Origin of the sequence: Yersinia pekkanenii (assembly GCF_001152565.1) — a bacterium.
Lineage (GTDB): Bacteria > Pseudomonadota > Gammaproteobacteria > Enterobacterales > Enterobacteriaceae > Yersinia > Yersinia pekkanenii.
In genome coordinates this window covers 1-115,343 of sequence record NZ_CQAZ01000006.1, presented here as the reverse complement: position 1 = coordinate 115,343, position 115,343 = coordinate 1, and the positions used below count along the sequence as shown (strand labels likewise).

The following is a 115,343-nucleotide window of genomic DNA, read 5'->3' as shown; positions in this document are numbered from 1 at the left end:
CCACTTCCCAGCCAGGGTGTTCTTGCTGGATTTTTTTCTTCGCTTCATTGACCCATTGATTCTGGTCGGTGACCGTCGGGCTGGAATAAAAGAACGCCACTTTGGCTTTATCTTTCTTCACCTGATTTGCCGCCATATCAACCAGCATCGAACCCAATTGATTCGGCGTGCCTTGATTGATATAAACCGAGCGACATTCCGGTTTGGTGTCAGAATCCCAGGTCAAGATTTTGACGCCCCGTTGCATGGCACGTTTTAGCGCCGGACACAGGCCGTCTGGTGATACAGCAGAAACCACAATGGCGTTGTAGCCCTGATTGACGAAGTTATTGATTAACTGAACCTGACCGGAAACGCTAGGTTCCGTCGGGCCATCGTAGGTCACATCCACACCCAGCTCTTTACCCGCATCTACGGCACCTTTACCGCCGCTGGTGAAGAAGCCAACTCCGACCAGTTTCGGGATAAAGGCGATGCGTTCCGCCGCTTGTGCGGCATTTATAGTGCTAAAGGTGATACAGGCAAATCCGAGGGCACAAACCAGTGCCCGCTTTTTTAATTTTTGGGTTTTCATTGCTATCTCCGAACCACTGTTGTTGTTAGATATCGAGGTGTTGGCAATTTTTTATAAAAAAGAGCAGGTTAAACAACGTTGTTTCTGCGGCGTTGTAGCCATTCATGAATCAAGTGCCGGTGCAGGCTAATGGAGCGCCCAACCACCACCAGAATCAACAGCGCGCCGGACAGCGCACTGGATATTTGGTTGGGTGTCCCAATCATTTGCAGGCCTTGCTGTAAGTAGCCCACCAGTAATACCGCCAGTGCGGTACCCAGGATGGAGCCAGAGCCGCCATAGATATTGGCCCCCCCTAGCACTACGGCGGTGATGGCTGGCATCAGGAATGACGCGCCCAAATCAGAGCGCGCGGAGCCGAAGTAAGAGACCAACAGAACGGCGGCAATGGCGGATGCCATGCCTGTCAGGGCATACAGAATGCACAAAGTGCGAGCGACGGGCAGGGCGCTATAACGGGCAACCCGACTGTTTTGCCCAATCAGGAAAACGTTACGGCCACTGTGGGTGCGGTGCATCAACAACCAAAACAGCAGCACGCAGACCATAAAGACCAGCAGCGGTATGGGCAGCCCGAACAGCGTTTGGTTGGCAAAATCGGTAAAGGCTGTCGGGAAACCGCCAATCCCCTCATAACCGGTAGCTCCTGATATCCCGGACAACAGCAGTGCACTGCCCCCGAACAGGTACATGGTGCCAAGCGTGATGACCAGCGGGTTAACACCGGTATACAGAATCAGCCCGGCATTAATCAAACCGCACAGTGCGCCAACCACCAGCGTCAGCGGGATGGCGATACTCATGGGGACACCGGCCTGAAACATCACTCCAAGAGATATGGAGCACAATCCAATAGTCGAACCAAATGAGATATCGATACCACCACTGACAATTACCATGGTCAGCGGCAGGGCGACAATCCCTATGCAGATAAAATCACTGGTACTAAACAGCAACACATTGATATCCAACATGCGTGAATTCGATAAGCCAAACAGCAGGATCTCCAGTATCAACAAGGCAGCCAGAGCCAGTTCCCATCCATAACGTCGGTAAAGACTCATCATGCCACCTCTTTTTTAATTAATGATTTTCCGTTCGATGTTTTGTTATTGGCTGATTTAAAAGGGGGTATAGCGGTTTTCTTCTTTTTACCCGCCGCGACTGGGCGGGGGGTAAAGCGGGCATATTTCTGCTGGCGGATATTACGCTCAACAGCACAGCGTAGGCGGCCATCGAACACCAGCACGGCCAACAGCACTAAACCGGCAATAAAGTCGTTCCACCAAGCCGGTAGGCGCAGCAGCACCAATACGCTGTCGATTTGTGTCAGCAGATATGCCCCGAGAATGGCGCCAATGATGGTGCCGGTGCCACCGAGTAGACTGATGCCGCCGAGGACACAGGCGGCAATGGCTTTCATTTCTAACCCGCTGCCGGTCTGATTAGGAATAAAGCCAATTTGTGAGGCGAAGACGATCCCGGCCAGTGCGGCCATTACGCCATTCATTGAGAAAGCAAAAATACGGATGCTGTCGGTACGGATACCCAGTTGGCGTGCGCCCTGCAAGTTGTCACCGATGGCATAGAAGCTGCGGCCAAAGGCGGTTTTACCCAACAGCCAGGCCATGGCCACGATCAGCAACATAATCAGCCAGCCAATGGGAGAGATAGAAAACAGGATTGGCGTTGATAAACTTTTCAGGTCTGCCGGTAGCCCTTCGATCCATTTACCGCCAGTCAGTAATAGCATCAAACCACGGTATAGCCCCAAGGTACCCAGGGTGGCAACAATCGCCGGGATGCGCAGCCAGGTAACCAGAATGCCATTAAAGAAGCCCGCCACCATGCCAACCAACAGGGCAAACAGGCAGGACATTGCCAGCCCAAAACCGGCATTGAGCGCCATACCCACTGCCACCGCACATAACCCGGCGATCGAGCCGACGGACACATCGATATTACGGGTCAGCATTACCATGGTGGCACCGATTGCCAGCAAGATAAGGATCTGCGCGCTGCTGAAAATCATGGTGAATGTTTGTAAACTGAAGTAATTACTGTCGATCACGCCAAGCAAGGCAAATAAGGCGAGGATCGCTAGCAGGGCGGTGCCTTCGCGATTGTTTTGAATAAATTGGTAGCTTTGGATAAATTTCAACATGATGCGCCCTCATTTTCAGCAGATTGGCGGGCGTCGGTATGATGTTCACCAAAAGCCAGATGCATAATGGTATCGACATTCATTGTAGGACCATTGAGTGCACCGCTGATTTCCCCCTGATGCATGACCAACACGCGATCCGCCATCTGCACCACTTCCTCCAAATCAGACGAGATAAATATGATCGCCACATGCTGCTCGGAAATGCTGCGGATCAATTGATAGATATCGCTGCGGGCTGATACATCGACCCCACGGGTGGGTTCATCAATAATCAGCAATAGCGGATTGGCTTCGAGACACTTGGCAATCAGTAATTTCTGCTGATTACCACCGGATAAGGTGCGCACTGGCTGCTCCAGATGGCTGAACTTAATGTTCAGCGCCCGGCGATAACGTTCCAGAATGGCGGCTTCCTGTGCCGGATGGGTCCATAACCCTTGATTACTCTGAGTCAGCGAACAGACATTCCAGCTTAAAGGGGCATCCAGATAAAGGCCGGAGGCCTGCCTGTCTTCTGGCAGATAAACCAGACCGGCCGCTAAACGATGGACGGTTTTTAGGGTGGTGATGTCGATATCTTCCAGCATGATGCTGCCCGCGCTGACAGGCCGTAAGCCATACAGCGTTTCAGCCAGCTCGGTTCTGCCTGCACCGACCACGCCCGCCAGCCCAAGAATTTCACCGGCATGCACCTCGAAAGAGATATGAGCAAAACCTTCGCCGCTCAGGTCAGTGACGGCTATCACCGGTTGATTGGACTGGGCGCGCGCTTGAGAACGGCGGTTACCTGGCAGTTCTAGCCATAGCTTCTGGGTATCAGATAATTCGCTATTTTTCGCCTGCGGGGTAATGGCCTGAATAATGGTGTCGGTTGAGAAATCGTTAGTTGTACCACTCAGTGCAATACCGCCATCGCGCATCACGCTGACCCAATCCGCCAGTTGACGAATTTCAGGCAGTTTGTGGGAGATAAAGACCACGCCGACACCCTGCTGCAATAACATTTTTATTTGACTAAATAGACGGTTGGTTTCCGCCGGTGTCAGCGAGGCGGTCGGCTCATCAAGGATCAAAATACGAGAATCACGCATCAAGCCACGCATGATCTCTACTAACTGCTGATCGGCGACATCCAGTGAACCGGCACTAACTGACAGATCCAAATGGCAACCCAAACTTTTCAGTAACTGCGCCATCTTCTTCTTATCGGCCTGATGCTTGGGTAAGCGAAACAACATATTTTCCTGCACCGACAGGTTGGCAAATAGCATTGGTTCTTGCGGCACCAGATAAATGCCTAACTGATGTGCTTTGGCAGGAGTGAGGTTAAGACAAGGTTGCCCATTGATCTCGATAGTGCCGCTATCCGGTGGAAGTATTCCGGCAATGATTTTCATCAGCGTCGATTTCCCCGCCCCATTTCCCCCTAGCAAGGCGTGGACCTGACCCGGTTGCAGCGTAAAATCGATATTCTTCAATACCACTACGCCGGAAAACTGTTTACTGATACCACGTACCTGGAGCAGTGGTGGCGGATTGGTGTGCGGCATCAGAAACTCCTGGTTATCCCCTTGGTACTTGAAGCCGCAGGGGGGACTGTGTTCAATAACCCGAATCACTGACTTGAGTAAGCTCATCGGGATTATCTCACTTGCCGCCTACCTGCAATGCCAATTACTTTGGGTTGTAGTGAATGATTAAAGTGAACAAAAATAATTTAAAATTAAAAGTGTTCAAAAAAGATAGCGGTATAATCCCACCAATGGCGTAATCAAGATCACATTTCTGTGAATAAAAAAATTTAAATTAAAATATGTTCAAATATATTGGCTAAGCTGTTAGCGTGGTTATCAATTGAAATTTAACATTCGTGACTTCATTATTTGAGTCGATAAGTTGTTTGAATTGATAAGCAGTAAGAAAGGAATCACCAGTAATGATGAAAGAAAAGTCGGCAGTAAAAGAAAAACCTATGTCGTCCAACGATGAATACAAATATCCGGGTAATTGTATGAGTGAAGAGGAACTGCTCGCTCGTATTGCGTGGTTTTATTATCACGATGGCTTAACACAAGGGGATATTGGCGAACTGCTGGGTCTGACCAGACTAAAGGTCTCCAGATTGCTGGAGAAAGGCCGCCAGTCTGGGGTCATCCGGGTACAGATTAATTCGCGCTATGAGGGTTGTCTGGAACTGGAGAACTCGCTGCAACAGCACTTTGGTCTCAAGCATGTCCGCATTTTGCCGTCCCTTGCTGACCTCAGTATTAGCAGCCGGTTGGGGATTGGCGCGGCACATTTATTGATGGCATTGATACAACCGCAGCAATTACTGGCGGTTGGTTTCGGTGAAACCACCATGTGTGCCTTGCAGCATCTGAGTGGTTTTATTGCCTCACAGCAGATTCGGCTGGTCACCCTCTCTGGTGGGGTAGGCTCTTATATGACTGGGATTGGTCAATTGGATGCGGCTTGTCAGGTCAGCATTATTCCCGCGCCGCTGCGAGCTTCCAGCGCCAAGGTGGCTGAAACCTTCCGTCAGGAAAGCAGTGTCCGTGATGTGATGCTGGCTGCTTGTGCGGCAGATGTGGCGGTAGTCGGTATTGGCTCGGTGAATCAACAAAAAGAAGCCACTATTTTGCGCTCAGGTTATATCAGCGAAGGTGAACAATTAATGTTCAGCCGCAAAGGGGCAGTTGGCGATATCCTCGGCTACTTTATGCAGGCTGATGGTACCTTGGCCGCAGAGATGCAAATTCATCAGGAATTGATAGGTATTTCGCTGGCAGACCTTACCACCATCCCGACGGTCATTGGGGTCGCTGGTGGAGTGGAGAAATCAGAGGCGATTGTTGCTGCGTTGCAGGGCAAATATGTCAATGCTCTGGTCACCGATGAGCTCACCGCAAGGTCAATTATCAAATTGATTTAATTAACTATTTTTACAATATTCAATTTATGGCAGTAGAGGACAGATTGATACACGAATTTATATAAAACACATTGAAGCTGAGGATCGAACAATGAATCAACTCTCATCGGCTGAATACCTGATGGCTTTGGATGCAGGCACCGGCAGTGTTCGGGCTGTGATATTTGATCTTAATGGTCATCAGATAGCCGCCGGGCAGGCTGAGTGGCTACATTTACCGGTACCTGATGTTCCAGGGTCGATGGAGTTTGATTTAACCACCAACTGGAAGCTGACCTGTCAGTGCATCCGTCAGGCATTGCATCAGGCCAAGCTACCCGCAAGTGCTATCCGTGCTGTTGCGGCCTGTTCAATGCGTGAGGGTATTGTGCTCTATGACCGCAGCGGTAAACCTATCTGGGCCTGTGCTAATGTCGATGCTCGTGCCAGCCGTGAAGTCAGTGAGCTGAAAGAGCTGCACAATAATGAATTTGAATTTGAGGTTTATCAGTGTTCGGGTCAGACCTTGGCCCTGAGTGCCATGCCCCGCTTACTGTGGTTAGCGCATTACCGCCCGGATATCTATCGTCAGGCAGGCACCTTAACCATGATAAGCGACTGGCTAGCCAATATGCTCAGTGGCGAATTGGCGGTTGATCCCTCCAATGCCGGTACCACCGGAATGCTGGATTTAGTCACCCGTAACTGGCAACCGAACTTGCTGGAAATGGCGGGGCTACGTGCCGATATCTTATCGCCAGTCAAAGAAACCGGGACTTTGCTCGGCCATGTTACGGCACAGGCCGCAGAGGAGTGTGGGTTGCTGGCCGGAACGCCGGTAGTGATGGGGGGTGGGGATGTACAACTCGGTTGTTTAGGGCTGGGAGTAGTACAGCCGGGCCAGACGGCGGTATTGGGCGGCAGCTTCTGGCAGCAAGTGGTTAACTTGCCGAAGCCGATTACCGATCCCAATATGAATACCCGCATTAACCCGCATGTTATCCCCGGTATGGTGCAGGCAGAATCCATCAGCTTCTTTACTGGCCTGACCATGCGTTGGTTCCGTGATGCGTTTTGCGCTGAAGAAAAATTAATGGCGCAGCGATTGGGAATAGATACCTACAGCTTGCTGGAAGATATGGCCGCCCGCGTACCGGCAGGTGCTTATGGGGTAATGCCTATCTTCTCTGATGTGATGCGCTTTAAATCTTGGTATCACGCCGCACCCTCATTTATTAACCTCTCCCTTGATCCTGAAAAATGCAATAAAGCCACCTTATTCCGCGCACTGGAAGAGAATGCCGCCATAGTCTCGGCCTGTAATTTGGCACAAATTGCAGAATTCTCCGGCGTCAAAGCCTCTTCTGTGGTATTTGCCGGGGGAGGGGCAAAAGGCAAACTGTGGAGCCAAATTCTGGCCGATGTGACGGGGGTTCCGGTTCGGGTGCCGGTGGTCAAAGAAGCCACTGCGTTAGGTTGCGCTATCGCTGCGGGTGTCGGTATCGGGCTATATGAAGCACTGGACAAAACCGGTGAACAACTGGTGCGCTGGGAGCGGGAGTTCACGCCGAATATTGAACATCAGGCCCTGTATCAGGCGGCGAAAGTAAACTGGCAAGCAGTGTATACCGATCAGTTGACGCTGGTGGATAGTGGGCTGACGACCTCTTTATGGAAAGCGCCCGGTCTCTAAAATTGACTATCTTACTTGCCAGCTTGAGCTTCGGGGCAGTGCTCATCACCGTCACATACTTGTGTATGCTCCGGTTCTTGCGCGCTGTCCGCACTCAATCTGCCTGCGCCGATAACGTCAATTTTGTCTAATTGACTATCTTACTTGCCAGCTTGAGCTTCGGGGCAGTGCTCAAGCTGCCTGCGCTGATAACGTCGATTGGTTTTATTGTTTGATAAGAACAGACAACTCAGATAATAGTCGACGGGGAAACGTGCCGTTGGGGTCGTAGCGACGTCAGTCGCCGGAGCGCCCCTAGGTGCGGTCAACCCGTCGCCCACGATATACGAGCGGGCTAACCAAATAAAGAATTGCCATGCAGTAAACACTTGGATAGCATGATTCCCCCTCTTTCGTTGCCGATGATGGCGCATCCTATGATGAATACATCAAATAAGACAGAATCACCTGCCGGGCAACCTTCTGCTCCTGTTCCTACTGCCCACCAAGGGGCATATAACCTACCGGATACACTGCGGGAGAAAGACAATGTTCAGCGCATTTTGGTCATTAAATTACGCCATTTCGGCGATGTCCTGCTCACTACGCCGTTACTGAGCACGCTAAAAGCTAATTACCCGCAGGCGAAAATCGACGTACTGCTGTATGGCGGAACGCAAGAGATGCTGCGAGAGAATAAAACAGTTAATCATGCGTTTATTGTAGATCGTGGCCTCAAACATGCGGGCTTAAAAGCACAAATCAGGGGTGAAAAAACGCTGTTTAATGCCTTGAAAGAGCATCACTATGATCTGATCCTCAATTTATCCGATCAGTGGCGGGCCGCAGCATATTGTCGTTTATTAAAGCCCGGCTTCAGTATTGGTTTTCATTACCCAAAACGCGACACCTGGCTATGGCGTTACTGCCATTCCACTTTGGTGGATATCCCCAATGCCGCTGAGCGGCACACCGTACTCAATAATCTGGATATCCTTGCGCCGCTGCAACTGACTGATATCAGAACCGATGTCACCATGGCTTATGGCCCACAGGATGCTGAGCGGGTAAAACAGCTGTGTCAGCAACGTAATATTGATGACTACATATTGATTCAACCTTCTGCCCGTTGGAAATTCAAAACCTGGGCCAGCGAATCATTCAGCCACTTGATCAACCATCTCACCGAACAGGGTGAAACGGTTCTCCTGACCGGCGGTAAAGACCAAGCCGAACTGGACTATATCGCTGAAATTATTGCAGGATGCACGCAACCTGAAAAAGTGGTTAATTTGTCGGGTCTTTTGGCTCTGCCGGAATTGGCGGTATTGATCGATAACGCTAAGCTCTTTATTGGTGTCGATTCAGTGGCAATGCATATGGCAGCGGCCCTGCAAACCCCTGCAGTGGTGCTATTTGGCCCCAGCAATCTTAATCAATGGCATCCGTGGCAGGCCCCACATACCCTTTTATGGGCCGGGCATTACCGTACTTTACCGCACCCTAACGAGATAGATACTGACACCACCGATCGCTATCTGAATGCCATTCCAGTGAACGACGTCATCGATGCAGTTGACTCCTGGCGTGCTCAAAGCCAGTAATGTGCGAGTAACGAGTCTGTATCAGTACTTTATTCCCCCAACCAGCCTAAGCTGAGAGAATTATGACAATCCCATCGACTTCTTTGCCGGCCACTATCCCGGTTAACCTGCGCCGTGAAATACTGGGCGGTATGGCGGCATTGCTGCTGGGTATTTCCTTACCGACATCCAGTTCATTGATCAATATATCCTTGGTTCTCATCCTGATTTGTCTGATTGTTAACCGTAACTCACTGCAATTTAAACCATTACTAACTAATCCTCTGATTTACTTACCTGCCGTCATGTTTGCACTGTTGGCATTGTCACTGCTGTTCTCGCACAACAGCTATGGCCCGGATATGGTAGGGAAATATAAGAAACTTCTTTATATCCTGCCACTGGCCCTGTTCTTTGTGAACCAGCCACGATGGGTAAAACTGTTCTGTATCGGTTTTTTAGTGGCTAATGCAGTGGCATTGATTGGTACACTAGCCGTCGGGGTATTACACATTCCAATTGGGAATGTGGACCCAACCAATCCAACCATTTTTAAACTACAAATCACCCAAAACTTCTTTATGGCTTTAGCTGCCATGCTGTGGCTGGCGCTAGCCTTCAAAAATCAGGGGTGGAAGCGCTGGGGTTATGGCCTGCTTGTCGCGGCTGCCAGCTACAGTATTCTGTTCCTGGTGCTGGGGCGCACCGGTTATGTCGCGCTGGTGGTTGGATTAGGTATGTGGTTGTTCTTCTCGCTGGGCAGCCGCCAACGTTGGTTATTGGTTGCACTGGGGGCGGTGGCGTTTACTGCGCTGCTGGTGATCCCTAATAAGGCGACTTCCCGTATCGTACAGGGCGTTGATGAGATAAAAATCTGTATGGCTGCATCCACCGGCAATGTCAATGATGCTTGCCGTTCGTCAATGGGACAACGTTCAGCTTTTGCCATTGAGGCCGTTCGGTTAATTAAACAATCACCGATGCTGGGTCACGGTGCCGGTGGCTTCTATTATGAAAATCCGAAAGCCAATTACAAAATTAATAATCCACATAACCAATATCTGTTGGAAACCATCCAATCAGGTGTGGTTGGTCTGATTATCTTCCTGGCATGGATTGTCTGTTGTTATCGCGCGATTTGGCAACAAACACCCATTTTACGCAATGTGTTACTGGCAGTCTTAACCAGCTATATGGCGTGTAATTTCTTTAACTCATTCCTGCTAGATTCCTCTGAAGGCCATCTATTTATGATCTTTGTAGCAATTTTGGCGGGTTATTCAGTGGCAGGTACTCAGCAACTATCGGATAAGCAGCTAACCGAATAGCGTACATTTACCGCGAATATAATGTCCTAAGCAACGGCTTCCTAATGGGAGCCGTGTTTCGTTGCACCACGATATTTTCATACAACGTTGCTAAGGTTATGGCTGATTACGATAATTTAAAAAATAGCCAGCATGCTCATTTGGATGGGAGGATGATGAATAAAATGTGAATTTAATGCACTAAATCCATATATTTTATTTAACTTTTATTTTTCTGCAGAGAATAATATGACGATAGGCTAAGATAAATCTTATGTTATTTCATCGATACCATCCCATTGCTTATCAGATTATTCAGCATTAAACATCAAGTTTTCTAACGATACCTTTAAATAAAAATCTAGTGGAGACGTCTTGTGAACATCTAATTATGGCACTGGTTAAGGGGGCTAGTAAGATGATAAAGGTGAATTAATAGAAAGTTTTTATAAGATATGGACTATTTTTATGGAAAAAGCACTGTATGTAACATATTGAAAACAAACAGTTTTTTATTATATCATCAATGGTCAATCTTTAACTCTAGACTATATATTTATATATCGCAAGATGATATACATTCTTATCTACGATGAGTTTTTAAATAAATTAGCATTTTGGGGTTATTTTAAATAACCCACCTAAAAAAACAGATGTCTATGCCCATGAAATGGGTGGGATGCAGTGAATTAAACTAATAGACGATTGACTTTATATACAAAATGATGACTTTGATCACGGTAGAAACATTCCGATGTAGGTGATAATTTTTGCAACAATTGGTATATTGTAAGACTTGGTCTACTTTCCCACAATTATGCAATAGTTTTAAAGAGTACTATGATAACTATGTATTTATGTCGATAAGTGGGTTTGGGTGAATCTGTTTATGGGATAAACAGATTCAACATTTGTAACTTAATTTATCCAATGTCATTGAGAGCATTATGGCCAATTCAACAACCAATAAATTATCTTTACCGGCCCTTACCTCATTGGTGGTCGGTTCAATGATCGGGGCCGGTATATTTTCGTTACCGGCGACCTTCGGGCGTGCAACGGGTGGGTTCGGCGCATTGATCGCCTGGTGTATCGCCGGTGGCGGTATGTTAATGCTGGCGTTTGTTTTCCAAACATTAGCACAGCGTAAACCTAATCTTGATTCTGGCGTATTTATTTACGCAAAAGAAGGCTTCGGCGATTATCTTGGTTTCGCCTCTGCATTAGGCTTCTGGGCCGGTACCTGTATTGGTAACGTTTCTTACTTTGTGCTGATTAAATCAACTTTAGGGGCCTTCTTCCCTATATTTGGTGATGGCAATACCATTCCTGCGGTATTAGTGGCCTCCGTCATTTTATGGGGATTCCATATCCTGATATTACGGGGTGTTAAAGAAGCGGCGGCAATTAATACCATTGCGACCTTTGCCAAAATAATTCCTATCTTCATTTTCGTCATTGTGTTGATTTTTGCCTTTAAAGGCGATGTGTTCGCCTTGAACTTCTGGGGCACGCCAGATGTGATTAAAAGTGTCGATTTATCCCACCTGAATGACTACGGCTATGTTGGCCATGCAGCGGCCGTCATGGCGCCGGTTACTGAGCCTGAATCTTTATTCTCTCAGGTGCGTAGTACCATGCTGGTCACCGTATTTGTATTCCTGGGTATCGAAGGGGCAAGCGTTTATTCACGTTATGCCAAAGAACGTAGCCATGTCGGTATTGCAACGGTGCTGGGCTTCATCGGTGTATTGTGCCTGTTGGTACTGATCACCATGTTGTCTTACGGTGTGATGTTACGTCCTGATTTGGCCGCGTTACGTCAGCCATCAATGGCCGGTGTACTGGAAGCGATAGTGGGCCGCTGGGGAGCTATCTTCATCAGTATTGGCCTGATCATCTCGGTGTTGGGTGCTTATTTATCATGGTCACTGTTGGCAGCGGAAGTGCTGTTCTCTGCGGCCAAGAGTAAAAGCATGCCAAAAATCTTCGGAACTGAAAACAGTAATGCGGTGCCTTCAGCCGCGGTTTGGTTGACCAATATCTTTATTCAAGTGTTCTTAATTCTGACCTTGTTTACTGATTATGCTTTCCAACTGGCGTTGGAATTAACCAGCTCATTGACGCTGATCCCTTATTTATTGGTGGGAGCTTACGGGCTAAAACTGGCCTGGACTGGTGAGACTTATGACACCAATGCCCGCGGTCACAGAAAAGATTTAATTTTTGCGCTTATTGCGACTTTCTACTCTGCACTGATGATTTACGCCGGTGGCATGAAATACTTGCTGCTGTCGGCCATTATTTACGGCCCCGGCACAATTTTGTATCTAATTGCCAAACGTGAACAGCATCAAAAAGCCTTTAATAGCTACGAAAGAATACTGTTTATTGTTCTGATTATTGCTGCGGTTGCTGCGATTTATAGCATCGCCACCGGAATTATCACCATATAATTGATTGGAGTTTTTATGTCAGATAAAGCGAAGAAAGCCCAGGCTAAAACCAAATTTGGCGTTCATTCTGAAGTTGGGAAACTGCATAAAGTGATGGTCTGCGCCCCTGGTCGCGCCCATAACCGCCTGACACCCAGTAATTGTGATGAATTATTATTTGATGATGTGCTGTGGGTAGAAAGAGCCAAGCGCGACCACTTCGATTTTATGACCAAAATGCGTGAACGTGGTGTTGATGTGGTTGAGATGCATAATTTGCTGGCTGAGACTGTGGCCATTCCGGCGGCGAAAAAGTGGATCCTGGATCAGCAAATTGTGCCAAATGAAGTGTCACTGGGCATTTTGCAAGAAACCCGCAGCTATCTGGAAAGTCTGAAGCCGCGGGTGTTAGCTGAAGTACTGATTGGTGGTTTATCGACCACTGAACTGCATAACGACGGCAAGTGCGACAAAGAAGAGTTGAAGTTGATCCGTGAAGCGGTGGGTATCACTGAATATCTGTTACCGCCGTTGCCTAATACCTTATATACCCGTGATACCACCTGCTGGATTTACGGTGGTGTGACGCTGAACCCGTTGTACTGGCCAGCGCGTCATGAAGAAACCATCCTGACCAGCGCTATCTATAAATTCCACCCGGATTTTGGCGATGCCAATGTGAAAGTTTGGTGGGGTGACCCGACGCAGCATCACGGTAGCGCGACCCTGGAAGGGGGCGATGTGATGCCGATTGGCAATAAAACGGTATTAATCGGCATGAGTGAGCGAACGTCTCACCAGGCGATTACCCAGTTAGCACAATCGCTGTTTAAAGATAGTGCAGGGCAGGTGGAGCGCGTGATGATTGCAGCCATGCCTAAATTGCGTGCTGCCATGCATCTGGATACCGTGTTCACCTTCTGTGACCGCGATGTTGTGACGTTATATCCGGCGATTGTGAATCAGATCCAAACCTTCTCACTGCGCCCTGATAATGGCCCAACCGGTATCAAGTTAAGTCGCGATAAAGGCAGCTTTATTGACGCGGTTGCCGGGGCATTGAACCTGAAAAAACTGCGGGTAGTGGAGACCGAAGGTAACGATTACGACACCGAGCGTCAGCAATGGGACAGTGGTAACAACATGGTAGCGCTGTCTCCGGGTGTGGTTATGGCTTATGACCGCAATACCAAAACTAACACCCAGTTGCGTAAAGAAGGGGTGGAAGTGATTGAAATCGTTGGCAGCGAATTAGGCCGTGGGCGTGGGGGCGGTCACTGTATGACTTGCCCAATTACCCGGGATGCCGTCGATTATTAATCCCCTGCGGCCTTGAAGCTACAGGGTTGTTAGCTGCGCGTACTCACCCGAATCACTGACTTGGAGTCAGCTCATCGGGAGTCGTTTGCTGGCAGCCTACCTGTGACTCCAATGACTTTGGGGATGCTTTGCGGCCTTGAAGCCACAGGGTTGTTAGCTGCGCGTACTCACCCGAATCACTGACTGGAGTCAGCCCCTGGGGATTAGCTCAATTGCCGCCTTCCTGCAACTCGAATTATTTAGGGTATAACGGAATTGTGATTAAAAAATAGCCGATAGCGAGTAGCAGAGTAACGCTCTTTCGCTATTGGCTATTTCTCCGTGAACTTATCTCTACTTTTCGCGCAAATAACACTACCCATTTAGGCGCTAAATGTGCTGATCTATTTTACCGGGGGATTATTTATCACACTTATAAAAGCGTTAGTGCGCAAAACAGATAAAAGGTGTGAATAACTAATCTGCAATAAATTTTAAAACCTGACTCAACGAGATCTTATAGTGAAGATAAAAACAGTAGTCACTCTGCTATTCACGTTTCTACTCGCAGCTTGCGACAGAACTCCCCCCGAAGTCGTAGAAAGCGTACGTCCAGTAAAAATATTTACTGTAGAAGACAGCGGGCAAAATGGGACTCGCTATTTCCCGGCACGGCTACAAGCGGGTGATGAAACCCAGCTCTCCTTTAAACGCAGTGGGCAACTGGAACAGTTGTTGGTTCGCGAAGGTGAGCAAGTAAAAAAAGGCCAAACCATCGCCAAGCTGAATGACACGGATTTGAACCTACGGGTTAGAGACAGACAGTCCAGCTTTAATCTGGCGCGGGATCAATTTAACCGTTTTAATACCTTACAAGGGCAACGAGCTGTCTCTCGCGCAGAGTTGGATGTCCGCCGCGCCGAGATGGAGTCCGCACGAGCAGCCTTGGAAATTGCGCAAAAAGAACTCAGCGATGCCACTATTACCGCGCCTTTTGATGGCGTTATTGCCAATGTTAATGTGCGCAACCATCAGGTAATGGCGCCGGGTCAGGCAGTTGCAACATTAAGTGCACTGGATACACTGGATGTGGTGTTTAGTGTGCCAGAGCGCTTGTTTACCACGTTAGACATCAGTAATCGTAACTACAAGCCAACGGTATTACTTAACCATATGCCAGGGCGCGAATTTATTGCGGAATATAAAGAGCATACCACTTCTACCACTTCGGCTTCTCAGACCTTCCAGGTCACTCTGACCATGAAGCGCCCGGCGGATATGCCATTGCTTTCAGGTATCAGTGGCCGGGTAAGAATTAATTCGGGCAGTCTGTCCGGCACTGACCATCCGACCATTGTGGTACCGGTGGAAGCTGTGTTTAACCCTGATAGCACGCAACTAAATGATGCGCGAGTTTGGGTCATCAAAAATGATGATGGTCAGATGCATGTTGAAGAACGTCAGGTTCAGGTGGGTCAGCTTACCGCGAACGGCGTTCAAGTGACCTCTGGACTGGCTGACGGTGAGCTGATAGTTGCGGCAGGTACCGGCGAGCTTCGCCCAAATCAGGTTGTCCGGGCTTGGGTACGTGAGCGGGGTCTCTAATGAAGCTGCTTGATAATTTTATCAATAATACTACCCGTATCTGGTTAACGATCTTGTTGCTGGGTATTGGGGGGGTTATTGCTTATCTCAATATAGGCAGGCTGGAAGATCCGGCTTTTACTATCAAAACAGCAGTGGTTGTCACTCGCTATGATGGCGCGTCAGCACAACAGGTAGAGGAAGAAGTTACGCTGCCACTGGAAAATGCTATTCAGGAACTCTCTTATGTTGATGATGTTACCTCAATTTCCAGTGCCGGTTTATCGCAGATAACCATTAATATTCGTGCGCAATATGGTGCGAATGAGTTACCGCAAATCTGGGATGAGTTACGGCGTAAAATCAACGATAACAGCGTGCGTTTACCCCCTGGAGCCAGCGCTCCGATGGTCAACGACGATTTTGGCGATGTTTACGGCTTCTTCTTCTCTCTGACGGGTGATGGCTACAGTAACCAGGACTTGCGCAATTTTGCCGAACAACTGAGACGTGAATTGGTACTGGTTCCGGGCGTCGGTAAGGTAGGGATCGTCGGTATTCTGCCAGAAGAAGTTCAGGTGGAGATTTCCCGCGCCCAGATGACTGCCGCTGGCATTACGCCACAACAGTTATCCGATTTACTCAGCCGCCAGAACGTAGTGTCCGATGCCGGCCAGCTACAGGTGGGCAGTGAGTCGATTCGTTTACATCCGACCGGTGAATTCCAAAGTGTGCAAGAATTGGGGAATTTACTGGTTAGCCAGCCTGGCAGCCCGAAAAGCGTCTATCTGCGTGATATCGCGACGGTCACTCAGGGCTTTGGTCATTCACCGACAAATATTTATCGTGCTAACGGTAAGCCCGCACTGGCCTTGGGGATCTCGTTTGCGCCCAATGTCAACGTGGTTAACGTGGGTAATGCCATTAAAGCCCGATTGGCACAGCTTGAAGCTGAGCGCCCGTCAGGTATGCATATCAACGTGTTCTATGACCAGTCCCATGAAGTTGAAGGGGCGGTTAACGGCTTTATCCTTAACTTCCTGTTGGCACTGCTGATTGTTGTGGTCACCCTGCTGATTTTCATGGGAGTCCGCAGTGGTATCGTGATTGCTATCTCGCTGGCACTTAACGTACTCGGTACGTTGCTCATTATGTGGCTGTTTAACATAGAGCTACAGCGAGTGTCGCTAGGGGCGCTGATTATCGCGCTAAGTATGCTGGTGGATAACGCCATTGTGGTGGTGGAAGGCGTGGTGGTGGGCCGCCAGCGTGGCGAAAGTCTCTCTACGGCGATCGGCAATGTGGTAAAACGCTCGATGATGCCGCTATTGGGGGCGACTGTTATTGCCATTTTGGCCTTTGCCCCGATTGGCTTGTCCAACGATGCAACCGGCGAGTACTGTAAATCACTATTCCAAGTGTTGTTGATCTCGCTGATGTTGAGTTGGATCACTGCATTGACGCTAACACCGGTGTTTTCCAAGTGGGCATTCCAGGGCCAAAAGCCTGCGAAAGATGATACCGATAAGCCAGCTAAACAACCTTATGATGGCTGGTTGTTCCGCTATTATCGTGTGGTGCTGAACAAATTACTGCAATACCGTGCTGTTACTCTGATCGTGCTGGCGGCCTTATTGGTGGCATCGGTAGTGGGCTTTGGTAATGTTCGCCAAAGCTTCTTCCCGCCATCTAACACGCCAATCTTCTTTGTCGATATCTGGCTGCCGTACGGGACTGATATTAGTTATACCGAAGACGTAGCGGCCAAGGTTGAGCAGCATATCAAGCAGCAAAAAGGAGTGGCGGACACCATGGCGACGATTGGTCAGGGCGCAATGCGCTTTATGCTGACCTACAACGCCCAACGTCATTACCCAAACTATGCGCAGGTGATGGTCCGTACCGATCAACTGGACCAAATACCGGGCTTGATTGATGAAATCGAGTCCTACATGCATGACGAATACCCGCAGGTTGATGCACAGGTAAAACGCATCATGTTCGGGCCATCAAACAACAGTTCCATCGAAGCCCGCTTTATTGGCCCGGATCCAGAAGTGCTGCGTTCGCTGGCAGCGCAGGCGGAAAAAGCGATCATTGCTGATCCAATGGCTGATGGCGCAAGGCATGACTGGCAAGATCGTAGCAAAATGATCCGGCCACAATTCTCTGATTATCTGGGCCGTGAATTGGGTGTGGATAAACGTGAGGTTGATGGCACATTACGCATGAGCTTTGGCGGTCTGCCGGTAGGCTTATATCGTGATGGCACCCGCCTGATACCAATTGTGCTGCGCACACCGGATTCAGAGCGACTCAATGCTGAACGACTGAATGATGTGATGGTTTGGAGCCAGGCGCGCCTGGCCTTTATCCCGATAGATAACGTGGTCACCAGTTTTGAAACCGAGTGGGAAGATCCACTTATTATGCGACTGGACCGTAAACGGACACTGACAGTACAAACGGATCCGACCCAACAGGGTGGCGAAACGTCATCTGAGCTATTACAGCGCATCAGACCGGGTGTGGAAGCGGTTCAACTGCCACGAGGCTATGAACTTGAATGGGGTGGTGACTACGAAAGTACCAAGGAAGCACAACGGGGTATTTTCATCAGTTTACCTATCGCGTTTTTGATTATGTTTGTGGTGACGGTACTGATGTTCAGTTCGGTGCGTAATGCGTTGGCTATCTGGCTGACAGTGCCACTGGCGTTAATCGGCGTGACAGTTGGCTTCTTGCTCACTGGCATCCCGTTTGGCTTTATGGCTCTGCTGGGGCTGTTAAGTCTGAGTGGTATGTTGATACGTAACGGCATTGTGTTGGTGGAAGAGATTGGCTTACAGCGGCAGCAAAAACCACTGCGCGAAGCTATCATTGATGCGTCTACCGCCCGTTTACGGCCTATTATGCTGACGGCATTTACTACTGTTCTGGGGCTGGCTCCGCTGCTCAGTGATGCCTTCTTCCAGAGTATGGCTGTGGTCATCATGTTTGGTCTGGGCTTTGCAACGGTGCTGACATTGCTGGTGTTACCAGTGATTTACAGTTGTATGAATCCAGAACCTAAAGAGAAAGTGAGTGACGAACCTGTCAGTGAATAACGGCTAGCGTCGCGTTATCACTACCGAGAATGACCAAAGCTGCCCTTTTATCGGGGCAGCTTTTTTTATGGGTTACGTTTTTTCGGTGGCATGAATAATAGATATCCAGTAATAACAACACCGGTACTACCAGCAATGACAAATGTTATAGGGACGCCAACATAGTGGGCAAGACTTGAACCGATAACAGGGCCTGCGACCAGTGCTGCTAACTGTAAGCTGCGACAACTGGTTGAAATGACACCTAACATGTTGGTTGGTGCTTCATTTTGTAAAACAACACTGAATGACATTACGATACAGGCATAACAAAATCCATTGATAAACCAAATGATGCAGAAAATATAAAGATGAAGGTTATTAAAAGCCAAACAGAGGATACCAGCACTGAGCACAGTTAAACTGAAACCAATAAGTCCATAAATCATCAACTGTTGGTGACTAAATAATAAATTTATTTTCTTAAATAAGAAACCACACAAAATAGCACCTGTGGCGGTACTACTGACAATGATACCAAATGCATCAGCAGTAAACCCCTGAATTCTTAATAAAACTGAAAGAATTGAATCGTAGAGTCCAAGTGTCAGTGAGACGGCTAGAACCACTAAAAAAGAAGAGAACAACACATGGTTATTACGAATGATATTAGATACCAACCTAAAGTTAGGTAGAATTGTTGTTACATTTCCTGTTTTTTTAATCCATCTGGTTGTGAAACCAATTCTTATGGTTAGTAGCGATGTAATCAATGCCAGTAATGCTGTTAAGTAAAATCCACCTTGCGAATTTGTTATTGTGGCGATAAAGGCACCTATTAATGGGGCGGTTATTTTAATACACTGATCAATAACGTTTGTCAGTGTAATGGTTAGCAATATTTGCTCTTTATTTAATAACTCTCTAATTAATACTTGCTCGGCAGGGATCATTCCCAGATTGCTGATTCCCTTAAGAAAAACTCCAAATAAAAATAATTCATGATGAGTGACGATTGCAAGCCATGTCGAGGTTATAAAACGACCATAAGCACTTGCGAGTAATATAACTGCGGGTGAATATCTATCGGCCATTTGGCCAATGAATGGGCCTAATAATAATCCGGGGAAACCATATAGTGCGGCCGCTATTCCTAACTGATAAGCAGAAGCATTAAAATGAAAACTCATCACAGTAAAGATAAGTGTGAAGTCGATCCAAACAGCAATGGAATTAAATATTCTAGATGCAAATAAAGAAGGGTACCCAGCTATTTTAAAGAGGCTTAACATTAAGGTTTTCTCATTCTTTTAATGTGAAGTGTTTTTTGTATAAAAACGGTCATTTACAACAAAACCATCAAGTCCGTGTTGCAGCATATAGCTTGCTAACTCACTCGTTCGATTAATAAAACCTTTCCCATTAAAATTTAGTGAAGTATTAAATAGTACACCATAGCCTGTTATTTCCTTAAAGATTAATAGTAACTGATAAATATTGCTATTTTGAGCATTATTAATAGTCTGTGGCCGGGATGAACCATCAATATGAGTGATGGCTTGAAGATTTTTATCTAAAACATGAGCAAAAAATAGCATGTAAGGGCTAGGGTTATTTATGTCAAAAATATCAGGTGCATCGCTTTGTAAACAGATTGGGGCTATGGGTCTAAAAGATTCCCGATTTTTTATGGTATTTAAACGTGTCAATGTGGCCTTATTAAAAGGTGCTGCTAATATTGAACGGTTACCTAACGCTCTGGGGCCGAGCTCCGCTTTACCATTGGCCCATCCGATGATATCTCCACTGGCAAGAGCAGATGCGACATTATAATAGTTTAGTTTCTCATATTTCAAACCATAAATATCAATAATATCATCATTGAAATTTTGGCCGCAGTAAACATCCCAATCTATTTTTGCATTACCTGTAAAATAATACTGTGCATCAATAGCAGTTCCGATTGCAGAACCTGAGTCATTTACACACGGAGGAATAAAAGTATCATCGAATAAACCACAATTTAGCCACTTACTATTCCAATCACAATTCAAACCACAACCACCGCTTATCAGTAATGGCAGCTTCTGCTTAACGTATTTTTTAACTTCACGATAGAACTTTGTAAATATTGCATCAGTAAAGTGTCCTGCGAATTGCTTAAAAGCATCACTATCTACCCCAATATTATATAAGTGTGATTGTGAAAATTGAGTTTTACATAGGTTTTGATGATCTAAGGGTATACACATTAGACGGGATATTAGTTCCTCATCCTGTATTGTTTTTTTATCTCTATTACAGTAGGCAGCCAAAGCCATAATTTTACCCGCATCACCCAGCCTTACCTAGCCTCTCACAAATGGAAAGGTTTTATCAGCAATACCATATGAAAATGCATAGCGCACACCTACATCAGGCATGATATCAGCAAGTTTGTTAATATTTAGCTGTTGGTCAATATGATAGAAGGAACCGATATGCCCTTCCCATAGCAGTGCATAACAGGGTTTTCCCTGAAGAAAAGGTGACATCCCATAAGCACATAATAAATGAGAACGCTCATGAGATGAGGTGAAAAAAAACACATTATTTTGTAGAAAACCTCTCCTCACCGGTTCGGTTATTTCTAATCCCAAATAACCGGCACCAATATTACTTCCATGTGAGTTATTACCTGATGACCAGCCGCTGAGAGCAATTATATCTGGAGCATCATTTAGAGTTGTTAGGGCCTCAATGGTGCATTCAGTTGTGACAGGAGAATAACGAGTTCCAGAGTCTTTTTCCGCCTCATGGCAGAAGATTAATTTATTATTTTTAATATAACAAATACTGCCATCATGCCCTGGCTTAAACGATAATATTTTCATTTATTATTTCCTTTACTATTTATTTTTCGCTTTATAGTTTTTAGTAAATTAGGTGCAAAAGGGGAACCAGAGCTTGGTCCTGCACCGAGAAAAAACAAAACAGCCTCTTCTGCTTCATTTACGTCGAGTAACTTATTTATTTCTCGATCCAGAAAGTAGCCTGTTGGCCAAGATCCTAATTGCATAGCTGTAGTAATTAGCTGGAATGTTTGAATTAAACAACCAATATCAAATAAGGCTACGCGATATGCTCTGGAGTGAGGATATTTCCACCACATTTTTTAAAACATGAGGTGATAAAAATACCAAAAGCCAAGTCCTTGGCAAACATCTGAGCACATAAGAGACTTCCCAGTTTCTCACCGTTAATGTTAGTGCTGACGAGTGTTAATTTATGTTTTTGAGAATGGTAGTGATATATACCGGATACTAGCCCAGTGACATTTAAAGCGACTAGATAAGCCTCGCTGGTTTGTAGAGAACCACCTGATGGGGAGGTTCGACGATAACCTACAGATCTGAGCCCAGCAGCTTCCATTTCTGTTCGCGTTGAGCCATGAGGTGTACCAAACGTCCAATATAAAACCTCGGCCACTTCTTGTAGTGAAACGGCTTCTATCTTGAATTCTCTGCTTGTTTTACGCGCAAATAAAATATCAATAAATTTACTGTTAGCTAAAAAACGCTTGTTGGGTTTGGGTAAGTTAAATTTCTCCCCTGAACGCTGGTAATCTAGATCAGGAATATCCTTTACTATTGAGGCACAATAATTGACATAGCCTTCATAGCTATCATCAATTGGTAAACTCATATTTTTATCCAAAATGACTTGGGTCCCAATATGAAATATTTTTGATAGGCAGTCCCATCCCCAATTGCACATATTTCTATCATCGCAATCTAATATTCCACTATCTATAATGGTTTTATCTATCAGTGAATCTGTAAACTTATCACCATTTACAAGATCTTTAATTCTTTTCATATAGTCATCGTCTATCTCATATTGATTATGGTTTCTATAATCCCATAAAATAAACTTTCCATTAATGAGTGTTATAAAAATAAAAGGATCAATTATTTCCAATTCCATTTATCTGTATTTGAGGCAGTCAGCAAGGCTGACTGCCGATTGAGATGAAAAATAATCTAATAGTTAAACAGGATTGACGGGGCCAGTATAAGCATCATTCGATTGATATGAGAGAGTTGGTTCTATAGATATTTTTTTCATAAATAATATCTCCTTATTTTATTAAGTTAAATTTAATTAATGAACGGTATTAGTCATCTTAAGCAAATGACTCAAGTAGATTAGGTAATAAAATAAATTTATTCAAGGTGAGATTTGTATTTTAAGACTTTCTTTTAATTATAGTTATCTCTATTTTTAAGTTTTTTATTCAACATAATATTAAAAATAGAAAAATAATTTTTTGCACGAATGAAAACTATTATCGCTGAGCATTAGCATAAAAATGGATCCTCCCGAAGGCAAATTGTGCGCCATCTCTCTTCTCGTGGTTTTATCACCACACTCACGCTCCAATATGAAACCATGCTGAGATAATGGAGTTTCATAATGGAACGTTTTCATTGCTGATTCTCAGCCTGTTTTTTGCGCTTATAGTGGATGCAGTTTCATCAATTTAACCCTAAAAATTATTTATTCTTACATTATCTCGTACGCTACAGGAGCAAGATATGCTGAAAGTCATTCAATCTCCGTCAAAATATATTCAAGGTGCCAATGCATTACAGTCCATTGGTGAATTTGCTAACTCACAGGCTAATAACTATTTTATCATTGCTGATGATTTCGTGATGAAACTGGCTGCCGATACGGTAGGCTCCAGCCTGCACGCCAGTGGACTGAAAAATCATTTCAGCCGTTTTAATGGCGAATGCTCTCGTCAGGAGATAGAACGCCTGACACAGCTTGTATTACAGAACAGCAGCATGGAAGAGATCGAAACGCTGCTCTCATTCTGCCAGCAGCTGGGTTTACCGATGACTTTGGCAGAAATGGGGGGCACGCCGGATATCGAATGCAAAATTCGTGCGGTAGCCAAGGCCAGTTGTGCCGAAGGTGAAACCATCCACAACATGCCGTTTGACGTTACTCCAGACAGCGTTTATGCCGCCATTATCGTCGCTGACCGTTTGGGACAGGCTTTCCTCAACTAAGTTTAGTCACAGGCAAGTTGAACCATAGGCAAGTTGATCGACAGACATGCTAACGGACAGAGTTTGCCGGTGATCCTCACCACCGGTAACTCTGCCCACCAGTCATTCCCACTCGCGGAGCATAAAATGAAAAAATTAATTAACAGCGTTGAGAGTGTGTTACAGGAGCAAATTGAGGGTTTTGTTGCGGCTTATTCTGAGCTGAGATTGCATCAGGATCCGCTTTTTGTCACCCGAGCCGATGCACCTGTGAGTGGTAAAGTGGCATTGATGTCCGGTGGTGGTGGTGGTCACGAACCGATGCATTGTGGTTTTATCGGCGAAGGTATGTTGGACGGTGCCTGTCCTGGTGAGATTTTTACCTCTCCGACCCCTGATCAAATGTATGAATGCGGCCGGGCCATTGATGGCGGGCAGGGCGTGTTGATGCTGATTAAGAATTACACCGGCGATATTCTAAACTTTGAAACTGCGGCAGAGCTGCTGCATGACGGAGGTACTGCGGTTGCCACATTAGTGATAGACGATGATGTCGCCGTCAAAGATAGCCTGTATACCGCCGGACGGCGGGGGGTGGCCAATACGGTCATTATCGAAAAGTTACTGGGTGCCGCCGCAGTCCGTGGTGATTCATTGGATGAATGCGCAGTTCTCAGCCAGAAAATCAATAATCAGGGGCATTCTATCGGTGTTGCTCTCGCCGCTGGTACTGTCCCTGCGGCCGGTAAACCATCATTTATTCTGGCTGAAAACGAAATGGAATTTGGTGTTGGGATCTATGGCGAACCCGGTATTGAGCGGCGACCCTTTACTTGTTTGGATGACACTGTTGATGCCATGTTCAAAACCCTGATTGATCACGGCAGTTATCAACGCACTTTACGCCATTGGGACAGGCAAACTGGAGGTTGGAGCGAGGTACGCCAGAGTAAGCAGCAATTGGCGAAGGGCGATCGGGTGATTGTGTTAGTCAATAACCTTGGCGCGACGCCTCTATCGGAGCTTTATGGTGTTTGGTTCCGCTTGTCAGCCTGTTGCGCCAAATTTGGTTTGATTATCGAGCGCAAGTTGATTGGTTCTTATTGTACGTCACTGGATATGCAGGGTATGTCTATCACGATGTTGAAAGTTGATGATGAATTGCTGTCATTGTGGGATGCGCCGGTGAGTACACCTGCGTTGCACATGTCTTAACATAACAAGATGTTTTAGCATAACAATGTGTCTGGAGAAAACCATGGGACTTACCAAACAACAAATTGTCAGCTGGTTACAGCTCTGTGCTGTGGTTTTCAGCGAACAACGCGATTTTTTAACGCAGTTAGATACCGAAATCGGTGATGGCGACCACGGCCTGAATATGAATCGTGGCTTTAATAAAGTGGTCGAGAAGTTACCTTCTTTTGCTGATAAAGACATCGGCTTCATCCTGAAGAATACCGGTATGACGCTGCTTTCCAGTGTTGGGGGGGCGAGCGGCCCTCTGTTCGGGACGTTCTTTATCCGCGCGGCCCAAAGCACTAATGCCAAGCAGAGTCTGGATCTGGCGGCGGTTTGTCAGATGTTTAAAGATGGTGTGGAAGGGGTGGTGATGCGCGGCAAAGCTGAGCCGGGCGATAAAACCATGTGTGATGTTTGGTGGGCGGTGGTGGATCAGCTTGAGTTGGCTAATCAGCAGGGGATACCGTTGGTGGATGCTTTGCAGCACACCATTGAACGTGCCCAACAAGCATTGGTTGGGACTATCATCATGCAGGCCCGTAAAGGCCGTGCCAGCTATCTTGGCGAGCGCAGTATTGGACATCAAGATCCTGGGGCGACATCAGCCATGTTGATGATGCAAGCGTTATTACAGGTTGCCAGTCATTAATAGGGCTGACCGACAAGGTTATCAGGAGGAAGAATGGTCAATCTCGTGGTAGTTTCTCATAGCGCGCTGCTGGCTCAAGGTGTAGTCGAACTGGCACAGCAAATGACACAAGGGGGCTGCCAGCTAGCGGTTGCCGCCGGTGTAGACGATGCAGATCATCCTATTGGCACGGATGCTATTAAAGTAATGGAAGCCATTGAGTCGGTTTACTCTCCATCCGGTGTGTTGGTGTTGATGGATTTAGGTAGCGCCTTACTCAGTGCAGAAACGGCACTGGAGTTATTAGCCCCCGATATGGCGCAGAATGTGCAACTTTGCTCCGCTTCACTGGTAGAAGGGACGTTGGCTGCCGTGGTTGCCGCATCATCAGGTGCGTCACTGGCTGAGGTTCGTGCTGAAGCCATGGGGGCGCTAGCGGCTAAAGCCGCTCAGTTAGGAGAAAAGGCTTCGGCACCAACCAGTAGTGCGATTACCAAGGTGGCACCCGATGCCCAGAGCGTCAGTTGGATAGTCCGTAATCCTGACGGATTACATGTGCGACCAGCGGCTAAATTAGTCGCAGTATTGGCACCGTTCGCCGCCGATTTATTATTGGAAAAAAATGGCCAGTGTGTGAATCCACGTAGCCTGAACCCGTTAGCCTTATTGCAGGTACGTAAGGGCGATACCATCCGTTTGCTGGCCAGTGGTGAGCAAGCCGGTGAGGCGCTGGATGCTTTTATGCAATTGGCTCAACAGCATTTTGGTGAATCAATTGCCACTCCCGGTGATAGTGGATTCACTGGAGTAATGGTTCCTCGCGGGTCTATCAGTGCGCCATTGTTACAGTGGTTACCGGCCATTCCGGTTTTTCTACCTCAAACCATCAATGCTGGACAGGTTGCTAACGAACAGCAGCGTTTACATCAGGCGCTGGCTCAAACGGTGGCTGATTTGCAGCAGTTGGCGCAACAGGCAGAACAGCAGATCGGTACCGAAGTAGCCGCCATTTTCAATGCTCATGGGATGCTGATTGATGATGATGGACTCTATCAGGCGATGGATGCACGAATAGAGCATCAGCTAATTTGTGCAGAGTCTGCGTTGCAGGATGAACTGATGGCAATGGTGGCTGATCATCTGGCACGGGATGATGACTATCTGCGTCTCCGGGAATTGGATATCCGCGATATTCTTAATCGTACACTGGGCCATTTGACCGGGTTACCGCCGCTGCCACTTTCAGTGACCGAGGAAGTTATATTATTAGCCGAGGAGCTATTTCCATCACAGATGATTGGGCTGGATAACCGGCAGATAAAAGGCATCTGTTTAAGCAAAGGGCATATTCTGTCTCATAGCGCTATCCTGGCTAAAGAGTTGGATATTCCGATGTTAGTCGGAGCCGTGGGTTGCCTGGAGGGTAGCCATAATGGGCAAAAAGCCTTATTGGATACCGCCATCGGGGTATTGAAACTCCAGTAAAATAACGGCCAAAATAATCTATTCAATATGCAGCCCGTATTAACTCAGGCCGGCTATTTGCGGGACCAAACAACCCAGTGGGGATAAAATCTGGTTTTTCCAGTTATATCGCGTTTTTATTAATGTTGCACCCGCCTGCCTGACCTTATCTATTTCAACCTCGCTTAATTGGCAAACCCGACGTATTACCTCCGCTAAACTGACTGCATTTCCCGGAATATGAAGGAACCCATCAACACCATGTTCGACTTGTTCGCTTAAACCGCCAGAATCTGCAACGACTAACAATGCCCCCTTTTTTCTGGCCAGCCAGCGTGATTCCATAGGAATTAATCCATTAGGTTCATTCTCGGCAGAAAGTACACATACCCGCGTGTTACGCCATTGAATAAGGCATGCCATCAGTTCTCGATCAAAAGAATTTATTATTAATGTTGGTCGATTGAGCTGACTGGCGAGTACCGATAATTCCGGTAACACAGGATCACTAACAACAACCAGATAAATGTCATCATCCAGATAACGGGCTGCCTTGAGCAGCAAATCATGGCGTTTGTAATACACCCCTCTCCCTAAGGTGATCGCCAGTGGATGTTCCAGCGATATTCCGTGGGATCTAAGAGTATCACTGATCTCCTGATCACTGCGGATCCTGAACCAAGGGTCATTGATATTTATACCTGCGGGGACCGGTATAAATGTTTGCGGCTCTGCGCCGTATTGTGCCACTAAGTGAGTCGCCAGGAAGTGGCTGATATTGCCGAGTTTGATTGTAGAATCAATCTTGGCCCAGTGGATAGGTAATGATTCAGCCATAAGACGTTCTGGATTAGGTAATGGCATTTCATGATTAAACGCGGTGCCATGAGAAATATAGATAACTTTTAAATTCACCGCTTCAATTTTGGCATGTAGGCTGGCAATTAAAGGGGTAAACGAGAATGGTAGTTCATGGCAGAATGCCAGAGTAATATCGTAATTTGCGCTGATATCAATAATTTTTGCTGCTCCTGCGGCCGATGATATTTGCCAGTTTTGTAAATTACCAAGAAAAGCATCACCATATGGCCATGAACAATCGGCTCCTTTTCCCTGCGTCATATCCGGTACTGTAGAAAAAGATCCCCCCATATGATGAATCTGATCTATATAATTGGCCCGGCAATGACTATCAAAGAAAACGTTATATTTGCTGCATGCAATCTCAATAAAATGAGGTTCTAGCTGGATATTGTGATTAGCCAATAAATCAATAACCTCAGGTAGTGCCTGAATTTGCCCTCTGATATAAGACCCCACACCGCCAACGAACAATTGAATGCCTTCCGTGGCTAAATGGATGATACCGACTTTTAAATTGTGTCCTTTGTGAACTGGCAATGTATTTCCATTCATATAAAAAGCCTTATTTTTTTGAAACTTTATAGTTATTGATGAATAATAAATCCAAGCCGCAATGCAAGAATAAATCCACCGCATCGTGTGGCGTTTCTACTATTGGCATTCCTTTGATATTTAAAGAGGTATTTAGCAGTATCGGTACACTAGTTTCTTCAAAGAAAGAGGTTATTAATCTATGAAATCTTTCATTGATTTCCTTTTTGACTGTTTGTACGCGAGCGCTACCATCGACATGTACAATTGAAGGTAGTTCAGATCGATATTGCTCTTTTACATAGGCAATAAATAGCATGTAGTCACTGTCATGATCGAGGTCAAAATAGTCATGTACATTTTCATGCAAAACGGCAGGTGCAAAAGGCCGGAAATCCTCACGATATTTAACATTGGCATTAATATGGTCTTTCGTCTGCGTACCCCTGGGATCTGCCAGAATACTTCTATTCCCTAAGGCGCGTGGTCCGAATTCAGATCCCCCCTGGAACCAGGCAATAACATTACCGGCCGCAATGGAGTTGGCGGCAACGGTTTCAATATCATCACAGTGGATATAATCAATTTTATCAGCGAACTTTTCAAGTTCGGCGACAACATGAATATCATCATATATTTTGCCAAAGAACGTCGAACCAGAATGTTTTACGCGTTCTTTTTTAAGGACTTCCAGCCAACCGTAATAACAACAACCGATAGAAAGCCCGTTATCGCCAGCCGCAGGCTGAATATAAAGATGATCAAATTCGCACCCATTAATCAGTTTCTCATTAGCCGTAGCATTTAATGCCACACCGCCAGCATAGGCAAAGTTTTTCATTGGGTTAAGTTGGTAATAATGATTGAACAGATAGAATAACGCTTGTTCAAGCTTGGTTTGTGCCCAATAAGCCAGATCGGAATAATATTGAAAATTGTCGTGGAAATGAGTCGGGTGGGTGTTTAGCAGAGGATCGATGTTTGCCCACCACTCATTACGCAGTACTACTTTACCGCAATCGAAAAAGAACGGTTCCCAATTAATAATATTCGGTCTTCCATAGGGCGCTAATCCCATCAACTTACCGGCACAATCTAATTCTCCAAAAATATATAGCGCTATCCCTTCATAGAACTCCCCAATAGAATTCTCTATTTCCCATGTTGAAACCGGGTAGTCTGTTCTATTTTTACGATTAACCCATCGGGAGAAGTCTTTGAATATCGGTTGCATCTTACCATTTTGGTAAACGTAGTAACTGCATGTTTCCCAGTAATGATAACGATTATTGATATGGATATTGTTTATGCCACTGATATTATTAATAGCATCATTACAGCTATCTAAACTGCCACCATGGCCATCAATAACCACTACCCCCATATCATCAAAAGGTGAGGTTCCTACTGCACTATAGGCATGTGCCAGGTGATGGGACAGCGTTACAATTGGAACCATGGCGGGCAATACCCTATTTTTACGGTGTTCTAATTGCTCGCTAAACCGTGGGTTATAAGAATTTTGCTCTACTATTAGTGTCAGATCACTATATTCAATGCCCGCCGCCTCTAAACAGTATTGAATGGTTTTATTATCATTAAATCCGTCATGCTTTATTCTGGATATTCTTTCTTTTTCGATTGAAAATATAATTTCTCCGTCTTTCATGAGACATGTTGAACCATCATGGGATAAGGCGGTACCGAGGATGTAAATTGGTTTACACATAATTAATATCCTTATTAATTTGGTATGGCATCAGTTTAGAAGGTAAGCGAGCCGACGTGATAGAGCCAGTGTCGTTAACGAGGGATTGGCTGCGCCGGGTCGTGGAAATGTACTTGGGCCGACAGCAAATAAATTATTTATATTATTGAATTCATGTTGATCATTCAATACCTCTCCTAAAGGCAAAGTGCTGCTTTCATGGTTTTCGGTTCCGAGCGGGCTTATCCATGTAGCGGGTATATTATAATTTACGATTCTCCCTGGAGAATAAAACTCATGGAAGACATCCCCCATAGTTCTGGCATGTACAGTAAAACCACCTTCAAAAGATAAAGGGTAAAATGGAGTTTTAGTTTTGTAACAAATTTCACACCAGAATAGATTTAATTCATTTTGTTCTTTTTTTATTAAACTATGTTCAGAAATATTTAAACTACACGAAATTGATAAAGGTCTATTTCCATCATGAGTTTCTAAACTAATATTTCCTTGAATTGATGGAATTTGTTCACCCATCGTCCATACTTCCAGGTCAAGACCAAAATCTGACGGGGTCAGGGTGAAGAATAAATTAAATCTCTCTCCTGATAAACTACGACTAAAGAAGATAGCACCGGGTTTATCCTCAATTAATTTACTTATTTCGATAGGAATTTTGCTGTACTGAAGTGTCACATTAAACCCTTGCACAATGTGATCAACAAGTCCGGTTATTTTTTTCTCTATTAAATATCCAGTATTATAAAGGGCTTGAGCGGCTAAACGTGAGTTTTCAATGGTACCCAATGCCAGAACGCATTTATTAGCGATAACATGATGTATCTCATTTGACTCAATGTTTTTTAGCCTGGCACCAATACATTCTCCGTTTTTAATAATAAGCGCTATAGCTTCATATCCAGGGATGATGATTGGCTGGGATCTTAATTTGTTATCTTCTTTCCAGTAGGATAGTGGCGAATAGGCTTCCCAACGGCCTGATACACCTATATTTCGAGTCGCCTGAGGCACTATTTTAAAATTAAAATCAGATAATTTGAAGCGGTAGTCGGTGTCATGACTCTTTTCTGCCCAAGATAATATCTCCGACTGCACTTGCGTGTAAAGCGATGGGCCGCCTAACCAAGTTTCGGTGAGATCACTGACTATCTTTGAAGGCCAATATTGCAGGGTTTCTGCCTCTATTGGCAGAGTTACACCATGCCAATAAAGTGATCTGCCGCCAACTCTTCGACGCAGGCAAGACCCTATTGAGAAATGAGGTTCATTTAAAGAGCGCCATGAGCGGTAGGCATACTTATCAGCGTATTCATTTTTCCATAACTCATTAGCATGTTGATATTCATCTCCCGCATTTATATGACTACAATCGTCAGCAGGCCCGGCTTCAATAACAATAACATCTTTAATGCCTCTATTATCTAAATGCTTGGCTAACTCTAATCCTGACATGCCACCCCCTAATATTAAAATATTAATTCGTGATGGAATGTCATTTTTACTTATGGTTTTGTGCGTATTCATAATATCCTCTTGTAAGATAAATTTTATTGCAGTTGATGGATGAATTTTTGCCATGGGCCTTCAGGGAACTTTGACTGAACAAATAATTTATTACTGGCTAACCGCGATTTAATGGTGGCCTCTCCCGCAGCATGCAGACGCATCCATTCAAACAGTTGTTGTGCTGCATCTACAGGATGCTCTGGGATTACTTTTATATAATGGTATTCAGGGCCATAGAACTCAGTAAATGCCGAGTACTGTGTCACGGCACAGGGCAGGCTTGCAATGGCGGCAAGGGCTGGCGCTAAACCGACACTTTCTACATTTTCTACGTTTGGGGTAAATAAAACCGCCCCAGATAAAACATGACAAATGATAAGCAAATCAATTTCATCCAAATACCATTTATTGTCTTTGTTTTTATATGTTTGTAGCGGCACTTCATCTAAAAATATAGTCTCATCTTCAAGATTAAGTATTTTTACCTGTTGTTTCAAATCATGTGCATACTCAGGATCTTCATTCATATTGCCAAATATCAGTAGTTTTGGGGTAGATAACCCCTTCTCTTTATAAATGTTAAATAGCTCATTAAATACATTTATTGATATTTCGATACCTTTAACTCTAAATACTCTGACAGGAACGATAACAATAGATGAGCCTACCGGTATATTATGTTGACTTAAAAAGTCAATATGAATATTACTGAATTTCGAAACGTCGATAGTTGGCAAAATATTTGGAATGACATCGGCTTTAAGCTCAGTTGGATAGTTTTTGCTTTCATTTGCTAAAGCTTCAGAAACCACTATCCATTTAGTATAGGCATTATCCTGTGGTATAGGGGTTAATATATTTGGTGCTTTAGGATACAGTCTCTCTTCATGCTCATAAATGGCATAGCTACCAAAGAGATCATGATCCCAGAATATTACACCCCCATTCTCTTTATTACCCCAATACGTTTTCGCCGCATTATGGAGCGCCAGGCTAACAGGAACAGCATCAGAAATTGTTAAATTTAAAGAGAATACCCAGTCAATAGCGTTCTCTTCAAACCAATTAAGAAAGTATTCCTGATAGAGTTTAGAAATTGAAATAATATCCTGCTCGGCATTTTTTATTTCTACGCTTGTTAATGATTCAAATTTAGCTACCTTACTTCTTATCTCAAGTATTTTGTTGCCAAAGTCAGTACCATCGATTGATCTATGGTGAATGGAACTTATTTTCATCCATGTTGGATAATGCGATTTTCGGCTGCCATCAGGCAAGAAATATTTTTTATCTGGTCGCCATGAGAAACCTAAATCAGTGGGTATTTCATTAATTATTATGTTGTTTTTTATGGCTATTTCTGCCACGTTTCTAAATATGGTTAGCAGACCACTGGTCGGCAGACCATCCCCAGATACAATAGCCCACTTCATTTTCTTCATTATTTCTCTCCTAAGATTATAGATCTAATTTTGTTAACTTATTTGATAATATATTGATTAATGAAAATATTGATATACAGCCAATTAATATTGAAATAAGTGCAAATCTTAATGATGTCATATCTGCTAATAAACCGATTAATGGCGGAGATAGTAGTAGTCCAACTCTAGACATCCAAGTGGCGAAGGTAATCCCGCTAGCCGCATTTATATTAGGTAATTGACCAATAAATGAAATTATTAATGGAAATATAACAGATATCCCTAGTCCTATTAGTGAAAAACCTAATATTGAAAAAAAAGTTGAGTGAATGCTTATAATTGTAATTATTCCTAATGTGGCTATTATTATGCCATATTTTAATGTGATGATTTCCCCCAGTTTATTTGTAAAGTAGTCACCAAAAACTCGACCAATAACCATCGATATTTGGCAAGCTAAATAAGGTAAACCGGAAATAACAGGTGAAGCGTTATAATAGTCCTTCATGTATATAGCGCCCCAGATACTGGCTGTTTCTTCTATACCGCATGTGAACACAAGTAAAATTAATGCAATAACATACAGTTGGTTTCCTAAGGAACCCTTACGCTTTTTAATGTGCTCACCAGTGAAAATATTATTATGTAAGTTTTCTCTTCGAAATAAAATTATATAACTAACTAATATAAATGTATTTATTGAGAGTATGGTGATGCTAAATTGCCCCATTGAAAGTCCTAAACCAATTGCCGAAACAGCGATTAACCCACCAAAAATTGTGCCAATACTCTCTGCACCATGAAATCGATTAATCAAACTTTGGCCCTGTGATCTTTGTACTTCGAGTGCTTGCACATTCATACAGGTATCTGCCCAAGCATCAAAAACACCGAACATAAAGAGTAATAGTGTTATTTTATGCCATGATGATGCAAATGGAATTATTGATATATATACAATAAAAAACACAAATGTTATGATTGTTGCCCAGTATAGCCCAATATAATTAATGAGGTGTTTAGACAATAACCCTAAGATAATTGCCCCCGCTGGGATTGCTGATATCATTATGCCAACCATATAATTACTTAACTGAAATTTTCCCTTTAACTCTGGAATCCATGGTATTAGGCTGGCATATGCAATGCCATGAATGAAAAAGAGTAACGATAATACGATATTTTGTTTGGTTAGCGATTTTTTAATATTCATTAAATTAATTTCACATAAATTTATAGTCACGATATATAGTTGAAGTCAAACCCTAGTATATTTCGGTAACCTATTTTTATTGATGGGTCGTTTAATTTTATAGGTGTGACCATGTGCCAAATTGTCGAGTTCTTATCGATATGAAAGAGACCCTCACCGCAATCCAGGGTATGTGATTTAATAAATTCATTTCTTTCAGTACAGTAGAGTTTGCTCGTTCCACCTTCCATATTATGTTTGTCAATTACCAGTGCTGATACAATGTAGTCGCTCCCGTCCTGATGTAAGCCCTCGGGAGAATTACAGGCTGAATTTGTTGTATGATCAATAATTAAAGATATTTGATGGCAAATTATTTTGACTTCTTTTATTTTTACTTGAGGTTCGCACTCACATAACATGGCTACAAAATTTTTAATGAGTTTTTTTAATGAAGGTGAGTGACTTATTTCTGGCGGTATTGGTGGGAATTTACGTATTAACTTCCTTAAGTCTAACTGGTGGTCAGCATGCTGTCTAAAGGCGGTTAACTCAGAGAGTTCAACATTATTTATTTCCCATTTATTATTGACACGTTTAACTATGAACTGGCTAATTCCTCTTTTCCTAAAAGGTTTATAGGAATAAAAAATTTTTTTATCTGATGCAGATAATAGTGATATGAAATTTTGAATGGTTTCAGGGGGAGACTCATCATCAAGATAGTGTTGTGCCTCCTGTAAAATCAGGTTGGTATCATGGTGATGTTTTTTTATTAAAAATTTTAATTGAGATATTTTTATATCATTAGTATCCCATGCTAATGATTCAAATGATAACTCCTTTTTAAGTGAGTTTATATTCATGCCAAACTCATTGATATTGAACTTAATGATTTTATATTTCACTCCCATGATTTATATCCTCTATCCCTAATTTATTATTGACTATTCATATTAATAAAAATAAGTTATGCAATGTTTTATATGTTTATTGCAATTAACTGCGTTGTTAGTTTAATTAAATTCGCAAGTTATTTATTTTTATATATCAAAGATCTCTTTTCGGCAAGCTTTTATAAAACGTATTGGTATATATATTAAGCTAATTATGCGTTATTAATGATGCTTATTTTTTAATGTTATATGGAGTTGTAACGTTTACAGATAATAACGTAAGTTAACTTAATTAGAGGGGAGGTTAATAGCTAAGAGTCATATCATGCCAATTGTTTTCTGGACAAAGTACTATTGTTCGGCCTATTCCTAATAAGACCGCCATTTCATTAAGCTGGCCCTGGCATACCAATGCTGTGCGAATAATCGCCTGTCTTTCTAATTCTTGCAGTGATAAGACTGGTTGAGGCGGTGGCATATCTGGTGCCATTGAGTGGATTACATCAGTTTTTGGCAGCGCAGCCAAGAATCAGTTAGCGCGGGAGTGATGACCGGCTCAGTGTTGCTCATTCAGCACCTCAGAAGCTGAGTACCGCCAATGCATTTGGCTCGGTGGAATCAGTCTATTTTGCGCCAACAGCATTTTGGCGATACCGTTAATGATCATTCGTTGCTGGTTTTTTGACTGGTTAGCGTTTTTCACCGGTTATTGTTTTTCACTGAATGAACCGGTCGCCTTGAAAGATTGTTCATTCTAACATGGGTAAGGACAACAACCCGTGTTGCAGGCACCGTTCGGTATTTCCGGTAGAGAGCTTCTTACCAAACCTAGACTTTGTCTGAATGCCCTATTGCCATATAAATGATAATCATTATTGTATTCGGTATTGCTGAATATGAATATTATTCAAGTCCTACTACTGCGGAGAAACTGACATCAGTTGGATGACAGGTGGCATAGGGATAGAAATAAGAGAGTTGTTTATTGCTCAAAAAATAATTACTTTCTGCTTTGGCGGAGGAGAGTGATTCACTTAAATAGATATTATCTACCAACAGATAAGCCAGTAATTTATTTTTTCATATGTTATATCATGGTTTAATAACAGACGAGTAGTGGAATGTAATGCCGTAGTATTAAAATCAACCATGAAACAAAAAGTAATAATTGAGCACATTAAGGTGCTCCGTCATTTAATCAAGATGAAGATTCCACCTTTGATAATTGCTCCCCAGCAAAGGCAACCTTATTCCGTCCATCCTTTTTAGCCCGGTAAAGTGCCTCATCTGCGGCTTTAAGCGAGGAGGCCAGATCATGGGCTTGCAGCGGAGAAATACCTGCACTCAGGGTAACGGTAGTAGAGACTTTATGGTTGAATACATGTGGAATATCAAGACCTAAAACCCGTTGACGTACTCGTTCAGCCAACTGGCTGGCATACTCCTCACTCACATGTGTCAGCAGCACCAAAAACTCTTCACCACCGTAGCGCACCACGATATCCCGTGAACGAACAGCATCACGAATAGCGGCAGCAACGCGAACCAAAGCTTGATCTCCCATGGTGTGGCCATAGTTGTCGTTATAGGCTTTAAAATGATCGATATCGAGTAACAGTACGTAATGATTGACGGGAGACTGGGCTAATAGTGTCTCAAGTTTATTTTCCAGACCACGACGATTATATAAGCCGGTCAAGGGATCTATCATACTCAAATCACTGAATTTTTCTCTTTCATTATAAAGGTGTGCGACGAGTTTGCGGGTAAAGTCATCGCTGCGCCGCAACATCAAATGATGTAAATAAAAGCCAATCAGTGGCAGCATAATAGTGAATATTATGCGGAAAATATTTTGGAAATCATCCAGTAAAATAACAGTTAATGCAGAGGGTGCGGTATGCAGACAAAAGGCGAGAAAGTTATCAGACAGCGCAATGGTGCTGATAAAGAAGATCATAAACAGGCTGAGCAATAAGTAGTTATTTTCATTAGTACCCAGATATTCGTATTTTAGAATGATCTGCCAGGCCCATAGCACGCCCATGATAATTGAAAATAAATTCAATTTATCGGCATAATTCTTCGAAATGAAAATTAAATAGAGTGCGGCACTCAGGCTGATAATCGTGATCATCACAATCGGTAATGTCACTGCCGGTGTTTCAGGTGAAGGTAATATCATACTAAAAATGGATGACGATGCATTAAGAAATAGAAAAAGTAACAAAGAGAGCCGATGCTTACTTTTCAGAAGCTGATCGTAGGAATGGCTATTCATATTTAATTCACTCTGCGGAATGTCGTGCTGTCAGTAGACAAATAAATAATATCTTCATGATGCCATATTATTCTAGCATCACGATAAATGGTTTTTCTTAGTAATTATTTTTGTTTGAAGCGTTTTGAAATCGATTTGGGAATTTTCTTAGTTAAAATTACCATTTTTGTTTCAGCCTGTCATCATGATGTTTCTTACTTGACGTCGCAACCGTGCTCGTTGTCTATAACTTCATGATGCAGACTGCCACGGAGTGTTATATGATATTGGTTATCATTATCACTTGAGTTAGGTGTCCTTATGATTACAGCCAGATTAGCCGCTTACCGTTGGTGGGGTATCGGTGGGGCATTGAGCCGCAGTATGTCCAGTGGCTGGGGGATATTGCTGCCTTTTGCTTTCCTACCGGTGCTGGGATGGGCGGATATCAGCGTTGGTCAATTGCGGATACTGATAGTGATAGCGATGCTGGCAACCATTGTGATGTTGTATCATGCTCGGTTGCGGCATTTTCTATTATTGCCATCTTGTTTGGCGCTATTGGGCGGCATGGTTGCGGTATTGATGCACAGTGGGGTGTATTGACAGAATATTGCGATGAAGCAGGGAGTTAAATCATGCTGTTATGACAACGAGTTGAAATCATTGTGGTGCGAAGGGAGGGACTTGAACCCTCACGTCCGTAAGAACACTAACACCTGAAGCTAGCGCGTCTACCAATTCCGCCACCATCGCCCAAATGATTTCTAACTGCTTATCAGCCAATATTGAATGGCATGATATTTTTATGATTTATATCACCAGCTTGGTGCGAAGGGAGGGACTTGAACCCTCACGTCCGTAAGAACACTAACACCTGAAGCTAGCGCGTCTACCAATTCCGCCACCATCGCATGTGCTGTGTAATATAAATCTATACCCTTCGTACTTGAAGCTACAGCGGTGTTAGCGACACTCTCTCACCCAAATCACTTACTTGAGTAAGCTCATCAGGACGCGTTTGCTTGCTGCCTGCCTGTAACATCAATCACTTTGGGTAGGTACTACAAATGGTTTAAAAAGACTGTTTGGTGCGAAGGGAGGGACTTGAACCCTCACGTCCGTAAGAACACTAACACCTGAAGCTAGCGCGTCTACCAATTCCGCCACCATCGCGTACCGGAAACATGACTTTTTTTAATACAACCACGGGGGCGAATTCTAGAGATTTTCGCGTTCAGGTCAATACTTATTTCCCCTAAGCGGAACGTTTGCTGTAAAAAACATCATATGTTGATCAATTGATTTGATTACTGAAGTATGACCCATTTTAAGCTTTGCTCTTTATGCTGGGCAGTACGGGTGGGTAATGTGCAAATAGCTCAATCAGCCAGTCAATCAATACTCTGACTCTGGGGGCCAGAAAACGCCCCGGTGGGAACATAATAAACAGTGGCATCGCAGGCGGAGGGCAGAGGGGGAGGACTTCAACCAGTTCGCCTTGTGCTAATTGGCGTTGAATACCTTGCGTCGGAACCTGAATTAGCCCCAAGCCTGCGGTACCTGCTGCAATATAAGCATCGGCACCATTAACACTTAAGATTGCGGGTAAAACACGGCTCTCTGCCTTGCCCAGATAAACAAACTCTAACGGGTAATCACGGCCATTATGTTGCGAGAAATAGCCGACGGCCTGATGGCCAGCCAAATCATCTAACGACTCAGGGGCACCATATCGCGCCAGATAAGCCGGTGACGCGCAGGTTATTTGTGGTTGTTGACCAATATTCCGCACCGCTAATTGCTCATCGTGGGGCAGCCAGGCACGTAAAACACAATCCACGCCTTCACGCATCAGATCAATAGTGCTGTCATTTGCTCCCAGTGCCAGTGTGATATGAGGATAGCGCTGATAAAAGTCACTTAGCGCTGGGATCACAACATTACGGGCTAGCGAATGTGGCATATCAATACGCACTCGTCCTTCCGGTTGTAGCCGCTGGTGGCTGAACAGTGAATCCGCCTGTTCAAATGCTGAGAGTAATTGCAGGCAGCGCTGGTAATACAGCGTACCTTCGGTGGTGATATTCACCTGCCGGGTGGTTCGTACCAGTAAACGCACCCCCAGGCGCTGCTCTAAGCGCTTTAAGGTGTGGCTGACCGTCGCGCGGGGTAATTGCAGCTTTTCTGCCGCCCGGCTGAAATTGCCCAATTCAACAATACGGACAAAAATCCGCATGGCTTGTATTTGGTCCATGGTTGCACTCGCCTATTGTTGGTGTTTTTTGAACAGTGATGAGTGATCTGCATTATTTATCTTTCTCAGCTAAACAACCACACTTTCTTCCGACATCACTCATGGGGAATATCACAATGCAACAACGTCAATTAGGTTCTAATGGTCCGCTGGTCTCTGCGCTGGGTCTTGGCTGCATGGGGATGAGTGATTTTTACTCCACCAATCAGGACGCCACGGAGTCCATTGCTACCCTGCATCGAGCGCTGGAGCTGGGTGTTACCCTGCTGGATACCGCCGACATGTATGGTCCGTTTACCAATGAAGAGTTGGTTGGACGAGCAATTAAAGGCAAACGAGATCAGGTGTTTTTAGCCACCAAGTTCGGTATTGTGCGTGACCCGAAGGATCCGACGGTCCGTGGTGTCAGTAGCCATCCTGATTATATCCGTCAGTCGATTGACGGCAGCCTGAAACGATTAGGTGTTGATGTCATTGACCTTTATTACCAGCACCGTGGTGATCCGAGTGTGCCGATTGAAGATGTGATTGGCACGTTAGCCGATTTGGTCACCGCGGGTAAAATCCGTTATATCGGCCTGAGTGAAGTCTCGGCATCAACATTGGAAAAAGCCCATCAAGTGCATCCGATTACCGCGGTGCAGAGTGAATACTCCCTGTGGACACGAGATGCAGAAGCATCGGTGCTGGTAACCTGCAAACGGTTAGGGGTGGGGTTTGTGGCTTATAGCCCATTGGGGCGCGGTTTTCTAACCGGTGCGATACGCAGCCCGGACGATTTAGCCGCTGATGACTTCCGCCGTAATAATCCACGTTTTCAAGGCGATAACTTTTATTTAAATTTGGCTCTGGCCGATACAGTGACGAAAATGGCGCAAGATAAAGGGGTTAAAGCGTCGCAATTAGCCTTGGCGTGGGTACTGGCGCAGGGAAAATATATTGTCCCAATTCCTGGGACTAAACGCCGTACTTATTTGGAAGAAAACCTGGCGGCATTAGATGTGGTGCTCAGCCCGCAAGAATTGGTGGCGCTGAATGCGGTATTCCCGTTCCATGCCGCAGCAGGTGAACGCTACGGCGCGGAGGGGATGGCTCATCTTAACGCCTGATCTTAACGCTTTTTCTTAGCGTCTCGTGGCGCTCGCCCGACGGTTGCCTGATACACTTTAAAACGGCCATTCTGTGCCAGCACTTCATGGCTGCCAAATGCGGCATCCAGCAGTGCAGGATAAGGCAAGAAGGAGTTCGCCACGATACGCAATTTACCGCCCACATGCAGGTGAGCGGTCGCACCACGGATCAACATTTCAGCCGCCGTCAGGCTGGTTTGAATCCCGTCATGGAACGGTGGATTCGAAATAATCATCTCGAAACGGCCTTTAATGTCGGAGTAGACATTGCTGGCAATCACAGGTGCCTCGATGTTATTTGCCGCCAGTGTCGCTCGACTGGATTCAATCGCTGCTGCGGATACATCACTTAGGGTCCATTTGATTTTTGGCAATTTCTGCGCCAGCACCGAGGCCAACACGCCAGCACCACAACCGACATCCAGTATGTTGCCTTTAAACGACTCGCTGAAAGTGGACAGCAACAGATAGCTGCCTGAATCCAGCGAATCACGGCTGAATACCCCCGGCAACGTTTTCACCGTCACATCACCCACCTGATAGCTTTCCCACCAGGCATCGGCATCAAATTCTGGCTGTTTATCCAAACGGCCATGGTACAAGCCACAGCGACGGGCACTGTCTATCTTGGTCAATTGCGCGAAATCTGACAGCATTTCTTCGGCACTGCGCACGCCACTACGGTTTTCGCCCACCACAAAAATATCGGTGCCGACGGGCAATAAGGAAAGCAGATTAGCCAGTTGGAATTGGGCTTCCTGTTTGCTTTTTGGCCAGTAATAAACCAGCGTATCGCAGCCAGCCACTATTTCGGCAGTGGCCAAAAGACCGAATTGCACATTTTCTTCCAGCGTATTGTTCAGTAATTGCCAGTGGTGATATTGATTGGTGTGAACCCGCACCCCGGCTGCATCAAACTGCGCTGGCAGCGCATCTTGTAAATCACCGGCAAACAACACGTGGCGGGCTATAAATTCATCACTATGGCGCAGTATCACTTCACTGGCTGGGGTTAATGCTGACATCAGACTTTGGCTCCTTAGGAATATGATCAGGGATTATAGAGGTTTGTTGGCGCATGTTCGATGGGTTTGCTAGCATAGCGTCGAATTACGGGTCAGTCTGACAGGAAATAGCATGGCATCGAGACGAGACTTGCTGCTACAACAGCTTGGTATTACGCAGTGGACATTGCGCCGCCCGGCGGTTTTACAGGGTGAAATTGCCATTCGCTTACCCGAAAATACCCGTCTGCTTATCGTCGCGCACCAGCTCCCTGAATATGATGACCCGTTGTTGTGCGATGTGTTGCACAGCCTGGGGCTGACTCCCCGCCAGGCTTTTGCCTTGACGCCGGATAGGGTAGCGATGTTGCCGGAAGATACGCAGTGCAACAGTTGGCGGTTGGGCATCAGTGAACCGCTTGCGGTCGCGGGCGCACAATTACACAGCCCGGCATTGGCCGGACTTTATCAAGACGCGAGCGCGAAGCGCGCACTTTGGCAGCAGATTTGTCATTATGAAACAGATTTCTATCCTGACGCCAGCCGATCTGGCCACAGCGTACCAAATTGAACAAGCCAGCCACGCTTTCCCGTGGACGGAAAAAACCTTAATCAGCAACCAGGGCGAACGCTACCTCAATTTTAAGTTGAGTGTCAGTCAGCAAATGGTCGGTTTTGCCATTACCCAAATTGTATTGGACGAAGCAACACTGTTTAATATCGCCATTGATCCGCAGTATCAGCGTCAGGGTTATGGTCGTTTATTGCTTGAACATCTGATTGAGCAGTTGGCAACACGTGATATCGTCACACTTTGGCTTGAGGTTCGGGCCTCAAACACACGTGCTATCGCCTTGTATGAGAGCCTGGGCTTTAACGAGGTTTCTGTGCGTAGTAACTATTACCCGAGTGCCAATGGGCGTGAAGATGCCATTATGATGGCATTGCCGATGGGGTAGTGCTTTGTCTATCTCGAATACATCGTTTATCTTGAATGCATTGTCTATCTCGCATAAATCAGGGAAAATACCGCGCTATAACCGCTTAGCGCTATAATCAATGCCTCGCTTTGCTTGGGCCTCACATTAAATAACAGGTGAGGAACAGAGCAGGGTGGCCTAAAAGTAGAATTTCAAACTATGTCTCCAAGTGAATACGCACTGGAAGTCGCGAAAAGACGTACTTTCGCCATCATTTCCCACCCTGATGCCGGTAAAACGACCATTACCGAAAAAGTGTTGCTGTTCGGACACGCAATCCAGACTGCCGGTACGGTAAAAGGCCGTGGTTCAAGCCATCATGCCAAATCTGACTGGATGGAAATGGAAAAACAACGTGGGATCTCCATCACCACCTCGGTGATGCAGTTTCCGTACGGCGGTTGTCTGGTTAACTTACTGGATACCCCAGGGCATGAAGATTTCTCAGAAGATACTTACCGTACTCTAACGGCTGTCGACTGCTGCCTGATGGTGATTGATGCCGCCAAAGGGGTAGAAGACCGGACGCGTAAGCTGATGGAAGTGACCCGTCTGCGTGATACGCCGATCCTGACCTTCATGAACAAATTGGACCGCGATATTCGCGACCCGATGGAAGTGCTGGATGAAGTGGAGCGTGAGCTGAAAATTGCCTGTTCACCTATCACCTGGCCGATTGGTTGCGGTAAGTTGTTTAAAGGGGTTTATCACCTTTATAAAGACGAAACTTACCTGTATCAAACCGGTAAAGGTCACACCATCCAGGAAGTGCGTATTGTTAAAGGACTGAATAACCCAGATTTGGATGTCGCTGTGGGTGAAGACTTGGCCAGGCAGTTCCGTCAGGAACTGGAGCTGGTTCAGGGTGCTTCGCATGAGTTTGATCATGAAGCCTTCCTGTCTGGTGATTTAACGCCGGTGTTTTTTGGTACGGCACTGGGTAACTTTGGTGTCGATCATATGCTGGATGGTTTGGTTGAATGGGCTCCGGCTCCCATGCCGCGTAAAACGGATACCCGTGAAGTGGTCGCCTCTGAACCCAAATTCACCGGTTTCGTTTTCAAAATTCAGGCGAATATGGATCCAAAACACCGTGACCGCGTGGCCTTTATGCGCGTGGTTTCCGGTCGTTTTGAGAAAGGGATGAAGCTGCGCCAGGTGCGAACCAAGAAAGATGTGGTTATTTCAGATGCACTGACCTTTATGGCCGGTGATCGCTCTCACATTGAGGAAGCCTTTGCGGGTGATATCATCGGCTTGCATAACCATGGCACCATTCAAATTGGCGATACCTTCACGCAAGGTGAAGATATGAAGTTCACCGGCATTCCGAACTTTGCTCCTGAATTGTTCCGTCGAATTCGTTTGCGTGACCCATTAAAGCAGAAACAGTTGCTGAAAGGCTTGGTTCAGTTGTCAGAAGAGGGGGCGGTACAAGTCTTCCGCCCACTGACCAACAATGATTTGATCGTGGGTGCGGTAGGTGTACTTCAGTTTGAAGTGGTTTCTTCAAGGCTGAAAAGTGAATACAACGTCGAAGCGGTGTATGAATCAGTTAACGTCTCGACTGCCCGTTGGGTTGAATGTGATGACGTGAAGAAATTCGAAGAGTTTAAACGTAAGAATGAGGTTAACCTGGCATTAGATGGCGGTGATAACTTAAGCTATATCGCCCCAACGATGGTAAATCTTAATATTACGCAAGAGCGTTATCCGGACGTGCGTTTCCGTAAAACCCGCGAACATTAATCGCGCTGCCAGCCGCATTCTATCGGGGTACTCGGTATCCCGATTTATTAATTCCCCTCATTATTCTGTCCCTAAGATAACTCTGACTTAGTCATAAATATCCAACTTTGGGGCGATTCCGACGGCATTTCTGCTGAGATACCCTATATTTATAAGTACACGCAGGATTGACCCGCATCAATTTTAGGTCAACCAACCTGTAGTAATCGTAACGTATTGATCCAATGGTCGCCCCTCTAGGTGGCGTAAGGATCAGTAATTTTGGGTTTTATAATCCATTAGGGTTCAAAGCCATTTACGGTTTATGACCATTTACGGTTTATAACCATTCCGGTTTATAGCGGTTTCCAGTTTATAACAACCTATTTCCGGTTTATAACAACAAAGGAATAAATCGATGACAAACACAAAATTTGCCCGTTCAGTGATGGCTGTTGTTTTAGGTACTGCTCTTATCAGTGGTAGCGTGTTAGCCGAAGACACGATGCTAAATAAAGTGTCCAACACTGTGGACAGTACCGGTGCCAAAATCGATAGCTCGATGAAGAAAGTAGATAACTACATGGGTGACAGCGCTGCAACGGCGAAAGTGAAAAGCGCGTTGCTGGAAGAAAAATCCCTTAAGAGCACTGATATCTCGGTTGAAACCAACCATGGTGTTGTTACCTTAAGTGGTTTTGTTGGCAGCCAGGCTGAAGCTAAAACCGCAGTTGAAATCGCCAGTAACATTGAAGGCGTTAAATCTGTCAGCGATAAACTGCATGTGAAAGATCAGAAATCACAATCAGTTAGTGAATATGCTGGTGATGCGACGACAACCAGCTCGGTCAAAGCCAAATTACTGGCAGACGACATTGTACCGTCACGTAAAATCACAGTAGAAACCACCGATGGTGTGGTGCAGTTGTCTGGTAATGTTGAAAACAAAGCGCAGTCCGAACGTGCTGAAAGTATTGCTAAAGCCGTCGATGGCGTGAAAAGCGTTAAAAATGACCTAAGCATTAAGCCTTAATGGTTATTCGGCTGACGGGTATTTCGTGGGATAACACTATATCCACGAAGTACCGCTTAATCAGTCGGTCAGCCAGATAATGAGTCCGATAAACCCAAACAATACGACTTCTGTCGAATACGCTATTGTTAAATAGACAGAGGTAATTAAAAATGCTTTTTCAACGTGAGTTTATAAAGCCATTTTTTAAAACGTGAAGGAGAAGCTTATGTTTCGCTGGGGCATTATATTTCTGATAATTGCTTTAATCGCTGCGGCATTAGGGTTCGGTGGGCTAGCCGGTACAGCAGCTTGGGCCGCAAAAGTGGTCTTTGTCGTGGGTATTATCCTATTCCTCATCAGCCTGTTTACAGGGCGTAAGCGCCTTTAGTTGGGCGATAGGGTTACAGCAAAGAGTAAGACGGGGTATCCTCAACGCCTGTTGTCACGAATAATAAAGGATGGATGGTGGGATACAGAATACCTATCACGCTCGGTAATATTGAGCCTCTCGCCTATAAACCTTATAAACCCGGTAAAATGGCGTTGGTTTGCGAGGGCGGCGGGCAGCGGGGGATTTTTACCGCCGGTGTGCTGGATGAATTCCAGCGCGCTCGCTTTAACCCTTTTGACCTGATGATTGGGACTTCCGCAGGTGCTCAAAATCTCTCTGCTTTTATCTGCGGCCAACCCGGTTATGCTCGCCGGGTGATTACCCGTTACACCACCACCGCTAATTTCTTCAATCCATTACGTTTTGTGCGTGGTGGGCATTTAATTGATCTCGACTGGCTGGTGGATATCACCTCCCAGCAACTGCCTTTGGCTATTGATCATGCCGAACAGCACCTGCGCAATGGTCGCGAGTTTCTCATGTGCGCCTGCCGCAGTGATGATTTTGAACCCACCTATATCTCCCCCACCCGAGAAAGCTGGCTACCGGCAATTAAAGCCTCTAGTGCCATTCCCGGTCTATACCGCCAGGGGGTAGATTTGGATGGTGTCAGTTATCAGGATGGTGGCATCAGCGATGCAATTCCGGTCGAGGAAGCTTACCGCCGTGGGGCTGATACCATCGTGGTGATTCGGACTGTACCGTCGCAGGCGTATTACACGCCGCAATGGATGAAACGGATGGAAAATTGGCTGAGTGAAAGCAGCTTACAGCAACTGGTGCGAATTATGCAGCAGCATGAGCAGAGCTATCATCGTATTCAGCAATTTATTGAGAAGCCGCCGGGTGATCTGCGTATTTTCGAAATTTTCCCGCCTAAACCCCTTGCCAGCAGTGCGCTGGGGAGCCGGGTCGCCGCCCTCAATCGCGATTATCATTTAGGTCGTCGCTGTGGTCGCTATTTTCTGGCAACCGTCGGGCATTGGCTACTGCCGCAAGATCAACAGAATCAAGCTGAAGCGCATGGTGGGAAGAGCGCTATTTCACTTTCCCGTCGTATGATCCAGCCGCAAGATATTAATCAACCAGATGATATGGCTGAGTTAATTGATATTGATGATTCTTCGTTTGATATCACTCAAACGCCGGATATCAGCACGCCAGCAGCTTCAATGACAGCAACGGGAGGCCATCTATCCGCTCAAATGGCCGTGGGTGATAGCGGGTTGATTATTCCGTCCACTGCCCATAGCAACATAAAGCCGCTGCCAGCGGGTGTGGCAAAAAATAAAGGTGATGCTGCGTAATGGCATCGGCTCGCGGGCAAATGCCGGATTCTGTTGATACTGCTGATTTTATCGACAGCGCCTATTTTATTGACACCCACTGTCACTTTGACTTTCCCCCGTTCAGTGGCGCAGAAGCGGCCAGTTTAGTCAGTGCTGCTCAGGCCAATGTCAGGCAACTTATCGTTCCTGCTGTCAGCTCGGCTTACTTTTCCCGTATTTTAGCGTTGGCTGCGGGCTATCCGCCGCTATTTGCCGCATTGGGCATGCATCCACTTTATATTGATCAACACCAGGAGGCCGATTTGGCGAGACTGGCGTCACTGCTGGCGAATAAAACAGAAAAACTGGTGGCAGTAGGTGAGATTGGTTTGGATCTCTATATGGATGAGCCGCAGTTACCACGCCAATTGATGTTATTACAGGCTCAGCTTAAACTGGCTAAACAGCATGATTTGCCGGTTATTTTACATTCTCGCCGCTCCCATGATCAGTTGGCCGCCGCCTTACGTAAAGTGGCGTTGCCGCGAACTGGCGTGGTACATGGTTTTTCTGGCAGTTTAGCGCAGGCGCAGGCATTTATTCGCTTGGGTTATTACATCGGGGTTGGTGGAACCATTACTTATGAGCGGGCGCAGAAAACCCGCCGTGTCATGGCTAGATTGCCGCTTTCTGCACTGTTATTGGAAACCGATGCGCCGGATATGCCATTAGCCGGTTTTCAAGGCCACCCCAATCGGCCTGAGCGGGCTGCTAATGTGTTTACGGCGTTGTGTGCGTTGCGCCCGGAAGCACCGGAAGAGATAGCCACCCATCTGCTGGAAAATAGTCAGCGTCTATTCCAGTTACCGCCAGTCGATAAAGTCACTCTGTAGATTTCTGCCTGAAATAAATAAGCCAGACTAATCGTTAACCTACATTCACTTAACTTGTTATTTTAATGTGACATCCATCACATTAATTGCCTTGCGGTTGCTTTTAGTTGTTTTTATGTGTGACCGAGGTTGTTGGTTGGTGAGATCATGCCGGTATAATCCCCCCCAAATTATTTTAATGTAATTAATGATTTCACTATTAGGGATATCAACATGCTCATGAGTTTGGTCGGAATGGCAGTACTGATATTAATAGCCGTACTTCTTTCAAGTAATTTTAGGGCGATTAATATCCGCACTGTGGTAGGGGCTTTTATTCTTCAGGTCGTCATCGGCGCATTGGTGTTATATGTACCTATTGGCCGCCGTATCCTGGGCGGTATGTCTGAAGGGGTAGCGAATGTGATCGCTTACGGCAACGAAGGCATTTCATTTATTTTTGGTGGTTTGGTTTCCGACAAAATGTTTGAAGTCTTTGGCAGCGGTGGTTTTGTTTTCGCCCTGCGAGTATTGCCGGTTATTGTATTCTTCTCTTCATTAATTGCCGTTTTGTATTATCTCGGCGTGATGCAAATCGTTATAAAGGTATTGGGCGGCGGCTTACAAAAACTGCTGGGGACTTCACGCACCGAATCCCTTTCCGCCACGGCGAATATCTTTGTCGGGCAAACTGAAGCGCCACTGGTGGTGCGTCCTTATATTGCCACCATGACTCAATCTGAGTTGTTTGCGATAATGTGTGGCGGTTTAGCCTCCGTTGCCGGTTCAGTATTGGCCGGTTATGCCCAGATGGGTGTACCGCTGGAATACCTGATTGCCGCCTCCTTTATGGCGGCACCGGGTGGATTATTGTTTGCTAAATTGATGGTGCCAGAAACGGAGCAAACTCACGATAACGTCGATGCCACTACACTGATTGCTGAAAATGAACGTCCGGCTAACGTGATTGATGCTGCGGCCTCCGGTGCGGCTTCCGGTATGCAACTGGCATTGAATGTGGGGGCGATGTTGCTGGCCTTTATTGCATTGATTGCATTGGTGAATGGTATTCTTGGTGGGATTGGTGGCTGGTTCGATTACCCGCAACTTTCGCTGGAATTAATTCTGGGCTGGGTATTTTCACCTATTGCTTACCTGATCGGGGTGCCGTGGAGTGAAGCGATGGTGGCGGGCTCCTTTATTGGCCAAAAGATTATCGTTAACGAGTTCGTGGCATTTATGAACTTCGGTCAGTATCTACAGGCTGATGAGTTGGTCAAAGCCGCTGGTTTACAGGTGCTTTCGGAACATACCAAAGCCATCATCTCCTTTGCGCTGTGTGGTTTTGCCAACTTGTCATCGGTTGCCATTTTATTGGGTGGATTGGGCAGTATGGCCCCTAACCGCCGCCACGATATTGCGCGCTTCGGTTTGAAAGCGGTCGCTGCGGGGACATTGTCGAATTTGATGAGTGCCACGATCGCCGGTTTCTTCCTGGCCCTCTAATCGGTTTGTTTTTCAGGCGTATTCCTGCCCATAAGCTATCCTTGATGCGAGTGGGCAGGAATACGGTCAATAAGGTATAAATCAGGTTATTTTGTGATTTTAATCACATATAATTCCAAGTTGTTACAAGTTACTATTGATTAGTGTGAAATTGAACACTAATCATGGGGCAGTAACGTGTTCAAATAGAGTCACAAGTTAGTGCGGTGAGATGGATCTCAATTGCTACCCAGGGGCTTCCCACGGGGCTATCTTCAAGGAACCAAGTCCGCTCGCCAACGTATTGAGCTTAGAACCAAATAGACCGGTAAGGTTTCTTTGTCCGCTCATAAATAAATGCTCAATTCTGGCAAGTTGCCGGGGCTGAAATAGTGTTGGAGAGTTTTATGACCGATTTAACCGCCTGCGCGAATCTAAACGATTATGCTAAACGCGCACTGAGTTTGATGGATTTAACCACCCTGAATGATGACGATACTGATGATAAGGTCATTGCGTTGTGTCATCAGGCCAAAAGTCCTGCCGGTAATACGGCGGCAATCTGTATTTATCCCCGCTTTATCCCTATTGCGCGTAAAACGCTACGTGAGCAGGGTACCACTGAAATTCGTATCGCGACGGTGACCAACTTCCCTCATGGTAATGACGATATTGCCATTGCATTGGCCGAAACCCATGCTGCCATTGCTTACGGTGCTGATGAAGTGGATGTGGTCTTTCCTTATCGAGCCTTAATGGCTGGTAATGATAAGGTCGGCTTCGAATTAGTGAAAGAGTGCAAAGAAGCCTGTGCCGCTGCCAATGTATTGCTGAAAGTCATCATTGAAACGGGTGAATTAAAGCAAGAGCATTTGATTCGTCAGGCCTCTGAAATCGCGATTAAAGCGGGCGCTGATTTTATCAAGACCTCCACCGGTAAAGTCCCGGTTAATGCCACGCTGGAAAGTGCAGATATCATGATGCGCACCATTCGTGACTTGGGCGTGGGTAAAACCGTCGGCTTCAAGGCCGCGGGTGGCGTGCGCACCACCGAAGATGCCGCGCAATTCCTGCAACTGGCTGATCAATTGATGGGTCAAGGTTGGGCTGATGCCCACCACTTCCGCTTTGGTGCCTCCAGCCTGTTAGCCAGTTTGTTAACAACACTGGGCCATCAGAGCGACGGCAAAAGCAGCAGTTACTAGCTATTATCACACTCATTGAACTTAAGCAGATGCACTGCGGGCTGATTTGATCGCAGTGCGGCTTTTATCCATATTTAGGTCAGGGGGACGCCTTGTTTCTGGCACAAGAAATTATCCGTAAAAAACGCGACGGTCATCCACTGAGCGAAGAAGAGATTCGTTTCTTTATCAATGGGATCCGCGACAACGCGGTTTCCGAAGGGCAGATTGCTGCTTTGGCGATGACCATTTATTTTCATGATATGAGCATGCCGGAACGGGTGGCGCTCACCATGGCGATGCGTGATTCTGGCACGGTGCTGAACTGGCAGAGCCTGAATCTTAATGGCCCGATTGTGGATAAACATTCCACGGGCGGCGTGGGTGATGTGACATCACTGATGCTTGGCCCGATGGTGGCCGCCTGTGGCGGCTATGTGCCGATGATTTCAGGCCGTGGTCTGGGTCATACCGGCGGGACACTGGATAAACTGGACGCTATCCCAGGCTTTGATATTTTCCCCGATGATAATGCGTTCCGCAAAATCATTCAGGAGGTCGGTGTCGCCATTATCGGCCAGACTAGCTCATTGGCACCGGCCGATAAGCGTTTTTATGCCACCCGTGATATCACCGCCACGGTGGATTCCATCCCGCTGATAACGGCCTCTATTCTGGCTAAAAAATTGGCTGAAGGGCTGGATGCATTAGTGATGGATGTTAAAGTGGGTTCCGGTGCTTTTATGCCGACATATCAGTTATCTGCTGATTTAGCGCAGGCGATTGTCGGTGTCGCGAATGGCGCAGGTTGCAAAACCACGGCGCTGCTGACCGATATGAATCAGGTATTAGCTTCCAGTGCCGGTAATGCGGTTGAAGTGCGCGAAGCGGTACGCTTCCTGACGGGGGAGTATCGCAATCCACGCCTGCTGGAAGTGACCATGGCGCTGTGTGTTGAAATGTTGCTATCAGGGGGATTGGCGCAAGATGACGCCGATGCCAGAGCCAAACTGCAAGCGGTGCTGGATAACGGCAAGGCGGCGGAAGTCTTTGGTCGGATGGTTGCGGCGCAAAAAGGCCCGAATGATTTTGTCGAACGTTATGACAGCTACCTACCCGTTGCGATGCTAAGTAAGCCGGTATTTGCCGAGCGGCGAGGTATCATCACTGCCATGGATACCCGCGCATTAGGTATGGCGGTAGTCTCTCTCGGCGGTGGTCGCCGCCGCGCAGCAGATCCTATTGATTACAGTGTTGGTTTTACCGACATGGCCCGTCTGGGAGCCGGTGTTGATGCTCAGCAACCCTTGGCGGTGATCCATGCCAATAACGAAGATGACTGGCAACAGGCGGCAGATGCAGTGCGCGCGGCCATTACACTGGGTGACCAAGCGCCAGAAGAAACACCGGTAATCTATCGCCGTATCACTGAATAAACACCTACTTTAAAGGTGCCACACAGCGTGTGAACCTATGCAGGAGAAAATGATGAAACGTACATTTATTATGGTTTTAGACTCATTTGGTATCGGTGCGAGTGCGGATGCTAAAAAATTTGGCGACGAAGGGGCGGATACTCTGGGTCACATTGCCGAGGCCTGCGCCCGTGGCGAAGCCAATGTCGGCCGTAGCGGCCCACTGACATTGCCTAATCTGAGCCGTTTAGGGCTGGGGAAAGCTGCCGAAGAATCTACCGGTAAATTCCCGCCAGGGCTGGATAAAAATGCAGAGATTATTGGCGCTTATGGTTATGCCAGTGAGTTATCCTCCGGTAAAGACACGCCATCAGGTCACTGGGAAATTGCCGGTGTGCCAGTTTTGTTTGATTGGGGCTACTTCAGCGATGTGGAAAACAGCTTCCCGCAGGCGCTGCTGGATAAACTGGTAAAACGCGCCAATCTGCCGGGTTATCTGGGTAACTGCCACTCGAGTGGTACCGTTATTCTCGATAAACTGGGCGAAGAACATATGAAAACCGGCAAACCGATTTTCTATACCTCGGCTGACTCAGTGTTCCAGATTGCCTGCCATGAAGAGACATTTGGCTTGGATCGCCTGTACGAGTTGTGCGAGATTGCCCGCGAAGAGCTTACCGAAGGGGGCTACAATATTGGCCGCGTGATTGCGCGCCCGTTCATCGGTGACAAACCGGGTAACTTCCAGCGCACCGGTAACCGCCATGATCTGGCTGTTGAACCCCCTGCGCCAACGGTGTTGAAAAAACTGGTTGAAGAGAAGCGCGGTGAAGTGGTTTCTATCGGTAAAATTGCCGATATCTATGCCCATGTGGGTATCACGCAAAAAGTGAAAGCCACCGGTCTGGACGCACTGTTTGACGCTACCATCGAACAGATGAAGAAAGCCGGTGATAACACCATCGTGTTCACCAACTTTGTTGATTTTGACTCTTCTTACGGTCACCGTCGTGATGTTGCTGGTTATGCTGCTGCATTGGAGCTGTTCGACCGTCGCCTGCCAGAGCTGATGGCACTGGTGAAAGAAGATGACATTTTGATCCTGACGGCTGACCACGGTTGCGACCCGACCTGGCCGGGTACTGACCATACCCGTGAGCATATTCCGGTCTTGGTTTATGGCCCGAAAGTTAAACCGGGTTCGTTGGGGCATCGTGAGACCTTTGCCGATATTGGGCAGACGGTGGCTAAGTATTTTGATTTGTCACCAATGGATTACGGTAAGAACATGCTGTAAGTCATTCAGCTAAGCTGAACGTGCCATTTTAGGATTGGGCAGTGCTAAAAATCCTCATGTACTTCGTGTAGGCTCTGGGGTCTGTGCGCTGGCCGCGCCTAAAATTTCGGCGTTCATCTACGTTTCTGATTGTTTTAACACCTGAATTGTATAAGGCGCAGCAGCAGCCAACATGGTTCGGGATAGACTATTTTTAATTCTCTGATTTTTAAGGAAAGTGATTATGGCTACGCCACATATTAATGCTGAAATGGGTGATTTCGCTGACGTTGTACTGATGCCAGGGGATCCGCTACGTGCGAAGTTTATCGCCGAAACCTTCCTGCAAGACGTGCGCGAAGTGAATAATGTGCGTGGCATGTTGGGCTTCACCGGAACTTATAAAGGCCGCAAAATCTCTGTTATGGGTCACGGTATGGGTATCCCATCTTGCTCCATTTACGCGAAAGAGTTGATCACTGATTTTGGCGTGAAAAAAATCATCCGTGTGGGTTCATGTGGTGCGGTACGTGCTGATGTGAAACTGCGTGATGTGGTTATCGGCATGGGGGCTTGTACCGATTCCAAAGTAAACCGCATGCGTTTTAAAGACCACGACTATGCGGCGATCGCTGACTTCGAGATGACCCGCAATGCGGTTGATGCAGCCAAAGCGAAAGGCATTGATGTCCGTGTGGGCAACCTTTTCTCTGCCGACCTGTTCTATACGCCAGATCCACAAATGTTTGATGTCATGGAAAAATACGGCATTCTGGGTGTGGAAATGGAAGCGGCGGGTATCTATGGCGTGGCGGCTGAGTTCGGCGCGAAAGCCCTGACTATCTGCACCGTGTCTGACCATATCCGTACCGGTGAGCAAACGACCGCTGCCGAGCGCCAGAGCACCTTCAATGACATGATTGAAATTGCATTAGAATCAGTATTGCTGGGTGATAAAGCGGCATAAAGTCGCCTTACTGAGCCGTGACACTGTGTTGCGGCTCGGTTCTTTATTATTTTGTTTGTCTCTGCGAATCTATTCATAATCTGCGTAGTTTAATTTCATCGTCTTTACATATCATACTATTAGCGATATAAATCTATTCACGTTTCTATTCACATTTCTATTTATGGATCTATTCAAATGCCCACTCTGGAAATGTTATTGCGCCAAGGCCCGACAACGGCAAATTCTCTAGCGCAAGCTTTAGCCACCAGTCAATCGACGATCTCCCGTCAATTAACTGCGTTGAAGGAGCGGGTACTAAAGATAGGGAAAGGAAAATCCACCCATTATGCTTTACTTCGCTCGGTTGCCGGTGTGGGTGAGTTTCCGCTCTACCGAATTGATGGTGAAGGAAATGCCAGTCATTTTGCTCATTTATATCCGATCTATCCGGCTGAAATGTGTTGCGTACACCAACTGGATGACGATACATGGCAACAATTCGATAGCCTCCCGTGGTATCTGGCGGATATGCGGCCACAAGGGTTTCTGGGGCGGATTTGGGGGAAGTCAGTCGCTGAGCCGTTGCAGCTTGATAGGGACATTCGTGGATGGAATGAAGAGCATATTCTTATCGCCCTGTCCCGTATGGCAGATGATGTAAATGGTAATATTCTGCTCGGGCAGGAGAGCTACCAGCATTGGTTGCTCAAGCCTGATGCTGTTCCCATTCCACCATTAGATAAGCCGCAACGATATAAAGAATTATCTCTAATGGCGCTGGCGGGTGAGATGGTGGGGTCATCGGCCGGTGGAGAGCAACCGAAATTTACCTGTTATGCTGGATATGAGGGAAAGCCTCCGTCATATGTCATCGTTAAATTTACCGTGACACCAGATAACCCTAACGCACAACGCTGGGCAGATTTACTTATTGCCGAGTCTTTGGCGCTGAACACCTTAAAGAATGCGGGTTATTCAGCCGCCGCCAGCCATATACTGCAACATCAGGATAAGCAAACTTTCCTGGAGGTGGAACGCTTTGACCGCCAGGGTCAGCGTGGCCGCGTTGGCATGGTGTCTCTGGAAGCCGTGAATGCTGAATTTGTCGGTATGCCCGTTGCCAGTTGGCCAAAAGTTTGTCGTGAGCTGGCGCTAAAAGGCTTACTGGATATTGCAGAGCTTGAACAAGTCCGTTTAATTTGGGCTTTCGGGATATTGATTGCAAATACCGATATGCATCATGGAAATCTATCATTCTTGCATCTCGCAAACCGGCCTTTATCTCTTGCCCCTATTTACGACATGCTGCCAATGGCGTTTGCTCCATCAGGTATGGGGAATATGCGGCAAACGGTGCCTGATATCAGGTTATCGGCTGATGTGAGCCGTGAACATTGGGGGCAGGCGCAACAACTGGCAACACAATACTGGGATACCCTGAGTAGCGATCCAAATATCAGTGCAGGTTTTAAGGCTATAGCCGGTCAAATGCAGGAAAAACTGTTTTCATTAACCCCTTTAATTAAGCGCATGGCCTAATCCTCTGCGCCCTTGACGCCGCAGCTTTGTTAGCGGCTCTCGTTTACCCGAATCACTGACTTGAGTCAGCTCATCGGGACTCACTTGTTTGCTGCCTTGCTGCAACACCAATGGCTTTGAGGATCCTCTGCGCCCTTGACGCCGCAGGCTATTTATCCTCTGCGCCCTTGACGCCGCAGGCTATTTATCCCCTGGCTTGCTATCTGCCTGAGTGGTAGGCGGCTCTGCCGCATCATCTTCACTCTCATCTTCTTTGACCGGGGTATTGGCGGTCAGCAGATAGGGTGATTGCTGCCAGCGACTGCGGCGGCCTTGCAACAGGGTGCGAGCCAGAATGATCCCCACCGCCAGCGCGACCAGTATCATCAGACGCAGCAAATTGGTGGTATTATCCACTTGCTTGGATTCTGTCGCCAGCACATGAGTATCCAGTGTCATCCGCAGAAATCCACTTGGCCCGCTTTTTCCGGGGATCAGTTCGACAATCTGGTGATTGAAATAACTGCCGGGGCGTTTACCATCTAATGCCAGTCGATCACGTACTTTGACGTTCTCTCCGGCGGCGGCGACCAGCGTGCCATCAATCTGATAGACGCTGGCATCCAATATGCGGCTGGATTGTGTCAGTTGCTGGAGAATTTCATCGACTTTTTGGCTATCGATATCATCATCGCCACTGTCCATGATAGGTGACAGGCTGAAAGTGACTTGTTTCGCCAGTGTTTTTGCCAGTTCTTCAACTTGTTCCGAACGGGCTAGCTGATGACTGAGGCTAAAATAGGATGCACCTTGCATAAGCAACACCAATAATGCCAGGCAAATCAAAACAATAGCAGTACGGTGCAATCGGAATTTTAATTTAGCCTTGGCCATGCGGGTTCCTTGCAAGAATCGGTGACTTTATGTTGCCAGAAGCAAGGGCGATAGGATAGCTTGATGCGTCCTTTTGTCTTGCCTTTACCCAGTTTTCTACAGGAATAATTCATGTCTAATAGTCTGACCTATTGCGATCTGCCTTCGGAGATCTATCAATGGCCGGGTCTGCCACTTTCACTCAGTGGCGATGAAGTCATGCCGCTGGATTATCGTGCCGGTCATACTGGTTGGCTGTTGTACGGCAGGGAACTGGATAAAAAGCGTATTACCGATTTCCAACGCCAACTGGGTGCCGCAATGGTCATTGTTTCCGCCTGGTGTGTGGAAGATTATCGGGTGATCCGTCTGGCAGGCAGCCTGACGCCACGGATCAAAACGCTGGCAGATGAAAGCGGCCTTGATGTTGCGCCATTGGGGGCGATCCCCCATTTGCGTACCCCTGGCCTGTTGGTGATGGACATGGATTCCACCGCCATCCAAATCGAATGTATCGATGAAATTGCCAAGCTGGCCGGCGTGGGAGAAGAAGTGGCGGCAGTGACAGAGCGCGCCATGCAGGGTGAGCTGGATTTTGCGACCAGTCTGCGTCAACGGGTTGCTACCCTGAAAGGGGCCGATGCCAATATCCTAAAACAAGTCCGTGACCAATTGCCATTGATGCCGGGGCTGACCAGTCTGGTTCATAAGCTTCACGCGTTGGATTGGCATGTGGCTATTGCCTCTGGTGGTTTCACTTATTATGCCGAGTACCTGCGCGACAAATTGCGACTGGTAGACGTCGCGGCCAATGAGCTTGAAATCAAAGAGGGTAAGCTGACAGGCAAAGTGTTGGGGCCCATTGTCGATGCTCAGTACAAAGCTGACACTTTGATCAAACTGGCTGAAAAACTGAATATCCCGATAGCTCAAACCGTGGCTATCGGCGATGGTGCCAATGACCTGAAAATGATGCAAGCCGCCGGGCTAGGTTTGGCTTTCCATGCTAAGCCCAAGGTTTACGCTAGAGCGAAAGTGGCTATCCGCCATGGTGATTTGCTGAGTGTGCTGTGTATCCTGACGGGTAGCTTAAAACGCGAAGAACGCTAATCCCCTTCGTCCTTGGCACTACCGCGTTGTTAGCGGCGTTCGCTTGCTGCCTGGCTGTAGCACCAATGTCTTTGGGGATGCTGGCAGGTGTGAGCTAATTAAATTGAGGTGAAACGTGGCTAAAGCGCCAAAACGGGCATTTGTTTGTAATGAATGTGGTGCAGATTATCCGCGCTGGCAGGGGCAGTGTAGCGCCTGTAATGCCTGGAATACCATTACTGAGGTTAGGCTGGCGGCGGTATCTTCATCATCTCGTACTGAGCGTTTTGGTGGTTATGCGGGTGACGCGGGGGTCAGCCGGGTACAAAAACTGTCAGATATCAGTCTGGACGAACAGCCGCGCTTCTCAACCGGCTTCCTTGAGTTCGATCGGGTGCTGGGGGGGGGTGTGGTACCGGGCAGCGCGATTCTGATTGGCGGTAATCCCGGCGCGGGTAAAAGTACCTTGCTGCTGCAAACCCTCTGCAAGCTGTCTGAAAACATGAAAACCCTGTATGTCACTGGCGAAGAGTCGTTGCAGCAGGTGGCAATGCGCGCGCATCGCTTGGGGCTACCCACTGCGGGCCTGAATATGTTGTCGGAAACCAGCATCGAGCAGATCTGCCTGATTGCCGAGCAAGAACAACCACGGCTGATGGTGATCGACTCTATTCAGGTGATGCATATGGCGGATATCCAATCGTCGCCAGGCAGCGTGGCACAAGTGCGTGAAACCGCCGCCTATCTCACCCGTTTTGCCAAAACCCGTGGGGTCGCTATTGTGATGGTGGGCCACGTGACCAAAGATGGTTCGCTGGCGGGGCCGAAGGTATTAGAGCACTGTATCGACTGTTCGGTGATGCTCGATGGTGACGGAGACTCACGTTTCCGAACCCTACGCAGCCACAAAAACCGCTTTGGTGCGGTCAATGAATTAGGCGTATTTGCCATGACCGAACAAGGTCTGCGGGAAGTCAGTAATCCGTCCGCTATTTTCCTGAGCCGTGGTGATGAAGTGACTGCGGGCAGCTCAGTGATGGTGGTGTGGGAAGGGACCCGCCCGCTGCTGGTAGAGATTCAGGCGTTAGTGGATCACTCCATGATGGCTAACCCACGCCGGGTGGCGGTTGGGCTGGAGCAAAACCGCCTGGCAATTTTGCTGGCAGTCTTGCACCGCCACGGTGGTTTGCAGATGTCGGATCAGGACGTGTTCGTTAATGTGGTCGGCGGTGTAAAAGTGACAGAAACCAGTGCTGATCTGGCCTTGCTGATGTCGCTGGTGTCCAGCTTGCGTGATCGCCCGTTACCGCAAGATTTGGTCGTGTTCGGTGAAGTCGGGCTGGCCGGTGAAATTCGGCCGGTGCCAAGTGGCCAGGAGCGCATTTCCGAAGCCGCCAAGCACGGTTTTAAACGCGCTATCGTGCCTTATGCCAATATGCCGAAAAAACCGCTGCCCAACATGCAGGTTTTCGGCGTGAAAAAACTGGCCGATGCGTTGGCGGTATTAGAGGATTTGTAGCAACGAATAACACATAAAGTCGTGTTCATCTCGCAGCATACTGTGTTATTTTTGTTTAGTGCACTAAACAAGGAGGCGGTATGCTGCAGTTTGATTATCTCAAAACAGCAATTAAACAAAAGGGCTGTACTTTACAGCAGGTGGCCGAAGCCAGCGGCATGACCAAAGGGTATTTAAGCCAGCTACTCAACGACAAAATTAAAAGCCCCAGTGCACAAAAGCTTGAAGCACTGCACCGTTTTCTTGGCTTGGAATTCCCTCGTCGCGAGAAAAAAGTCGGCGTGGTGTTTGGTAAATTTTACCCGTTGCATACCGGCCATATCTATTTAATCCAGCGCGCCTGCAGTCAGGTCGATGAGCTGCATATCATTCTTTGTTACGATGAACCCCGTGATCGCGAACTGTTCGAAAACAGTTCTATGTCACAGCAACCAACAGTCAGCGACCGTTTACGCTGGTTGCTACAAACCTTTAAATATCAGAAAAATATCCATATTCATTCATTTGATGAGCACGGTATTGAGCCGTATCCCCATGGTTGGGACGTCTGGAGTCATGGCGTCAAAAACTTTATGAATGAAAAGGGGATTGCCCCGAACTTTATTTACTCCAGCGAAAGTCAGGATGCGCCACATTACCAAGAGCAATTTGGCATCGAAACCATCCTGATCGACCCGCAGCGCTCATTTATGAATATCAGTGGTCGCCAGATCCGCCGCGATCCTTTCCGATATTGGGATTATATCCCGACGGAAGTGAAGCCATTTTTTGTGCGCACGGTGGCGATTTTGGGCGGTGAGTCCAGCGGGAAATCGACGTTAGTCAATAAGTTAGCCAATATTTTCAATACCACCAGTGCATGGGAATATGGCCGTGATTATGTCTTTTCTCATTTGGGTGGTGATGAAATGGCGTTGCAATATTCAGATTATGACAAGATTGCGCTGGGGCAGGCACAGTACGTGGATTTTGCGGTGAAATACGCTAATAAAGTGGCGTTTATTGATACCGACTTTGTAACCACGCAGGCCTTTTGTAAGAAATATGAAGGACGCGAGCACCCGTTTGTGCAGGCGCTGATTGATGAATACCGTTTTGATCTGGTTATCTTGCTGGAAAATAACACCCCGTGGGTCGCCGATGGCTTGCGCAGCCTTGGCAGTGAGCGTGAGCGCAAATCTTTCCAGCAACTACTGGAGCAGATGCTGCGCAATAATAATATCGAATACGTTCATGTCGAATCGGCCGACTACGATGCGCGTTTCCTACGCTGCGTTGAACTGGTACAACAGCTATTGGCCGCCGACCTGCAAAGACTGGCTCGCCCTTCAGTATTGGCTGACGCGCGGGAGAGTAGATGTTAGTAGGCAATAACCACTTTACCCTGCATATGCCCGCCTGCGACGAGTTTGTGGGCTGCTTGCAGGTTCTCCACCGTCAGACCGTGCAATGTCTCGCTCAAGGTTCCTGGCAGTTTGCCCTCATCCACTAGCTGGCTCACTTGTTTTAAAATTTCCCCTTGCTGGGCAATATCTGGCGTGGAGAACATGCTGCGAGTGAACATAAACTCCCAATGCAGGGCCGCACTTTTCAGTTCTAGCTGATTCTGATCCAAGGGTTTTTCATTCTCAACGAGGGTGCAAATGTGCCCCCGCGGGGCGATTAACTCGCTGATAGCGGGCCAGTGGCCGTCGGTATCATTCAGGCAAAGAATGTAATCAACTTTATAGATACCTTCTTTTGCTAACTCTGCTTTCAGGTCACGGTAGTCCAGGGTCAAATCGGCACCCCGTTCACGGCACCAGGCGGCAGATCCTGGGCGTGATGCGGTTGCAATTACGGTTACCGGGCTACGTAATGCCGCCAGCGGTATTGCTAATGACCCCACACCTCCTGCGCCGCCAATGATCAATAGACTCTGACCCGCACTGGCTTGCTGGATTTTCAAATGTTCGAACAGGGCTTCCCATGCGGTGATAGCGGTTAATGGCAGGGCGGCAGCCTGCGCCCAGTTGAATGAGCGCGGCTTGTGGGCGGCGATACGGGCATCAACCAACTGTTGGCTGGCATTGCTGCCTGGACGGGTGATATCCCCGGCATACCAGACTTCATCACCCGCGTGAAAACCAGTGACTTGCTCGCCGACGCTCACCACTATGCCTGCGGCATCCCAACCCAGAATACGCGGCTGTTGTAGGCCATTCTTCTGCAAGCCACCATGCACTTTGGTATCGACCGGGTTAACGGAGGCGGCTTTGACTTCAACCAGCAAATCAAATGGGCCGGGGGTGAGTAAATCTAACGTGATTTCAATAAAATCGGCGGGTTGTTGCGGGTTGTTGCGGGTTTACGGCGATGGCTTTTATCGACATGATGATATTCCTGCTCCTGTTTAGCGTATGCGATGAGTGTAGACCTATCGGGTTGCAGTGATAAGCTGAACCCTCACTGCGGTGCTCGTTTGAGATAAACAATCATGGGGGAAATCGGGGGAATACCTCTGCCGAACACGCCTCGAAAACCTTAGATATATTATTGGCCAATATTGTCGCTTCATCAAAAATAGAAAACCAACAACTTAATATCAGATCGGTGCGTTCATCATTGGCCAAACGACTCGGGATCACTTCAGAGCAGAGTTATCCGACTTCTGATCGTTCTGACGGTTTGGCTGCCATAATGCCGACTTATTGGCTCGGGAATGTATTGAAAAACTTGAGGGGGAAGGGCGGAGTAGCCGATACCGAGTGAAGTATCCAGATTGAAAAGGCCTGCAATCGCAGGCCACGGACTGCTGATAAAGTCAAATGAAGGGGAAGCGTGCCGTTGGGGTCGTAGTGGCGTGAGCCACCGGAGTGCCCCTAGGTGCGGTAAACCCTTCACTCACTGAACTATCAGCAGCTTTGTCATTAACCTCAGGCCTGCAATCGCAGGCCATTTTTTGTTACTTGATCATTTTCTTATACTTGATACGGTGTGGTTCCAGCGCCTCGGCACCCAGAGTCCGTTTCTTCCACTCTTCGTATTCAGTAAAGTTACCTTCGAAGAACTGCACTTTACCTTCATCTTGATAATCGATGATGTGGGTGGCAATTCGGTCAAGGAACCAACGGTCATGGGAAATAACCATGGCGCAACCTGGGAACTCCAGCAAGGCGTTTTCCAGTGCGCGCAAGGTTTCGATGTCCAAATCGTTGGTCGGTTCATCAAGCAGCAGCATGTTGCCGCCAACCTGTAGCAGTTTAGCCAAATGAATGCGGCCACGCTCACCACCGGACAGCTCACCAACCCGCTTGCCTTGATCAATACCTTTAAAGTTGAAGCGGCCTACGTAGGCACGGCTTGGAATTTCAAAGTTACCGATTTTCATAATGTCCTGACCACCGGACACTTCTTCCCAGACAGTTTTACTGTTATCCATGTTGTCACGGAACTGATCAACCGATGCTAATTGCACGGTATCGCCCAGTGAGATAGTGCCAGAATCCGGTTGTTCCTGACCCGATAGCATGCGGAAGAGGGTTGATTTACCCGCACCGTTTGGCCCGATGATCCCGACGATTGCCCCTTTTGGCAGCGCAAATGTCAGGTCGTCAATCAACAGACGGTCACCGTAAGATTTGCTTAGATGCTCCACTTCCAGCACTTTGTCGCCTAAACGTGGGCCAGGTGGAATGAACAACTCACTGGTTTCATTACGTTTTTGATACTCAACGCTGTTAAGCTCTTCAAAGCGGGCCAGACGTGCTTTACCTTTCGCCTGACGGCCTTTTGGATTCTGACGAACCCATTCCAGCTCTTTCTGAATGGATTTGCGACGTGCCGCTTCGGAAGAGGCTTCCAGCGCCAAACGAGCATCTTTCTGCTCCAGCCATGAGGAATAGTTACCTTCCCATGGAATACCTTCACCACGGTCCAGCTCCAGAATCCAACCCGCCACGTTATCGAGGAAGTAACGGTCATGGGTGATGGCGACCACGGTGCCTTCGTAATCATGCAGGAAGCGCTCCAGCCAAGCCACGGATTCAGCATCCAAGTGGTTGGTAGGTTCATCCAGCAGCAGCATGTCTGGTTTTTCCAGCAGCAGGCGGCAGATAGCAACACGGCGGCGCTCACCACCGGACAGGTTGGCAATTTTTGCATCCCATGGTGGCAGACGCAGAGCATCTGCGGCACGCTCTAATTGGTTATCCAGATTATGGCCGTCATGGGATTGGATAATGGCTTCCAGCTCACCTTGCTCTTTTGCCAGCTTATCGAAATCAGCATCAGGATCAGCATACAGGGCGTAAACCTCGTCCAGACGGGTCAGCGCGCGTTTTACTTCGCCAACGGCCTCTTCAACCGACTCACGCACGGTTTGCTCAAGGTTTAACTTAGGCTCCTGCGGCAGGTAGCCTATTTTGATGCCCGGTTGCGGGCGAGCTTCGCCTTCAATGTCGGTATCGATACCCGCCATGATACGCAATAGGGTCGATTTACCGGAGCCGTTAAGGCCCAGCACACCAATTTTGGCCCCAGGGAAGAAACTCAGGGAGATGTTTTTCAGAATATGTCGTTTCGGCGGAACTACTTTGCCGACGCGATGCATGGAATAGACGTATTGAGCCACGTTGCATCTGCCTCTCTATATCAGTTTTTATAGGATGTCTGGTGCGAAGTGTAGCCCGTTTCGCTACCAGATCCCATACCCTTGGTCCTTGACGTTGCAGCGGTGTTAGCCGCCTAACGGTAAAGACTTACGGTGCTGTCACTATCATCGCCACCCGGCGGTTTTCTGCCCGCCCTTTGGCGGTACGGTTATCGGCGACAGGGTTAAGTTTGCCGCGACCCTGGACCTCAATATTGGCCCGTGGAATGCCAATAGACGCGAGGGTATCGGCGACTGCGGAAGCGCGTTCTAGCGACAACTGTTGGTTATAGCCCTCTTCACCGATGGCGTCGGTATGCCCGTCAACGCGTAAGTGCTTAATCCCAACGGCAGTCAATGCCCGGCCAATATTCTGCACTGTCTGCACACCTGTCGGGTTTAATTTTCTGACATCGCTATCGAATAAGACTTTATTGGCTAGCCCAAACTCCCAGCCATTATCGGTTAGTTTAAACCCTTGCTCCTGTAGTGCAGCAATTTGTTCCGGTGTCAGCCCCTGTGGTTTGGCCTGGCAGCCCACCAATATCAATAAACTCATGACGAAAAAACTGACCCAGATACGTCTTATCAAATGACTTTCTTTCAATCCCTGCATATCAGTTGCCTTAAGTTTTCTGTATGAATAACATCCGATTGATTAGCAATGACCCGCCCGCCGGACTGGAAATTCTTCTTCGCTTGATACATGGCTTCGTCTGCCCTCTGTAAGAGTTCTTCAGGTGTTTGCGCATGATCCGGATAAATCGCAATACCAATACTGAGAGAGGTTTTTATCTCACTACCATCTACCAGAACAATGGGTTGGGCCATGCTGTCGATAATGTTATCGGCAATAGTAATAACATCATTAGCGTTGTGGATAGGTGCCAGTAATATGGCAAACTCATCGCCGCCCAGGCGCGCGACCAAATCGGTTTCGCGCAGTAACGCGCGAATACGATCAGCAATGGTGGTGAGAACCACGTCACCCGCAGCATGACCATAGCTATCATTGATTTCTTTGAAACGGTCACCATCAAGGAATAGCACCGCGACGTGCTCATTGGCATCACAATCACGGAGCATACGGCTTAATCGGCCTTCAAAAAAGGCACGGTTTGCTAATCCGGTCAGGCTGTCATGAGCGGCACGATGGGCGAGGAAGTCATTTTCCTGGGTCAAATGTGCCTGCCACACTTCCAGTTCTTTCAGCAACCCATTGAAGTCGTTACTTAGTTCGTTCAACTCGGCAATTTTTGCTGAAGGGACGCGCTGACCAAAGCTGCGATGGCGGCTAACATTATGAGCAACTTCAGTGATTCTGTTCAACGATTCGATGATGCCAAACAGCATACGGCGTGACAGAAATAACGCCACCACGGTGCTAAGAACCAGGCAAAAAAGCATGCCTGCTAATCCTTGCAGTAGAAAACGCAGTAGGCTGCCACCATGGCCGATAATCACTATCCTGCCGATTTCATTACCAGCATGAATCATGGGTAGCACCACGGGATTAGGCAACGCCCAGTGGGCGAGACCTTGTTCTATCTGGTGCAGTGGGCCATTGTCAGGCTGTGTCCAACTCGCCAACACCCGGCCATTAAGATCCAGGATCTTGGCCTCTGCAATTTCTTCATTGGCAGCAATCAGAGACAGTGCTTCATTAGCCGCGACACTATCGCCAAAAACAACCGCAGCTTCAGTGGTATAGCTGATAGCACGGGCAACCAAATGTAGGTTATGGTCAGCATAAACGCGCAATGCAAACAATGCCGCGAGTGTCAGGAAAATACCCGCCGTTGCGACTGAGACTAATGCCACTGTTAAATGTATTCGGCCCAATACCCGTCCAAGCGTGGGTAGTTTTGCGGAGTTATTGTGTTTTTTTGTCTGTTGAGCAGACTTGTGCTTTATTGAACTCATAATGCGCCAGCTTTTTTACGAGCAAGTTGCAACACGCTGGGGTGAACCCGAACTCCAGCGCGCGCTAATGCATCCATATTAACTTTGAAAGAGGCTTGCTTGTCTTCCAGTAGTAAACAAAATGCACTGCCAAAAGTGCATTCGTCATAATCTTCACTGATGGTCAGAACCGAATGCCCAGAAAGTTGGGTCGCCAGTTCTTGACGCTGTTGTATATCGACATGACCCAGATAAACGACATCGCAATGGGTCGCAATTGAGACATCAGAGAGTGAATAGCTTTGTGTTTTAATCGGATGCGAGGTTTGCATTAATGCCGGATTAAAAAGCTCTTGTGCATAATCAGTAGGGGCAACAACGCACAAGCGAATCACGGGCAGTGGTTCCGGCCAGCGTGCATAACTGATGATGCCCAGCACCATCTTGGTGGCGGAATCATTACGTTCTTGGACAAGTTCTTCACTTACGTTACTCGCGGCCCTTAAGGGGAAAGATGTGAACAAAACTGATAATAATAATAAAATAGACACACAGGCCTGCGAGACACGACGTAGCGTAACCAGCTTGAGCGAATCATAGCGTTTAGAGTTGCTGACGTCATTAATTGCGCAAGTTGCGATATTCATTTTTACGCTCCCTGTAGGGCGACGTTGTTTACATGTTGATTGCAGCCGTCAGATAATAAATCGTCGCTGTTCTATTATAGAATTTTATTGAGGCAATAATAGTCACAGTATCGACAATCTGCGATTTATCTTAAGCCCTATTTTTAACTGATATAAAAAAACCCGACTGATTAGCCGGGTTCAGTGATTGCAGTTGTTAATCTCAGATAGGGTTCGAGGTGCGTTTGAAGCGACCGATAACCCATTTCTCGACTTCTACGATCAGGAAGATCGCGATAGAAACCAACAAGGTTACACCCCAATAATAAGCTGGCAGAGGTTCGGTGCCGAATGCGGTATTCATAAACGGCAGATAGATGATGGCTAACTGCAACACCACCAGTACGCCAGAAACTAACCACAATCCTTTGTTCACAAATATTTCTTTGTTCAGCGGGAAGCGGTCCATCACACGGCAGTTAAACATATAAATCCATTGTGCGGTCACCAGTGTTTGCATCAACACGGTACGGATAAATTCGGTGCTGTAACCGCGTGGTTCCATATAGGCTTCCAAGGCAAAAGCACTACAGGCAATCAAGGTCCCGACAAAGGCGATACGCCAGATGGCATGGCCGTCTAACACATGTTTTGATGGGTCACGCGGATTGCGCCGCATAATGCCTCTTTCTGCTGGCTCAAATGCTAAACCGAAGGAAAGCGTGGTGGATGTTGCCATGTTTATCCAGAGGATTTGCAGTGGCGTTAGCGGAATAACTGCACCAGCCAGGATGGCAAAGATGATTAATAGCCCTTGCGCCAGGTTGGTTGGCAAGACAAACAAGATAGTTTTCTTCAGGTTATCGTAAACACGACGGCCTTCTTCAACGGCATGGGCAATGGTGGCGAAGTTATCATCTGACAGCACCATATCGGCGGCTTCTTTCGTCACCTCGGTACCCTTGATCCCCATGGCGATACCCACATCAGCCTGCTTCAGCGCTGGAGCATCGTTAACGCCATCGCCGGTCATACCCACGATTTCGCCTTTCTCTTGCAACGCTTTGACCAAGCGCAGTTTATGTTCCGGGCTGGTACGGGCGAAAATATCATAACGAACGGCCGCTTCTGCCAATTCTTTATCGTCCATATGTTCCAACTGGCCACCGGTAATGGAGTCTTTCCCATTACCTATCCCCAGCATGGCACCAATTGCCATCGCGGTTTCCTGATGGTCGCCGGTTATCATCTTCACGCGAATACCGGCCTGTTGGCAGGTGGCGATCGCGTCAATGGCTTCTGGCCGTGGTGGGTCCATCATGCCGGCGATGCCGACAAACACCATCCCTTGCTGGATATCGCTGTGGTTCAGCTCACTGACTGCATGCTCTGTTGGGCGGAAGGCCGCGGCTACCATGCGCAGACCTTGCTTGGCATAACGCCCCATCTCGGCTTCCCAATAGTCGCGGCGGAACGGTGCCACACCGTTGTCCGTCAGCTCTTGCTGGCAGAAGGTAAACAACACATCGGGTGCGCCGGTTAGGAAAATACTATTTTCTGCTTGAACCTGATGGCTGGTGGCCATGTATTTATAAGATGAATCAAAAGGAATTTTACCGTGCTGAGTGACCTCGCCCAGCGCAATACCCGATTTGGCGGCTAACACTTTTAATGCGCCTTCGGTCGGGCCGCCAGTAATGGCCCAATGGCCTTGATCGTTCTTTTGAATTTGGCTGTCATTACACAAATTCACCGCAGTAATAAATGTCTTCAGCGCACAGTTGGTCTCCAGCGAAGCTTGCTGGTCGCTACCTTCCGGGTAGATGTTGCCGACTGGCTCATAGCTTTCGCCTTCCACGCGATAGCAATGGTCGGCCAGAATTACCGCTTTAACGGTCATTTCGTTCATGGTCAGGGTACCGGTCTTATCGGAACAGACGACAGTCATGGCACCTAAGGTTTCTACCGTTGGTAGCTTGCGGATAATTGCGCGGTTACGCGCCATCGCTTGCACACCCAAGGAGAGGATAATCGAAATAATGGCCGGTAAGCCTTCCGGAACCGATGCCACCGCCAGGCTTATCAAGGCCAGTAACAGTTCATCAACCGGCAGGTCGCGCAGGATAAAGGCAAAGACGAACAAGAACGCCATCATCACCAGAATCAGGATGAAAATGGCTTTACCCAGACGATCCATTTGTTGCAACAGTGGGGTACGGGTCGATTTCACCTCTGACATCATCTGGTTGATATGGCCCAGCTCGGTATCACCGCCACTGGCAATCACTAAGCCTTTTGCCGTACCGGCACTGATGGTGGTCCCTGAGAACAGTAGGTTTTTGCGATCGCCAATGACAGATTCGTTTTCAATCACCCCGGTTTGCTTCTCAACCACGGTTGATTCACCGGTCAGGATAGCTTCTTCAATCTGGAGATTATGGGCTTCCAATAACCGCAGATCGGCGGGGATCTTATCCCCTGGCTTCAAGGTGACGATATCACCGGGCACCAGATTCTGCGCATCAATGGTTTGTGCGCTGCCATCACGAATGACGACAGCTTTACTGGACAGCATATTCTGTATGCTTTTCAGTGACTTCTCGGCTTTATTTTCCTGAACATAACCAATTAAGGCATTAATGACCGCCACACAAAGGATAATAATCGTGTCAACTGAATGACCCATCAGACCTTTAACCAATGCTGCTGCTAATAAAATGTAAATCAGGACGTCATTAAAGTGAGCTAAAAACTGCAGTAACGGATGCTTATTTTTTTTGGCGGGCAGGGCATTAGGACCGTACTGCTTAAGGCGTTCTTCCGCCTCTTGTGGGGTTAATCCTTCTTCGCGGCTATGTAAATGCTGCAAAGATTCTTCCGCAGTAAGTTGATACCAAGCTTTTCCCTCTGGAGGGGGAGAAGCGGGTTTATGGTTTGATGAGTTTTGCATTGAAAGAACCTTCTTAAAAATTAATAAATCTGAAATCTATCTATTCGTTTTCATTTATTTACTGGGTAGGTCAATGGTGCAGCTTTTTCCTTCCATGAAAAACCTGCCCTTAATTATTTTATTTTTATTAAAAAATGATTCTGAATGAGTTATTTACAATAACTTAATTATATTTAGCAAGGATAGTAGATTTTTATCAAAATAGTGCTTTGATCTGAGATAATAAAGTCTAAAAATTCAGCGCTGTATTTATAATAACCAATTGAATGATAAGTTATTATAGGGGTAATTTCTCTAGGGAATATCTTTTCCAACACACTGAATATCCCCGTCGGTTTAAACTATCACACAGGAAAATTAATTTTCCGTGCCTATTAGTCTGTGTAATCGCTGGCTATCGGGTGAAACTCTTCGTTAGTATGTTCTGCTGACGGAACTAATGGTGACTATGCTAATCAGAGGTTGCGGCAAGTGAAATGCAGTAGCCAACAACCCGTGAGGAAACAGTAAGTATGTACAAATGGCGATATCTGGCGATTGGCGTGTGTCTGGTGACGGCTTCAGGAGCGGCATTGGCCGACTCTATTGATGCCCAACGTCAACGCTATCAGCAAGTTAAACTGGCCTGGGACAGTAATCAGATGGATACCGTGGTGCAACTGATGCCCACGTTGCGCGACTATCCCCTGTACCCGTATCTGGAGTACCGCCAGTTAACGCAAGACCTGAGCCAGGTGAGTGCGGCACAAGTGAACGATTTCCTTAGCCGTAATCCAACCTTGCCGCCAGCACGTTCGCTGTCATCCCGTTTTGTTAATGAGCTGGCTCGTCGTGAAGACTGGCGTGGGTTACTGGCATTCAGCCCTAGCGCGCCTAAACCGGTCGCCGCGCAATGTAACTATTACTACGCCAAATGGGCCACTGGCGAGCAGCAGGTGGCCTGGGACGGGGCGAGCAAGATTTGGCTCAATGGTCAGGCACTGCCGGGCAGTTGCAATAAATTATTCGGTGTCTGGCAACAAGCCGGGCATCAAACCCCACTGGCAACACTGGCACGGATGAAGCTGGCGTTGAAAGAGGGGAATGCCAGTTTGGTGAGTTATTTACTCAAACAACTGCCAGCGGATTATCAGACCATGGGCACCGCTCTGGCGAAACTGCAAAGTGACCCTGCCAGTGTTGAAAGCTTTGCCCGTAGCGTTGGGCCAACAGATTTTACCCGTTCAGCCACCACCATTGCTTTTACCCGCCTGGCGCGGCAAGACGTGGAAAATGCACGCGCTATGATCCCCACTCTGGCTCGGCTGCAAAAAATGGACGACAGCGAGAAGTTGGCGCTGGAAGAGGCGGTTGCCTGGCGCTTGATGGGGACTGATGCGACTTACGATCAAGCCAAATGGCGGGATCAAGTGACCTTGCGTAGCCATTCGACCCCCTTATTGGAACGTCGCATCCGCATGTCACTGGGCAGTGGCGACCGCCAAGGGTTAGCCACCTGGCTGGCCCGTTTACCGGCCGATGCCCAAGACAAAGATGAGTGGCGCTACTGGCGCGCATCGCTATTATTGGAACAAGGTAAAAAAACCGAGGGCGAAGCTATCTTGCGCAGCCTGATGCAAGAGCGCGGTTTTTATCCGATGGTTGCCGCGCAAAAACTGGGTGCGCCTTACCCCATTAATGTGCAGGTTGCCACGAAACCTGATGCATCATTGGCACAGCGGCCAGAAATTGCCCGGGTGCGCGAGTTAATGTATTGGAATATGGATAATCTGGCTCGTAACGAGTGGAGCTATCTGGTTGCCAGCCGCAGTAAACCAGAGCAAGAAGCATTGGCACGCTATGCATTTGATCAGAAATGGGCCGACCTGAGCGTGCAGGCCACTATTGTTGCCAAGCTATGGGATCATCTGGAAGAGCGTTTCCCATTGGCATGGACGAAAGAGTTCCGTCAAGCAACCGAAGGTAAAGGGATCACGCCAAGCTATGCGATGGCGATTGCCCGTCAGGAAAGCGCCTGGAACCCAAAAGCACAGTCACCGGTCGGGGCTGCAGGGTTAATGCAGGTGATGCCGCGTACCGCAGAACACACGGTGAAACTGAATAATATCAGTGGTTATGTCAATAGTAGCCAATTGCTGGACCCAGTAACTAACATCGAGATTGGTACCCGTTATCTGGAAGAAGTTTATCAGCAGTTCGGGCGCAACCGTATTTTATCCAGCGCAGCCTATAATGCGGGTCCATCACGAGTGAATACCTGGTTGGGTAACAGCGCAGGGCAGGTTGATGCCGTGGCATTCATTGAAAGCATTCCTTTCTCTGAAACCCGCGGTTATGTAAAGAACGTGCTGGCTTACGATGCCTTTTATCGGCACTTTATGAATCGCCCTGCGAAGGTGCTGAGTGATGCCGAGTGGCAGAGGCGCTACTGACCCCCCCTTTGTCCTTGACGCCACAGGGGTGTTAGCTACGCGCACTTACCAGAGTAAGTGATTCAGGATTTGCTCGCTTGCTGCCTTGCCGCAACGCCAATGACGTTGAGGAGCCTCTTTGCCTTTGGTGTCCAAGTTCTTTGGGTATATCTGCGGTTATGATAAGCTGCTGTACTAGTTAAATAGTATGGCGGCATATCATGAACACACGATCGTTGGCCAACGAAAAGCAAATGTCTGATTCACCGGCGACTCAACACTCGGTTAATACGCCTCCCGCACCAGATCCGGCATTGTCACCTGAAGATAATCAGCACTGGTTGAGCTTTGTTGCGCTGCTGCAAAGTGCCATTGCGCAAGACCTGCATTTACCGCTGTTGCAATTGATGCTGACGCCAGATGAGCGTACCGCTTTGGGGACTCGGGTGCGTATCATTGAGGAGTTAATGCGTGGCGAACTAAGCCAGCGTGAACTGAAAAATCAGTTGGGCGCAGGCATTGCGACTATCACCCGTGGTTCTAACAGTTTGAAAACGGCCCCACCAGAGCTGAAAAACTGGCTTGAGGCCCAACTATTGGCAGAGAAAGAATAAGTTTTATGTCGGGCGCTGGTAGATTTCATTGTGGAACGGCACCAGCGCCAGCAGTAACGCTTGATGGTAGACACTGGTGCGGGTCAATTTGCCGTGGGTAAAAATGCCGATGGCTCCGCCCTGGTGTTTTACATTTAATCTACCCGTTAAATCTGCCATTTCGTCGCCCAGCTCACGGCCTTGGCGGATCCCTTGCAATATAATATCGGGCAGCATCAAGCTGGCAGAGCGGGATTCTCCCCGAGACTGTAAGTGTTCAATTACCATCCAAGCAAAGGTCATATTATCTTCAATACCGGCTTCAACCCCAACCCAAAAATCAGCCTCAGGGCGAATCTTACGGGCGTTGCTCACGCGCTGCCTGGCACCGGTGCGTGTCTCAATACTGCCGATGGGTTGCAGGGGAACACCGCTATCGACATTAACACCTTCGATGCGATACTGATCGGGGCCATAAACGTCATCAAAAGCGAGAGTGATAGCTTTAATCTTTGCAGGGTTGGTAGTTGCGGCAACAACATGGTACATAATGAGTCTCGATATCCTATGCCCTCGTACCTGAAGTAGCAGGATGACTGCCTACCTGCGACTCCAACGTCTTAAGGGCTGCCTAACGTAATGGTTTTTTATGCTTATTTCACGCAGTATAACGGAAAAACGACATGTTACAGGTATATCTCGTGCGTCACGGCGAAACCGCATGGAACGCGGCACGCCGCATTCAGGGCCAAACAGACAGTTCGCTGACTGACATTGGTATACGTCAGGCCAACCTGGTCGCGCAACGGGTTCGCAGCCAAGGGATTACGCATATTATCACCAGTGACCTTGGCCGTACGCAGCAGACGGCAAAAATTATTGCCGATGCTTGCGGGCTAAAAATGGTGACAGACCCACGCCTGCGCGAGCTGAATATGGGGGTGCTGGAAAGCCGCCCAATTGAGAGCTTAACGTCACAAGAAGAGCAATGGCGCAAGCAGATGGTCAATGGCACTGAGGGCGGGCGTATTCCGGGGGGGGAATCGATGACCGAACTGGGGATCCGTATGCATGCGGCACTGGATGGCTGCCTGAAGTTACCTATTGGGAGTAAGCCCTTGCTCGTGAGCCATGGTATGGCGTTGGGATGTTTGCTAAGCACGCTGCTTGGTTTGCCGGCGCATGCTGAACGGCGTCTGCGTTTGCGCAACTGTTCGCTATCGCGAGTGGATTATCAGGAAAGCCCGTGGTTGGCATCGGGTTGGGTGATTGAAAGTGCTGGCGATACCGCCCATCTGGATATGCCAGCACTTGATGAGTTACAACGTTAACGCCGGATAGGAATAAGATATTCACATTTCAGCGAGGCCGGAGGCCCATCTTTCGGCCTCCCTTGCGGGAAGAAACGTTCGATATCATACCCACGTCTGCGGGTTAGCCCTAACTGCGGCAGGCTAGTGCCATACAGCGTCAGAATGAAGTTCTGCAACCCATCCAATGGCCCGTCGTAGGTGAACAACACATATTCACCTCCCTGTAAGATAACCGGCTGCCCTTCTTGTACGTTACCCGGAACATGTTGGGGTTCGATTGCCGTGGTATAGAAAATCTCTTGCTCATCATCTTTCTCCTGATTTGGCCGGGAGTGATGTAAGCCATAGAGTACGGGCGGCAACTGATCGGCATCACCAAGGTACTGTTGCCAGAAATGGGTGCGTAATTCCGTGCGATGAGTTGATATTTGCTCAAGCGTGCAAGAGTAGCTTTGTGTTAAACCGACCAAATGCTGCTCAGGTAACGTGATGAATTCAGGTTGAGGCAGGGTGTGTCCCCCCAACCGGATGGGTGGACATATTCCAGCTGAGTGCCAATCTTCTGCCCGACGGTATAAGGCAGGAGTCTGCGCAAACTGTTTTTTAAAGGCCCGGGTAAAGGTTTGCTGCGAATCAAAGCGATATTGCAGGGCAATATCCAGAATAGGGCGGCTGGTTAATCGTAATGCGACAGCGGCTTTAGATAGCCTTCTGGCACGGATATAAGCACCGATAGCATTCCCGGTGACATCCTTGAACATTCGCTGCAAATGCCATTTTGAATAGCCTGCTTTAGCCGCGACATTGTCCAGAGCTAAAGGCTGGTCTAAATGACTTTCTAGCCAGCTAAGCAAATCACGAATGATACTGGCTTGATCCATAGATCTTCCTCGTAAAGCGGCCTAAATTTAGGGTATTAGTCATATGAAAAGAATCGCTCTGGCGCATAGTAGCAACTTTTTATGTTCCCGACTGCTTAAGAATTTAGTGGCATTGGTGTTAAAAAAGAACCTAAGATTTATAAAATAACTTTTTAACGAATTTTTTATTATTACTACAAATGTTTAATGTTGAATGACATTTCTCAACAAGATGGAGTAAGTGTATGAAAAAAAATTGGATAGTGCTTGGTTGTCTGCTTTCTTTTGGGGCAATAACGGCCCATGCGGAGGAAATTGGCTCAGTCGATACGGTATTTAAACTGCTGGGACCAGATCATAAAATCGTAGTTGAAGCCTTCGATGACCCTGATGTTAAAAATGTAACTTGTTATATCAGTCGGGCGAAAACCGGCGGTATAAAAGGCGGATTAGGGCTGGCGGAAGATACCTCTGATGCTGCAATCTCTTGCCAGCAAGTGGGGCCGATTGAGTTAAATGACAAAATTAAGAATAAGAAATCCGACGGTACTGTGGTTTTCCAGAAGCGGACTTCACTGGTGTTTAAAAAGCTACAGGTGGTGCGTTTCTACGATCAAAAACGCAATGCCCTAATCTATCTGACTTATTCAGATCGTGTTGTCGATGGCTCGCCGAAAAATGCGATCAGTGCTGTGCCTATTATGCCGTGGTGAGAATTTTGGGGCGAACCTGACCTCTGCAGTAAAAAGCCAACATTTGAATGCTGGCTTTTTACTGCAGAGGTCAGGCAGAAATTTACTCTTCCAGGTCACCACAGAAACGATAACCTTCACCATGGATAGTGGCGATGATTTCTGGGGTATCAGGTGTAGACTCGAAATGCTTACGAATGCGACGGATAGTCACGTCAACAGTACGGTCATGAGGTTTTAGCTCACGGCCAGTCATTTTCTTCAGCAATTCGCCACGGGATTGAATTTTACCCGGATTTTCACAGAAGTGCAGCATGGCGCGGAACTCACTGCGTGGCAGTTTGTAATGTTCGCCAGCAGGGCTTATCAGCGAGCGGCTGTTGATATCCAGCTCCCAGCCATTGAATTTATAGCTTTCAACCAAGCGGCGCTCTTCACCTACGCTACCCAAATTCATGGTGCGTGACAGTAAGTTACGTGCACGAATGGTTAATTCGCGTGGGTTGAAAGGCTTGGTGATGTAGTCATCTGCACCAATTTCTAAACCAAGGATCTTATCTACTTCGTTATCACGACCTGTCAGGAACATTAGGGCAACACTTGCTTGTTCACGGAGCTCCCGTGCCAGCAACAGGCCATTTTTGCCCGGCAGATTGATGTCCATAATAACTAAGTTGATATCATTCTCAGACAGAATGTGGTGCATCTCTGCGCCATCATTTGCCTCATGAACAACATAGCCTTCCGCTTCGAAAATGCTCTTCAGGGTGTTACGAGTAACGATCTCGTCTTCTACGATCAGAATGTGCGGGGTCTGCATGTTTGCTACCTAAAATTGCCAACAAAATAGAAATAGGAAGTACAGAAGTCTTTGTTATATTAGGATTTTTATTGACTTATTACTCGTCATCCTGCTCATCACATGACTAAAGTACGTAAACGCGTTCTTGATGCACTTTCCACCAACGTCAACAACATCACTAGCTTGGTCGGGGTGTTACTCCCTACAGCCCTAAAGGTGACAAAAGCGGCGCATATCCTAACCTTATTAACAGCAATATAACAGTGTGAGCCGAATCTACCACCCAACAAAACTACGCTTTGTTGACATATATCAAATTCAATTGTAGCACGTTAACACTTTTGTGAAAAAGACTTACAGGAATACCATTTTCCGCGATAGTTGATTAAATTATGTTACCAATTCAGTGTTATTAATATTAAACTTTGAACACCAGACGTGACAAAAAAATAAATTTTCTAATCTGTTGATTTTTATTGTTTAAAATCAATATTCTTTCAACATGGCAGGCATGAATCTATTTTTCTTGTCAGCGGTCTATTTCACCTAAAAACATAAGAAGAATTATCATTGATGTTAGTTAAATGTAAACTGAAGAAGCAAAGTTTTCATTTTTGTTGTTTTTTAAAGTATTAACACAAATGACCGGCCAGTAAATCGCCATTTTGTTTCTGCAATCGGGCTTTATCGTATCGACAGTATTAATTGTCCGCCAGCATGTTTTCTCTGATGTAGTCGAAAAAAACCTTAAAGTATATCGTTTTGATTAAAGTTGATATTGCGGTTTTATTATCTGGTTTATTACGATTTGGTTTATTTGTATCTCCTGAGTACGCCCATTGAATGAGAGAATTGACCATCAGAGGTCGACTTATTTTTCATGGGTGAAGATAAAAAAATTTGACTTGAGAGGGCGATTGCTTTAACCAATAGGGTGACAGCTTCATTTATGAGACAGACAGACGACATGCGATACATCAGCCTGAATACAACAATTATTACCACCACCGAAACCACAGGTTACGGGGCGGGCTGACGCGTAAAGGAAACAACAAAAAAAAGCCCGCACCTAAACAGTGCGGGCTTTTTTTTTCAATCAAATCTTTGCAAAAAAAGTTTGCGATAAAAAAGCGCGAAAGCGGGAGAGAATCAGAAATGCGAGTGCTGAAATTTGGCGGGACATCAGTAGCAAATGCAGAACGCTTTATGCGTGTTGCCGATATAATCGAAAGTAATGCACATCAGGGACAAGTGGCTACGGTGTTATCTGCCCCGGCTAAAATTACCAATCATTTGGTCGCGATGATCGACAAAATGGTCGCAGGGCAAGATATCTCACCGAATATCAGCGATGCTGAGCGGATTTTTTCCGAGTTACTACGGGGATTGGCCGATGCTCAGCCGGGTTTTGACTCTGAGCGTTTGAAAGCGCGGGTGGCTCATGAGTTTGCACAACTCAAACAGGTGCTGCACGGTATCTCATTACTCGGTCAATGCCCGGACAGCATCAATGCTTCAATTATCTGCCGTGGCGAAAAGCTGTCTATCGCCATCATGGAAGCCCTGTTTCTGGCGAAAGGTTATCAGGTCACGGTGATTAATCCGGTCGAGAAATTGCTGGCCCAGGGTCACTACCTTGAATCCACCGTCGATATCACTGAATCTACTCACCGTATTGGTTCCAGCCGTATTCCGGCTGATCATATTATCTTGATGGCCGGTTTCACGGCGGGTAATGAGAACGGTGAATTGGTGGTTCTGGGGCGTAACGGTTCTGACTATTCGGCTGCTGTGCTGGCAGCCTGTTTACGTGCTGACTGCTGTGAGATCTGGACTGACGTCGATGGGGTTTATACTTGCGATCCGCGTACAGTGCCGGATGCCCGATTACTGAAATCGATGTCATATCAGGAGGCGATGGAGCTGTCCTATTTTGGTGCTTCCGTTCTTCACCCCCGCACTATCGCCCCCATTGCTCAGTTCCATATTCCTTGCCTGATTAAAAACACCTCGAACCCACAAGCGCCCGGCACCCTGATTGGCGGTGAAAGTAGTGATGATGGCTTCCCGGTCAAAGGCATCACTAACTTGAATAACATGGCGATGATTAACGTTTCAGGGCCGGGCATGAAAGGCATGGTGGGTATGGCTGCCCGTGTCTTTTCAGTGATGTCACGCAGTGGTATTTCAGTGGTACTTATCACTCAATCGTCTTCTGAGTATAGCATCAGCTTCTGTGTGCCTCAGAGCGAGTTATCTCGCGCCCGTAGCGCATTGGAAGACGAGTTTTATCTGGAACTGAAAGACGGTTTATTGGAACCCCTGGATGTGATGGAGCATCTGGCGATTATCTCTGTGGTCGGTGATGGCATGCGCACTCTGCGTGGGATCTCTGCCCGCTTCTTCTCGGCGCTGGCCCGAGCCAATATCAATATCATCGCCATCGCGCAAGGTTCGTCCGAACGCTCCATTTCTGTGGTGGTCAATAATGATGCCGTCACCACGGGTGTACGGGTATGTCATCAGATGTTATTCAATACCGATCAAGTTATCGAAGTATTTGTCATTGGCGTCGGTGGTGTCGGCGGGGCATTAATCGAACAAATCTATCGCCAGCAACCTTGGCTGAAGCAGCGTCATATCGATTTGCGCGTCTGTGGTATCGCCAACTCCAAGGCCATGCTGACCAATGTGCATGGTGTTGCGCTGGATAACTGGCGTCATGAACTGGCTGAAGTTAAGGAGCCGTTTAACCTAAGTCGTCTGATCCGCTTGGTTAAAGAGTATCACTTGCTCAATCCAGTGATTGTCGACTGTACTTCCAGCCAGGCGGTTGCCGATCAATATGCTGATTTCCTGGCTGACGGTTTCCATGTGGTGACACCCAACAAGAAAGCCAATACTTCATCGATGAATTACTACCGCCAGATGCGTGCGGCGGCGGCGAAGTCATGCCGCAAATTCTTGTATGACACCAACGTGGGTGCTGGATTACCGGTAATCGAAAACTTACAGAATTTGCTCAATGCCGGTGACGAACTGATGCGTTTCTCCGGTATCTTGTCAGGTTCTTTATCCTTTATCTTCGGCAAGCTGGATGAAGGGATGACCTTGTCAGAGGCCACCTTGCAGGCCAAAGCGATGGGATACACCGAGCCTGACCCGCGCGATGACCTCTCTGGCATAGATGTTGCCCGTAAATTGTTGATCTTAGCCCGTGAAGCAGGGTACAAACTTGAGTTGGCTGATATCGAAGTAGAGTCCGTTCTGCCGGCAAGCTTCGATGCTTCTGGCGATATAGACACCTTCCTGGCGCGCTTGCCGTCACTGGATGCCGAGTTTACTCGCTTGGTGGCGAATGCGGCGGAGCAGGGCAAAGTGCTGCGTTATGTTGGGGTTATCGAAGACGGGCGCTGTATCGTCCGAATGGATGCTGTGGATGGTAACGATCCGCTGTATAAAGTTAAAAATGGCGAAAATGCATTGGCCTTCTATACCCACTATTATCAGCCGATCCCGTTGGTGCTACGCGGGTATGGCGCGGGTAATGACGTGACGGCTGCCGGGGTGTTCGCCGATCTTTTACGCACATTATCATGGAAGTTGGGAGTTTAAATATGGTTAAGATCTATGCTCCGGCATCGATTGGCAATGTCAGCGTCGGGTTTGACGTGCTGGGTGCGGCGGTATCGCCGATAGATGGCACCTTGCTCGGCGATTGTGTCCGCGTGACGGCGGCAGACCGCTTTAGTCTGCACAATGAAGGCCGCTTTGTCAGCAAGCTGCCTGATGACCCGCAACAGAATATCGTTTATCAATGCTGGAAGCGTTTTTGTCAGGAAATGGGCAAAGAGATCCCCGTGGCGATGGTACTGGAAAAGAACATGCCGATTGGCTCAGGGCTGGGTTCCAGTGCCTGTTCAGTGGTCGCTGGCCTGATGGCGATGAACGCGTTCTGCGGTAATCCGCTGGATAACGTCAAGCTGTTGGGCATGATGGGCGAGCTGGAAGGGCAGGTATCCGGTAGCGTCCATTTTGATAACGTTGCCCCCTGTTATCTGGGTGGGATGCAGTTAATCCTTGAGCAGGATAGCTATATTAGCCAGAACGTCCCCGGTTTTGATGACTGGCTGTGGGTGATGGCGTATCCGGGCATTAAGGTCTCGACTGCTGAAGCGCGCGCCATTTTACCGGCGCAATATCGCCGCCAGGATTGTATCGCCCATGGGCGTAATTTGGCTGGATTCATTCACGCTTGCCACACTCAACAACCCGATTTAGCCGCTAAAATGATGAAAGATGTTATTGCGGAACCTTACCGTACCCAATTGTTGCCGGGCTTTGCGGTGGCACGCCAAGCCGCACAGGATATTGGCGCATTGGCCTGTGGTATTTCCGGCTCCGGCCCGACGCTGTTCGCCGTGTGTGACGATATGGATACCGCACAGCGTATGGCGAGCTGGCTACAAAATCATTACCTGCAAAACGACGAAGGTTTTGTTCATATTTGCCGTCTGGATACCGCAGGCGCACGACTACTGGGATAACGCATGAAACTGTACAACCTTAAAGATCACAACGAGCAGGTCAGCTTCGCGCAAGCGATTAAACAAGGTCTGGGCAAACAGCAAGGGCTGTTTTTTCCACTGGAATTGCCAGAGTTTGAACTGACTGAGATTGATAAACTGCTGGATCTGGATTTTGTGACCCGCAGCAGCCGTATTTTGTCGGCGTTTATTGGCAACGAAATTGCGCCAGAAGTGTTAACCAAACGCATTCAGGCGGCATTTGAATTTCCGGCCCCGGTAGTACAGGTTGAGAATGATATCGCGGTACTGGAGCTGTTCCACGGCCCTACACTGGCGTTTAAAGACTTTGGCGCTCGTTTTATGGCGCAGGTGTTGGCAGAAGTGGCGGGTGAACAGCCGGTCACTATCCTGACAGCAACCTCCGGTGACACCGGTGCGGCGGTGGCTCATGCGTTCTACGGCCTGAAAAATGTGCGGGTAGTTATCCTTTACCCACGTGGCAAAATCAGCCCGTTGCAGGAGAAACTGTTCTGTACGCTGGGTGGCAATATCCACACCGTGGCAATTGATGGCGACTTTGATGCATGTCAGGCATTGGTGAAACAGGCCTTTGATGATGAAGAATTGAAGCAGGAACTGAGCCTTAACTCTGCCAACTCAATCAATATCAGCCGCTTGCTGGCGCAAATCTGCTATTACTTTGAAGCAGTGGCCCAACTGCCACAAGAAGCGCGTAACCACTTGGTTATCTCTGTACCAAGCGGTAACTTCGGTGATTTGACTGCCGGTCTGCTGGCGAGGTCATTAGGTTTACCGGTGAAGCGCTTTATCGCGGCCACTAATGCCAACGATACTGTGCCGCGTTTCCTGATTAATGGTCAGTGGCAACCGAAGCCTACTGTGGCGACCTTATCGAATGCGATGGATGTTAGCCAACCGAATAACTGGCCACGGGTAGAAGAGCTATATCGCCGTAAAATCTGGCAGTTGAAGGATTTGGGCCACGGTGCGGTGAGTGATGAAGCCACCAAAGAGACGATGCGTGAGCTGGCAAAACTGGGTTATATCTCAGAACCTCATGCTGCCATTGCCTACCGTGTTCTGCGGGATCAATTGCAGGACGGCGAATTCGGCTTGTTCATCGGCACGGCGCATCCGGCAAAATTCAAAGAGAGCGTAGAAGAGATCCTTGGGCAGGAATTGCCATTGCCAAAACCGCTGGCTATCCGGGCGCAACTCCCCTTGCTGTCCCGTGATTTACCGGCTGATTTTGCGCAATTACGGGCATTCTTGATGGCATTACCAAAGTAATTACCCTTCTTACTTGGTGCTGCAGCGTTGTTAGCGGCTCTCACTCACCCGAATCACTTACTTGTGTAAGCTCATCGGGATGTGTTCGTTTGCTGCCTAGCTGCAACACCAATTACTTTGGGTAATATCCTTTCTGGTTGAAATCGTTAAGGCTATTCGGCTCGTTTAAAGACTAATTCATTTTTTGCCGAAAGCCCGGCATCAAACTCATAACCTTCCAAATTAAAATCAACCAGTTGTTCGGGTTGGGTCAGTTTATTCTGGATGATAAAGCGGCTCATCAGGCCACGGGCTTTCTTGGCGTAGAAACTGATGATTTTGTATTTACCGTTCTTCTCATCCAAAAATACCGGTTTAATCAGTGAACCCGCCAGTTTGGCTGGTTTTACCGCTTTAAAGTATTCATCGGATGCCAGATTAATCAGTACGTTATCACCTTGCTGCGCAAGGGCCTGATTGAGTTTCTCTGTTATCTGGTCACCCCAGAAAGAGTAGAGATCTTTACCCTGTGGGTTCGCCAGCTTAATCCCCATTTCCAGACGATACGGCTGCATCAAATCCAATGGACGCAGTAGACCGTACAAGCCGGAGAGCATTCGCAAATGTTTTTGGGCAAAATCAAAATCGGCGGCGCTGAAATTCTGTGCTTGCATCCCGGTATAGACATCACCTTTAAAGGCCAGAATAGCCTGACGCGCATTTTCAGGTGTGAAATCAGGTTGCCATTCGCTGAATCGGGCCGCATTTAAGCCCGCCAGTTTATCGCTAATCCCCATTAAACTGCCGATCTGGGCCGGTGTTAGTTCGCGACAGATCTCGATAAGTTCCTGTGATTTATCCAACATTTCAGGTTGAGTAAATTTCTTGGTCGCCAACGGGCTTTGATAATCAAGGGTTTTGGCTGGGGAAATAATAATAAGCATGACGACATCCTGTTAATCCAGATAGCACACTGTAGCAAAAAGTGCGCGTTAGCAAAAAGAAGATTGGACGATTGCTAAGATAGGTTGGTCGGTGAGCCCATAGAGAATATAGTTTGGCTAGATCGTCTCAGCATCACAAGAATGGCCGAAATTGCGATTAACCTGCCGGTTTCCTCCTGTTTTGAAAGGCGAAAACGGTTGCGAACCGAAGACGATCAGTTTGCGCTTTTTTTAATCAGTTTAACTGCCTTGCACCAAGGCTTACGCATGTTATTATCAGAACAAGGCAGAGTGTCGAAATAGCTAATATTGCGAAATGCCAAAAGTTCATGCACAAACGACGAGAAACGACAACATGACCGATAAACTTACTTCCCTACGTCAAATCACCACTGTAGTAGCAGATACCGGGGATATCGCGGCAATGAAGCTGTATCAGCCGCAAGATGCGACCACTAACCCATCACTTATTCTGAATGCTGCTCAAATTCCTGAGTATCGCAAACTGATTGATGAAGCTATTACTTGGGCGCGGGCGCAAAGCAGCGACCATGCTCAACAGATCGTTGACGCGGCCGATAAACTGGCGGTGAATATCGGTTTGGAAATTCTGAAGCTGATCCCAGGTCGTATTTCTACTGAAGTTGATGCCCGTTTGTCCTATGACACCGTTGCCAGCGTGGCGAAAGCTAAGCGTTTGATCAAACTTTATAATGAAGCCGGTATCAGCAATGACCGTATTCTGATCAAACTGGCCTCTACCTGGCAGGGCATTCGTGCTGCGGAACAGCTAGAAAAAGAAGGGATTAACTGTAACCTGACGCTGCTGTTCTCCTTCGCTCAAGCCCGTGCTTGTGCTGAAGCTGGCGTGTTCCTGATTTCACCGTTTGTTGGCCGTATTCTTGACTGGTACAAAGCCAATGGCGACAAAAAAGAGTTCGCACCACACGAAGATCCGGGTGTTGTTTCAGTTACCGAGATTTACCAGTATTACAAACAACACGGTTATAAGACTGTGGTTATGGGCGCAAGCTTCCGTAATCTAGGCGAGATCATCGAACTGGCCGGTTGTGACCGTCTGACTATCGCGCCACCTCTGTTGAAAGAACTGGCAGAGAGCAAAGGCCCGATAGAGCGTAAACTGTCTTACACCGGTGCTGTTCAGGCTAAACCTGCACCATTGACTGAAGCTGAGTTCTACTGGCAGCACAACCAAGACCCAATGGCGGTTGATAAGCTGGCTGACGGGATCCGTAAGTTTGCTATCGACCAGGGCAAGCTTGAGAAAATGATCGCCGAACTGCTGTAATTTGAGTGATTCAAGCCGTGTCTGGCGAAAAGGTGGCGTGAGCCGCCTTTTTTATTGCCTGTCATCAAGAAAGGTTTGTGGTTTGGGTATGATATTATTCGTCCATGATATAAGACATTTCGTCGAGGTGGTCGCATGAATACATTACGTATAGGTTTAGTGTCGGTTTCAGACCGTGCATCCAGTGGGGTTTATCAGGATAAAGGTATTCCAGCATTAGAAGAATGGCTGGCAAGTGCGTTAATCACGCCTTTTGCAATAGAAACGCGTCTTATCCCCGATGAACAAACCTTGATTGAGCAAACCCTGTGTGAGCTGGTTGATGAGATGGGCTGCCATTTGGTGCTAACCACGGGGGGCACTGGCCCGGCAAGACGTGATGTTACCCCAGACGCCACTCTGGCTATCGCCGATCGGCAGATGCCGGGCTTTGGCGAGCAAATGCGCCAAATCAGCCTTCATTTTGTTCCTACCGCGATTTTATCCCGTCAGGTCGGCGTTATCCGTAAGCAAGCCTTGATCATCAACTTACCGGGGCAACCTAAATCCATCAAAGAAACCCTGGAAGGGGTGAAAGACGCCGAATCGAACGTGGTGGTTGCCGGTATCTTTGCTAGCGTGCCTTATTGCATTCAACTACTGGACGGGCCTTATATAGATACCCATGCTGAAGTGGTAGCAGCTTTTCGCCCCAAAAGTGCCATAATCAATATAAAATACTAAATTAAAATTTTTTATAACATAAAGTACCATTCTAAGAGTGTGGGGAATTTTGTACGGTATAGTCATGTTTACTTTACAAATAGTTGAAGAATTTTTTCTTCCCCTACTCTGGTTTATTACGGTGTCATATGCCCCAAGAATATAACTCATCTCAAATCGACCCATCGCAACCTCATGTTGTTAAAGAACATAATCCTAATCGTCGATTGAATAAGCAAGATTATAAAACGCTCACTCTTGCCGCATTAGGCGGTGCGCTAGAGTTTTATGACTTCATCATTTTTGTTTTTTTTGCCGCGGTTATTGGCGATCTCTTCTTCCCAACGGATATGCCTGAGTGGCTTCGTCAGGTGCAAACGTTCGGTATTTTTGCCGCTGGCTATTTGGCTCGCCCGCTAGGCGGTATCATCATGGCGCATTTTGGCGATCTGGTGGGCCGCAAGAAGATGTTCACTCTCAGTATTCTATTGATGGCATTGCCAACGCTGGCCATCGGTATGCTGCCGACTTACGCTTCTATCGGCATTGCGGCACCGTTATTGTTGCTCTTGATGCGCGTGTTGCAAGGTGCAGCAATTGGTGGCGAAGTCCCTGGTGCATGGGTCTTTGTGGCGGAGCATGTGCCACGCCGACGCATCGGGATTGCCTGTGGCACCTTAACTGCCGGTCTGACTGCGGGGATCTTGCTGGGGTCACTGGTTGCCACGGCCATAAATACCACGTTGAGTCATCAGGCCATCATGGATGGCGGCTGGCGTGTGCCGTTCTTCCTTGGCGGGATCTTTGGTTTGTTCGCCATGTATCTGCGCCGTTGGTTGCAGGAAACGCCTATTTTTAAAGAAATGCAGGCACGCAAAGCCCTGGCTGAAGGATTACCGCTGAAATCCGTGGTGGTCAATCACAAGAAAGAAGTGATTGTATCTATGCTGCTAACCTGGCTGCTTTCTGCCGGTATCGTGGTGGTTATCTTGATGACCCCGACTTATTTACAGAAACAGTTCGGCGTGCTACCCGCGCTGGCATTGCAGGCGAACAGTTTGGCGATTGTCGCGCTGGTGTTTGGCTGTGTGATTGCCGGGCTGGTGATTGACCGCTTCGGTGCCAGTAAAACCTTTATCGTCGGCAGCCTGATGCTAGCCGTGTCTACGTGGTCGTTCTACCACACTAATTTGACTGATCCAACCCAGCTCTTTACGCATTATATGATGGCTGGATTCTGTGTCGGCATCGTCGGTGCGGTACCTTATGTGATGGTACGTGCATTCCCGGCAGAGGTTCGTTTTACCGGTATATCCTTCTCTTACAATGTGGCCTATGCCATTTTTGGTGGTCTGACACCGATTGTAGTGACCCTATTAATGAAGATGACACCAATGGCCCCGGCCTATTACATGCTGTTGTTATCGCTGGTAGGGGTGCTGTTGGGGATTTATCTGCGTAATGATATTAATAGCGATGTTAACGTGCATCTGCCAAAGAAAGCTCTGGCTGAATCAGTGGGGGATTAAATAAATCTCACTGCCAGAAAATGGCCCATAACTTTATGGGCCATTATTTGCCCGGTATAGTTTAAAATTCATTCTTAAAATTAAAACCGACCTTCTGTTTGACGCGAGCAGAAGGTTGAGAAATGACTTCAGAGTACAATGTACGAGCACCTTGTTGTTGTAAATATCGACTCAGTTCTCTGACTGCCGCCGTACCAGCACCTCTTACGGTTCCTTCTCGGTCGGGAAATAAGACATAGTCTGGCAGGGTTGCAGACGCGACCAGTTCAACTTCATCCTGGTGATTAAAACGGTCAGCAAGTACTATCGCGATAACTCTTCCCTGCAGTTTAACAATTACATATATTTCACCGGGGCGATGAAGAGTGAGCCTTCGATTGATAATACCCGTCACAATATTTCCAGCACGAAGTAGTTTAGTGAGGGCGTTATTGATTTCAACTGGTTCGGCATCCGCACTGGCACCTTGAGCGGGGTAGCCTTGCTCATATTGCTGCTCCCAGAGAGCAACGGTTTCCCTTAGCTTTTTCCGCATAGCTTGGGCATTGCTAACTTCTACACCTGAAAGTTTTTCTTCTTCCTCGGGTGTCGGTGTTGGGAGCACTTCTATTTCGAATTCCAATTCAGTTTGCTCGACAACTTCACCTTGTAAAATGATTATTGGCGTCGTCGGTCTAAAGACGAAAGTCTCTAATAACAACTCATAAATGCCTAATGGTAAGAGCTCCACCTGTGATGGTGATTCATTAGATGAAGAAACAAAACTGTAAGATATATAACTAAGCTGAGCATAATCAAAAGCGGTTTTAATATCGGCAAAGGCATTATTAGTGGTTCTATCGGTTATTTTTTCTTTTATAGCTTGGATTAGCCTATTTTCCACTGCTTGATTTTCGACGGCGACGCCGGTACTTCCTGTTCTTATTATTGAGTCTACTATTTGACCAAAAAATGCAGTATTCCAGGTTGCTAAGCTATTGCCAAACAACAAGGTAAAGTCAGTCATAATCTCCAATGTCCAATCAATACAATGGGGCCTTATTTGACGTATTGGACGAGAGTTAAGTAACGAGTGGAACGAAATCATGCAGGCTTTGGCTACCGCCGGGAGACTGAGAGATTGCTTACGTTGACTGTTATCCATATAAGTTAATGTCATGTAGTTATCGACATCATCAGGCATCTGTAACTCTTCTTCTTTGGCGGACTTTGGTTTTAGTGGGGGACTGTTTCCGGCAATATGTAATGTTTTTCCTTTTGTATTATGGTTAAAAAAATCATCTGCACTGAATACAATGCTATTCAATTGTTGGCATTTACCTCGAACAATGTAATTATAAATATTTAAAAAAGGAGTAAAAGCACAGAGTATTTTGCTTGTTTGTACTAAATCTCTTTTTTTCCAATCTTTATCTCCTGTATCTGCGGTAAGTATGGTTTTTTCGATAACTAAAGGTTTATCTTTATTGTAGTTGGTTATTACTATCTCTGGAGTTGCATTAATGCCATTATCCCAATCAAAGAAAATGATTGGGGATATATTTGCTAAATTATTTCGCAATGTTTGAATATATTGTACTTGCACAATGTCTTTTTTCATTTGTATAATGAAAGATAGGTTGTCGCTGCGTTTATAATGGTTAAAATAAAACTTAGTATTCATTTTTTCGTTGTAGAATTCAATTCTACTATTATTAACATTAATGTTAGCGCCGTTAAATAGCGAGAGAACATAATTATCATCTTCGCCTAAATTCATAGTATTAAAAACCAATAAAATTTGCTTATTCTTTAAGCGTTCATCATTCCAATATCTTTCAAATACATCAGCGAGTTTTATGGTATGACTATTTATAATGACACATTGTTGATCACAATTAAGGCCTTTTATTTCTGCTACCTTGATGCTAGTGATTGCATCACTCATTTCTAGTGCTTTTAGGCTATTATCGGTAATGCTTTCTGTTAACTTAAAAAAAGGGGCATTGAAATTATCATTTCTGTAGATTGTTGCTATCATTCCTTTGGGTATGGTGATGGACTGAATACTATCATTATGAATAGGGAGTACTTCTCTGTCAGACTCAATGATGGCTTCTATATTGTGATAAAAATCTATTTGTTGATTGGAGGCTAAACAAGTACTGTCTCCCTGAAACTCATCCTCTGTATAAAAACAGATTGCCGGTGCTATTTGGTATGATTTTATCCTGTTATAAAGTCCTGATGATTTTAGTTGCTGTAGATTAATATCATTATCTAATGTTGTTTTTTTACCAGAAAGGTCAATATCATCATAAAGGGTTACAATCATGCCCAGCGGGACCGAAATTGATTCTATTTTATTATTGAATGTATCATTATAAGCAGACATTGATTCATTCTCTGCTGAGCAAAATGATTCCCCACTAAAATCTGCTAGCTCATAAAAACAGACTTTCCCCTCACCTGAATAGACTGATTCTGATATCATTAATATAACGCTTATCAATAGTTTCGTGACTATTTTCATAGGCTAGCCCTTAAGTCTATTAATTTGAATGTTTCATATTACTTACCTCGACTTGATGTTATATGATTTGTTTTTTCTTTACTTTATCTATTTTTATTCTTCTATTAGATTATTTCGTTTTAGAAGCGATAAATAAACATAAAAAAACCCTGAACATGAATGATCAGGGGAGTATTAAATTTAAACTTCCGACATGAACTGTAATTAAACTACATGTCGTGCTGTCAAAGTCTGAGTCGGTTCGCCAATTGGCAGCACGGTGCGGCCATATTGTTCGTTCAACACTTCAGCCATTGCCAAATAGATTGCACTGGCTCCACAGATAATGCCTTCAAAGCCAGCAAAGACCAGCAGCGAATGGTTACCGGTAAAGTTACCCACTGCCAGTAGAGCAAACAGTACCGTTAAGCTACCAAAAACAAATTGCAAGGCGCGGTTAGCAGGCAAGGTGCCGAAGAACATAAACAGTGTGAAGATACCCCATAAGCCTAAATAAACGCCGAGGAATTGTGCGTCAGTGGCTTCTGCCAGACCCATTTTAGGTAGCATCAGCAAACCGACCAGACTCAGCCAAAATGCGCCATATGAGGTAAATGCAGTTGCAGCAAAGGTATTACCCTTTTTATATTCCAGCATACCCGCCAGAATTTGTGCTAAACCGCCGTAAAAAATCCCCATACTAAAAATAACAGAGGTTAGGGGGAAGAAGCCTGCATTGTGCAGGTTGAGCAAGACGGTTGTCATCCCAAAACCCATCAGGCCTAACGGGCCAGGATTCGCCAACTTGGTGGTGTTCATAAGTCCTCTGCAAATTTGGTATAATTATCCGAATAAGTATCAAGCGCCTGAATGACCAAAAAGTCGTCTATTCCCTCAGTGCGCGCGGCATCATAATGATCCCTGCGCTCGGAAACAATGATCTTAAGGGTGATAAAAAGTAATTTTTTTTCATCGTCCCCCTTGATGCTGCGTTTCGTGGCCCCATCTTATTCCCAACCGCAGGAGCTAATCGTGGATCAGCGGATACATGCATCAGTAAAATATTGGGCATGAAAACATTGATTAAGAAAATACGGGCAGTTGAAAATAAACAATCCGCCCACATATAGATTAGTAACTTGACCGAATATGACTTTTTAGTGGAGGCGTTTTAGATGGGTAAAATTATTGGTATCGACTTGGGTACTACCAACTCTTGTGTAGCAATTATGGATGGCAACAAAGCACGAGTGCTGGAAAACAGCGAAGGCGACCGTACTACGCCTTCTATTATCGCTTATACCCAAGATGGTGAAATTCTGGTTGGCCAACCGGCTAAACGTCAGGCTATCACTAACCCACAGAATACATTGTTTGCTATTAAACGTTTGATTGGCCGTCGCTTCCAGGATGAAGAAGCACAGCGTGATAAAGACATCATGCCGTACAAAATCGTGGCAGCTGACAACGGTGATGCTTGGGTTGAAGTAAAAGGCCAGAAAGTTGCACCACCGCAGATTTCTGCGGAAGTATTGAAAAAAATGAAGAAAACGGCTGAAGATTTCCTGGGTGAACCAGTAACTGAAGCGGTTATCACTGTACCTGCATACTTCAACGATGCTCAGCGTCAGGCAACGAAAGATGCTGGCCGTATCGCTGGTCTGGAAGTAAAACGTATCATCAACGAACCAACCGCAGCAGCATTGGCTTACGGTCTGGACAAAGAAGTCGGTAACCGCACTATCGCGGTTTATGACCTTGGTGGTGGTACTTTCGATATCTCTATTATCGAAATCGATGAAGTCGACGGCGAAAAAACCTTCGAAGTTCTGGCAACCAACGGTGATACTCACTTGGGGGGTGAAGACTTCGATAGCCGCTTGATCAACTATTTGGTTGATGAATTCAAGAAAGACCAGGGTATGGATCTGCGTACTGATCCACTGGCAATGCAGCGTTTGAAAGAAGCGGCTGAAAAAGCGAAAATTGAGCTGTCCTCAGCTCAACAGACCGACGTTAACCTGCCGTACATCACGGCGGATGGCAGCGGTCCAAAACATATGAATATCAAAGTGACCCGCGCTAAATTGGAGTCACTGGTAGAAGATTTGGTCAACCGTTCTATTGAACCGCTTAAAGTGGCTCTGCAGGATGCTGGTCTGTCTGTTTCCGATATCCAGGACGTTATCCTGGTCGGTGGTCAGACTCGTATGCCAATGGTTCAGAAGAAAGTTGCTGATTTCTTCGGTAAAGAACCCCGTAAAGACGTGAACCCAGATGAAGCTGTAGCGATTGGTGCGGCAGTGCAAGGGGGGGTTCTGTCTGGTGAAGTGAAAGACGTTCTGTTACTGGACGTGACTCCACTGTCACTGGGTATTGAAACCATGGGTGGTGTGATGACTCCGCTTATCACCAAAAACACCACTATCCCAACCAAGCACAGCCAGGTGTTCTCTACTGCAGAAGACAACCAGTCTGCGGTAACCATCCATGTGCTACAGGGTGAGCGTAAACGTGCTCAGGATAACAAGTCTCTGGGTCAGTTCAATCTGGACGGTCTCCAGGCTGCACCTCGCGGCATGGCGCAAATCGAAGTCACCTTCGATATCGACGCCGATGGTATTTTGCATGTGTCTGCTAAAGACAAAAATACCGGTCGTGAGCAGAAGATAACTATCAAGGCATCTTCTGGTTTGAACGAGGAAGAGATCCAGAAAATGGTTCGCGATGCTGAAGCTAACGCTGAAGCGGACCGTAAGTTTGAAGAACTGGTACAGACGCGTAACCAGGCTGACCATCTGATTCACGGTACTCGTAAACAGTTGGAAGAAGCCGGCGACAAACTGCCAGCAGATGACAAAACAGCTATCGAAGATGCGATGAAAGCGCTTGAAGCAGCACTGCAAGGCGAAGACAAAGCTGAAATCGAAGCGAAAACTCAGGCTCTGGTGCAGGTTTCTGGCAAATTGCTAGAAATGGCTCAGCAGCAGCAAGCTGCTGCAGGTGGTGATGCTGGTGATACTAGTGCCAAGAAAGAAGACGACGTCGTAGACGCCGAATTCGAAGAAGTGAAAGACAAAAAATAATCGCCCTTAAGCGGGCACAGCAGTGGTAGGCCTTACTGTTGCTGAAAACCAGCACGGGCGTCGAGGAAACTCTACGCCCGTGCACGCATGTTAAGGGTAGGAAACAAAGAGAATGGCGAAGAGAGATTATTACGAAGTTTTAGGCGTCAGAAAAGACGTTGATGAACGTGAAATAAAAAAGGCCTATAAACGCCTGGCAGTAAAGTATCATCCGGACCGTAATCAGGATGAAAACGATACTGGCGAAAACTTCAAAGAAGTTAAAGAAGCTTACGAAATTCTGACCGACCCGCAAAAGCGCGCAGCATACGACCAGTATGGTCATGCGGCCTTTGAGCAAGGCGGCATGGGCGGCGGTGGTTTTGGCGGAGGCGGAGGCGCTGATTTTAGCGACGTTTTTGGTGATGTCTTCGGTGATATCTTTGGTGGTGGGCGTCGTCAACGTGCCTCTCGTGGCTCAGACCTGCGTTACAATATGGATCTGACACTGGAAGAAGCAGTACGTGGTGTGACTAAAGAGATACGCATTCCCGCGCTGAATGAATGTGACGTTTGCCACGGTAGTGGCGCTAAACCGGGAAGCTCTCCTGTCACTTGCTCGACTTGCCGTGGTGCAGGTCAGGTACATATGCGCCAAGGGTTCTTTACCGTACAGCAGGCGTGTCCAACGTGTCATGGCAACGGTAAAATCATTAAAGATCCGTGCAACAAGTGTCATGGGCATGGTCGCGTTGAGAAATCAAAAACACTGTCGGTCAAGATCCCGGCGGGGGTTGATACCGGTGATCGCATTCGCTTAAGTGGTGAAGGTGAAGCCGGTGAACACGGCGCACCATCAGGCGATTTATACGTTCAGGTGCAGGTTAAAGCGCATCCAATCTTCGAGCGTGAAGGCAATAACCTGTATTGTGAAGTGCCGATTAACTTTGCTATGGCAGCCTTGGGCGGTGAGATTGAAGTCCCGACACTGGATGGTCGAGTGAAGTTGAAAGTGCCAGCGGAAACCCAAACCGGTAAGCTGTTCCGTATGCGCGGCAAAGGTGTTAAATCTGTGCGTGGTGGTAGTCAAGGTGACTTGCTATGTCGCGTCGTAGTTGAAACGCCAGTCCATCTGAGTGAAAAACAGAAACAGCTACTGCGTGAACTGGAAGAAAGTTTTGTCGGTGCTGCGGGCGAGAAAAACAGCCCTCGCTCTAAAAGCTTCTTAGATGGTGTTAAAAAATTCTTTGACGACCTGACCCGCTAATCAATTAGCACTGAACAAGCTAATAAAGCGCAAGAAAATTAAAAATCCTCGATTAACCTCGGGGATTTTTTTCATCATCTGATCGTTGTTATATGTGAAGTACATCACCAATGGATCGGTTTTTTCGAGTATTTATTGCTATAAAAACGACTTTTTTCGAGTTGAAGACTATCCTAAAATCCATGCATTGATTTGCCGAGCGTAGAGCTCACTGTGCGATGTAAGGAGTTATTCATTGTGACAAACATCATTCGTCAATTTTTACGTCAAGAGGCTGCGGGCGGCCTGATTTTAATTTTTGCCGCTATCGTGGCCCTATTTATGGCTAACAGCCCGTTGCACGGATTTTATCAATCATTTTTGGATGTGCCGGTATCAGTGAAGATTGCATCGCTGGATATCAGTAAGCCGCTATTGTTGTGGATTAACGACGGCTTAATGGCGGTATTCTTCCTGGTGGTTGGGTTGGAAGTTAAGCGAGAGCTGATGGAAGGCTCATTGGCAGGCCGCGATAAAGCCGTTTTTCCCGCAATTGCAGCATTAGGCGGCATGCTGGCACCCGCCCTGATTTATTTGCTGTTTAACGGTGCCGATGAGGTGACCCGCCAAGGTTGGGCGATCCCCGCCGCAACGGATATTGCCTTTGCATTAGGTGTAATGGCGCTATTGGGTAACCGGGTTCCAACCAGTCTTAAAGTTTTTCTATTGGCATTAGCCATTATTGATGACCTGGGCGTTATCATTATTATCGCGTTGTTCTATACCCATGAGGTTTCACTGCAAGCTTTGGGGATTGCCGCTGCGGCCATTGCGCTATTGGGTTATATGAACTGGCGTGGGGTAGGGAAAACATCCGTCTACCTGCTGGTAGGATTGGTACTGTGGGTCTGCATTCTTAAGTCAGGTGTACATGCGACCTTAGCCGGTGTTATTGTCGGCTTTATGATCCCGCTGCACACCCAAGATAAGCGCTCGCCTTCAGAATCGCTGGAACATGGCTTGCACCCATGGGTTGCCTATTTGATTTTGCCGCTCTTTGCATTTGCCAATGCGGGTGTTTCGTTGCAAGGCGTTTCTCTTGCCGGGATGACATCATTGCTGCCTTTAGGGATTGCAGCAGGTCTGTTTATCGGCAAGCCACTGGGGATTTTCCTCTTCTGTTGGCTGGCGGTTAAGTTTAGGGTGGCTAAACTGCCTGATGCGATCAACTTTAAGCAGATTTTTGCTGTATCAGTGCTATGTGGTATTGGCTTCACTATGTCGATATTTATCGCTTCACTGGCATTTTCAGGCGCGGATCTTGCCCTGATCACCTACTCTAAATTGGGAATATTATTAGGTTCGACCACCGCAGCGATTGTGGGTTACAGCTTATTGCGTATGGTGCTACCTGTGAAGAGAAAAGCAACTAACTGAGGTTAACCTAAAGCCATCCGTTAGCCTAATATAGCGATATTGCCGGTGTCTGATGAAAGCACCGGCAGTTTTACTTGATAGAACTCCTGGCTCACAGTCTGTGAAATTTCAGTACAAGGACGGTTTTGTCGTGCATGGGGCTATATATCTGGCTCGGCGATATGTTAAGGAAATAACAACATGCGAATGTCTCATATCAATTTCAATCATCTTTACTATTTTTGGCAGGTCTGCAAAGAAGGCTCAGTCGTTGGTGCTGCAGAGGCTCTATTTCTGACACCACAAACAATTACCGGGCAAATTAAAGCATTGGAAGAGCGCTTGGGTGGTAAATTGTTTAAGCGTCGGGGGCGCGGGTTGGTGCCATCGGAACTGGGGCAACTGGTTTTTCGTTATGCCGATAAAATGTTCATGCTTAGCCATGAAATGTTGGATATCGTTAACTATCGCAAAGAGTCTAACCTGCTCTTCGATGTGGGGGTCGCCGATGCTTTATCCAAGCGCTTAGTGAGTCAGGTACTGGAAACTGCCGTGGTTGAGAATGAAAAGATTCATCTGCGCTGCTTTGAATCAACCCATGAGATGCTATTGGAACAGTTAAGTCAGCATAAGCTGGATATGATCCTGTCCGATTGCCCGGTTGATTCCAGTCAGCAAGAAGGGTTGTTCTCTGTCAAGCTGGGGGAATGTAGCGTTAGTTTTTATTGTCGTCAGCCCATCCCGGATTTACCTTTCCCTGCCTGCTTGCAGCAAAAACGTTTGTTGATACCGGGCCGTCGTTCAATGCTAGGGCGCAAATTGCTGAATTGGATTAACAGCAAAGGACTACAAGTGGAAATTCTGGGGGAATTTGATGATGCCGCATTGATGAATGCTTTCGCCATCTATAACAATGCTATTTTTGTCGCACCAACCATGTACGCTGCCGATAACTATGCCAAAGATGACCAGATTGTTGAAATTGGCCGTTTAGATAATGTGCAGGAAGAGTATTACATTATTTTTGCCGAGCGTATGATCCAACATCCGGCGGTACAGCGGGTATGCAACAAAGATTTCTCAGCACTTTTTGGCGGCTAAATTATAAACAACCCAAGAAATGGATATAAAAAAACCGGCCTAGGCCGGTCTTTTTACTAAGCAGTCAACGTAATGCAATTACTGCATTGCGGTGATTTGCGCCACTAAGTTTGACTTATGACGCGCTGCTTTATTTTTGTGGATCAGACCTTTACAGGACTGACGATCCACGATTGGTTGCATTTCATTAAATGCTTTTTGCGCTGCGTCTTTATCGCCAGCTGCAATTGCCGCATAAACCTTCTTAATGAAGGTACGCACCATTGAGCGACGGCTAGCATTATGCTTGCGGCGTTTCTCAGACTGTACGGCGCGTTTCTTAGCTGATTTGATATTAGCCAAGGTCCAACTCCCAAATATATTCTATTGAGGACAATTCAAAGGCCGAGGAATATGCCCTTTTCGCCTTCGTTTGTCAATGGATTTGTGCAAATAAGCGCCGTTTGTACGGGCGGCACTTGCTACGTTGTGATGGAGCGGGATTTTACCAGCTTCGCTCTGCGGAATACAGTCTTTCGAAAGAAAAATCCACAGTTCACGGCTTTGAAGGGATTCGACGGTGGTTCTTGTAAAAATCTCAGCCTGCTTCTGTATTCAAACTCCGTGCGCATTCTACAGGATAAAGTCAGTAAAAGGGATTTTACCTGCATAATTTTGGCAAAATGGTATGACTTTCGGTTAAAGGTGCCAATCGCGGGTTAACCTTAACCGCTGTACAAGGTATAATCCGGTGATTCCCACTGTTTTGAGCCAGCTATGGAGCTAATTCGCGGTATACATAATATCCGGGCACGCCACCATGGTTGCGTGCTGAGTATCGGTAACTTTGATGGTGTCCATCGCGGACATCAGGCTTTATTGGAGCAGCTAAAGCGTGAAGGTCAGCGCTTGGGGCTGCCCGTTATGGTAATGATATTTGAACCGCAACCCTTGGAGTTGTTTGCCGCAGATAAAGCACCAGCACGGCTGACGCGCTTGCGCGACAAAGCCAGGTATCTGGCACAAGCTGGCGTTGATTATCTGTTGTGCGTGAAATTTGATCCACGTTTTGCCGCTATCACTGCGCAAGCTTTCGTTGCTCAGTTGCTGGTAGAGAAGTTGGGTGTTAAGTTTTTAACGGTGGGTGATGATTTCCGTTTTGGCGCTGGACGTCAGGGGGATTTTCAACTATTACAGCAAGCCGGTGCTGAATTTGGTTTTGATGTTATCAGTACTGACAGCTTTTGTGATGGTGGCTTGCGTATTAGCAGCACGGCGATTCGTCAGGCGCTTTATGATGACAATCTGGTGTTGGCCGAAACGCTGCTTGGTCATCCATACAGTATTTCCGGCCGAGTGGTTCACGGCGATGAACTGGGGCGGACGATTGGCTTCCCCACGGCGAATTTGCCGTTAAAACGTTTAGTTGCTCCGGTGAAAGGGGTGTATGCGGTTGATGTTTATGGCTTGGGTCCAAAGCCATTACCCGGGGTTGCCAATATCGGCACTCGGCCTACTGTTGCAGGCATTCGCCAGCAACTAGAGGTTCATCTGCTTGATGTTACAATGGATCTTTATGGGTGCCATATTGACGTGGTGCTCCGCGCTAAATTGCGCAACGAACAGCGCTTTGCTTCGCTCGATGCCCTGAAGCAGCAAATCGCCAATGATGTGGTGACGGTCCGAACATTTTTCGGGCTAAAGACACCGGTTTAATATTTCTAGCCGAAACGGAACCGAGAATCTAATGAGTGACTACAAGAATACCCTGAACTTGCCTGAAACAGGGTTCCCGATGCGCGGCGATCTGGCTAAGCGTGAACCTGACATGCTGAAACGTTGGTATGAACAGGATCTGTACGGGATGATTCGTACGGCCAAGAAAGGTAAAAAGACCTTTATTTTGCACGACGGCCCTCCTTATGCGAACGGCAGCATTCACATTGGTCACTCTGTTAACAAAATTCTCAAAGATATTATTATTAAGTCGAAAGGAATGGCGGGCTACGACTCACCTTATATTCCGGGTTGGGACTGCCATGGTCTACCGATCGAGTTAAAAGTTGAGCAGTTAATTGGTAAGCCGGGCGAGAAAGTCAGCGCCGCAGAGTTCCGTGCTGCCTGCCGTAAATACGCGGCTGAGCAGGTTGCAGGTCAGAAAGCAGATTTTATCCGTCTGGGCGTTTTGGGCGATTGGGACCATCCTTACCTGACGATGGATTTCAACACTGAAGCTAATATTATTCGCGCATTAAGCAAAATCATTGATAACGGTCACCTGCACAAAGGCGCGAAGCCAGTGCATTGGTGTACCGATTGCGGTTCATCATTGGCTGAAGCTGAAGTCGAATATTACGATAAAACCTCACCTTCTATTGATGTGCGTTTTAGCGCTGTCGATGTCGCGGCGGTGAGCGCAAAATTTGGCGTCATTGATGCTTCTGGTGAAGGTCCGATTTCACTGGTTATCTGGACTACCACCCCGTGGACATTGCCCGCTAACCGTGCAATCTCGCTGAATGCTGAGTACAACTATCAGTTGGTGCAGGTTGACGGTGAATGCCTGATCCTGGCGGAAGAGCTGGTTGAGAGCGTAATGAAGCGCGCTGGCATTGCTGAATGGGCGGTATTAGGTCATTGCAAAGGTTCTGAGCTGGAACTGCTGCGTTTCAATCACCCGTTTATGGGCTTTGATGTTCCAGTGATTTTAGGCGACCACGTAACACTGGATGCCGGTACCGGCGCGGTTCATACTGCCCCTGGTCACGGCCCTGATGACTTTGTTATCGGCCAGAAATACGGCTTGGAAGTGGCCAATCCGGTTGGCCCGAACGGTTGCTATCTGGCGGGAACTTACCCAACGCTGGACGGCATGTTCGTGTTTAAAGCCAACGATGTCATTGTTGAGCTACTGCGCGAGAAAGGCGCATTACTGAAAGTTGAAAAATTGGTCCACAGCTACCCATGCTGCTGGCGTCACAAAACACCAATTATCTTCCGTGCTACGCCACAATGGTTTATCAGCATGGATCAAAAAGGTTTGCGTAAGCAGTCGCTGGAAGAGATCAAAGGCGTGCAGTGGATCCCAGATTGGGGTCAGGCGCGTATCGAAACCATGGTGGCAAACCGCCCAGACTGGTGTATTTCGCGTCAGCGTACCTGGGGTGTGCCAATGTCTCTGTTTGTGCACAAAGAGACCGAAGCACTCCACCCCCGCAGCACTGAGCTGATGGAGGAAGTCGCCAAGCGCGTTGAGCAAGACGGTATTCAGGCATGGTGGGATCTAGACCCTGCTGAGATCTTAGGTGCCGATGCTGCTGATTACGTCAAAGTGCCAGACACGTTAGACGTATGGTTCGATTCCGGTTCAACTCACTCATCGGTGGTTGACGTGCGCCCTGAGTTTGGCGGTCATAGCCCGGATATGTATCTGGAAGGTTCCGACCAACACCGTGGCTGGTTTATGTCTTCACTGATGATTGCGACTGCAATAAAGGGCAAAGCACCTTATCGTCAGGTACTGACTCATGGTTTCACCGTTGATGGTCAAGGGCGTAAGATGTCCAAATCCATCGGTAACACCATCAGCCCACAAGATGTAATGAACAAACTGGGTGGCGACATCCTGCGTTTGTGGGTGGCATCAACCGATTACACCGGCGAAATCGCGGTTTCTGACGAAATCCTGAAACGTTCTGCTGATTCTTATCGTCGTATTCGTAACACCGCCCGCTTCTTGTTGGCTAACCTCAATGGCTTCGATCCGGCACAGCATCAGGTGAAACCAGAAGAGATGGTGGTAGTGGATCGCTGGGCCGTAGGCCGTGCACAAGCGGCTCAGGCTGAGATCATGGCCGCGTACGAAAATTACGATTTCCACTTGGTGGTACAGCGTTTGATGCAGTTCTGCTCGGTTGAGATGGGTTCTTTCTATCTGGACATCATTAAAGACCGCCAGTATACCGCGAAAGGCGATAGCGTTGCCCGCCGCAGCTGCCAGACTGCGCTGTTCCATATTGCAGAAGCACTGGTTCGCTGGATGGCCCCGATTATGTCCTTTACTGCCGACGAAATCTGGAACCAATTGCCAGGTCATCGCCCACAGTATGTCTTCACGGAAGAGTGGTATGACGGTCTGTTCGGGCTGGCCGCTGATGAAAGTATGAACGATACTTTCTGGGCTGAGCTGTTAAAAGTCCGTGGTGAAGTCAACAAGGTATTAGAGCAAGCCCGTAGCGATAAACGGATCGGCGGTTCGCTGGAAGCTGCAGTAACCTTGTATGCAGAGCCTGAACTGGCAGCTCGCTTGAACAGCCTGCAAGATGAACTGCGTTTTGTGTTGCTGACCTCGTCTGCAAAAGTTGCCGGTTTCTCCGATGCGGGTGATGATGCGCTGCAAAGTGAGCTGATTGCAGGGCTGAAAATTACCTTTAATAAGGCTGACGGTGATAAGTGCCCGCGTTGCTGGCATTACACTCGAGACGTCGGTTTGGTAGCGGAACATGCTGAGTTGTGCGGCCGCTGTGTCACTAACGTTGCCGGAGACGGTGAAGAGCGTAAGTTCGCCTAATGAGTAAACCTATTTGTTCGACCGGATTGCGCTGGTTATGGCTGGCGGTACTGGTGGTTATTTTGGATCTTGGTAGCAAACAGTGGGTCATGGCCCACTTTGCGCTGTATGAATCGATGCCAGTGATTCCTTTTTTCAATCTGACCTACGCACAGAACTTTGGTGCGGCATTTAGCTTCCTGGCCGATAAAAGTGGCTGGCAGCGTTGGTTCTTCGCCGGGGTAGCCATCGGTATTTCAGTAATATTGATGGTGCTGATGTATCGCTCTCCTGCCAAACAACGCCTGTTGAATTGTGCTTATGCTCTGATTATCGGTGGAGCATTAGGTAACTTATTTGATCGCATGGTGCATGGCGCGGTGAACGATTTTATCGATTTCTACGTCAATAACTGGCATTTCCCGACATTTAACTTCGCCGATATCGCAATTTGTATCGGGGCGGCGTTGGTTATCCTGGAAGGCTTCTTAAGTCCGGCTGAAAAAACGGCGATGAATAAAGGTGAGTGATATGTCCGAGCAAGTACAAGGCCATCAAGTACAAGACAATAGCGCCGTATTGGTGCACTTCACTCTGAAATTGGAAGATGGCTCAACGGCTGAATCAACCCATATTCATGGCAAGCCAGCGCTGTTTCGGTTAGGTGATAACAGCCTTTCCGATGCGCTGGAGCAACAGTTGATGGGTTTGAAAGTAGGCGATAAGCACGCTTTTACCTTGCAACCTGAAGATGCGTTTGGTTTGGAAAGCCCAGATCTGGTCCAGTATTTTACCCAACGTGACTTTGCCCAAACCGGCGTGCCAGATGCCGGTACCATCATGTTGTTTACCACCCGCGATGGCAGTGAAATGCCAGGTGTGGTGCGGGAAGTTGCAGAAGAGTCCATTACTGTTGATTTTAATCACCCGTTGGCAGGGCACACCATCAGCTTTGAAATTGAAGTGCTGGAGATTGACCCCCAACAGGAGGTAATGCATGCAGATATTGCTGGCTAATCCTCGCGGCTTTTGTGCCGGAGTTGATCGGGCTATCAGTATTGTTGAACGCGCGATCGAGATGTACGGCGCGCCAATTTATGTGCGTCATGAGGTGGTACATAACCGTTATGTGGTTGATAGCCTGCGTGAACGCGGTGCCATCTTTATCGAGGAAATATCAGAAGTGCCCGATGGCTCTATTCTGATCTTCTCGGCTCATGGCGTGTCGCAAGCCGTTCGAGCTGAAGCCCGTGCGCGTGAGCTAACGATGCTGTTTGATGCGACCTGCCCATTGGTGACCAAAGTTCATATGGAAGTCGCGCGTGCCAGCCGCAAGGGTAAAGAGGCTATCTTGATAGGCCATGCAGGTCATCCTGAAGTGGAAGGGACCATGGGGCAGTACAGCAATCCGAAAGGCGGGATGTACTTGGTTGAATCACCTGATGATGTTTGGGCGCTGAAGGTTAAAGACGACAATAATCTGTGTTTTATGACACAGACGACGTTGTCGGTAGACGATACCTCTGCGGTTATCGATGCTTTACATCAGCGTTTTCCGAAGATTGTCGGCCCTCGTAAAGATGATATCTGCTATGCCACGACCAACCGACAGGAAGCGGTGCGGAATCTGGCGAATGAGGCTGATCTGGTGCTGGTGGTGGGTTCAAAAAACTCATCTAACTCTAACCGTTTGGCTGAGTTGGCGCAACGAATGGGTAAGCCGGCTTATTTGATTGATTCTGCGGCTGATATCCAAGAGCACTGGTTACAAGGAGCGGTGCGTATTGGTGTTACTGCTGGCGCATCGGCACCGGATATTCTGGTACAGCAGGTAATTGCACGCTTACAAGTTCTTGGGGCCAGTGATTCTATCGAGCTAAGAGGCCGCGAAGAAAATATTGTCTTCGAAGTACCCAAAGAATTACGTGTTGAGATTAAACAAATCGACTAAGTCATTTGTTGGTTAGCTGAAAATGTATTCGTTAAGTAATAATAAGTAGCCCTGGTGGCTGCTTGAGGTTAATGACAAAACCAGTATCAAGCCAAGTGTGTGAAGGGGCGACTGTCCCTAGGGGCGCTTCGGTCGCTGATGCGACTACGACCCCAACGGAACATTTCCCCTTTAATCGACTTTGTTAGCCGTCTGAAGCAGCCCTGGTGGCTGCTTTTTTTAGAGCAAAAAGAACGTACCGTATTTTTCTAACTACGACCCCTATTAATATTAACGCTAAGCATTACTCAATGGAGAGTGACTCATGGCTAAAATGAAAGATGTCGCTCAGAGGGCGGGGGTTTCGGTCGCAACAGTTAGCCGCGTTATTAATAATACTGCATATGTAGAACCGGGTACCCGAGAACGTGTTGAGAAAGCCATGCGTGAGTTCAACTATCAACGTAATGCCGCTGCTCTTGCTTTGGCAAAAAGAAGTGGGAATATGCTGGGCTTACTTACCGGTAATCTGGCCGACCCATTCTTCTCTCGTTTAGCGCGTGGTGTCGAAGAGGTTGCCCGTAAAGAAGGGGCAAAATTGATGGTCTGTAGTGGCGGCCATCAGGAAGAACTTGAAAAGGCAGGTCTCGATTTTTTGATCAATCAAGGGTGTGAGGCTATCGTCGCTCATATCACACGAATGAGTGAGGCCGAAATATTACGTTATGCGGCACATACTCCAGGGCTGGTGCTGATTAATCGCTATTTACCCGCTATAGCCAATCGGTGCGTGTGGTTAGACAATACCAGCGCCTCGCAAACCTCCACCCATTATCTGATCCAGAATGGGCATACAAGAATTGCATATGTCACAGCCGAATTATTAATTGATGACAAAAAACAACGTTTGGATGGTTATCTTGCTGCGATGGCCAGTGCTGGGATCCATGTTCCGGCTGATTGGATTATCAGCGTTCCGTTTGATGAAGAAGGGGGGGAGCTGGCAGCTGAAAAGCTGTTAGCCAGTGGGCATAATTTTACCGCAGTCGTCACATTTAACGATGTAATGGCCGCAGGTATGATGCGCTCATGGCATCAAAGAAATATCCGCCTACCAGACCAGCTCTCGATTGTCGGCTTTGATGATATCGTTTTGGCCCGCTATCTCTATCCATCGTTAACCACTATTCATTATCCGATAGAGCGAATGGCCAGAAAAGCTGCGAGTATCGCGTTACGGTTACATGCTCAAGGTGAATTACCGCCTCAAATAAATATGTTTTCGGCTGAGCTGATTATTAGAGATTCAGTCGCGCGGGTAGAAAAAATTGTCGATTAACAGGCCGATTAACAGGCCGATTAACAGAACTAAAGGTGATTTAGATCACATTTATTTAGCCCATGAAACCGTTTACATGACGCAGTATCCACGCTCACATCCCTCGCCAAATATATTAATTATTCTGTCGTAACTGCCTGCCCTCAACCGGAGTTATATATGGATAACAAAAAAGAGCTAAGTCTGGGACTCGCGTTATTGCCTATTATCGCCATGCTGTCCCTCTTAGTGATCGGATATGGTCAATTTGGTTTGCGGATTGAACCTTTATTACTGCTATCTGCATGTGTCGCCGCTGCGCTGGCTTATTGGCAAGGATATCGCTGGGACGACATTATTAATTCGATTGTGGCAAAGCTAGCTAAAGCTATGCCGGTGATCTTAATTTTAGTTTGCGTCGGGGGGCTGATTGGTACCTGGATGGTTAGCGGGACTATTCCCTACATGGTCTACTGGGGATTAAAGCTTATTAGTCCACAATACATCCTCATCGCCGCCTTTTTTATTACCAGTGTTATTTCTGTCTGTACCGGTACTTCTTGGGGAGCGGCGGGTACTGTCGGCGTCGCTCTTATGGGCGTCGCCGCAGGTCTGGATGTACCATTAGCCGCTGCTGCGGGTGCTGTGGTTTCTGGGGCTTATTTTGGCGACAAGATCTCACCACTCTCCGATTCCACTAATTTTGCGGCTATCGTCGCAGATACCGACCTTTATGGTCATATACAACATTTGATGTATACCACCGTCCCCAGTTTTATTTTAGCCGCTATCGTCTATTTAATTGCCGGCCATACCAACACCATGGGCAGTGTTGCAACACCCGAGAAAGTGACGGAAATCCTTCTGGCATTGGAAAACTTATATCATTTTAATGTGTTGTTGATTTTGCCACCGGTATTGGTCTTGTGGGGGGCGGTTAGGAAGCGTCCGGTGATCCCTGTTATGTTAGCCGGTTGCGCTTTAGCTATTGTCATCGGCATTGTCGTGCAAGGGTTTACGTTAAAGCAGGGGTTTGAAGCTTTAATGGACGGTTTTAATCTGTCGATGTTTTCGGAACGGGGGCATAACGTCGCGGGGATTGTCAGTGATGTTCCTCGTTTACTTAACCGGGGTGGCATGTTCTCAATGATGAGCACCATCCTCTTGGTGTTCTGCGCTTTTTCATTCGCCGGTGCATTAACGCTTACGGGTGCATTGACGGTGATCATCAGTCGATTACTGAAAATTGTGCATACCACCGGTCAGTTGATCGCCGCAACAATTGCGACAACAATTTTAGTGACGGGTGCCACCAGTGATGGAAAGTTAGCTTTGCTTATTCCCGCCGAGTTATTTAAAGACGCCTATCGTGGAATGGGGTTAGATAACAAAAATCTATCAAGAACTATTGAAGATGCCGGTACCGTTATTGAACCACTGATTCCATGGACCGCCGCAGGGATTTACATGGCCACAACGCTTGGGGTGAGTACTCTGGATCTGTTGCCGTGGGCTGTTCAGTGCTATGCCGCTGTATTCTTTGCTCTTCTTTATGGTTTTACCGGTTTTGGTATCGCAAAACTAAAGCCAGAAAGTATCGTTGAAAATCAGGAGGTAGAGCGTGAAACAGCCTAACTTTAACCAAGTGATTGACCGTCATAATACGAGTTCCGTTAAGTGGGATTTTTTAAATCAATACTTACAATTGGATCAATCAGAACTGTTGCCTATGTGGGTCTCTGATTTTGATTTTCGGTGCCCGGATGAAGTGCTGCAAGCGCTGCATAGCCGTGTAGATCACGGCGTGTTTGGTTACAGTGAAAGGGATGAGGGTTACTATCAGGCAGTGATTAATTGGTTTGCTGAACGGCATCAGTTGACGCTGCATCGAGAGTGGTTTACCTCTATTGAGGGAGTCGTTCCTGGCTTGGCTTTACTGATTCAACTGCTTAGTAAACCTGGTGATGGCGTTGTCGTACAAGGACCTTATTATGGTTCATTCGCCAAGATCATATCGATGAATGATAGGCAGGTTTTAGAGAATCCATTGTTAGCGAGTATTGACGGTTATCAAATGGACTATCGCCATTTAGAACAATTGTTTCAACAAGAAAAACCACGTTTATTTCTGCTGTGTAACCCACACAACCCTACGGGAAGATGCTGGCAGGCTGAAGAACTGATCCCGTTATTGGCACTGTGTAAACAATACCATGTGATGGTGCTATCCGATGAGATTTGGGCTGATTTAACGCTGCCTGGTGAAACATTCACGTCGGTATTGCACTTAGGCCCAGAATGGCATGAGCATGTTATCGCGGCGACATCGGCAAGTAAGACCTTTGGTTTATCTTCACTGAGAATTTCAAACTTTCTTATACCAAACCCAGATATTCGCAAAGCATTTATTAATCGCCTGAATGCACATGGTTTAGATGTTTTTAATGCTTTATCTATGACGGCGGCTACCGCAGCGTATAACTACGGTGGCCCTTGGATGGATGCATTACAGGCTTACTTAGCCGAGAACCGGCGTTGGTTTGAACAAGCATTAGCGTATGTCGCACCTTGGTGTCACATGGTTAAGGCGGAGGGGACTTACCTGGCTTGGTTAGATTGCCGTGACTTGGGTTTGGATGATGCAAGGTTAAAACAAGTTCTACTTGATAAAGCGAAGATTGCGGCGTCTATGGGGGAAAGTTTTGGGCCTATGGGATCCGGTTTTATTCGAATCAATCTAGGATGCCCGCGCCGGTATCTGGAAAGTGCGATCGCTGGGTTATCTCAACTGTCGCCATTATAACTGCATGACTATGCGGAATAACCACCAACGGCCAGATTAATCGTGACGGTATCTTATCCGATTCAATAGGGCACTTTCATCTCACTGAAATCCATCTAATAATGGGTTAATGAATGTTATGTAAGGAATTAAGTGGTTTCACTGATAAAAGCACGCCTATATCATTTTTTTCTAATACAGATTAAATAGGCTGGCAGAGTCCATAGCGGGCGGCTAATCTGAACTCTTGTCAGGGTAGATGACACAATATTGGGAGATGTTATGACTGATTCAACAATCCGGATCGCGGTTGTCGGCGCGGGTGGGCGTATGGGCCGGCAGCTTATCCAGGCAATTACCCATACAGACGGTGTTGTGCTGGGCGCTGCCGTCGAGCGCCCAGGTTCCACGTTAGTCGGCAGTGATGCGGGTGAGTTGGCTGGAATTGGCTTACTGAATATTATTGTAAGCGATGATTTAACCAAAGTGATTGGTGATTTTGATGTTTTGATCGACTTTACCCGTCCAGAAGGCACGCTGGAACATTTAGCTATTTGTCACAAAAATGGTAAAGCAATCATCATTGGCACTACTGGCTTTGATGATGCAGGTAAAGCTGCAATCAGTGCAGCAGCATCTGACATTGGGATTGTATTTGCCGCCAACTTCAGTGTTGGGGTAAATGTGGTGTTAAAGCTGCTTGAGAAAGCGGCGAAAGTAATGGGTGACTATACCGATATCGAGATTATTGAAGCACATCATCGGCATAAAGTTGATGCGCCTTCCGGTACGGCACTGGCGATGGGCGAGGCAATTGCTGATTCTTTAGGGCGGTCATTGAAAGATTGTGCGGTGTATAGCCGCGAAGGCTACACCGGCGAGCGTAAACCCCGCACTATTGGTTTTTCGACCATCCGTGCTGGCGATATCGTTGGCGAGCATACGGCTATGTTCGCTGATATTGGCGAACGAGTTGAAATCACCCATAAAGCCACCAGTCGTATGACTTTTGCTAATGGTGCGGTTAAATCTGCCATTTGGCTATCAAAGCATGATAATGGCCTGTTTGATATGCGAGATGTATTGGATCTTAATGAACTTTAACGGTGTAAAGCACAACCAGTGATGTGGTTGTTTTTATCATAATTGTTTGATAATAGGGCAATATTTTATTGTCCTTTTTTATATTTTTTATTAAAAATCATGCTTGATATTATTATTGTTCAATAACTTCTGTTTGTTGTGTTTTTTGTGCTGATTCACCTCCTGAAATCCCTTAATTGAACATCGATGCTGGTTTTCATCGCACCAGAACGATATTTCTCAGTCACTTGCCATCGCAACCGTTTACTATGTTAAGTTAGCATCTGTTTTTGCCGCTATAATCCACTCATTTTAATGAAAACGGTAAAAAACGAAGAAAAAATGGCACTTTGGCTAGACAAAAGCGTTACTCATCATTAAAATGCGCCCAATTTGCCAAAAATTGGCTCTGAGGGCGGTTTTTGCATTGATTTAGATCGCTATATATGAATTAATATGCAAATAATGTGACTGTTTATTCCCTGGAGGATGTTTTGATTAAGTCAGCGCTATTGGTTCTCGAAGACGGAACCCAATTTCACGGTCGGGCCATCGGGGCAGAAGGTACGGCAGTGGGGGAAGTGGTCTTCAATACGTCGATGACCGGTTATCAAGAAATCCTCACTGATCCTTCCTACTCCCGCCAGATCGTTACTCTTACTTATCCCCATATCGGCAATGTCGGCACTAATGCCTCCGATGAAGAATCCTCCGCAGTACACGCCCAAGGTCTTGTTATTCGCGACCTGCCATTGATTGCCAGCAACTACCGTAATGAAGAAGGCTTAGGGGAGTATCTCAAACGTCATAATATTGTGGCGATTGCTGATATCGATACCCGCAAGCTGACACGTTTGCTGCGCGAGAAAGGGGCACAAAACGGCTGCATTATTGTGGGCGATTTATCTGATGCCGCTTTAGCGCTGGAAAAAGCCAAAGCATTCCCAGGCTTGAAGGGCATGGATCTGGCAAAAGAGGTGACCACCCCAGAGCGTTATGACTGGCTACAAGGTAGCTGGACGCTGGAAGGTGACTTGCCAGCAGCGAAACAACCAGAAGATTTGCCATTCCATGTTGTGGCTTACGATTATGGCGTGAAACGCAATATCCTGCGTATGCTGGTGGACCGTGGCTGTCGTCTGACGGTCGTTCCTGCGCAAACCTCAGCAGAAGAGGTTTTGAAGCTCAATCCAGACGGTATTTTCTTGTCCAACGGCCCGGGCGACCCGGAGCCATGTGATTATGCTATTACCGCGATTAAACGCTTCCTCGAAACCGATATCCCTGTATTTGGTATCTGTTTAGGTCACCAACTACTGGCACTGGCCAGTGGTGCGAAGACGGTAAAAATGAAGTTTGGTCACCACGGTGGTAATCATCCGGTGAAAGATTTGGATGCTGATTGTGTGATGATCACCGCGCAGAACCACGGTTTTGCTGTAGATGAAACCACATTGCCATCCAACTTGCGTACCACGCATGTTTCTTTGTTTGATGGTTCTCTGCAAGGGCTTCACCGTACAGATAAAGCTGCGTTCAGTTTCCAGGGCCACCCAGAAGCCAGCCCTGGGCCGCATGATGCCGCGCCGTTGTTTAATCACTTTATCGAACTGATTGAAACTTACCGCGCAACAACTGCAAGCCATACTCATAAATAATCAGGAGCGTCAAACCATGCCAAAACGTACAGATATAAAAAGCATCCTGATTCTGGGCGCTGGCCCAATCGTTATCGGCCAGGCCTGTGAGTTTGACTACTCCGGTGCTCAGGCTTGTAAAGCACTGCGTGAAGAAGGTTACCGTGTCGTTCTGGTGAACTCTAACCCCGCAACTATCATGACTGATCCTGAAATGGCTGATGCGACCTATATCGAGCCAATTCACTGGGAAGTGGTGCGTAAAATTATCGAAAAAGAGCGCCCGGACGCAATTCTGCCTACTATGGGCGGGCAAACTGCGCTGAACTGTGCGCTGGAGCTGGAACGCGAAGGTGTTTTGGCTGAATTCGGTGTCACCATGATTGGTGCCACCGCCGATGCTATCGATAAAGCAGAAGACCGCCGTCGCTTTGATATCGCGATGAAGAAAATCGGTCTGGATACTGCCCGCTCAGGCATTGCGCATAACATGGAAGAGGCATTGGCTGTTGCTGCTGATGTTGGTTTCCCTTGTATTATCCGCCCATCCTTTACCATGGGGGGCAGCGGTGGCGGTATTGCTTATAACCGCGAAGAGTTTGAAGAGATTTGCGAGCGTGGTCTGGATTTGTCACCGACCAAAGAGTTGCTTATCGATGAGTCACTGATTGGTTGGAAAGAGTATGAAATGGAAGTTGTCCGCGACAAAAATGACAACTGCATCATCGTTTGCTCCATCGAGAACTTCGATGCCATGGGCATTCATACCGGTGACTCCATCACCGTAGCACCGGCTCAGACCCTGACTGACAAAGAATATCAAATCATGCGTAACGCCTCGATGGCGGTATTGCGTGAAATCGGCGTAGAAACTGGCGGTTCCAATGTGCAATTCTCGGTTAACCCGAAAAATGGCCGCTTGATTGTTATCGAAATGAACCCGCGTGTGTCCCGCTCTTCCGCTTTGGCCTCTAAAGCCACTGGCTTCCCAATCGCCAAGATTGCCGCCAAATTGGCAGTGGGTTACACGTTGGATGAGTTAATGAATGACATCACCGGTGGCCGTACTCCGGCCTCCTTCGAGCCATCCATTGACTACGTTGTGACCAAAATTCCACGTTTTAACTTCGAAAAATTTGCTGGCGCGAATGACCGTCTGACCACGCAGATGAAATCGGTCGGTGAAGTGATGGCGATTGGCCGCACGCTACAGGAATCACTGCAAAAAGCATTACGTGGTCTGGAAGTCGGCGTGACCGGTTTTGACCCGAAGGTGAGCCTGGATGATCCGGAAGCCCTGACTAAAATTCGTCGTGAATTAAAAGAAGCCGGTTGTGATCGTGTCTGGTATATCGCTGATGCGTTCCGCGCGGGTATGTCGGTTGATGGTGTTTTCAATCTGACTAACGTTGATCGCTGGTTCCTGGTACAGATTGAAGAACTGGTGCGGCTGGAAGAAAACGTGGCGGAATGCGGCATCAATGGCCTGAATGCTGAGTTTATGCGCCAGTTGAAACGTAAAGGTTTTGCCGATGCTCGTTTGGCGAAATTAGTCGGTGCGGCTGAGAGTGAAGTGCGTAAATTACGTTACAAATACGGTTTGCATCCGGTTTATAAGCGTGTGGATACTTGCGCCGCCGAGTTTTCGACTGATACCGCCTACATGTACTCAACCTACGAGGAAGAGTGCGAATCCAATCCAACCAGCGACCGTCCGAAAGTGATGGTGTTGGGCGGTGGCCCGAACCGTATTGGTCAGGGTATTGAATTCGACTACTGCTGCGTGCATGCATCACTGGCACTGCGTGAAGACGGTTACGAAACCATCATGGTGAACTGTAACCCAGAAACAGTCTCGACTGACTATGACACGTCTGATCGCCTGTATTTCGAGTCAGTGACGCTGGAAGATGTGCTGGAAATCGTGCGTATCGAGAAACCACAGGGCGTGATTGTACAGTACGGTGGTCAAACGCCATTGAAATTGGCGCGCGAACTGGAAGCCGCCGGTGTACCGGTTATCGGTACCAGCCCGGATGCTATTGACCGTGCTGAAGATCGTGAACGTTTCCAACAGGCGGTACATCGTCTGGGTCTGAAACAACCTGCGAACGCCACGGTTGCCACCATTGAACAAGCGGTAGAGAAGGCGACGGGGCTGGGTTATCCGCTGGTGGTGCGCCCATCTTATGTCTTGGGTGGCCGTGCAATGGAAATCGTTTATGACGAGATTGACCTGCGCCGTTACTTCCAGAATGCAGTGAGTGTGTCGAATGATGCACCGGTGCTGTTGGATCGTTTCCTCGATGATGCGGTTGAGGTGGATGTCGATGCCATTTGCGACGGTGAGCGGGTGTTAATTGGCGGCATTATGGAGCATATCGAGCAAGCGGGGGTTCACTCTGGTGACTCAGCGTGTTCATTGCCAGCTTATACCCTGAGTAAGGAAATTCAGGATGTGATGCGCCAGCAAGTTGAAAAACTGGCCTTTGAGCTTTGTGTTCGCGGTTTGATGAATGTGCAGTTTGCCGTGAAGAATAACGAAGTTTATCTGATCGAAGTTAACCCTCGCGCTGCCCGTACCGTACCCTTCGTGTCTAAAGCGACCGGTATGCCACTGGCAAAAATTGCAGCCCGGGTGATGGTGGGCCAATCATTGGCAGATCAGGGTGTTTTGGAAGAGATTATCCCGCCTTACTACTCGGTAAAAGAAGTGGTGCTGCCGTTCAACAAATTCCCTGGTGTTGACCCGATTTTAGGGCCAGAAATGCGCTCTACCGGTGAAGTCATGGGGGTGGGGCGTACCTTCGCTGAAGCCTTCTCCAAAGCGATGTTGGGCAGTCAGTCTGGTATGAAAAAGAGTGGCCGCGCGCTGTTATCGGTCCGTGAGGGCGATAAGCATCGGGTGGTTGATCTGGCCGCTAAGCTGCTGAAACAGGGCTTTGAACTGGATGCTACCCACGGTACTGCGGTAGTTCTGGGCGAGGCGGGGATAAATCCACGTTTGGTCAACAAGGTGCATGAAGGTCGTCCACACATTCAGGACCGAATCAAGAATGGCGAATACACTTATATTGTGAATACAACCGCAGGGCGTCAGGCGATTGAAGACTCCAAACTGATCCGCCGTAGTGCTTTGCAGTATAAGGTGCATTACGACACCACGTTGAATGGCGGTTTTGCAACAGCGATGGCATTGAATGCAGATCCAACTGAGCAAGTTATTTCAGTGCAAGAAATGCATGCCAAGATTAAGAATATGAAAGGTTAATGGCAAAACCAGCATAAAATCAGGTGCGTGAAGGGGCGACTGTTCCCAGGGGCGCTCCGGTCGCTTACGCGACTACGACCCCAACGGAACATTTCCTCTTCAATCGACTTTGTCAGTAATCCGTGGGCGATGGAAACATCGCCCTTTTTTATGCTTATTATTTATAAAATCACGCTTTTTAACCATAAACGCAGTGTTTGTTATAAACAGAAGTACTTTTCATAAACAATAGTATTGTTCATAAACAACCTTGGTGAAGATCAATGTTAGCGCGGGTTGTAGGTAGTAGCTTATAGCAAGACAGCTAAAAGCTGGCACCGTTAGCTTAATGCAACTTTGATACCCAGGCCGATCAACAAGCCACCCAGCAATTTATCGACCACTTTTTGCACTTTTGCCAAACCACGGCGTACCGGTGCACTTTGAATCAGGATCACCAGCAGCGGCCACCAGATAACGGCCAGAACCCAGATGATTGAGGCGTACCACAGTTTTTCACCCACGCCGGAGTTGATCTGTAATATTTGTGTGAAAACGGCGAGGAAGAAAAGAGTCGCTTTGGGATTCAATAAATTGCAAAGGTATCCCTGCCAGAATGCGGCTTTCAGCGTGATGGGATACTGCGCGGCGTTATCGATACTGAGTTTACTTTCTCCCCGCGATAGCAGTGCCTGGATACCAATCCAGATCAAATAGCAGGCCCCGGCATATTTCAGCAGATTGAATAGCCAGGGCGTGGTGGTGATAACCACGGCCAGGCCAGCTACGCAATAAGACATATGTGTCGCTACGCCCAAAATCACACCGAGTGCCGTCATCATGGCCGCAGGGCGGCGATAACGGGCGGCATTTTTGATGACCAGAAAAAAATCAGGGCCGGGAGAGAGCATCCCCAATGTTGCAATAGTTGCGACGAATAAAGATGTTTCAAGCATTAGGATTACCGAATGAGAGTGGTGTTGTCTGGCGATAATAACGCCACTTAGTTTTTCCTGCATTATCCTTATGCGATACCTACGGCAGTTTGGTGGTCAGCAGTGATGATATGAGCATTTATCTTTTACGCTTTTGACGGATAGTGATGCACAAATATGAGCCAGGAAAATGTATTAAACAGTGATATTCCCCATCAGCAGCGCGAAATCACACGATTGTGCATCAAATGTGCGTTGTTGCTGTTGCAGCACGGTGCCGAAAGTATGCTGGTTGAGCAGTTATCCGCGCGCTTGGGTATCGCTCTGGGTATGGATAGCGTCGAAAGCTCCATCTCCGCCAATGCAGTTGTTTTGACCACTATCAGCCAGGGGAATTGTCTGACATCGACCCGCAGAAATGTCGATCGCGGTATTAATATGCAGGTCGTGACCGAGGTCCAGCATATTGTCATTTTAGTAGAACACCATTTACTTGATGCTGAGGATGTGGACAAGCGCGTTGAGCATATTAAACCGTTGCGCTATCCACGCTGGCTAGTTGTAGTGATGGTTGCATTGTCGTGTGGTTGTTTCAGTAAATTAAACGGCGGGGGTTGGGATGCATTTTCTATCAGTTTTTTAGCCAGTGGGCTGGCGATGTTTGTACGTCAAAGCCTAACGGCCCGGCATATGAACCCGTTAATTAATTTCTGTATCACGGCTTTTGTCGCCACATCGGCGTCTGGTTTGTTGATGCGTTTACCCTTTTTCCATCAGACATCCAGTGTGGCGATGGCCGCGAGCGTATTGTTGTTAGTACCCGGTTTTCCACTGATTAATGCTGTAGCCGATATGTTTAAAGGGCATGTTAATACCGGTTTGGCGCGTTGGGCGATGGCGAGTTTATTAACCCTATCGACCTGCATTGGCGTGGTATTCGCTATGGCGCTTTGGGGATTACGGGGATGGTCGTGAGTTTACTCTGGGCGTTACTACAAGATATGGTGTTGGCCGCTATTCCGGCACTCGGTTTTGCGATGGTGTTTAATGTGCCTGTTCGTGCATTACGTTATTGCGCGTTACTGGGGGCTATCGGTCATGGTTCGCGCATGCTGATGATTCATTTCGGTATGAATATCGAGCTAGCTTCATTATTGGCTTCAATTATGATTGGCGTCATCGGGATTAACTGGTCACGCTGGCTACTGGCGCACCCTAAGGTTTTTACTGTTGCCGCCGTCATTCCTATGTTCCCTGGGATCTCTGCTTACACTGCGATGATCTCGGTGGTGGAGATTTCTCATCTGGGTTACACCGAGGCATTAATGTCCACGATGGTGACTAATTTCTTGAAAGCCTCATTTATCGTGGGTGCGTTGTCAATTGGTTTATCCTTGCCCGGTTTATGGTTATATCGCAAACGTCCTGGTGTATAAGGTTTTTTTCCTTCTCTGTTTTTGTATCGAGCTAAGAGCAGTCTTATATGTGTGATTAGCCTGCTTATCGCTATCGACGCTTGATTAGGCTTTACGTATAGTGTGAGCAATTTTTCGGTACTGGCTCTTGCAGCCTACAGGGTTTAAAAATGATTATCAGCCTGATCGCTGCGTTGGCAGCGGATCGCGTCATTGGTATGGAAAACGCCATGCCATGGCACTTACCGGCTGATTTAGCGTGGTTCAAACGTAACACGCTAAATAAACCGGTTATTATGGGTCGTAAGACTTTCGAATCCATCGGCCGCCCTTTGCCGGGGCGATTGAATATTGTCATCAGCAGCCAGCCAGGTAGTGATGACCGTGTAACCTGGGCAACGTCTATCGAGGAAGCTCTTTCCTGCGCTGGCGATGCACCAGAAGTTATGGTTATGGGGGGCGGGCGTGTCTATAAGCAATTCTTAGGCCGGGCGAACCGTATGTATCTCACCCATATCGATGCCGAAGTGGGGGGAGACACTCATTTTCCTGACTATGAGCCAGATGAGTGGGAAAGCACATTCAGTGAGTTCCATGACGCAGATGAAGCGAACTCGCACAGTTATTGTTTTGAGATCCTTGAACGCCGCTAATGATAACGGCAACATCAAGTAAGAAAGCGACAGACCTGAGGTTAATGACAAAGTGCTCGGAGCGG

The 115,343-nt window shown here is 47.2% G+C and carries 92 protein-coding genes, 3 tRNA genes, 3 pseudogenes and 1 other annotated feature (1 of these 99 running past the window's edge); of the genes and pseudogenes, 61 read left to right on the top strand and 37 right to left on the bottom strand.

Annotation, left to right across the window (positions count from 1 at the left end; all coding sequences use genetic code 11):
• From lsrB to lsrA, 4 genes are all read right to left on the bottom strand, one after another.
• Positions 1-574, bottom strand: the 5' portion of a protein-coding gene (gene lsrB / locus AEP37_RS04675) for an autoinducer 2 ABC transporter substrate-binding protein LsrB (RefSeq protein ID WP_049610606.1). 461 nt of this gene lie to the left of the window's left edge; 574 of the gene's 1,035 nt are visible here — the first part of the coding sequence; it begins with the start codon at positions 572-574; its stop codon lies off the left edge, out of view.
• A gap of 68 nt (positions 575-642) precedes the next feature.
• Positions 643-1,641 carry an autoinducer 2 ABC transporter permease LsrD gene (gene lsrD, locus AEP37_RS04670; protein ID WP_280512711.1) on the bottom strand — a complete coding sequence of 333 codons (999 nt, stop codon included), beginning with the start codon at positions 1,639-1,641 and terminating at the stop codon, positions 643-645.
• A complete protein-coding gene (gene lsrC / locus AEP37_RS04665) occupies positions 1,638-2,738 on the bottom strand; it encodes an autoinducer 2 ABC transporter permease LsrC (protein WP_049610601.1) in 1,101 nt (366 codons plus the stop codon). The genes lsrD and lsrC overlap by 4 nt, the downstream gene beginning before the upstream one ends.
• On the bottom strand, positions 2,732-4,291 hold the full coding sequence (lsrA, locus tag AEP37_RS04660; protein WP_049610598.1) for an autoinducer 2 ABC transporter ATP-binding protein LsrA: 1,560 nt from the start codon (positions 4,289-4,291) through the stop codon (positions 2,732-2,734). The genes lsrC and lsrA overlap by 7 nt, the downstream gene beginning before the upstream one ends.
• Positions 4,292-4,677: 386 nt before the next feature.
• Between lsrA and lsrR the strand changes: the two genes are divergently transcribed.
• From lsrR to AEP37_RS04620, 8 genes are all read left to right on the top strand, one after another.
• Positions 4,678-5,673 carry a transcriptional regulator LsrR gene (gene lsrR / locus AEP37_RS04655; RefSeq protein WP_202905457.1) on the top strand — a complete coding sequence of 332 codons (996 nt, stop codon included), beginning with the start codon at positions 4,678-4,680 and terminating at the stop codon, positions 5,671-5,673.
• Between the two features lie 91 nt (positions 5,674-5,764).
• A complete protein-coding gene (gene lsrK, locus AEP37_RS04650) occupies positions 5,765-7,345 on the top strand; it encodes an autoinducer-2 kinase (RefSeq protein ID WP_049610595.1) in 1,581 nt (526 codons plus the stop codon).
• A 416-nt stretch (positions 7,346-7,761) separates the two neighbouring features.
• The gene (rfaQ, locus tag AEP37_RS04645; protein ID WP_049610592.1) at positions 7,762-8,928 is read left to right on the top strand and encodes a putative lipopolysaccharide heptosyltransferase III; all 1,167 of its coding nucleotides are present in this window, start codon (positions 7,762-7,764) and stop codon (positions 8,926-8,928) included.
• Positions 8,929-9,011: 83 nt separating this feature from the next.
• Positions 9,012-10,235 (top strand): O-antigen polysaccharide ligase WaaL-ps, encoded by a 1,224-nt coding sequence (gene waaL-ps, locus AEP37_RS04640; RefSeq protein WP_156168523.1) that lies wholly within the window; start codon positions 9,012-9,014, stop codon positions 10,233-10,235.
• A 926-nt stretch (positions 10,236-11,161) separates the two neighbouring features.
• Positions 11,162-12,670, top strand: coding sequence for an amino acid permease (locus AEP37_RS04635; protein WP_049610585.1), 1,509 nt, complete (start codon positions 11,162-11,164; stop codon positions 12,668-12,670).
• 15 nt (positions 12,671-12,685) lie between these two features.
• Positions 12,686-13,969 (top strand): arginine deiminase, encoded by a 1,284-nt coding sequence (gene arcA, locus AEP37_RS04630; protein ID WP_049610582.1) that lies wholly within the window; start codon positions 12,686-12,688, stop codon positions 13,967-13,969.
• Positions 13,970-14,470: 501 nt separating this feature from the next.
• Positions 14,471-15,553, top strand: a complete 1,083-nt coding sequence (locus AEP37_RS04625; protein WP_049610579.1) for an efflux RND transporter periplasmic adaptor subunit — start codon at positions 14,471-14,473, stop codon at positions 15,551-15,553.
• On the top strand, positions 15,553-18,639 hold the full coding sequence (locus tag AEP37_RS04620; RefSeq protein ID WP_049610575.1) for an efflux RND transporter permease subunit: 3,087 nt from the start codon (positions 15,553-15,555) through the stop codon (positions 18,637-18,639). The genes AEP37_RS04625 and AEP37_RS04620 overlap by 1 nt, the downstream gene beginning before the upstream one ends.
• Positions 18,640-18,704: 65 nt before the next feature.
• Here AEP37_RS04620 and AEP37_RS04615 read toward each other — a convergent pair whose 3' ends face one another.
• The 5 genes from AEP37_RS04615 to AEP37_RS04605 are packed head-to-tail and all read right to left on the bottom strand — an operon-like array spanning position 18,705 to position 22,584.
• Positions 18,705-19,910 (bottom strand): MFS transporter, encoded by a 1,206-nt coding sequence (locus tag AEP37_RS04615; protein WP_072086239.1) that lies wholly within the window; start codon positions 19,908-19,910, stop codon positions 18,705-18,707.
• Positions 19,911-19,928: 18 nt separating this feature from the next.
• Positions 19,929-20,939 carry a carbamoyltransferase C-terminal domain-containing protein gene (locus tag AEP37_RS26930; protein WP_202905458.1) on the bottom strand — a complete coding sequence of 337 codons (1,011 nt, stop codon included), beginning with the start codon at positions 20,937-20,939 and terminating at the stop codon, positions 19,929-19,931.
• Positions 20,940-20,966: 27 nt separating this feature from the next.
• Positions 20,967-21,491: a hypothetical protein gene (locus AEP37_RS26925; RefSeq protein WP_202905459.1), complete on the bottom strand. Its 525-nt coding sequence runs from the start codon at positions 21,489-21,491 to the stop codon at positions 20,967-20,969.
• On the bottom strand, positions 21,488-21,769 hold the full coding sequence (locus AEP37_RS26920; RefSeq protein ID WP_202905460.1) for a nitroreductase family protein: 282 nt from the start codon (positions 21,767-21,769) through the stop codon (positions 21,488-21,490). Before AEP37_RS26920 ends, AEP37_RS26925 begins: the two co-directional genes overlap by 4 nt.
• A complete protein-coding gene (locus tag AEP37_RS04605; protein WP_202905461.1) occupies positions 21,730-22,584 on the bottom strand; it encodes a nitroreductase family protein in 855 nt (284 codons plus the stop codon). Before AEP37_RS04605 ends, AEP37_RS26920 begins: the two co-directional genes overlap by 40 nt.
• Positions 22,585-23,195: 611 nt before the next feature.
• Between AEP37_RS04605 and AEP37_RS04600 the strand changes: the two genes are divergently transcribed.
• The 4 genes from AEP37_RS04600 (at position 23,196) to dhaM (ending at position 27,012) form a co-directional block, all read left to right on the top strand.
• Complete coding sequence (locus AEP37_RS04600; RefSeq protein ID WP_049610566.1) at positions 23,196-23,678, top strand: iron-containing alcohol dehydrogenase; 483 nt, start codon at positions 23,196-23,198, stop codon at positions 23,676-23,678.
• Between the two features lie 126 nt (positions 23,679-23,804).
• Positions 23,805-24,872, top strand: a complete 1,068-nt coding sequence (gene dhaK / locus AEP37_RS04595; protein WP_049610562.1) for a dihydroxyacetone kinase subunit DhaK — start codon at positions 23,805-23,807, stop codon at positions 24,870-24,872.
• Between the two features lie 43 nt (positions 24,873-24,915).
• Positions 24,916-25,548 (top strand): dihydroxyacetone kinase subunit DhaL, encoded by a 633-nt coding sequence (gene dhaL / locus AEP37_RS04590; RefSeq protein WP_049610559.1) that lies wholly within the window; start codon positions 24,916-24,918, stop codon positions 25,546-25,548.
• Between the two features lie 33 nt (positions 25,549-25,581).
• Positions 25,582-27,012 (top strand): dihydroxyacetone kinase phosphoryl donor subunit DhaM, encoded by a 1,431-nt coding sequence (gene dhaM, locus AEP37_RS04585; RefSeq protein ID WP_049610555.1) that lies wholly within the window; start codon positions 25,582-25,584, stop codon positions 27,010-27,012.
• Between the two features lie 39 nt (positions 27,013-27,051).
• Here the strand turns inward: dhaM and AEP37_RS04580 are convergent, their stop codons facing one another.
• From AEP37_RS04580 to AEP37_RS04550, 8 genes and pseudogenes are all read right to left on the bottom strand, one after another.
• Positions 27,052-28,407 carry a glycosyltransferase family 4 protein gene (locus AEP37_RS04580; RefSeq protein WP_082170686.1) on the bottom strand — a complete coding sequence of 452 codons (1,356 nt, stop codon included), beginning with the start codon at positions 28,405-28,407 and terminating at the stop codon, positions 27,052-27,054.
• A gap of 10 nt (positions 28,408-28,417) precedes the next feature.
• On the bottom strand, positions 28,418-30,115 hold the full coding sequence (locus tag AEP37_RS04575; RefSeq protein WP_049610552.1) for a carbamoyltransferase family protein: 1,698 nt from the start codon (positions 30,113-30,115) through the stop codon (positions 28,418-28,420).
• Between the two features lie 30 nt (positions 30,116-30,145).
• A complete protein-coding gene (locus tag AEP37_RS04570) occupies positions 30,146-31,639 on the bottom strand; it encodes an FAD-dependent oxidoreductase (protein WP_049610663.1) in 1,494 nt (497 codons plus the stop codon).
• Between the two features lie 23 nt (positions 31,640-31,662).
• Positions 31,663-33,063, bottom strand: coding sequence for a glycosyltransferase family protein (locus AEP37_RS04565; protein WP_049610550.1), 1,401 nt, complete (start codon positions 33,061-33,063; stop codon positions 31,663-31,665).
• Positions 33,064-33,079: 16 nt separating this feature from the next.
• Positions 33,080-34,258 (bottom strand): MFS transporter, encoded by a 1,179-nt coding sequence (locus AEP37_RS04560; RefSeq protein WP_049610547.1) that lies wholly within the window; start codon positions 34,256-34,258, stop codon positions 33,080-33,082.
• A gap of 26 nt (positions 34,259-34,284) precedes the next feature.
• Complete coding sequence (locus AEP37_RS04555) at positions 34,285-35,151, bottom strand: 2OG-Fe dioxygenase family protein (RefSeq protein ID WP_049610544.1); 867 nt, start codon at positions 35,149-35,151, stop codon at positions 34,285-34,287.
• A 337-nt stretch (positions 35,152-35,488) separates the two neighbouring features.
• A pseudogene (locus AEP37_RS24625) lies at positions 35,489-35,623 on the bottom strand (helix-turn-helix domain-containing protein); the annotation flags it as partial.
• Between the two features lie 708 nt (positions 35,624-36,331).
• Positions 36,332-37,414, bottom strand: a complete 1,083-nt coding sequence (locus AEP37_RS04550) for a GGDEF domain-containing protein (RefSeq protein ID WP_049610540.1) — start codon at positions 37,412-37,414, stop codon at positions 36,332-36,334.
• A gap of 300 nt (positions 37,415-37,714) precedes the next feature.
• Here AEP37_RS04550 and AEP37_RS04545 point away from each other — a divergent pair, with 300 nt between their 5' ends.
• A complete protein-coding gene (locus AEP37_RS04545) occupies positions 37,715-37,999 on the top strand; it encodes a DUF1435 domain-containing protein (protein WP_049610537.1) in 285 nt (94 codons plus the stop codon).
• A 63-nt stretch (positions 38,000-38,062) separates the two neighbouring features.
• Here AEP37_RS04545 and AEP37_RS04540 read toward each other — a convergent pair.
• The 4 genes from AEP37_RS04540 to AEP37_RS04525 form a co-directional block, all read right to left on the bottom strand.
• Positions 38,063-38,149: transfer RNA gene (locus AEP37_RS04540), tRNA-Leu, on the bottom strand.
• A gap of 71 nt (positions 38,150-38,220) precedes the next feature.
• Positions 38,221-38,307, bottom strand: a tRNA-Leu gene (locus tag AEP37_RS04535).
• Between the two features lie 175 nt (positions 38,308-38,482).
• Positions 38,483-38,569, bottom strand: a tRNA-Leu gene (locus tag AEP37_RS04530).
• Between the two features lie 154 nt (positions 38,570-38,723).
• Complete coding sequence (locus tag AEP37_RS04525) at positions 38,724-39,650, bottom strand: LysR family transcriptional regulator (RefSeq protein ID WP_049610533.1); 927 nt, start codon at positions 39,648-39,650, stop codon at positions 38,724-38,726.
• A gap of 116 nt (positions 39,651-39,766) precedes the next feature.
• Here AEP37_RS04525 and AEP37_RS04520 point away from each other — a divergent pair, with 116 nt between their 5' ends.
• Complete coding sequence (locus AEP37_RS04520) at positions 39,767-40,759, top strand: aldo/keto reductase (RefSeq protein ID WP_049610531.1); 993 nt, start codon at positions 39,767-39,769, stop codon at positions 40,757-40,759.
• Between the two features lie 2 nt (positions 40,760-40,761).
• Here the strand turns inward: AEP37_RS04520 and rsmC are convergent, their stop codons facing one another.
• On the bottom strand, positions 40,762-41,805 hold the full coding sequence (rsmC, locus tag AEP37_RS04515) for a 16S rRNA (guanine(1207)-N(2))-methyltransferase RsmC (RefSeq protein ID WP_049610528.1): 1,044 nt from the start codon (positions 41,803-41,805) through the stop codon (positions 40,762-40,764).
• A gap of 112 nt (positions 41,806-41,917) precedes the next feature.
• Here rsmC and AEP37_RS04510 point away from each other — a divergent pair, with 112 nt between their 5' ends.
• The 13 genes from AEP37_RS04510 to yjjJ all read left to right on the top strand — a co-directional run bounded on the left by AEP37_RS04510 (position 41,918) and on the right by yjjJ (position 55,886).
• On the top strand, positions 41,918-42,355 hold the full coding sequence (locus AEP37_RS04510) for a DNA polymerase III subunit psi (RefSeq protein ID WP_049610526.1): 438 nt from the start codon (positions 41,918-41,920) through the stop codon (positions 42,353-42,355).
• Positions 42,300-42,743 (top strand): ribosomal protein S18-alanine N-acetyltransferase, encoded by a 444-nt coding sequence (gene rimI, locus AEP37_RS04505; protein WP_049610524.1) that lies wholly within the window; start codon positions 42,300-42,302, stop codon positions 42,741-42,743. Before AEP37_RS04510 ends, rimI begins: the two co-directional genes overlap by 56 nt.
• Before the next feature lie 180 nt (positions 42,744-42,923).
• The gene (gene prfC, locus AEP37_RS04500; protein WP_049610521.1) at positions 42,924-44,513 is read left to right on the top strand and encodes a peptide chain release factor 3; all 1,590 of its coding nucleotides are present in this window, start codon (positions 42,924-42,926) and stop codon (positions 44,511-44,513) included.
• Between the two features lie 397 nt (positions 44,514-44,910).
• Entirely contained in the window at positions 44,911-45,525 is a 615-nt protein-coding gene (gene osmY / locus AEP37_RS04495) for a molecular chaperone OsmY (RefSeq protein ID WP_049610517.1), read from the top strand.
• A 208-nt stretch (positions 45,526-45,733) separates the two neighbouring features.
• Entirely contained in the window at positions 45,734-45,895 is a 162-nt protein-coding gene (locus AEP37_RS24620) for a DUF1328 domain-containing protein (RefSeq protein ID WP_011191683.1), read from the top strand.
• Between the two features lie 74 nt (positions 45,896-45,969).
• On the top strand, positions 45,970-47,205 hold the full coding sequence (locus AEP37_RS04490) for a patatin-like phospholipase family protein (protein ID WP_049610514.1): 1,236 nt from the start codon (positions 45,970-45,972) through the stop codon (positions 47,203-47,205).
• A 20-nt stretch (positions 47,206-47,225) separates the two neighbouring features.
• Complete coding sequence (locus AEP37_RS04485; protein WP_049610659.1) at positions 47,226-48,059, top strand: TatD family hydrolase; 834 nt, start codon at positions 47,226-47,228, stop codon at positions 48,057-48,059.
• Between the two features lie 213 nt (positions 48,060-48,272).
• Positions 48,273-49,544: a NupC/NupG family nucleoside CNT transporter gene (locus tag AEP37_RS04480; RefSeq protein ID WP_082170685.1), complete on the top strand. Its 1,272-nt coding sequence runs from the start codon at positions 48,273-48,275 to the stop codon at positions 49,542-49,544.
• Between the two features lie 386 nt (positions 49,545-49,930).
• The gene (gene deoC, locus AEP37_RS04475) at positions 49,931-50,728 is read left to right on the top strand and encodes a deoxyribose-phosphate aldolase (protein WP_049610510.1); all 798 of its coding nucleotides are present in this window, start codon (positions 49,931-49,933) and stop codon (positions 50,726-50,728) included.
• Positions 50,729-50,820: 92 nt separating this feature from the next.
• Positions 50,821-52,143, top strand: a complete 1,323-nt coding sequence (deoA, locus tag AEP37_RS04470; RefSeq protein ID WP_049610507.1) for a thymidine phosphorylase — start codon at positions 50,821-50,823, stop codon at positions 52,141-52,143.
• Between the two features lie 52 nt (positions 52,144-52,195).
• Positions 52,196-53,419 (top strand): phosphopentomutase, encoded by a 1,224-nt coding sequence (deoB, locus tag AEP37_RS04465; protein ID WP_049610505.1) that lies wholly within the window; start codon positions 52,196-52,198, stop codon positions 53,417-53,419.
• Positions 53,420-53,642: 223 nt separating this feature from the next.
• Positions 53,643-54,365, top strand: a complete 723-nt coding sequence (gene deoD / locus AEP37_RS04460) for a purine-nucleoside phosphorylase (RefSeq protein WP_049610501.1) — start codon at positions 53,643-53,645, stop codon at positions 54,363-54,365.
• Between the two features lie 177 nt (positions 54,366-54,542).
• Complete coding sequence (gene yjjJ / locus AEP37_RS04455; RefSeq protein ID WP_049610498.1) at positions 54,543-55,886, top strand: type II toxin-antitoxin system HipA family toxin YjjJ; 1,344 nt, start codon at positions 54,543-54,545, stop codon at positions 55,884-55,886.
• Between the two features lie 180 nt (positions 55,887-56,066).
• Here yjjJ and AEP37_RS04450 read toward each other — a convergent pair whose 3' ends face one another.
• Positions 56,067-56,759: a YtjB family periplasmic protein gene (locus tag AEP37_RS04450; RefSeq protein ID WP_049610495.1), complete on the bottom strand. Its 693-nt coding sequence runs from the start codon at positions 56,757-56,759 to the stop codon at positions 56,067-56,069.
• 111 nt (positions 56,760-56,870) lie between these two features.
• On the opposite strand from AEP37_RS04450, the gene serB reads away from it, so the two are divergent.
• The 3 genes from serB (at position 56,871) to nadR (ending at position 60,710) form a co-directional block, all read left to right on the top strand.
• The gene (gene serB / locus AEP37_RS04445) at positions 56,871-57,848 is read left to right on the top strand and encodes a phosphoserine phosphatase (RefSeq protein ID WP_049610492.1); all 978 of its coding nucleotides are present in this window, start codon (positions 56,871-56,873) and stop codon (positions 57,846-57,848) included.
• 115 nt (positions 57,849-57,963) lie between these two features.
• Positions 57,964-59,346 carry a DNA repair protein RadA gene (gene radA, locus AEP37_RS04440; protein ID WP_049610487.1) on the top strand — a complete coding sequence of 461 codons (1,383 nt, stop codon included), beginning with the start codon at positions 57,964-57,966 and terminating at the stop codon, positions 59,344-59,346.
• 80 nt (positions 59,347-59,426) lie between these two features.
• Positions 59,427-60,710 carry a multifunctional transcriptional regulator/nicotinamide-nucleotide adenylyltransferase/ribosylnicotinamide kinase NadR gene (gene nadR, locus AEP37_RS04435; RefSeq protein ID WP_049610481.1) on the top strand — a complete coding sequence of 428 codons (1,284 nt, stop codon included), beginning with the start codon at positions 59,427-59,429 and terminating at the stop codon, positions 60,708-60,710.
• On the opposite strand, the pseudogene AEP37_RS04430 reads toward nadR, so the two are convergent.
• Positions 60,707-61,718: pseudogene (locus AEP37_RS04430) on the bottom strand (zinc-binding alcohol dehydrogenase family protein). The gene nadR and the pseudogene AEP37_RS04430 overlap by 4 nt on opposite strands.
• Before the next feature lie 106 nt (positions 61,719-61,824).
• On the opposite strand from AEP37_RS04430, the pseudogene AEP37_RS24615 reads away from it, so the two are divergent.
• A pseudogene (locus tag AEP37_RS24615) lies at positions 61,825-62,028 on the top strand (DUF4172 domain-containing protein); the annotation flags it as partial.
• 262 nt (positions 62,029-62,290) lie between these two features.
• Here AEP37_RS24615 and ettA read toward each other — a convergent pair.
• The 5 genes from ettA to AEP37_RS04405 form a co-directional block, all read right to left on the bottom strand.
• Positions 62,291-63,958, bottom strand: a complete 1,668-nt coding sequence (gene ettA / locus AEP37_RS04425) for an energy-dependent translational throttle protein EttA (RefSeq protein ID WP_049610477.1) — start codon at positions 63,956-63,958, stop codon at positions 62,291-62,293.
• Positions 63,959-64,085: 127 nt separating this feature from the next.
• The gene (locus AEP37_RS04420) at positions 64,086-64,592 is read right to left on the bottom strand and encodes an OmpA family protein (RefSeq protein ID WP_049610474.1); all 507 of its coding nucleotides are present in this window, start codon (positions 64,590-64,592) and stop codon (positions 64,086-64,088) included.
• Complete coding sequence (locus AEP37_RS04415) at positions 64,580-65,899, bottom strand: diguanylate cyclase domain-containing protein (protein WP_049610470.1); 1,320 nt, start codon at positions 65,897-65,899, stop codon at positions 64,580-64,582. Before AEP37_RS04415 ends, AEP37_RS04420 begins: the two co-directional genes overlap by 13 nt.
• On the bottom strand, positions 65,896-66,525 hold the full coding sequence (locus tag AEP37_RS04410; RefSeq protein WP_049610467.1) for a YfiR family protein: 630 nt from the start codon (positions 66,523-66,525) through the stop codon (positions 65,896-65,898). The genes AEP37_RS04415 and AEP37_RS04410 overlap by 4 nt, the downstream gene beginning before the upstream one ends.
• 202 nt (positions 66,526-66,727) lie before the next feature.
• On the bottom strand, positions 66,728-69,454 hold the full coding sequence (locus tag AEP37_RS04405; RefSeq protein ID WP_049610465.1) for a cation-transporting P-type ATPase: 2,727 nt from the start codon (positions 69,452-69,454) through the stop codon (positions 66,728-66,730).
• Between the two features lie 512 nt (positions 69,455-69,966).
• On the opposite strand from AEP37_RS04405, the gene sltY reads away from it, so the two are divergent.
• Positions 69,967-71,886: a murein transglycosylase gene (sltY, locus tag AEP37_RS04400; protein WP_049610462.1), complete on the top strand. Its 1,920-nt coding sequence runs from the start codon at positions 69,967-69,969 to the stop codon at positions 71,884-71,886.
• A gap of 233 nt (positions 71,887-72,119) precedes the next feature.
• Complete coding sequence (gene trpR, locus AEP37_RS04395) at positions 72,120-72,479, top strand: trp operon repressor (RefSeq protein WP_156168520.1); 360 nt, start codon at positions 72,120-72,122, stop codon at positions 72,477-72,479.
• Between the two features lie 3 nt (positions 72,480-72,482).
• On the opposite strand, the gene yjjX is transcribed toward trpR, so the two are convergent.
• Positions 72,483-73,007: an inosine/xanthosine triphosphatase gene (gene yjjX / locus AEP37_RS04390; protein WP_049610456.1), complete on the bottom strand. Its 525-nt coding sequence runs from the start codon at positions 73,005-73,007 to the stop codon at positions 72,483-72,485.
• Positions 73,008-73,141: 134 nt separating this feature from the next.
• Here yjjX and gpmB point away from each other — a divergent pair, with 134 nt between their 5' ends.
• On the top strand, positions 73,142-73,789 hold the full coding sequence (gene gpmB, locus AEP37_RS04385) for a 2,3-diphosphoglycerate-dependent phosphoglycerate mutase GpmB (RefSeq protein ID WP_049610455.1): 648 nt from the start codon (positions 73,142-73,144) through the stop codon (positions 73,787-73,789).
• Here the strand turns inward: gpmB and robA are convergent.
• Complete coding sequence (robA, locus tag AEP37_RS04380; protein ID WP_049610452.1) at positions 73,786-74,652, bottom strand: MDR efflux pump AcrAB transcriptional activator RobA; 867 nt, start codon at positions 74,650-74,652, stop codon at positions 73,786-73,788. The genes gpmB and robA overlap by 4 nt on opposite strands.
• A 224-nt stretch (positions 74,653-74,876) precedes the next feature.
• On the opposite strand from robA, the gene creA reads away from it, so the two are divergent.
• Positions 74,877-75,344: a protein CreA gene (gene creA / locus AEP37_RS04375; protein ID WP_049610449.1), complete on the top strand. Its 468-nt coding sequence runs from the start codon at positions 74,877-74,879 to the stop codon at positions 75,342-75,344.
• 82 nt (positions 75,345-75,426) lie between these two features.
• Here creA and arcA (AEP37_RS04370) read toward each other — a convergent pair whose 3' ends face one another.
• Positions 75,427-76,143: a two-component system response regulator ArcA gene (gene arcA / locus AEP37_RS04370; RefSeq protein ID WP_004706052.1), complete on the bottom strand. Its 717-nt coding sequence runs from the start codon at positions 76,141-76,143 to the stop codon at positions 75,427-75,429.
• Between the two features lie 102 nt (positions 76,144-76,245).
• Here arcA (AEP37_RS04370) and yjjY point away from each other — a divergent pair, with 102 nt between their 5' ends.
• From yjjY to thrC, 5 genes are all read left to right on the top strand, one after another.
• Positions 76,246-76,386, top strand: coding sequence for a YjjY family protein (gene yjjY / locus AEP37_RS28035; RefSeq protein ID WP_053101942.1), 141 nt, complete (start codon positions 76,246-76,248; stop codon positions 76,384-76,386).
• Positions 76,387-77,074: 688 nt separating this feature from the next.
• Entirely contained in the window at positions 77,075-77,161 is an 87-nt protein-coding gene (gene thrL, locus AEP37_RS24605) for a thr operon leader peptide (RefSeq protein ID WP_071598596.1), read from the top strand.
• Positions 77,100-77,218 (top strand) — a sequence feature (Thr leader region). Its footprint overlaps the gene before it by 62 nt.
• A gap of 62 nt (positions 77,219-77,280) precedes the next feature.
• Positions 77,281-79,740: a bifunctional aspartate kinase/homoserine dehydrogenase I gene (gene thrA, locus AEP37_RS04365; RefSeq protein ID WP_049610446.1), complete on the top strand. Its 2,460-nt coding sequence runs from the start codon at positions 77,281-77,283 to the stop codon at positions 79,738-79,740.
• Between the two features lie 2 nt (positions 79,741-79,742).
• Positions 79,743-80,672: a homoserine kinase gene (thrB, locus tag AEP37_RS04360; RefSeq protein ID WP_049610443.1), complete on the top strand. Its 930-nt coding sequence runs from the start codon at positions 79,743-79,745 to the stop codon at positions 80,670-80,672.
• Between the two features lie 3 nt (positions 80,673-80,675).
• The gene (gene thrC, locus AEP37_RS04355; RefSeq protein ID WP_049610440.1) at positions 80,676-81,965 is read left to right on the top strand and encodes a threonine synthase; all 1,290 of its coding nucleotides are present in this window, start codon (positions 80,676-80,678) and stop codon (positions 81,963-81,965) included.
• 152 nt (positions 81,966-82,117) lie between these two features.
• On the opposite strand, the gene yaaA is transcribed toward thrC, so the two are convergent.
• Positions 82,118-82,888: a peroxide stress protein YaaA gene (gene yaaA, locus AEP37_RS04350; protein WP_049610437.1), complete on the bottom strand. Its 771-nt coding sequence runs from the start codon at positions 82,886-82,888 to the stop codon at positions 82,118-82,120.
• Positions 82,889-83,243: 355 nt separating this feature from the next.
• Here yaaA and tal point away from each other — a divergent pair, with 355 nt between their 5' ends.
• From tal to AEP37_RS04335, 3 genes are all read left to right on the top strand, one after another.
• Entirely contained in the window at positions 83,244-84,197 is a 954-nt protein-coding gene (tal, locus tag AEP37_RS04345; protein WP_049610435.1) for a transaldolase, read from the top strand.
• A 135-nt stretch (positions 84,198-84,332) separates the two neighbouring features.
• Complete coding sequence (gene mog / locus AEP37_RS04340) at positions 84,333-84,920, top strand: molybdopterin adenylyltransferase (RefSeq protein WP_049610432.1); 588 nt, start codon at positions 84,333-84,335, stop codon at positions 84,918-84,920.
• A gap of 128 nt (positions 84,921-85,048) precedes the next feature.
• On the top strand, positions 85,049-86,428 hold the full coding sequence (locus AEP37_RS04335) for an MFS transporter (protein ID WP_049610429.1): 1,380 nt from the start codon (positions 85,049-85,051) through the stop codon (positions 86,426-86,428).
• A gap of 61 nt (positions 86,429-86,489) precedes the next feature.
• On the opposite strand, the gene AEP37_RS04330 is transcribed toward AEP37_RS04335, so the two are convergent.
• Entirely contained in the window at positions 86,490-88,940 is a 2,451-nt protein-coding gene (locus AEP37_RS04330; RefSeq protein ID WP_049610426.1) for a peptidase inhibitor family I36 protein, read from the bottom strand.
• Between the two features lie 204 nt (positions 88,941-89,144).
• A complete protein-coding gene (gene satP / locus AEP37_RS04325) occupies positions 89,145-89,738 on the bottom strand; it encodes an acetate uptake transporter (RefSeq protein WP_049610423.1) in 594 nt (197 codons plus the stop codon).
• A 356-nt stretch (positions 89,739-90,094) separates the two neighbouring features.
• Here satP and dnaK point away from each other — a divergent pair, with 356 nt between their 5' ends.
• From dnaK to nhaR, 4 genes are all read left to right on the top strand, one after another.
• Positions 90,095-92,005 carry a molecular chaperone DnaK gene (gene dnaK / locus AEP37_RS04320; protein WP_049610420.1) on the top strand — a complete coding sequence of 637 codons (1,911 nt, stop codon included), beginning with the start codon at positions 90,095-90,097 and terminating at the stop codon, positions 92,003-92,005.
• Positions 92,006-92,117: 112 nt separating this feature from the next.
• Positions 92,118-93,251 (top strand): molecular chaperone DnaJ, encoded by a 1,134-nt coding sequence (gene dnaJ / locus AEP37_RS04315; RefSeq protein WP_049610417.1) that lies wholly within the window; start codon positions 92,118-92,120, stop codon positions 93,249-93,251.
• A gap of 237 nt (positions 93,252-93,488) precedes the next feature.
• A complete protein-coding gene (gene nhaA, locus AEP37_RS04310) occupies positions 93,489-94,667 on the top strand; it encodes a Na+/H+ antiporter NhaA (RefSeq protein WP_049610415.1) in 1,179 nt (392 codons plus the stop codon).
• Positions 94,668-94,847: 180 nt separating this feature from the next.
• Positions 94,848-95,747 carry a transcriptional activator NhaR gene (nhaR, locus tag AEP37_RS04305; RefSeq protein ID WP_049610412.1) on the top strand — a complete coding sequence of 300 codons (900 nt, stop codon included), beginning with the start codon at positions 94,848-94,850 and terminating at the stop codon, positions 95,745-95,747.
• Positions 95,748-95,825: 78 nt separating this feature from the next.
• Here the strand turns inward: nhaR and rpsT are convergent, their stop codons facing one another.
• Positions 95,826-96,089 carry a 30S ribosomal protein S20 gene (rpsT, locus tag AEP37_RS04300; protein ID WP_049610408.1) on the bottom strand — a complete coding sequence of 88 codons (264 nt, stop codon included), beginning with the start codon at positions 96,087-96,089 and terminating at the stop codon, positions 95,826-95,828.
• Positions 96,090-96,503: 414 nt separating this feature from the next.
• Here rpsT and ribF point away from each other — a divergent pair, with 414 nt between their 5' ends.
• From ribF to carB, 11 genes are all read left to right on the top strand, one after another.
• On the top strand, positions 96,504-97,442 hold the full coding sequence (gene ribF / locus AEP37_RS04290) for a bifunctional riboflavin kinase/FAD synthetase (protein ID WP_049610406.1): 939 nt from the start codon (positions 96,504-96,506) through the stop codon (positions 97,440-97,442).
• A 31-nt stretch (positions 97,443-97,473) separates the two neighbouring features.
• A complete protein-coding gene (gene ileS, locus AEP37_RS04285; RefSeq protein WP_049610403.1) occupies positions 97,474-100,296 on the top strand; it encodes an isoleucine--tRNA ligase in 2,823 nt (940 codons plus the stop codon).
• Positions 100,296-100,805, top strand: coding sequence for a signal peptidase II (lspA, locus tag AEP37_RS04280; protein WP_049610401.1), 510 nt, complete (start codon positions 100,296-100,298; stop codon positions 100,803-100,805). The genes ileS and lspA overlap by 1 nt, the downstream gene beginning before the upstream one ends.
• Before the next feature lies 1 nt (position 100,806).
• Positions 100,807-101,292, top strand: coding sequence for an FKBP-type peptidyl-prolyl cis-trans isomerase (gene fkpB, locus AEP37_RS04275; protein ID WP_049610398.1), 486 nt, complete (start codon positions 100,807-100,809; stop codon positions 101,290-101,292).
• Positions 101,273-102,226, top strand: coding sequence for a 4-hydroxy-3-methylbut-2-enyl diphosphate reductase (ispH, locus tag AEP37_RS04270; RefSeq protein ID WP_049610395.1), 954 nt, complete (start codon positions 101,273-101,275; stop codon positions 102,224-102,226). The genes fkpB and ispH overlap by 20 nt, the downstream gene beginning before the upstream one ends.
• A gap of 304 nt (positions 102,227-102,530) precedes the next feature.
• Complete coding sequence (locus AEP37_RS04265; protein WP_049610392.1) at positions 102,531-103,544, top strand: LacI family DNA-binding transcriptional regulator; 1,014 nt, start codon at positions 102,531-102,533, stop codon at positions 103,542-103,544.
• A gap of 159 nt (positions 103,545-103,703) precedes the next feature.
• A complete protein-coding gene (gene nhaC / locus AEP37_RS04260) occupies positions 103,704-105,158 on the top strand; it encodes a Na+/H+ antiporter NhaC (protein ID WP_049610389.1) in 1,455 nt (484 codons plus the stop codon).
• Complete coding sequence (locus AEP37_RS04255) at positions 105,145-106,326, top strand: MalY/PatB family protein (protein ID WP_049610387.1); 1,182 nt, start codon at positions 105,145-105,147, stop codon at positions 106,324-106,326. The genes nhaC and AEP37_RS04255 overlap by 14 nt, the downstream gene beginning before the upstream one ends.
• Positions 106,327-106,587: 261 nt before the next feature.
• Positions 106,588-107,409 (top strand): 4-hydroxy-tetrahydrodipicolinate reductase, encoded by an 822-nt coding sequence (gene dapB / locus AEP37_RS04250; protein WP_049610384.1) that lies wholly within the window; start codon positions 106,588-106,590, stop codon positions 107,407-107,409.
• A 473-nt stretch (positions 107,410-107,882) separates the two neighbouring features.
• A complete protein-coding gene (gene carA / locus AEP37_RS04245) occupies positions 107,883-109,046 on the top strand; it encodes a glutamine-hydrolyzing carbamoyl-phosphate synthase small subunit (RefSeq protein ID WP_049610382.1) in 1,164 nt (387 codons plus the stop codon).
• Positions 109,047-109,062: 16 nt separating this feature from the next.
• Complete coding sequence (gene carB / locus AEP37_RS04240) at positions 109,063-112,296, top strand: carbamoyl-phosphate synthase large subunit (protein WP_049610379.1); 3,234 nt, start codon at positions 109,063-109,065, stop codon at positions 112,294-112,296.
• A gap of 320 nt (positions 112,297-112,616) precedes the next feature.
• Here carB and AEP37_RS04235 read toward each other — a convergent pair whose 3' ends face one another.
• Complete coding sequence (locus AEP37_RS04235) at positions 112,617-113,231, bottom strand: LysE family transporter (RefSeq protein ID WP_049610376.1); 615 nt, start codon at positions 113,229-113,231, stop codon at positions 112,617-112,619.
• Between the two features lie 156 nt (positions 113,232-113,387).
• On the opposite strand from AEP37_RS04235, the gene AEP37_RS04230 reads away from it, so the two are divergent.
• The 3 genes from AEP37_RS04230 to folA all read left to right on the top strand — a co-directional run bounded on the left by AEP37_RS04230 (position 113,388) and on the right by folA (position 115,278).
• Positions 113,388-114,185: a threonine/serine exporter family protein gene (locus AEP37_RS04230; protein ID WP_049610373.1), complete on the top strand. Its 798-nt coding sequence runs from the start codon at positions 113,388-113,390 to the stop codon at positions 114,183-114,185.
• Positions 114,176-114,646, top strand: a complete 471-nt coding sequence (locus AEP37_RS04225; protein ID WP_049610371.1) for a threonine/serine exporter — start codon at positions 114,176-114,178, stop codon at positions 114,644-114,646. The genes AEP37_RS04230 and AEP37_RS04225 overlap by 10 nt, the downstream gene beginning before the upstream one ends.
• A gap of 149 nt (positions 114,647-114,795) precedes the next feature.
• Positions 114,796-115,278 carry a type 3 dihydrofolate reductase gene (gene folA / locus AEP37_RS04220; RefSeq protein ID WP_049610366.1) on the top strand — a complete coding sequence of 161 codons (483 nt, stop codon included), beginning with the start codon at positions 114,796-114,798 and terminating at the stop codon, positions 115,276-115,278.
• The last annotated feature ends 65 nt before the right edge of the window (positions 115,279-115,343 follow it).

What these genes read in the sequence shown, in the direction of transcription:
- lsrD (WP_280512711.1), bottom strand. Translation starts at nt 1,641, where the DNA reads ATGATGAGTCTTTACCGACGTTATGGATGGGAACTGGCTCTGGCTGCC.
- lsrC (WP_049610601.1), bottom strand. Translation starts at nt 2,738, where the DNA reads ATGTTGAAATTTATCCAAAGCTACCAATTTATTCAAAACAATCGCGAA.
- lsrA (WP_049610598.1), bottom strand. Translation starts at nt 4,291, where the DNA reads ATGCCGCACACCAATCCGCCACCACTGCTCCAGGTACGTGGTATCAGT.
- lsrR (WP_202905457.1), top strand. Translation starts at nt 4,678, where the DNA reads ATGATGAAAGAAAAGTCGGCAGTAAAAGAAAAACCTATGTCGTCCAAC.
- lsrK (WP_049610595.1), top strand. Translation starts at nt 5,765, where the DNA reads ATGAATCAACTCTCATCGGCTGAATACCTGATGGCTTTGGATGCAGGC.
- rfaQ (WP_049610592.1), top strand. Translation starts at nt 7,762, where the DNA reads ATGATGAATACATCAAATAAGACAGAATCACCTGCCGGGCAACCTTCT.
- AEP37_RS04635 (WP_049610585.1), top strand. Translation starts at nt 11,162, where the DNA reads ATGGCCAATTCAACAACCAATAAATTATCTTTACCGGCCCTTACCTCA.
- arcA (WP_049610582.1), top strand. Translation starts at nt 12,686, where the DNA reads ATGTCAGATAAAGCGAAGAAAGCCCAGGCTAAAACCAAATTTGGCGTT.
- AEP37_RS04620 (WP_049610575.1), top strand. Translation starts at nt 15,553, where the DNA reads ATGAAGCTGCTTGATAATTTTATCAATAATACTACCCGTATCTGGTTA.
- AEP37_RS04615 (WP_072086239.1), bottom strand. Translation starts at nt 19,910, where the DNA reads ATGTTAAGCCTCTTTAAAATAGCTGGGTACCCTTCTTTATTTGCATCT.
- AEP37_RS26930 (WP_202905458.1), bottom strand. Translation starts at nt 20,939, where the DNA reads ATGGCTTTGGCTGCCTACTGTAATAGAGATAAAAAAACAATACAGGAT.
- AEP37_RS26925 (WP_202905459.1), bottom strand. Translation starts at nt 21,491, where the DNA reads ATGAAAATATTATCGTTTAAGCCAGGGCATGATGGCAGTATTTGTTAT.
- AEP37_RS26920 (WP_202905460.1), bottom strand. Translation starts at nt 21,769, where the DNA reads ATGTGGTGGAAATATCCTCACTCCAGAGCATATCGCGTAGCCTTATTT.
- AEP37_RS04605 (WP_202905461.1), bottom strand. Translation starts at nt 22,584, where the DNA reads ATGGAATTGGAAATAATTGATCCTTTTATTTTTATAACACTCATTAAT.
- AEP37_RS04600 (WP_049610566.1), top strand. Translation starts at nt 23,196, where the DNA reads ATGCTGAAAGTCATTCAATCTCCGTCAAAATATATTCAAGGTGCCAAT.
- dhaK (WP_049610562.1), top strand. Translation starts at nt 23,805, where the DNA reads ATGAAAAAATTAATTAACAGCGTTGAGAGTGTGTTACAGGAGCAAATT.
- dhaL (WP_049610559.1), top strand. Translation starts at nt 24,916, where the DNA reads ATGGGACTTACCAAACAACAAATTGTCAGCTGGTTACAGCTCTGTGCT.
- dhaM (WP_049610555.1), top strand. Translation starts at nt 25,582, where the DNA reads ATGGTCAATCTCGTGGTAGTTTCTCATAGCGCGCTGCTGGCTCAAGGT.
- AEP37_RS04580 (WP_082170686.1), bottom strand. Translation starts at nt 28,407, where the DNA reads ATGAATGGAAATACATTGCCAGTTCACAAAGGACACAATTTAAAAGTC.
- AEP37_RS04575 (WP_049610552.1), bottom strand. Translation starts at nt 30,115, where the DNA reads ATGTGTAAACCAATTTACATCCTCGGTACCGCCTTATCCCATGATGGT.
- AEP37_RS04570 (WP_049610663.1), bottom strand. Translation starts at nt 31,639, where the DNA reads ATGAATACGCACAAAACCATAAGTAAAAATGACATTCCATCACGAATT.
- AEP37_RS04565 (WP_049610550.1), bottom strand. Translation starts at nt 33,063, where the DNA reads ATGAAGAAAATGAAGTGGGCTATTGTATCTGGGGATGGTCTGCCGACC.
- AEP37_RS04560 (WP_049610547.1), bottom strand. Translation starts at nt 34,258, where the DNA reads ATGAATATTAAAAAATCGCTAACCAAACAAAATATCGTATTATCGTTA.
- AEP37_RS04555 (WP_049610544.1), bottom strand. Translation starts at nt 35,151, where the DNA reads ATGGGAGTGAAATATAAAATCATTAAGTTCAATATCAATGAGTTTGGC.
- AEP37_RS04550 (WP_049610540.1), bottom strand. Translation starts at nt 37,414, where the DNA reads ATGAATAGCCATTCCTACGATCAGCTTCTGAAAAGTAAGCATCGGCTC.
- AEP37_RS04545 (WP_049610537.1), top strand. Translation starts at nt 37,715, where the DNA reads ATGATTACAGCCAGATTAGCCGCTTACCGTTGGTGGGGTATCGGTGGG.
- AEP37_RS04525 (WP_049610533.1), bottom strand. Translation starts at nt 39,650, where the DNA reads ATGGACCAAATACAAGCCATGCGGATTTTTGTCCGTATTGTTGAATTG.
- AEP37_RS04520 (WP_049610531.1), top strand. Translation starts at nt 39,767, where the DNA reads ATGCAACAACGTCAATTAGGTTCTAATGGTCCGCTGGTCTCTGCGCTG.
- rsmC (WP_049610528.1), bottom strand. Translation starts at nt 41,805, where the DNA reads ATGTCAGCATTAACCCCAGCCAGTGAAGTGATACTGCGCCATAGTGAT.
- AEP37_RS04510 (WP_049610526.1), top strand. Translation starts at nt 41,918, where the DNA reads ATGGCATCGAGACGAGACTTGCTGCTACAACAGCTTGGTATTACGCAG.
- rimI (WP_049610524.1), top strand. Translation starts at nt 42,300, where the DNA reads ATGAAACAGATTTCTATCCTGACGCCAGCCGATCTGGCCACAGCGTAC.
- prfC (WP_049610521.1), top strand. Translation starts at nt 42,924, where the DNA reads ATGTCTCCAAGTGAATACGCACTGGAAGTCGCGAAAAGACGTACTTTC.
- osmY (WP_049610517.1), top strand. Translation starts at nt 44,911, where the DNA reads ATGACAAACACAAAATTTGCCCGTTCAGTGATGGCTGTTGTTTTAGGT.
- AEP37_RS24620 (WP_011191683.1), top strand. Translation starts at nt 45,734, where the DNA reads ATGTTTCGCTGGGGCATTATATTTCTGATAATTGCTTTAATCGCTGCG.
- AEP37_RS04490 (WP_049610514.1), top strand. Translation starts at nt 45,970, where the DNA reads ATGGTGGGATACAGAATACCTATCACGCTCGGTAATATTGAGCCTCTC.
- AEP37_RS04485 (WP_049610659.1), top strand. Translation starts at nt 47,226, where the DNA reads ATGCCGGATTCTGTTGATACTGCTGATTTTATCGACAGCGCCTATTTT.
- AEP37_RS04480 (WP_082170685.1), top strand. Translation starts at nt 48,273, where the DNA reads ATGCTCATGAGTTTGGTCGGAATGGCAGTACTGATATTAATAGCCGTA.
- deoC (WP_049610510.1), top strand. Translation starts at nt 49,931, where the DNA reads ATGACCGATTTAACCGCCTGCGCGAATCTAAACGATTATGCTAAACGC.
- deoB (WP_049610505.1), top strand. Translation starts at nt 52,196, where the DNA reads ATGAAACGTACATTTATTATGGTTTTAGACTCATTTGGTATCGGTGCG.
- deoD (WP_049610501.1), top strand. Translation starts at nt 53,643, where the DNA reads ATGGCTACGCCACATATTAATGCTGAAATGGGTGATTTCGCTGACGTT.
- yjjJ (WP_049610498.1), top strand. Translation starts at nt 54,543, where the DNA reads ATGCCCACTCTGGAAATGTTATTGCGCCAAGGCCCGACAACGGCAAAT.
- AEP37_RS04450 (WP_049610495.1), bottom strand. Translation starts at nt 56,759, where the DNA reads ATGGCCAAGGCTAAATTAAAATTCCGATTGCACCGTACTGCTATTGTT.
- serB (WP_049610492.1), top strand. Translation starts at nt 56,871, where the DNA reads ATGTCTAATAGTCTGACCTATTGCGATCTGCCTTCGGAGATCTATCAA.
- nadR (WP_049610481.1), top strand. Translation starts at nt 59,427, where the DNA reads ATGCTGCAGTTTGATTATCTCAAAACAGCAATTAAACAAAAGGGCTGT.
- AEP37_RS04420 (WP_049610474.1), bottom strand. Translation starts at nt 64,592, where the DNA reads ATGCAGGGATTGAAAGAAAGTCATTTGATAAGACGTATCTGGGTCAGT.
- AEP37_RS04415 (WP_049610470.1), bottom strand. Translation starts at nt 65,899, where the DNA reads ATGAGTTCAATAAAGCACAAGTCTGCTCAACAGACAAAAAAACACAAT.
- AEP37_RS04410 (WP_049610467.1), bottom strand. Translation starts at nt 66,525, where the DNA reads ATGAATATCGCAACTTGCGCAATTAATGACGTCAGCAACTCTAAACGC.
- AEP37_RS04405 (WP_049610465.1), bottom strand. Translation starts at nt 69,454, where the DNA reads ATGCAAAACTCATCAAACCATAAACCCGCTTCTCCCCCTCCAGAGGGA.
- sltY (WP_049610462.1), top strand. Translation starts at nt 69,967, where the DNA reads ATGTACAAATGGCGATATCTGGCGATTGGCGTGTGTCTGGTGACGGCT.
- trpR (WP_156168520.1), top strand. Translation starts at nt 72,120, where the DNA reads ATGTCTGATTCACCGGCGACTCAACACTCGGTTAATACGCCTCCCGCA.
- yjjX (WP_049610456.1), bottom strand. Translation starts at nt 73,007, where the DNA reads ATGTACCATGTTGTTGCCGCAACTACCAACCCTGCAAAGATTAAAGCT.
- gpmB (WP_049610455.1), top strand. Translation starts at nt 73,142, where the DNA reads ATGTTACAGGTATATCTCGTGCGTCACGGCGAAACCGCATGGAACGCG.
- robA (WP_049610452.1), bottom strand. Translation starts at nt 74,652, where the DNA reads ATGGATCAAGCCAGTATCATTCGTGATTTGCTTAGCTGGCTAGAAAGT.
- creA (WP_049610449.1), top strand. Translation starts at nt 74,877, where the DNA reads ATGAAAAAAAATTGGATAGTGCTTGGTTGTCTGCTTTCTTTTGGGGCA.
- arcA (WP_004706052.1), bottom strand. Translation starts at nt 76,143, where the DNA reads ATGCAGACCCCGCACATTCTGATCGTAGAAGACGAGATCGTTACTCGT.
- yjjY (WP_053101942.1), top strand. Translation starts at nt 76,246, where the DNA reads ATGACTAAAGTACGTAAACGCGTTCTTGATGCACTTTCCACCAACGTC.
- thrL (WP_071598596.1), top strand. Translation starts at nt 77,075, where the DNA reads ATGAGACAGACAGACGACATGCGATACATCAGCCTGAATACAACAATT.
- thrA (WP_049610446.1), top strand. Translation starts at nt 77,281, where the DNA reads ATGCGAGTGCTGAAATTTGGCGGGACATCAGTAGCAAATGCAGAACGC.
- thrB (WP_049610443.1), top strand. Translation starts at nt 79,743, where the DNA reads ATGGTTAAGATCTATGCTCCGGCATCGATTGGCAATGTCAGCGTCGGG.
- thrC (WP_049610440.1), top strand. Translation starts at nt 80,676, where the DNA reads ATGAAACTGTACAACCTTAAAGATCACAACGAGCAGGTCAGCTTCGCG.
- yaaA (WP_049610437.1), bottom strand. Translation starts at nt 82,888, where the DNA reads ATGCTTATTATTATTTCCCCAGCCAAAACCCTTGATTATCAAAGCCCG.
- tal (WP_049610435.1), top strand. Translation starts at nt 83,244, where the DNA reads ATGACCGATAAACTTACTTCCCTACGTCAAATCACCACTGTAGTAGCA.
- mog (WP_049610432.1), top strand. Translation starts at nt 84,333, where the DNA reads ATGAATACATTACGTATAGGTTTAGTGTCGGTTTCAGACCGTGCATCC.
- AEP37_RS04335 (WP_049610429.1), top strand. Translation starts at nt 85,049, where the DNA reads ATGCCCCAAGAATATAACTCATCTCAAATCGACCCATCGCAACCTCAT.
- AEP37_RS04330 (WP_049610426.1), bottom strand. Translation starts at nt 88,940, where the DNA reads ATGAAAATAGTCACGAAACTATTGATAAGCGTTATATTAATGATATCA.
- satP (WP_049610423.1), bottom strand. Translation starts at nt 89,738, where the DNA reads ATGAACACCACCAAGTTGGCGAATCCTGGCCCGTTAGGCCTGATGGGT.
- dnaK (WP_049610420.1), top strand. Translation starts at nt 90,095, where the DNA reads ATGGGTAAAATTATTGGTATCGACTTGGGTACTACCAACTCTTGTGTA.
- dnaJ (WP_049610417.1), top strand. Translation starts at nt 92,118, where the DNA reads ATGGCGAAGAGAGATTATTACGAAGTTTTAGGCGTCAGAAAAGACGTT.
- nhaR (WP_049610412.1), top strand. Translation starts at nt 94,848, where the DNA reads ATGCGAATGTCTCATATCAATTTCAATCATCTTTACTATTTTTGGCAG.
- ribF (WP_049610406.1), top strand. Translation starts at nt 96,504, where the DNA reads ATGGAGCTAATTCGCGGTATACATAATATCCGGGCACGCCACCATGGT.
- ileS (WP_049610403.1), top strand. Translation starts at nt 97,474, where the DNA reads ATGAGTGACTACAAGAATACCCTGAACTTGCCTGAAACAGGGTTCCCG.
- lspA (WP_049610401.1), top strand. Translation starts at nt 100,296, where the DNA reads ATGAGTAAACCTATTTGTTCGACCGGATTGCGCTGGTTATGGCTGGCG.
- fkpB (WP_049610398.1), top strand. Translation starts at nt 100,807, where the DNA reads ATGTCCGAGCAAGTACAAGGCCATCAAGTACAAGACAATAGCGCCGTA.
- ispH (WP_049610395.1), top strand. Translation starts at nt 101,273, where the DNA reads ATGCAGATATTGCTGGCTAATCCTCGCGGCTTTTGTGCCGGAGTTGAT.
- AEP37_RS04265 (WP_049610392.1), top strand. Translation starts at nt 102,531, where the DNA reads ATGGCTAAAATGAAAGATGTCGCTCAGAGGGCGGGGGTTTCGGTCGCA.
- nhaC (WP_049610389.1), top strand. Translation starts at nt 103,704, where the DNA reads ATGGATAACAAAAAAGAGCTAAGTCTGGGACTCGCGTTATTGCCTATT.
- dapB (WP_049610384.1), top strand. Translation starts at nt 106,588, where the DNA reads ATGACTGATTCAACAATCCGGATCGCGGTTGTCGGCGCGGGTGGGCGT.
- carB (WP_049610379.1), top strand. Translation starts at nt 109,063, where the DNA reads ATGCCAAAACGTACAGATATAAAAAGCATCCTGATTCTGGGCGCTGGC.
- AEP37_RS04235 (WP_049610376.1), bottom strand. Translation starts at nt 113,231, where the DNA reads ATGCTTGAAACATCTTTATTCGTCGCAACTATTGCAACATTGGGGATG.
- AEP37_RS04230 (WP_049610373.1), top strand. Translation starts at nt 113,388, where the DNA reads ATGAGCCAGGAAAATGTATTAAACAGTGATATTCCCCATCAGCAGCGC.
- AEP37_RS04225 (WP_049610371.1), top strand. Translation starts at nt 114,176, where the DNA reads ATGGTCGTGAGTTTACTCTGGGCGTTACTACAAGATATGGTGTTGGCC.
- folA (WP_049610366.1), top strand. Translation starts at nt 114,796, where the DNA reads ATGATTATCAGCCTGATCGCTGCGTTGGCAGCGGATCGCGTCATTGGT.